Genomic DNA, 115,343 nt, shown 5'->3' with positions numbered 1-115,343 from the left:
GGGGTGGCCTGATATCAGATCGCTGGCATCTCGCAAAACACCATTAGATGGGAAGTTTGGCACCTTTGATAATTCTATGGCAGCAGTTGAAATACCATCAGGTGAAATGATCTATCGAGTTATTGATCCAAACTCTTCAGACAATAGTATTTGCTGGATGCGAAAGGCAGAGTTTGAAAAGCTGACGTCGAAAAGTGACTGGCGTAAAAACTTTGCCGTATGGAAAAGCTGGAATGAAAACGGAGAATATGTCGTTTACACCGTTCCGCCGAGACAGCCCCTAAAGGTCTGGGAAGGCCGGGCTGCAACACAAATCAATGAGAATGCCAAAGAATATTCGCTGGAAGGCGGAGCGGTACAAATCGTACTGGACCCGTCGCAGCTTAAAAAAGAGTTTACCGGTGAGCGGCGTAAAACCCGCTGGGGCTATGGCGATGTGGGCAGTGACCCGGTCAGCACTTATCTGGGGTTACCGAAGCTAGAGAATAAAAACAACTGGTATGAACCAAAAGGAAAAGAATAATGGGGATTTTACATCCGCAGGAATGTTACTTTTTAGAAAATTTTATCTCAGCAGAACATTATGCCGAAACCCGTGACGCCATCATTGCCTATATCGATGCCCATGAAGAAGCCCTGGCAAGATATAAACGTGAAATGCCGATTAATACCCGTAAGCTCCCCCAATGGCAGCAGGCTGATATAGTATGGGAATCACGCGTAATGTCTAATATCCGCCCATTAAAGGAACGTTATATCAAGGCTCACATTCTGCGAACTCATAATGATGTTAAGGCATTTGATATTGGTCATGCTATGAGCAATATCAATAAGGGAATCGTAGAGTTTTGGGATGGGTGGATGACTGATCAAGAAAAAGATAAAATTAGACATCATGAGTATCAAGCTTCAGAACTAGACAAAAACTTATCAATAACAATATGGGGAGAGTGGGAGGAGGGGCGTTTGACATATAGTGATAATTGTGTTCACCCATATATAAAAATTCCAAAAAAAATTCCTCTTTATATACTTGACTCATCCGTGAGAATAGAAAAAGGAGATGTACCAATCCAAACTGGAATATATTTACCTGATGTTGATTTTTCGGCAGCTCGATTTTTACCAGCTGATTATGGTGAATCACCTGATGCTCGGCAGGGCATTCAGCGTAACGAATGGTTTGACGCAGAAACTTGTAAACATAGATTCAGTTGGAAAGAGTCTAAGTGGGCAAAAACAGGCTGGACCCTTATCCGTCGGGTTGAAGGCGAATTTATTGATGTGCCACCGGAAGGTTTTTTCCCGAAAGGATTACCGGAAGAATTGTACAACTGGCCGGAAAAAGAGAAGTTATTGCGCCAGGCGGAACCCACCCGAATCACCGCGTACAGCGGCGAAACCAGCCCGCACTCGGGCCGCTGGGGCACCTTTATCGACGGCAGTTTGCGTTATGCTCATGTCAAACAAGGCCAAGCCCTGCCGGAATATGAAGATAAAGAAAGCAAGCTTCACCGTACGCTTTGGTCACTGCTGGAGCGGGATGATAAGGGCAGCGTTTTTATAAACAGCTAAATGACTTTTGTGCATGTAGCCGGTTTTGATTTAAACCGGTTACTGTGATTAACAAGGAAGTGACGGATAAATCCAAAAGGAAAAGAATTATGGGTATTTTACATCCTCAGGAATGTTACTTTTTAGAAAAATTCATCTCAGCAGAACATTATGCCGAAACCCGTGATGCCATCATTGCCTATATCGATGCCCATGAAGAAGCCCTGGCAAGATATAAACGTGAACTGCCGCTTAATGCCCGAAAACCCCCTCAATGGCAACAGGCTGATGTCGTATGGGAAACTCGTGTAATGCCAAATATTCGTGATTTAAGGGAGCACTTCAGTAAACGATATATCCAACGTAGTCATAATAACCCAGAAGCATTTAAAATGGGCAATGCAATGGGATATATTCAAAAAGGTATTGTTGAGTTTTGGAATGGATGGATGACTGAAGAAGAAATCCTAGTTATTTCCCAGTTAGAAACTATTGCATCAAAATTAGAAAGTAGACTTTCTGATTCGCTGAGAGGTGCATGGGAAGAGGGGGATTTGACGTATATACATACAATGTACGATAAATCTGAGTTGCCTAAAAAAACTCCTCGTTATGAATTAGATCAATCTGTACGTATTGAGTCCGGTGACGTTCCAACCCAAACAGGATTCTATTTGCCGGATATTAATTTTGCACCCGCAAGATTTATTCCTGATGACTATGGTCAACCGGCCTCTGCAAGGCAAGGTACCAAACGCAGTGGCTGGGTGGATTCAGAAACAGGTGAAAAGGAATATTGCTGGCTGGAATCTCAGTGGGCAAAAACCGGCTGGACCCTTATCCGCCGGGTTGAAGGTGAATTTATCGATGTACCACCGGAAGGTTTTTTCCCGAAAGGATTACCGGAAGAATTATACAACTGGCCGGAGAAAGAGAAGTTATTACGCCAGGTGGAACCCACCCGAATCACCGCGTACAGCGGCGAAATCAGTCCGCACACTGGCCGCTGGGGCACCTTTATCGATGGCAGTTTGCGTTATGCTCATGTGAAAAAAGGACAAGTTCTGCCGGAATATGAAGATAAAAAAGGCAAGCTTCATCGTGCGCTTTGGTCACTGCTGGAGCGGGATGATAAGGGCAGCGTTTTTATAAACAGCTAAATAACTTTTGCGCATGTAACCGGTTTTGATTTAAACCGGTTACTGTTATTAACAAGGAAGTGACGGGTACATCCAAAGGAAAAGAATAATGGGTATTTTACATCCGCAGGAATGTTAATTTTTAGAAAAATTTATCTCAGCAGAACATTATTCCAAAACCCGTGATGCCATCATTGCCTAATCTCAGGCCATTGAAAGAGCGTTATATTAGGGCTTATATTCTGCGGGCTCATAACGACATCAAAGCATTCGATTTCCCGAAAGGATTACCGGAAGAATTATACGGCTGGCCGGATAAATAATTGTTAACTGAACATCCGATTTTGATCCGGGAATTATGACTTGTGACAAACACCACAGTCATAATCCCGGTACATTTTCGTCAAATATCCGCCTTTACTTTATCGCTTTTCACCATGCTGTTTTTCAGCTTGCCGACAAGCTCACGGCGAAAATCACCGAGTTTCGGTTTATCGCCTTCCAGCCACGGCAGCGGACGGCAGAGTTCCATGGTTTTGATGCCCAGACGCGCAGTCAGCAAACCGGCACCGATGCCTTGTGCCGCACGGGCTGAAAGACGGGCAGCAAGGTCCTGTGACATCCAGTCCATGCCCACTTCACGCACCAGTTCGGATGCACCGGCGAATGCCATATTCAGCAGCACCAGACGGAACAAACGAATACGGCTGTAATAGCCAAGTTCGATGCCGTACAGCACCGCGATACGGTTAACCAGCCGCAGGTTGCGCCAGGCGATGAAGGCCATATCCACCAGCGCCAGCGGGCTGACAGCGATCATCAGCGCAGATTCGGCTGCTGAATGACTGATTTCACGCCGTGCCTGCGCATCGAGAACCGGCTGAACCAGACGGGCATACAGTTCAACCACTTCCCTGTCATTTTGGGTTTCATGCAGTGAGGCCTGCCAGCGTTGCAGCGCCGGATGGCTGTTATCCAGCCCGGCCTGCGCCGCCAGTTTTTCGCAGAATACACGTCCCTGCCCTAATCCATGACTGTGCATTAATTCGCGTGCCGTATCGCGCTCGTCGGCGCGCTGACGCAGGCGGTACAAGCGTCGCCATTCGGTCGCAACGGAACCGACACCGGCGACAATAATCAGCCCGCCTGCGGTGCAGGCACCAAGCGCCACCCAGTCCTGCTGGATCCACGCTTCGTGTACCCATTGCACGCCCTGCGCGACCACGCTGATGCCCAGCACCGCCACGCCGAGGCGCACAATTTTTCCCCACAAACTGCGACGCGGTTTCAGCGCACGGTTGAGCACCGCTTCCGCCTCGCCCTCTTCCTGCTGTTCATCCGTTTCAACGGAAACCGGAATAAAACGTTCTGACATTTGCTCATCAAACGCCAGCGCCGGTTTGATCACCGGATCGACCGGGGCCTTTAATTCCGTTTCAAAATCGATACGCGGTTTAATCGGTTCGCTCATCGCATTTTATCTCCCAGTAAAAACTCCATCACCGCATCCAGACGGATGTGCGGCAACGGGGTGTCCACGCTCATTTCACGCGGACGAAACTCATCAAAATGGAAGCCCTGTTTTTGCCAGAACGCATGACCCGGCAGACGTGCAGGCACTTCGCCGGGGAACACGGTCAGCGGCGCGCCATCCTGCAAACGGTGGCCTTTCAGCGCGGGCAGACTTTGCCCCTGATATTCCACCATGCCGGTTTCCGTCGCCTGCACCGAAGCCAGCCCGGCGCAATCCATACTGATGCCTTCGAACGCCGCATTCTGCCAGGCCTCCTGCACCAGTTGTTGTAACAGCGACACCAGATTAGCGTGCTGATCGCCGGTAATATGATCGGCTTTAGTGGCGGCGAACATCAGTTTATCGATGCACGGATTAAACAGACGGCGGAACAGTGTGCGTTTACCGTAATGGAAACTTTGCATCAGCTGCGTCAGCGCGAGGCGCATATCGTTAAATGCCTGCGGCCCGCTGTTAAGCGGCTGCAGACAATCGACCAGCACAATCTGGCGGTCAAATTTCACAAAGTGATCTTTGTAAAAACCTTTCACGATGTGCTGGCAGTAATAGTCGAAACGCGCACGCAGCATACCCAGATTGCTGTTTTTATCTGCCTGCGCCAGTTGCGCATCGGAATAGCGGTTCAGCTCCGGCCACGGGAAAAATTGCAGCGCAGGCGCACCGGCCATATCTCCCGGCAGAACAAAACGCCCCGGCTGGATAAAGTGCAAACCTTCGATCTTGCAGCGCACCAGATAATCGGTGTAGGCCTGCGCAATCGCGCCCAGCAGATTTTCATCCGCCGGGGCCAGCGGATCACATTGTTCACACAGCGTCAGCCACGGCTTCGCCCATTCTGCACGATCGCCCTGCAACAGCCCCGCCATCTGGCGCGACCAGTCGAGATAGTTTTGCTCCAGCATCGGCAAATCCAGCAGCCATTCGCCGGGATAATCGACGATCTCCAGATATAACGTGGAGGTGTCTTTGAAGTGACGCAGCAGGGAATCGTTGGATCGGTAACGCAGTGCCAGACGGATTTCGCTGACGCCACGGGTCGGCGTCGGCCACGCAGGCGGCGTGCCGTAAAGTGACGCCAGCCCTTCGTCATAAGCAAATCGCGACACCCCCAGATCACGTTGGGGGACACGTTTCACGCCAAGCAGACGCTCTTCGCGGGCAGCCGAAAACAGCGGTAAACGTGCGCCGCTGTGCATGTGTAAAAGCTGGTTAACGAAGGCGGTGATGAAAGCGGTTTTTCCGCTGCGGCTTAAACCGGTGACAGCCAGCCGCAGATGTCTGTCCATGCCGCGATTGATCAGTGAATTAAACTCATTTTGTAGTCTTTTCATTGCTCTCCCTGGCGTAGCGCCCAAACAGCGCGGTCAAAATACGTTTGAATAATGGTTCTAATAATAGTGCTAAAACATACCTCATTGGCCCTTTTCCCACCACGCCCAACACACGCGCTGCCAGCCCGGCAGGGCCAAAGGTCAGCGCCAGCGTAATGAACACGCTGAAAATTTTCGAAAACAGGCTGCGCTTACCCGGCAGCGAGGAATTCAGGTAACGGGTCATAAAGATTCCTTAAGCGGGAGAGGAGAAGGAAAACAGCAGCCGGAGCAACGTCCGGCGGCCAGAGGCAAAGCGGTGAATAAAGAATTAAAGCTGGCGGAACCGGCTGCGCACCCCGAAGGTTTCAGAGGTGACATAGCGTTCGACCTGGCGTAAACGCTGCTCGCTGGCTTTCAGCTCGCGGTCGGCTTCTTCCAGTAAATTACGCGGCGATGGCGCATTTTCATCTTCATATTCGCTGGCCGGTACCGGATCCAGCACGTAGCTGAGAATGATATACGCCAGGACGGTGAACATGAATAAACCAAAGAAAATCGACAGCACGGCCATAATCCGCAGCAATTTTACCGGCACGCCCAGATAGTGCGACAGCCCGGCCAGTACGCCTTTTATTACGCCCTCTTCCGGCACGCGGTAGAGTTTTTTCTCAGACAGACGGGTCGCCATTATGATTGCCTCCAGCCCGGATGTTCGGCATCAAGAATTTCTTCCAGTGCCTGAATACGTTCGCGCATACGTTGCGCTTCATGAGTCAGGCTGGTGAGATTTTGTATCTCATGCTGACTAAGCTGACTGCCATTTTGCTGGCGATTGCTGTAGTGAAGCCACAACCAGACGGGCGCCACGAATAAAACGAAAATAGTCAGCGGAATAGCTAAAAACAGGAAGCTCATTGTCTCTCCTTATGAGTCTTATTTATTACCGGTTACGGCGTTAATCCTGCAACAACCTGCCTGCGAACAGGCAGGTTTAATGGCAAACATTATGCGTCCTGATTGCCGTTCATTTTAGCTTTCAGCGCAGCAATTTGTGCGCTGATTTCATCGTCGGCTTTCAGTTCGGCAAATTGCTGATCCAGCGATTTCTTTTTACCAATGCTGACGCTTTCTGCTTCCGCTTCCATATGATCGATGCGGCGTTCGAACTGCTCGAAACGCGCCATCGCTTCATCAATTTTACCGCTGTCGAGCTGACGGCGGACGTCACGCGAGGACGCGGCGGCCTGATGACGTAAGGTCAGCGCCTGCTGACGCGCACGGGTTTCGGTCAGTTTGCTTTCCAGCTCACCAATTTCTGACTTCATGCGATCCAGCGTTTCTTCTACCACGTTCACTTCGTTTTTCAGCGTGGTCACCAGCTCAGACAGCTTCTGCTTTTCGATCAGCGCCGCACGCGCCAGATCGTCTTTATCTTTACGCAACGCCAGTTCGGCTTTGTCCTGCCATTCACTCTGCTGGGATTCACCCTGATCGATACGACGGATCAGTTGTTTCTTTTCTGCCAGCGCACGGGCGGAGGTAGAACGCAGTTCCACCAGCGTGTCTTCCATTTCCTGAATCATCAGACGAACCAGTTTTTGCGGATCTTCTGCTTTATCCAGCAAGGTGTTGATGTTGGCGTTAATAATGTCAGCGAAGCGAGAAAAAATACCCATAATCGAAATTCCTCTTTGTTTCTGTTGGTTTCCGGCCAAATGATTACCGGTTAAATCCGCAGGATAATTTTTCACTGCGGCGATAAACCTATATCAGGATCCGTGCCAACTTTTTAAAATCATTATCTGCATGAATAAATTGAATTTTTTACTTTTGTCTCTGCTATGCTTATTTTTCGAGATGATTATTTTCACTAAGTGTTAGTGTGTTTCACCACACAAGGAAAGCCAAATGACGGATAACACAGACAATTTACTCGGTGAAGCCAACGCCTTCATCGAAGTGCTGGAACAGGTCTCACAACTGGCGAAGCTGAATAAGCCGGTTCTGGTCACCGGCGAACGCGGCAGCGGAAAGGAACTGATTGCGCATCGTCTGCATTATCTGTCGCCCCGCTGGCAGGGGCCGTTCATTTCGCTCAACTGTGCGGCGCTCAATGAAAACCTGCTGGATTCCGAGTTGTTCGGCCATGAAGCCGGCGCGTTTACCGGCGCACAGAAACGTCATCTCGGACGCTTTGAACGTGCGGATGGCGGCACGTTATTTCTCGATGAGCTGGCGACAGCGCCCATGCTGGTGCAGGAAAAACTGCTGCGCGTGATTGAGTACGGTCATCTGGAGCGCGTCGGCGGCAGCCAGCCGTTACAGGTGGATGTCCGGCTGGTGTGTGCGACCAACGATGATTTACCGGTGCTGGCCGCTGAAGGAAAATTTCGCGCCGACCTGCTGGACAGGCTGGCGTTTGATGTGGTGCAACTGCCGCCGCTGCGTGAACGCCAGCAGGACATCATGTTGCTGGCGGAACATTTCGCCATTCAGATGTGTCGCGAACTGTCTCTCCCGTTATTCCCCGGCTTTACCGACTATGCGCGTCAGACGCTGATGGCCTACCGCTGGCCGGGCAATATCCGCGAGCTGAAAAACGTCGTCGAACGCTCGATGTACCGCCATGGTACCAGCGATTTTCCGCTCGATAATATTATCCTGAACCCGTTTGCGCAGCGCACTGCCACCGTGGAAACGGCTGACGTCAGTCCACACGACACGCTGCCGACGTTACCGCTGGATCTTAAGCAATGGGTGACCGGACAGGAAAAAAATCTGATTGAGCAGGCTTTACGGCAGGCACGCTTTAATCAGCGTAAAGCCGCAGAGTTGCTGAACGTGACTTATCATCAGTTGCGCGGAATGTTGAAGAAACACGCAATTCAGGTCAATTCGCAGGAAGGGGCTGAATAACAGGCAAAAAAAAGCCAGCACCCGAGCTGGCTAAGTAATACTGGAAGCAATGTGAGCAATGTCGTACCTCGCGATTAACGTCCCTGGCGGGCCGCCTCTCGTCCGGTGAAAAGAATGATAATAGTTCTCAGTATCGTCTGTAAAGCACTTTGTTGAGAATATTTCTCATTACCACACTGATATTATGGCTACTTTATGAACACCTTAAGGTCACTTAGGACTACCATTCGGGGAACGGATCGGCCATGTTGACCCAGTGTTCGATGCCTTCTGCCATCTGCTCTTCGCTTAACAGACACGCATCCAGCTGCCGGATAATCTCTTCTTTATTCAGGTGCTGGCCGATAAACACCAGTTCCTGGCGCATATCGCCAAACGGCTCAACCCATTTCTCCATAATGTGTTCACGGGTCTCCTCGTCCTGCGGCCAGTCGCTTTCCGGCAGCGAACGCCAGAAAATACCCGCCATGCCATAGCGCGCTATGCCGCCCGCCTGACTCCACTGCCCGGCAAAGCGCGGACGCGACGCCAGCCAGAAAAAGCCTTTGGAACGCAGTAAGGTACCGCCCCCCCAGTCGCCGTGCACCACGCGGTAAAACTTATCCGGATCAAACGGCCTGCGGGCGGTGTAGACAAAACTGCTGATGCCGTACTCTTCGGTTTCCGGTGTGTGTTCACCGCGTAACTCTTTCAGCCAGCCCGGCGCAAGTTGCGCCTTAGCAAAATCAAAACGGTGCGTATTCAGCACGGCATCAACCGGCAGGCTGCCGGGACAAATCGGGATGATATGCGCATCGGGATTGAGGCTTTTCAGTAGTGCAATCACTTCCCGCTGTTGCAGGCTGTCGAGAAGATCGGTTTTGCTCACCAGCAGCACGTTGCAGAATTCTATCTGGTCGATCAGCAAATCCGTCACGCTACGCGCATCGTCCTCGCCCAGACTTTCACCGGCCTCCTGCACACTGCGCGCTTCCTGATATTGCTGCATAAAGTTGACGCCATCGACCACGGTCACCAGCGTATCGAGGCGCGCAAACTGCGACAGGCTTTCGCCATTTTCATCTTCGAAAGTGAAGGTTTCCGCCACCGGCAGCGGTTCTGAAATACCACTCGATTCAATCAGCAGATAATCAAAACGTCCGGCCTGTGCCAGCTCACGCACTGAAATCAGCAAATCTTCCCGCAGGGTACAGCAGATGCAACCGTTGCTCATTTCCACCAGTTTTTCCTGCTGACGGTCGAGCGTGATTTCACTGGCGACCAGTGCAGCGTCAATATTCACCTCGCTCATATCATTGACGATAACCGCCACGCGTAATCCCTGGCGGTTGTTCAGAATGTGGTTGAGAACGGTAGTTTTACCTGCGCCAAGAAAACCGGACAGCACGGTAACAGGGAGTAAGGACATCATTAACCTCATATCTCAGGACAGTGCAGGAATACTTCGCCTGCGATTATTGTTATAATATAACATAACAATAGCAATCCAATTTCAAGGGTTTTATTGATACATGCTCTTTTTTTGCCGGAAAACGAACGGTTTTTGCGCGAAGTGCCGCAGTCCCGCACGCTGATTTGCTCAATGGATTGGGGTACCTCGCAGAGTACGGTACACTTAAGCTATTGCACCTTAACTTTGAAGCCTTTATGCGTCGTCTAACTTTGTGGATGATTTTACTGAGTGGCTTGTCCACGGCAGTTTTTGCTGAGACTGCTCCAACACACGCCAGCCCGACAGTCGTCAGTGCGCCGGTGAAAGATATTCGCCAGAGCGGCTTTGTCTATTGTGTTAACGGCATGGTCAATACCTTTAACCCGCAGAAAGCCAGCAGCGGGCTGATCATTGATACACTGGCCGCACAGTTATATGACCGCCTGCTGGATGTCGACCCTTATACCTATCGCCTGATCCCCGAACTGGCACAAAGCTGGGAAGTGCTGGATGATGGCGCAACCTACCGTTTCCATCTGCGCAAAGATGTGCCTTTCCAGAAAACCGGCTGGTTTTCACCGTCGCGCAAGATGAACGCCGACGATGTGGTGTTCAGCTTCCAGCGCATCATCGACCCGAATAATCACTACCACGCTGTAAACGGTGAAGAATATCCGTATTTCGACAGCCTGCAGTTTGCCCATGCGGTGAAAAGCATCAAAAAACTGGACGACTATACCGTTGAGTTTCGCCTCAATAATCCTGACGCTTCTTTTCTCTGGCATCTTGCCACGCATTACGCACCGGTGCTTTCGGCTGAATATGCCGCGAATCTCATCAAATCCGGCAACGAAGAAGAGATTGATCGCCAGCCGGTAGGCACCGGCCCGTTCCAGCTTGGTGAATACCGTACCGGGCAATATGTGCGGCTGGCGCGCAACGGACAGTACTGGAAAGGCACACCGCGTATGGCACAGGTGGTGATTGATATGGGCGTTGGCGGCACCGGGCGTTTGTCGAAATTGCTGACCGGTGAATGTGATGTGCTGGCGTATCCGGCGGCCAGTCAGCTGTCCATACTACGTGAGGATCCGCGCTTGCGTCTTTCCCTGCGCCCGGGGATGAACGTTGCCTACCTGGCTTTCAATACCAACAAAGCCCCGCTCAATGATCCGCGTATCCGTCAGGCGGTGGCGCTGTCGATCAACAATCAGCGCCTGATGCAGTCGATTTATTACGGCACCGCTGAAACCGCTGCGTCTATTTTGCCGCGTGCGTCCTGGGCTTATGACAGCAACGCGCAGGTAACGGAATACAATCCGGATAAAGCGAAGCAAATCCTGAAAGACCTCGGGCAGGAAAAGCTCAACCTGCATTTATGGGTGCCGACGGCGTCGCAGTCCTTTAACCCCAGCCCGCTGAAAACCGCCGAACTGATCCAGGCCGATTTGGGACAGGTAGGGATTAAAGTCACCATTGTCCCGGTCGAGGGACGTTTCCAGGAAGCCAAGCTGATGGAGATGAATCACGACCTGACGCTGTCTGGCTGGTCAACGGACAGTAATGACCCGGACAGTTTCTTCCGCCCCATGCTCAGTTGTGCAGCGATTCATTCGCAGACCAACTATGCTCACTGGTGTAACCCGGAATTTGATGAATTGCTGCGTCAGGGGCTGTTGTCACAGCAACTTTCCCAGCGTATTGAGTTTTATCAGCGGGCGCAAAAAATCCTTGAGCAGGAACTGCCGGTGTTGCCACTGGCGTCTTCCCTGCGTCTTCAGGCTTACCGTTACGACATCAAAGGGCTGGTACTGAGCCCGTTTGGCAACTCCTCGTTTGCCGGCGTCTTCCGTGATGATGAAAAAAGTCGTGATAATGAAGGAAGGAAAGTTCCATGATTATCTTTACGTTACGCCGCATTTTGCTGCTGCTGGTGACCCTGTTCTTCCTGAGCCTTGTGGCGTTCAGCCTGAGCTATTTCACGCCGAATGCGCCACTGCGCGGCGCGTCCTTGTGGGACGCCTACCACTTCTATTTTGCGGGTCTTTGCCAGTTTGATTTCGGTGTGTCGAGTATCAATGGCGAAGGCATCTCTTATCAGTTGAAAGCGGTTTTCCCGGCCACGATGGAATTGTGCGTGCTGGCCTTTGCGCTGGCATTAGTCGTCGGGATCCCGCTGGGCATTCTGGCGGGAGTGATGCGTGGAAAATGGCCGGATGTCGCCATCAGCAGCATCGCCCTGCTCGGCTTTTCCATTCCGGTGTTCTGGCTGGCGGTACTGCTGATGCTGTTCTTCTCGCTGCAACTGGGCTGGCTGCCGGTTTCCGGTCGCCTGGATTTACTCTATCAGTTGAAAAGTGTCACCGGCCTGACGCTGGTTGATGCGTGGCTTTCTGATTCGCCATACCGCCATGAGATGATCATGAGCGCTATCCGCCATATGATTTTACCGATCGCCGCGCTGGCCGTGGCGCCGACGACCGAAGTGATCCGCCTGATGCGCATTTCCACCGACGATGTGCTGGAGAAAAACTATGTGAAAGCCGCCGCAACGCGCGGTTTATCACGCTTTACGATTATCCGTCGCCATGTATTACACAACGCGCTGCCGCCGATCATTCCCAAGCTCGGCCTGCAATTTTCGACCATGCTGACGCTGGCGATGATTACTGAGGTGGTCTTTAACTGGCCAGGCATCGGGCGATGGCTGATTAACGCCATCCGCCAGCAGGATTACGCGGCGATTTCAGCCGGTGTGATGGTCGTTGGCTCGCTGGTAATTGTGGTTAACGTGCTTTCAGACATTCTGGGCGCACTGATGAATCCATTGAAACATAAGGAATGGTATGCCCTTCGATAATGTATACCGCGAAAAACAGGTCCCGAGTCCTCTGCGCCATACGTGGGGGATTTTCTATCGCGACACACTGTCGATGATCGGTTTCTACGGCGTGCTCGGCTTGTTATTGCTGTGCATATTTGGCCATTTATTAGCGCCTTACGCGCTCGATCAACAATTCCTTGGTTATCAGTTGTTGCCGCCCTCCTGGTCGCGCTACGGCAATGTGTCGTTCTTCCTCGGCACCGACGATCTTGGCCGCGATTTACTCAGCCGGATGCTTACAGGCGCTGCGCCGACGATTGGCGGCGCACTGGTGATAACCCTCGCGGCGTCTTTATGTGGTGTGATCATCGGCGTACTGGCGGGGATCAGCCGTGGCCTGAAATCGGCCATTCTGAACCATATTTTCGATACCCTGCTGTCTATCCCTTCCCTGCTGCTGGCGATTGTCGTCGTCGCGTTTATCGGGCCGAAACTTGAGCATGCGATGCTGGCCGTCTGGCTGGCGCTGTTGCCACGCATTTCGCGCACGATTTACAGCGCCGTGCATGATGAGCTGGAAAAAGAGTATGTGGTCGCCGTACGACTCGATGGTGCTTCCACCTGGCAGATTCTGCGTTATGCCGTTCTGCCAAATATCGTTGCGGTGCTGGCAACGGAATTTACCCGCGCACTGTCGATGGCGATTCTGGATATCGCCGCGTTAGGCTTTCTGGATCTGGGCGCACAACTGCCGTCACCGGAATGGGGAGCCATGCTCGGCGATTCGCTGGAGCTGGTGTATGTCGCGCCGTGGACCGTCATGCTGCCGGGCGCCGCCATTCTTATCAGCGTGTTGCTGATCAACCTGCTGGGTGACGGTGTGCGTCGGGCGATTAATGCGGGAGTGGAATAATGCCGTTACTCGATATCCGCAATCTGACCATTGAATTTATGACCGCCGATGGCCCGGTCAAAGCTGTGGATCGCGTCAGTATGACGCTCAACGCCGGGGAAATCCGCGGGCTGGTGGGCGAATCCGGTTCGGGTAAAAGCCTGATTGCCAAGGCGATTTGTGGCGTTACCAAAGACAACTGGCGCGTGACGGCGGACCGGATGCGCTTTGATAACATCGAGCTGTTGCAACTGACGCCACGCGAGCGACGTAAACTGGTCGGGCAAAATGTGTCGATGATTTTTCAGGAGCCGCAGTCCTGTCTGGATCCTTCTGAAAGCATCGGCCGCCAGCTGATTCAGGCCATTCCCGGCTGGACCTACAAAGGCCGCTGGTATCAGCGCTGGAAGTGGCGCAAAAAACGCGCCATCGAGCTGCTGCACCGCGTCGGTATTAAAGATCACAAAGACGTTATGGCCAGTTATCCGTATGAACTGACCGAAGGCGAGTGCCAGAAAGTGATGATCGCCATCGCGCTGGCGAATCAGCCGCGTCTGCTGATTGCCGATGAACCGACTAACGCCATGGAGCCGACGACGCAGGCGCAGATTTTCCGCCTGCTGGCGCGACTCAACCAGAACAATAACACCACTATTTTACTGATCAGCCACGACCTGCAAATGATGAGCAAATGGGCGAACCGTATCAACGTGTTGTATTGCGGACAAACGGTTGAAAGCGCAGCGTGTGAAGAATTGCTGGCCACGCCGCATCATCCTTATACGCAGGCGCTCATCCGCGCGATGCCTGATTTCGGCCGCTCACTGCCACATAAAAGCCGTCTGAATACGCTGCCAGGTGCCATTCCTTCGCTGGAACATTTGCCGATTGGCTGCCGTCTGGGGCCACGCTGCCCTTACGCGCAGAAAAAATGCATCGAAACGCCGCGCCTGCGTCTGGCAAAAACCCATGCGTATGCCTGCCACTTCCCGCTGAACATGGAGGAGCAATAATGGGCGAAACCCTGCTCGAAGTCCGTAATCTGAGCAAAACGTTCCGTTATCGCACCGGACTGTTCCGCAAGATGAATCTCGAGGCCGTGAAACCGGTCAGCTTTACCCTGCGCGAAAAACAAACGCTGGCGATCATCGGCGAGAACGGTTCAGGCAAATCGACGCTGGCTAAAATGCTTTCCGGCATGGTCGAGCCGAGCGACGGCGAAATTCTGATTGATGATCATCCGCTGACGTTTCGTGATTATCGTTTCCGCAGCCAGCAAATCCGCATGATTTTTCAGGACCCGAGCACCTCACTTAATCCACGTCAGCGTATCGGGCAGTTACTCGAAGCGCCCCTGCGACTGAACAGCGAAATGGATGCACAACAGCGCGAACAACGCATCAACCAGACATTGCGGCTGGTCGGCATGCTGCCCGATCACGCCAATTATTACCCGCATATGCTGGCGTCGGGTCAGAAGCAGCGCGTGGCACTGGCACGTGCACTTATCCTGCAACCCAAAGTGATCGTGGCTGATGAAGCGCTGGCGTCTCTGGATATGTCGATGCGTTCACAAATCATCAATATGATGCTCGAATTACAGGAAAAACAGGGCATCTCGTACATCTACGTGACGCAGCATCTGGGCATGATGAAACACATCAGCGATCAGGTACTGGTGATGCACGAAGGCGAGGTGGTGGAACGCGGAAATACGGCCGAAGTTCTGGCGGCACCGCTGCATGACCTCACCAAACGGTTGATTTCGAGTCACTTTGGCGAAGCGCTGACTGCTGATGCCTGGCGTCGTGACGGTAATTAACGCCCCTTCTGCATAATAAACGGGCAGATTCACCCCCTGAACGGTGTCAGGAAACTGATGCCGTTTTCTTTATTATGCAAATCCACCCTCTTCTATTCCTTTTCGATATGATTTATCGCTTAACATTATTTTATATCGGCAGCAGTATCGGCAACGATAGGGTCTGATAATTTGCCTGAGTAGCAGGCTTGAAGAAAGGACCCGTTCATGGAACAACAACGCAAGGCCGCGCACAGCGGCTGGTATCATGAAACACAATCCAGCCAATATGGTCATCTGCCGCTCGATCCGCACGCTGCGTTGGTACAGGATCGCTTTCTGCTGGGCCTTGATGCTCAACTTGACCCGACACTTCGCCAGTTACTTAACGACCGCCAGCGACTACTGAGGGCTTCCCGCGCCTGTTATGAGGTACTGTTTCCTGACAATCTGCAGGTTTCACGTACCGAAACATTATCCTTGTATGACCGTCTCAGTAGTGCGCTGACGGTGGCACAGGTCAGCGGTGTACAGACACTTTGTAGCCATTACGCTGCCCGTCTCGCCCCGCTTCCCAGCCCTGACGCCTCCCGTGAAAGTAACATCCGCCAGACCCACATTACCCAGTTCGCACGATTACTCGCAACCCAGCCAACGCTGATTACTGCACCGATGCTGCATCAGCTTTATGACGTGGGTTTCAGCACGCGCGATATCGTGACCTTTACGCAAGTGATTGGCTTTGTCAGCTATCAGGCACGCGTACTGGCGGTTCTGAATGGTTTACGCGGCCGCGCCGCCGCCGTATTGCCAGGATTTCTTTCGCCGGAAGGTTGCGGGCAGAAAGGGTTTTCACTGGCAATGTTGCAATGGACGTCGCGTTTACCTGAAGTGGTACCGGAAAATGCCAGCCAGCATCAGCAGGATGTACTGGATTTAATCGCGCCAGATGCGCGTTCTTCCTCTTTCTATACATTGCTGGTGCATGACGCCGACGCGCTGAGCGAATTTTCTGCGGTATTTAATAATATTATGCAGGCAGGGGCGCAGCCGGTGGCCGCGTGGCGTGAACTGGCTGCCGTAGCCACGTCGCAGCTGAACGGTTGTCTGTATTGCGCCGGGATCCACGGACGTTTGTATCTTGAAGCGGCGGGGAATGAGATGCTGATTAACGAATTATTCGCAGAAAATCACCGCGATGATGCCGTTGATACGCTGTCGAAAAATCTGCAAGACAAAAAAGAGATTGCCTTGCTGGAAACGGTGGTCGCCCTGACCCGTACCCCGGAACGTTTTGATGCACGCCAGCTGCATAGTTTGTCTGATGCAGGTTATACGGCAACACAATCTCTGGATATTCTGCTGACTGCGGCGCTGTTCAGCTGGTCTAACCGTCTGATTCAGACGCTTGGCGATACCCTGAATCAGTAGTTCTTCACCTGTTTACCTTCATTCTTTCTCCCCTCATTCCGGCAGGATATTCCCCTGCCGGTGATGCCAATTGTAAATACCTGCGCCACCTAACCGGCATAAGTCGTATTAATCTTATTTTCAATCGAAAATTTAGTGTTAAAACGAGAAACGGATCACATTACACTGTGCGCCGTTCTGGTTGCGTCTTCAGCAGCAAACAAGCCATTCATAAACCACCATATAAAGCACAACACACCAGAGATATTCACTACATATTCACGCCAAATCAGAAAAATAAACCACTTAAGTATTTCCCTGTAAAACAATGGCACTATAAGAGTAGCGATTACAATTCGTGCAACATATTCATATTGTCTATTTAGAAAACATAAACATTAATTCTGCATAACATTTCGAACATAGTTTAATCACGTCGGATAAGTTAAATGTAACAGCATATGTCAAACTCCTTGCCACATTTACGAAGATAGTGAACATTACTTGCCGTCATCCCATCTTATAACAATGCAAAGGGTGCTTATTTCGCGCCACTTATGCGTTTCCGCCACATACGGCCGGAAGGAATAAACAGAGGTACGAGTGTCAACTGCAAACAAAACACCAAACAATGAAAGCGTGAGTCTTAACGCCTTCAAACAGCCAAAAGCGTTTTACCTGATCTTCTCCATCGAATTGTGGGAACGTTTCGGTTACTACGGCCTGCAAGGGATCATGGCGGTTTACCTGGTCAAAATGCTTGGCCTGAGTGAAGCCGACTCCATCACCCTGTTCTCATCATTCAGTGCGCTGGTCTATGGCTTCGTCGCTATCGGCGGCTGGCTGGGCGATAAAGTGCTGGGTTCAAAACGCGTGATCGTGCTTGGCGCGATTGTGCTGGCGCTGGGTTACTCATTCGTTGCCTATTCCGGCCATGAAATTTTCTGGGTTTATCTGGGTATGGCGACTATCGCCGTCGGTAGCGGCTTGTTTAAAGCAAATCCATCCTCACTGCTTTCTACCTGCTACGAAAAAGATGACCCGCGTCTCGATGGCGCATTCACCATGTATTACATGTCGGTGAACATCGGTTCGTTCTTCTCCATGCTGGCAACACCATGGCTGGCCGCGAAGTACGGCTGGAGTGTCGCGTTCTCCCTGAGCGTTGTGGGTATGCTGATCACCATCGTGAACTTCCTGTTCTGCCGCAAATGGGTCAAACGTCAGGGGTCAAAACCAGACTTCGCGCCGCTGCAGTTCAAAAAACTGCTGATGGTGCTGGTCGGTGTTGTCGCGCTGGTGTTCCTGTCAAGCTGGTTACTGCATAACCAAACCATCGCACGTATGGTTCTGGGTGTGGTTTCCGTCGGTATCATTATTGTGTTTGCGAAAGAAACGTTCTCAATGAAAGGCATCGCCCGCCGGAAGATGATTGTGGCGTTCCTGCTGATGATGGAAGCGGTGGTGTTCTTCGTGCTGTACAGCCAGATGCCAACGTCGCTGAACTTCTTCGCTATCCACAACGTAGGCCACGATTTGCTGGGTATCAGCTTCCAGCCTGAGCAGTTCCAGGCGCTGAATCCATTCTGGATCATGGTTGCCAGCCCGGTTCTGGCGGCGGTCTACACCAAGGTCGGTGACCGTATGCCAATGCCGCACAAGTTTGCGATGGGTATGGTGCTGTGTTCCGGTGCGTTCCTGGTGTTGCCGTGGGGTGCGAGCCTGGCGAATGAGCAAGGCATTGTGTCAGTAAACTGGCTGGTACTGAGCTACGCGCTGCAGAGTATCGGCGAACTGATGATTTCCGGTCTGGGTCTGGCGATGGTTGCTCAACTGGTTCCGCAGCGTCTGATGGGCTTCATCATGGGTGCCTGGTTCCTGACCACCGCAGCCGCTGCAATTATCGCGGGTTACGTGGCCAATCTGACTGCCGTGCCTGCTGACATTGATGACGCGCATGCTTCACTGGCAATTTATAGCCACGTGTTCCTGCAGATTGGTATTGCAACCGCTGTGATTGCTGTGCTGATGCTGGTCACTGCATCTAAACTGCACCGCATGACGCTGGATCGTGAAACTGATGAGAAACAACCTGAACTGGCTTCTGCTCAGTAAACGCGCAAGCGTCTGATGAGGGCTGACGAACGCCTCCTCCGGGAGGCGTTTTTTTATGGCTGGAATTTGGGATAAGTATTCATTGTGTTAGGATTGCGTAAGCGAGACTTACGAAAACGGAACCATCCTGATGCACGAAAATCACAGTCAATATAAGCAATTAACCCGCTATTTATCCGCCGATATTCTTAAGAACAAAAAGGATTTCTCCTGGCGACGGATAATCATCAGGTGCATAAAACAACCCCAGCACCGGTACATTTTCTGGTGGCGTATCGCAAGCTACTTATATGCGACGGACAGCCATTTCTGCAAAGCCCGCGCCCGTAAGATTAACTACTCGTTAATAAGAAAGTATGGCATCGAGATCATGCTGGGAACGCAGATCGGAGAAGGCATCAGGCTTCCTCATCTCACCGGTATCGTCATCAATCCTCATTGCATGATTGGGAAGAATGTCCGGATCCGGCAAAACACCACCATAGGCATTAAAGTCGATGAGGGGAAAAGACGTATAATCATTGGCGATAATGTGGATATCGGCGCCAATTGCTGCATTATCGGCAATGACATTACTATCGGCCACAATGTCACCATTGGTGCGATGTCGTTCATCAATAAGAACATCCCGGACAATGCCGTGTGTTATAACGAAAAAAGCAGCAAGATAATCATCAAAACGTAAGAAACGCCTGCCGTCAGCGAACAGCGTTTATCGCCTCAGGAATGTTTCATTTACTCGGTGTCCGGCCTGTATCGGTTTTTTTATCCTAAATTTTTTATCCTAAATAATACCGGCCTTTTCCACTTTGTTTCGCGCGGTACATCGCGGCATCAGCCCGCGCCAGCAGCGTATCCGGCAGCAATGACTGGCGCGCGCGACCAATCGCCACGCCGATGCTGGCAGACAGCGCCACCGGGACACCTGCGATACACTCGATGGAATGCAGAGCACTCATCAGGCTGATGCAAATACGGCTGACGTCACTCTCAGTATTCATCAGCCCGCTCAACAAAACGGTAAACTCATCTCCCGCCAGACGCGCCACAATATCTTGTGAACGCAGATTTTCACGTAAGGTATATCCAAAAAACTTCAGGACTAAATCGCCGAATTCGTGCCCGTAGGTGTCGTTGTACGCTTTAAAATTATCAATATCCAAAAAGAGCAATGCGATGTCTCTATCTGCTTTTTCTTGTTTTCCGGCGGCATGAATCAGTGACTGCTGGAACGCGCGCCGGTTTGGTAATCCGGTCAGTGCGTCATGATTTGCCTCAAATTCCAGCTGAGCCTGTAACGCTTTAATTTCACTGATATCGGTTGAAAGGCCGTAATAACCATTGCGAATATCGTCGCAGGGGATAAGCGTGGTATGCAAAACACCGCCCTTGGCATGATGGGAGTGATCCGACAATTCGATTTCGTAACTTACTGTCATTCCCTGCAAAGCCTGGCGAATATAGGGCTTAATTTTCTGATAGCTGTCATCTCCTACCACATCCCTGACCTGCTTCCCGCTGACCTGTGTTTCTTCGACGCCATACCAGTTGGCGTGAAAATGATTCACAAAAGTGTATTGTTCATTCGCATCAACATGGCAAATCAGCGCGGGAATGTTATCGGTGATGGCTCTGAGGCGGTTTTTGCTTTCCGTCAGTTCCCGTTCCCGGGTCAGACGCTGGGCGATTTCCTGATGAAGCTGATCCATCGCCACCTGCAACTCATAAGTCCGGTCGGCCACACGGCGTTCCAGATCCCCCTGCAGTGAATACAATGCCTGTTCGATATGTTTACGCTCAGTAATATCGCTGATGACAACAATGTAGTGATGGGCTTCACCAGCCACATTACGCACGAGTGAGGCCGTCAGAGTCACCCACAGCGTGCTGCCGTTCGCCCGCTGTAAAAGTTTCTCTATGCAGAAACTGTTTATTTCACCGGAGAGCAAACGGGGAATCAGCACATTTTCGGCATAAAGATCATCGGAATGGGTCACGTCATGCAGCAAACAGGCGCGCAGCTGATATTCGGCATAACCCAGCATATTGCACACCTGCGGATTGATGCGCAGCCAGCGCCAGTCGAGTCCGACTAAGGAGAAGCCGACGGCAGCGTGCGCAAATGTCTGTTCAAATAAAGCCTCAGTTTTCGCCAGATTATCTTCTACCCGCGCCGTGTACTGCCGGTTTTCAAGGTGAAAAATATAACTTTGTACCAGCGCCGTCATATCCAGCAAAGTCTGCTGTTCCTCCTCACACCAGTCCCTCGGGCGATCATCAATCAGGCATAACGCGCCCAGCGCCACACCCTCTTTTGAATGCAAGGCACAGCCGGCATAAAACACGATGTGAGGCGCGCCGGTCACCAGCGGATTATCGTGGAAGCGCAAATCGAGCCGGGCATCCCTGACAATCAGCGGACCGGGCTCGAGAATGGTATGACCGCAAAAGGAGGTATCACGGCAAGACTGATGAATATCAATGCCGGTGTGAGAAAGGAACCACTGGCGATCCGCGTCAATCAATGAAACAACGACAGCCTTAGCCTGAAACTGCCGGGCGACCATCCGGGTAATACGGTCGATCTCCTCAATTCCGGGGGAATCCAGGATCCCCAGAGAAGCCAGTATGGCAAGACGAGCCTGTTCATCAACTGCCGGTTGAGGGACTAACATAATGCGCTCTCAATGATTACTGATGACTATTTCACCAAGTCTACTGTGTTTGGCCGGGAAAACGGCTCTGATTCCGCCTCGCTGAGGCAAAATCAGAATAATGACAGATCAGGAAATGCGTGAATGGTTAACACTTTTCGTACAAAAATGGGGCAATCAATGCATTAAAGCGAAGTCACCCAATTCACATGAGTGGCATCCGCCTGCCCCGATTGCTCAGCATCACGGCGGAATTTCTCCCGCATCTCAGAAGGCGTTGTGCCATAGAATTCATGGAAATAGCGACGTAAAGCGCTGGGTTCCAGGCCACACTGTCTCGCAATGGCGGCCAGACTTTGATCCGACATCGAAGAGGTTCGCAGGAGGCGCTTCGCCAGCAGTAAGCGCCGGCTGCGAATGAATTGCGCGATGCCGCCAAGCGGTTCAAACAGGCGATACAACCCTGAGCGCGAAATAGCAAAATCTTTGCACAGAATATCAATACTGATCGGTCTGCCGAGATGCTTTTCGATATACAGGCAAATGCGCTCAAGACGTGCACTTTGCTCAAACGGATGTTCCACCTTCTTCCCTGCCACCAGATGCAGTGTTTGCAGGAATACCGACGCCGCACCCTCGCCAGTGCTCAGTACTTCCTGTTCGGTCATCTGATCAAACACCTGCACCATCGTCGCAAAATGATTGCGCAGAATGATGTTTACCGGTGAGGCTGCCGGAATACGCTTTCCGTGTAACGAGGCAATATCGACATTAAAATGCAGGCTGTGCTTGGGCATAATAATGTACTGATAAGAACCGAGACGCGGTTTCTGCTCGCCCGGATACACATGGATTTTAATCGGCTGCGACATATCCTGGATCAGGATATCCCCCTGGCTCAGCATGAACCGCTCGCCGAAACACTGGCAGTCCATCCCCCCGATGATCACAATGAAAATGACGATATGATCGGGCATCGAAAACAGGTTGCCGTACTGGCGATTGATATCGTGCTCACTGACAGTCAGCACACCGCCAATCACGCGGCCGAAGTTGTAGCCGGTGACGCTCCAGTCAAATTCTTCCCTGTTGCGATCCGGCAGTTCAAGTTTGAAACCTGCGCTGGACATTCCGTCTTCCCATTCGTAAAAACGGGTGTCGAAATCCTGATAAATGTTCGCACTATCAACGATCTTTCGTGATGATGAATCGCTCATTTACTCACCGAGAATTAAGATAATTCCTAAAAAGATAATCCACCACGGCCTGATAAATCAATCCTCAGCAGTAATTGGTAATACTTTTTCATCATAAAAAACTATTTTTTAGTCAGCCTATAACGTTTAAAAGACTGTAAAATCAGTCAGTAAATCGCGCTATTCAACGAATAGCGCTGGCATGTTGTTCGCGATAATAATTTCAGGATCAGTTAATATCGCGAATAATAACCCGCTTTTTTCGGTTTACTCTCCTTCAAAAAAATCTACGTCAAATGATTGACTCCACTCATCCCGGGAGCGTGCGATGGTAAAAAGAAAGGTTCTGGAAGAGGGACGTCAGCTTAAAAGAATGAATGCCGAAACCCGCAGGCAGTCGCACATGCATAAGTGGTTTGCGATTGTGGCTGCTCTCGACTGTGTGCTGGTCATTTTTTATGATCAGGATATGCGCAATATCGTTTTCTCAGCGGGTGTTTGTGCAGTGTGCACCTACCTCTGGCTGAAAGGCCGTAAACAATCCCGCCGTTACCGCCGCGAATGGGATGAAAAATTTGGGACTAAAAAGCATCCCTGATACTTCATTTCAGGCTGTTCTTCTTCCGTCGTCTTAGCGTTTATAAAGAAATTCCTAAATATGATAAAAGTGTTTCTGTCCTGCACGGATCATCAGTCACAATAACAGTTCGCATACCCGCCACACTCTTTCACCGATTTGTTATCACAGTCCTGTTAAGCTAATTTCCCCAGGACCGTATCTGACGGCAGGTTATCTCCTGCTTCGGTTAGCTCTGAATTCGCAGAATAATATTCCGATGACGAACGATATCGGTATGGCATTCCGTGATGCCCAATCAGGATTCGGTCTCGCCCTTATTAATCCAGGCAGATCATGCTTTGTATCGGGCAAAATTCGCCGGTAAAAACCGCATTGAACTGAGTTGATCGTTATTCACCCGAATAATATATCGAATACCTTACTTAGGGCGTGATAACCGATTGAATTTTAAAATTTAAAAACAACGGTAATATTCTCATCCGATTGTGAGTAATAATTGCAAAAACAATCTGATGAGTTTACTGGCTAACAAACTGTGCCACATCACACTCATTTTCTGCTCGGGGTATTTAACTCATGCTTACAGATATTGCGATATGCCAGGCAGTTCTTGATGCTCTTCCCGAAGCGACAGTCCTTAAAGATAATGAGCGTAAACTGGTATTCCTTAATCAGAAAGCCAGCGAATTTTATGGACGTCCACGGGAAGAATTGATTGGTCAGGATGTTTCTTTTTTCACAGATCCTGAACAATCTGCCCGGCAGCGTGAGCGCGATATTGAAGTTCTGGAAACCGGAGAGAAAACGGTCAACGAAGAAACGCTGGTTGACCCGTCAGGTAAGCGACGCAATGTGCTGGTACGTAAATCCCGCGTCACGCTGGAGACACGGCATTTCATTCTGACCTCTATTATGGATATTTCGCTTTTGCGCAGTTCAGAAGCGCAGATCCGCTACCTTGCCCGTCATGACGTATTAACCGGCTTGCCGAACCGGACGGCATTGAGTGAAGAACTTAGCCAGATTGCCGCCCGGCGCATGTATCGCCCTGACCCCTGCGCCCTCTTCTTGTTGAATCTCAACGATTTCAATTACATCAACGACACATACGGCTATCAGGCGGGCGATGCCATTCTCTGCGAATTCGGCCAGCGTCTGCGTAATGAAGTCGGCAACAGCGGAACAGTTTCGCGCATCGGCGGCGATGAATTCTCGATTATCCTGCGCAATAATCCGACCAGTGAAATGGCCAATAATCTGGCGCTGGAAATACTGGTGATGATGCGCCAGCCGTTTACGCTGACGCGGGCTAATCCGATGATTACGATTTCATTCGGCATCGTGATGTTTGGTGCAGAGAATATTACCGCCGGCGAGATCATGCGCCGCGGGAATACGGCGCTGCTGGAAGCCAAGCAGCGCGGCAAAAATATGTTCTCGTTTTATTCTGAATTGCTCGATGCCAGCAGCGTCAGTAAACGCATTATGGTGAAAGCGCTGGCGGAATCACTGGCCAAAGAAGGTGACCTGACCTGCGTTTATCAGCCTATTTTACGCAGCCACGATGAGAAAGTCGTTTGCGTTGAAGCGCTGGCACGCTGGAACCACGGCGTGCTCGGACAAGTCTCGCCGGTACAGTTTATCGCCCTGGCCGAAGAGACCGGACTGGTTATTCAGCTCGGTGAAATTGTTCTGCGGCAGGCGTGTCGGGATATCAGGAATTTTGAACGGCTCAATCTGGCAATAAACGTTTCTGCTGTTCAACTCGGTGAACCGGATTTCGGACCGCGTATTCTGGCGGTTCTGGCAGAGGAAGATTTCCCGCCTTCACGGCTCGAACTTGAACTGACCGAAACCTCGGTGATGAACGCCAACGGGATCAGCCTCAGCCATCTCGCTAAATTACGTCAGGTCGGGGTTAAAATTTCACTCGACGATTTTGGTACCGGTTATTCCAGCCTCAGTTTGCTAAAAGATATCTCGGTAGACAGCGTGAAAATTGACCGTTCGTTTGTGCAGTACGTCACAGAAGTGAATGATACCGCCGCGATTGTTTCTGCCGTGTCTCAGCTTGGCAATAAAATGCATCTCAACGTCATTGCAGAAGGCGTTGAAAATCAGTTGCAAAAAACTTTCTTAGTATCAGCAGGTTGCTCGCACCTCCAGGGCTATCTGTTCTCGCGCCCCGTGCCGGTAGAAGTGTTAAGCACGTTACTGAGCAATGAAATGAACATGTTATCCAGTACGTAAACCATCTATTTATAAGCACCATAGATAACTCAAAACACCTTATTAATTCATTCAATTGGCGCTCGTCCCTGTTTTACTGACATGATCCGAGGCTGATAAATCACGCCGTTTAAGGAACTACATCATGTCATCGTTTTCAGGTATCTGGGTCCCGCTGGTCACGCCTTTTCATCAGGGTGAGATCGACTTTACTGCACTGAAATCATTGTGCACCCGGCTGCTCAAACGGGGCATTGACGGCGTCGTCGTCTGTGGTACGACCGGTGAAGCCCCGATGCTCACCAAAGAAGAACAACTGCAGGTTCTGGATGCTGTGCTGGAAGTGGTACCGGGTCATCAGGTGATCATGGGGCTGTCAGGCACGCATATGCCGGTTATCCGTGAAATGCAGGATGCGATTTTACACCGTCCTGTTGCTGGTTTGCTGATCCCCGCGCCTTACTACATCCGCCCTTCTCAGGCCGCGCTGGTCGCCTGGTTTACGGAAATTGCAGATCACGCCACAGTGCCGGTGGTGCTTTACAATATTCCTTATCGTACTGGCGTACAGATGGAGCTGGACACATTCCGTCAGCTGGCAAAACATCCGCGCATTACCGCCGTAAAAGATTGCGGAGGCAGCATAGACCTGACGCTTTCACTGATTGCTGACGGCGACCTCGACGTACTGTGTGGCGAAGACGTGCAGATATTTTCAACCCTGAGCCTGGGCGGTAAAGGGGCGATTGCTGCCTCGTCGCATATTTTCACGGAAGAGTTTGTTCAACTGATTAAACAGTTCAAAGAGCAGGATATCGTTGCCGCACGTAAAACCTTCTTTGGCTTACTGCCAATGATTCGTCTGATGTTTTCTGCCCCGAATCCGGCGGCCATTAAGTTTGCGTTATCGCTGGACGGGTTGATGGATAACGAGCTGCGTTCTCCTATGTTGCCCGCGCCGGAAAACGTTGAACTGGCCGTGCGTGGCCTCCTGAACCAGCACTCGCGCTGAGAGCGTATGTTTGATCAGAATATGAGTAACCGGACGCACTGTCACAATTAAAACACTGACTTTTGCTCCCGCCAGTTCTAGGATAGAAGCAGTTTTTATATAGCCCTATCGCCACCCTGTGAAACGGTAATGTCTCGCGGGGTCCGGCGGGTTGCTCATCCAATGGAGTGTTTATGAAACTGTATTATAAACCCGGAGCCTGTTCCCTTTCCCCTCATATCATCCTGCGTGAAGCGGGTCTGGACTTCAGCATTGAGAAGGTTGATCTGGCGACCAAGAAAACAGAAACCGGTGATGACTTCCTCGCAGTGAACCCCAAGGGGCAGATCCCCACGCTGTTACTCAATGATGGCAGTATTCTGACCGAAGGCGTGGCTATCGTGCAGTATCTGGCAGACCAGAAACCAGACCGTCAGCTGATGCCGGAACAAGGCACGCTGGCCCGTTATCATGCGCTGGAATGGCTGAACTACATTGCAACTGAGCTGCATAAAGGTTTCTCGCCATTGTTTAATCCCAAAGCCCCCGAAGAGTTCAAGACATTAACCCGCGAAGCACTGAGCAAAAAATTTGCTTACGTGAATGCTTCCCTCAAAGACAATCATTTCCTGCTGGGTACGCGTTTCAGCGTGGCAGATGCTTACCTGTTTACCGTGATGGGTTGGGCGAAGGCACTGAAATTTGATCTGAGCGCACTGACGGAACTGAACGCCTACCTTGACCGCGTTGCCGCACGCCCGGCTGTTGATGCGGCTCTGTCGGCTGAAGGACTGAAATAATCGATTTCGTGGTGTGATCGCCAACAAAAACGCCCCGGCTGCTACAGCGCGGGGCGTTTTTTATTCAGGAAAAAAGGTATTCAGGCAGTGATTACAGTTTTACCGCCGGGAAATGATGCTCAGGTTTGACCATTTTGTCCTGCGCTGCCACGATTTGCAGCTCGTATTCACCCATCGCATGCGTCGCCAGCATGACTTCATAAACTGCAGCGGTCACGTGCTCAAGCGCTTTATCCAGTGCTTCACCCTTGAGCAAATTCACCAGCAATAAACCGCTGGTCAGGTCACCCACGCCAACCGGCTGACGGACACCGAAATCAACCAGCGGACGGTCGATGTGCCACGCTTCACTCGCAGTAACCAGCAGCATTTCAAAACGGTCACTGTGATAACCAGCGCGGCTCAGGTGCTTCACCAGCACAATTTTCGGGCCTTTGCTGATCAGCTCCCGCGCAGTGGCGACGGCTTCTTCAACGCTTGCCACTGCGTGACCGCTCAGCAGTTCAAGCTCCAGCAGATTCGGCGCGATAATGTCACAGTTAACCAGCGCCTGGTTGCAATGGAACTCAGCAACGCCCGGCGCCACGATACAGCCTTTTTCAGGATGTCCCATGACCGGATCGCAAAAATACCAGGCATCGGGATTCGCAGCTTTCACCCGACGAACAATCTCCAGAATACTTTGCCCTTGCTCCGGCGAACCGATATAGCCACTCAGCACCGCGTCGCAATCCTTCAGACGATCAATTTCCGCAATTCCCTGCGCAATTTCAGTCAGATGTGCTGCAGGCATCACGCAGCCGGTCCAGTGTCCGTACTGAGTGTGATTGGAAAACTGAACAGTATTTAGCGGCCAAACGTTTGCGCCCATACGACGCATAGGGAATTCCGCCGCGCTGTTACCCGCGTGTCCAAAAACTGTGTGTGACTGGATAGAAAGAATGCTTTTCATGAAGAATTTCCGATTGCAACGTCATCGGGGAGATGGCGGGATTACTGATATCAGGGAACAAAAACGGGAGACCTTGCAGCCCCCCGTCCTACCGGCCTAAAACTTATGCCCAGAGCAACAGCGTATAGTTCTTTTTACCGCGACGCAGCAAGGTATAACGGCCAAACAGACGATCACTGTCAGCGAAGCTGTATTCTGTATCGGTCTGTTTTTCGCCATTTACAGAAACCGCGTTAGAGGAAATCATGGTACGCGCCTGGCCTTTCGACGGTGCCATACCGGCGATAACCAGCGCCTGTTGCAGATCCGTATCACGAGGCACTTCAAACAGTTCCAGGCCATCCTGCGCAAGCTGGCCGAAATCGACCTCTGTCATCTCGCTCAGGGAACCGGAGAACAGGCTCTGCGTAATGCGTTTTGCGGCCGCCAGACCTTCTGCACCATGAACCATACCGGTGACTTCCTCAGCCAGAACGTACTGTGCACGTGGCGCTTTACCGCTGGTTTTGTCTTCTTCTTCCAGCGCATTGATGTCTTCAATGCTCATGAAGGTGAAGAATTTCAGGAAGCGGTAAACGTCAGCATCCGCCGTGTTGATCCAGAACTGGTAGAATTTGTACGGGCTGGTTTTCTTCGGATCCAGCCAGACTGCGCCACCTTCAGTTTTACCAAATTTAGTGCCGTCAGATTTGGTGATCAACGGAACGGTCAGGCCAAACACCTGTTTCTGATGCAGACGACGGGTCAGATCGATACCTGACGTAATGTTACCCCATTGGTCCGAACCGCCGATTTGCAGCTCAACTTTGTGCAGATCGTAGAGGGAGGCAAAATCGTAACCCTGCAACAGGTTGTAAGAGAATTCAGTGAAGGAGATACCACTGTCATCACGGTTCAGACGCTGTTTCACCGCTTCTTTATTGATCATCTGGTTAACAGAGAAGTGCTTACCGATATCACGCAGGAAAGTCAGCACGTTCATGCTGCCGAACCAGTCATAGTTATTGGCGGTGATAGCGCTGTTTTCGCCACAGCTGAAATCCAGGAACGGCGAAACCTGCTGGCGGATTTTCTCAACCCATTCATTCACGGTTTCATTGGTGTTCAGCTTGCGCTCCGTGGCTTTAAAGCTCGGGTCGCCGATCAGACCGGTTGCGCCACCCACCAGAGCCACTGGCTTGTGCCCGTTCAGCTGAAAGCGTTTCAGGCAAAGCAAAGGCACCAGATGTCCCAAATGCAAGCTGTCTGCGGTAGGATCGAAACCGCAATAGAGTGCAATTGGCCCTTGCGCCAGTCGCTCTGCTAACGCTTCTTCATCCGTCACCTGGGCAATGAGGCCCCGCTCTTGCAATTGTTTAATCAGGTTGCTGCTCGCCATCAAAGACTCCGTTTGTTTGTACTCAGAAATATGTACTGAATGTGTGCAGATTCATGTCTGACATCATGCCGTGCATGTGCCTTTTCTCTCACCTTTACGGGGAACGACATAGAATAAAGCGCCCGTCGTCCGAGCGCTAGGAAATCGCGTATTTTTTCGTGGTCAGGGTGCGAGGCGGTCTATTTTCCAGCCAGTTTGAGGCTCTGCTTCGTCACGCTGGTAAATGAACCGATCGTGCAGACGATGTTCACCGCCCTGCCAGAACTCCATCGAATCCACTTTGACGCGGAAACCGCCCCAGAAACTTGGCAGCGGCACTTCGCCATTGCTGAATTTCTGTTTCAGTTCGAGGAATTTGCTTTCGAGCACGCCGCGTGCCGAAATTCGGCTGGACTGCTGCGAAACCCATGCGCCGATCTGGCTATCTTTCGGGCGGCTGGTGAAGTATTTCATGACTTCCAGCGTAGAGAGACGTTCTGCCTGGCCGAGCACAATCACCTGCCGGTCCAGCATATGCCACGGAAACAACAGGCTGATACGTGAGTTGTTTGCCAGTTGCTGCGCCTTGCGACTCCCCAGATTGGTGTAAAACACCAGCCCCTTTTCGTCGTAGTGCTTAAGCAGCACAATGCGCTGGAAAGGCTGTCCGCGCTCATCAACCGTCGCCACCACCATCGCCGTCGGGTCAGCCAGACGGGCGTCACAGGCCTGTTTCAGCCAGTGTTCAAACAAAGGCAGCGGCTCAGGGGTTAAATCAGCACGACGCAGCCCGCCACGGGTGTATTCGCGGCGCGAGTCCGCAATATCAAACTCTTTGTTATCAGACATATGGATTAAGTTGCGTATCTAAGGAAGGTAAGCGCATTGTGCACCCGCCGCGTCAGGATCTCAATGTTCCTGACGCGGCGCGGAGTAAACGCAGCCAGCGCATCTGCAACTCGAAGTATGAAGGGGGTTATTTTTGGACGCAGTCGTCAATAATGACGTTCTCACCACGCTGCACAAAGGCCTGATTACCTTTAGACCATAACGTGTAATGGCCATCGCTGTATTGGGTGCCAGAAGCGGACTCAATCTGTTTCAGTTTCAGCTGTTCACCATCGAGAACCATACTGACCTGCTGCGCCGGTTTATCCAGCGTAACCGTCAGCGGTAAGGTACCGCACTGGTAGTGTAATTCTTCTGTCGGACTTTCGGTCTGGTGGCTGAACTGGCTGCATCCTGCCAGTGTGAATCCTGCTAACGTAGCGATAATCGCCTTTTTCATTCGGTGCTCCCTGATGGTCTTCAATTATCTCTTTTATGTACCACGCCCGCAGGCGCAGCACATTGAGATAAAACCGAGAACGCATCAGGAACGGGTTGAAACAACCGGATAAATTGCGCCGAGCAGAGTTTCACGACTTGCACCGGTAACCGACGGCAAATTGCCCGGCTGACCGGATAACGTGCGGAATGCCAGCCAGGCAAACGCCAGTGCTTCCATGTCATCACCGCTGATACCGCAGGCATCCGTGGTGCAAACTTCCGTGCCCGGCAACATGGCTGAGAGTCGCGCCATCAGTAACGGATTGCGCGCCCCGCCGCCACACACCATCAGCCGGTCGCATCCGCCAGCCAGTTGCACTTGCTCGGCGATGCTTACTGCGGTCAGTTCAGCCAGCGTCGCCTGCACATCCGGCGGGGAGATTTCAGGAGCACGCGCCAGTTGCTTTTCCAGCCACGCCATATTGAAATATTCACGCCCGGTACTTTTCGGTGCAGGTTCGGCAAAGTAAGGATCAGACAGCATCTGCTGGAGCAAACGTAAGTTCACCCGCCCCTGATTTGCCCATTCAGCCCCTTTATCATATGGCTGTGCCAGATGACGCCAGACCCACGCATCCATCAACATATTTCCCGGACCGGTATCGTAACCACGCACCGGCTGGCCCGGCAGCAACATTGAAAGATTCGCGATGCCGCCAATATTGAGGATCATACGGCGCTCGGCCGGATCAGCCAGCAATGCCTGATGGAAAGCAGGCACCAGCGGCGCGCCCTGCCCGCCCCATGCCATGTCCCGGCGACGAAAATCGCCCACGGTGGTAATGCCGGTCATGGCCGCAATGCGGTTGTTATCACCCAGTTGCATAGAAAATGTCGTGTCACCTTTCGGCTGATGCCAGACAGTTTGCCCGTGGCAGCCAATGGCGGTCACTTCGTCAGGGGAGATATTGGCATTTTTCAACAAACCTAATACGGCCTCACCGAACAAAATACCCAACTGAGTATCAAGCGTCCCGACCTGTTCAAGCGTCACCTGCTGGCCCTGACACATCCCGAGGATCGCATTTTTCAAAGCCAGAGGAATAGGATGTGAATAGCTGGCTTGCTGCGCGACCATGTGCTCATCAATGGCGGCCAGTACGACATCAACACCGTCGAGACTGGTGCCGGACATCACACCGATATAGCGACCTGACTTCATAGATAACATCCTTAACTCTCCAGGAAACTCGTCAGAAAAAGTAATCACCACAGAGTAATCGGTATTTGAAGGGCAACGCCATGAGTTACTGATTTTTTATTACATGGTGTGATGACTTCGTGTTTTTCTTGTTACGTTTTTTATTCCTGAAAATAGCCGTGTTGTAAAAACCACCAATAACAACATCGGATACCCGTATTTTTGATTGCGCACTTTGCTGTCTAAAACGTAAACCTGCGTTTATTATTAGTTGAGCACGCCTTCTGTATACTAGGTGGAAGTGAAACAAGTATGTTATATGACACCTTCGACACTGATGTTGAACTTGTGCACTGTTTTTTCTCTGTTGGTGCCGCTACTCTCAAACGTATGCAGCAGCATAATAAAGGAGCTATTTATGATTAAGCGTTTACTCGTCGTCGCCCTTGCCGGTGTTTCCCTTGCTGGCTGCGTCAGCGATAACTCTCTGTCTGGCGATGTTTACTCCGCATCCCAGGCGAAGCAAATTCAGCAAGTGACCTACGGCACCATCGTGTCTACCCGTGCAGTACAAATCCAGGGCGGAGATGATGCAAACATCGTCGGCGCACTTGGTGGTGCGGTATTGGGTGGTTTCCTGGGGAATACCGTCGGTGGGGGTACCGGACGTAGTCTGGCAACCGCTGCAGGTGCAGTCGCAGGTGGCGTTGCAGGTCAGGGTGTGCAAAGTTCGCTTAACCGTTCAAACGGCGTAGAACTGCAAATTCGTCGTGATGACGGTACAACCATTCAGGTGGTTCAGAAAGTCGGAGCAACCAAATTCAGCGTCGGCCAGCGTGTGAGCATGGCCAGCAGCGGCAGCACAATTACTGTGTCCCCTGGCGCCTGATTTTCCCGGTCTCAACGCAAAAAACCGAAGCCAGTGGCTTCGGTTTTTTTATGGGTAATTCTTTTCTGTCGGATCAAAAGCAACGCTGTGTGACGTAATAAAAGTCGATTCTTATGATTTGCTTTGCAGGGAAGCAATATTTTTTTCCAGCCGGGACAACATCCCGCCCAGTTGTTCGATTTCAGAAGAAGACATGCCGGACAAAATCTCTTTACGCGTGCAATCAATAACTGATTCCATTTCATTAATGATCGGTGCGGCTTCTTCAGTCAGCTTGATGCGCTTAGCACGGCGATCACTCGCACAAGTCTGACGGGTGATCAGCTTCTTTTCTTCCAGTTGATCAAGCGTACGAACCAGAGACGGTTGCTCAATCCCGATGGCTTTCGCCAGCTGAATCTGAGACTGCTCCGGAGGTAACATATTGATATTATGAAGTGTTACCCAATGTGTTTGCGTGAGTTCCAACGGTTTTAACCGATCGTCAATCAACGCACGCCAGGCACGAACTAATCGTGCTAGATCTGACCCCAGATTCGATTCCAATTATCCCCTCCTTATAATTAGCATGCTAAGATAACTCCCCAGAGTTTAGCTTAGTTTTAGGAACATTAATCGAGAAATTACAATTCTATATATAATAGTAGGTACGATTGCATCCGGAAGCAGAGTCTCTGCTTCCAAAGTTAAGCTTGTTTATAACACAATCACTGGCAGAGATTAATATTGTGAATGCGCAAATGTTTCACTCAGGCTTCCCGCTACCGGATCTGGTCCTGGGTGCCTCACTTTATTTCCCCCCGATGTTCAAAGCATTTTTACTGGGATTCGTATTCTGGCTTTTGATACACCGCGTGCTGCGTGATTGGATTTATTCCGGTGAAGTCTGGCATCCCACCCTGATGGATTTATCTCTTTTTGTGATCTCTATTTGTGCCGCACTGATGCTTATGGTGAACCTCTGAAATGAAATTTAAGACACTCAAATATTTTTCTACCGTGCTGGTTTTCGCGGTCGCAATTTGTGCAGGCTGGTGGATGTGGAATTATTATATGCAATCGCCCTGGACCCGGGACGGCAAAGTGCGCGCCGAGATTGTCAATATCACGCCGGAAGTTTCGGGGCGCATTATTGAAATAAATATCCATGATAACCAGTTTGTTAAAAGCGGCGACCCGCTTTTCAGTCTGGATCCGGTGCCTTTTAAAATCGCTGTTGATAATGCCGAAGCTGCGGTAGCGAAAGCCGCGGCTGATTTAGCCAAAGCCAGTCACGAAGCCCGGCGCCGCAGAGGGCTGGGTACCAATGTTATTTCCGCCGAATCCCTTGATGAATCCAATATCAGCGCCAAAGCCATGCAGGCGGCCTATCAGGCGGCACAGGCATCATTAGAACAGGCCAAATGGAATCTGAGTAAAACCACAATTGTTGCGCCGACTGATGGTTATATCACCAATCTGCAAACCCGCCGTGGAAACTATGCCACGTCCGGGACACCGCTGGTCGGGCTGGTGGATATTCATTCTTTCTACATTCTGGGATATTTCGAAGAAACCAAACTCAAAAATATTCGCGAAGGCAACATGGCGGATATCACACTATTTAACGGCAATATTCCGTTGCAGGGTCGGGTCGAAAGTATTGGCCGGGCTATTTATGACCAGAGCCTCGATGCCCCGGAAGATTTGCTGATGAATGTAAAACCCAATGTGCCGTGGGTACGTCTGGCCCAGCGCGTGCCGGTGCGTATTCAGCTTGAGAATGTGCCGGAACACGTGGTGCTGGTTGCCGGAACCACCTGCACAATCGCAATCCGTAATTAAGGCCGCGCAGTGAATCTTTCCTGGCTCGAATGGAAAAATACTCCGTGGGGAAAAGCCACGTGGGGTCAATGGCGCTATGCCCTGCGCAATTCCATCGCGATGATACTTGCGCTTTATATCGCTTTTGAATTTCAGATGGACGAGCCTTACTGGGCCCTGACCTCGGCAGCGGTGGTGAGTTTCCCCACCGTCGGCGGCGTTATCAGTAAAAGTATCGGGCGAATTATGGGCAGCCTGCTGGGTGCCGTGGGCGCGGTGTTTATTGCCGGACATTGTCTGAATGAGCCCTGGCTCTTCACTTTTGCCATTGCCGCATGGCTGGGGATTTGTACCTACGTCTCCAACCATTATCAGAACAATGTCTCTTATGCGTTTGCCCTGGCAGGTTACACGGCGGCAATCATTGCGTTCTCCACCGTAGACGTCAGCGATGCGACACAGATTTTTGATATCGCACAGGCGCGTGTCGGCGAAGTCATCACCGGTATTTTGTGCGGTGGTTTTATGATGATGGTGCTGCCCAGTACGTCCGACGGTGATGCCCTGCTCACCTCGCTGCGCAAAATGCATACCCGGTTGCTGGAACATGCGCAATTGTTGTGGCGTACGGAAATTTCAGATCAGATCAGAACGTCGCACGAAGGATTGATCGGCCAGATCCTGACCATGAATCTTCTGCGTATCCAGGCATTCTGGAGCCATTACCGCCTGCGTCGCCAAAATAATGTCGTTAATTATTTACTGCATCAGCAATTACGCATGACCAGCTACATTTCTAGCCTGCGCCGGATGCTGCTGAACTGGCCCAATCCCCCGGAAAATTTACAAGAGGTACTGGTCGTTTTGCTTGATGAACTGCGTAAGCCGGACACGGATAAATTCAAGCTGTCCAGAATTCTGCTGCATATTCAGCCACTGGATACGTCTGATTTCCGCCATCAGGCTTTCTGGCACCGTTTACGCGATTTTTGCTGGCTATATCTTCGCAGTGAACGCTGGTTGCAACGGGTGGAAAATGCCAACGCAGCCAAAGCCGACACTCTCCAGCCACCGAAAATCAGCCATCTTGCCCAGCACACCGATACCCTTGAGGCCGCTTACAACGGGCTGCGGACATTTTTGTGTATTGTGATCGGTTGCGCCTTCTGGATGACGACGCAGTGGGATTCAGGTGCCGGTGCTGTGGCGCTGACGGCTGTCAGTTGCGTGCTTTATTCTTCCACGGCCTCGCCGATCAGCAGTATCACGCTGTTAATAAAATCATTGGGGTTACTGTTTGTCGGCTGTTTCCTGCTGAAATTTGGGCTGATGGTCCAAATCGACAATTTCTGGGTGTTCTGCGCTTTCTTCCTGCCGATGTTAGTAACGATGCAGATGATGAAACTACAATACAAACGTTACGCCGGTTTATGGGGGCAAATGATTGTGTTTATGGGATCTTTTTTAGCCGTCACGAATCCGCCGGATTACGACTATCAGTCTTTTATGAATGACGGCGTAGCGAAAATTGCCGGTGTGATGTTGGCCGGAATTGCCTTTCAGGTGTTAAGGCCCAGCTCTGATAAGCGCAAAAGCCGTCGCATTATCCGCGCCCTGCGTCGTGATTTTATGGATCAGCTTAGCCGTAACCCCTCGCTGAGCCATTTCCAGTTTGAATCCCTGATTTATCACCGGATGAATCAGCTCAATCAAAGTAAAGATCACCTCTCACGAACCTGGTTATTACGCTGGGGTGTGGTGCTGCTTAATTGCAGCCATATTGTCTGGCAGTTACGCGAATGGGAAACCCGCTCGGATCCGCTGTCTGCGGTGCGGGATGTGTGTATTCATTGTCTGAAAGGGGTAATGACGGAGCGCGGCGTCAGCCATGAAAATCTGGACGCCACGTTGATTGAGTTAATGCGGATGAGCAATTCACTGGCTCACCATCCGGAACCTGCGGCGCGTGAACTGGCAGGCGTGATCTGGCGTTTATACTGCTCGCTGTCACAATTGCAGCAGGCCATCTCAACAGAAGATGGCCCGGCGGATCCTGCGGTCAGCACCACAAAACCCGCGTGAAAACATTAAGGTACATCAAATCCTAATGCGGCTTTACGAATGCGGAACCATTGCTGACGGGTCATTTCCAGAGACAATGACTTCAGCGCTGACTGCACGCGCCCGATTTTGCCCGAGCCGATAATCGGCAACGGCTGAGACGGCAGCCGCATGACCCAGGCGTAGACCACCTGTTCAATAGTGTCTGCGCCAATTTCATTCGCGACAGTCTGAAGTTCATCACGCAGCGGCTGGAATTCTGTATCGCTGAACAGACGACCGCCCCCCAGACAGGACCACGCCATCGGTTTGATGCGCAGTTGCTGGCAAAGATCCAACGTGCCGTCAAGAATGGCGGGCTGATGAATGGGGGAAATTTCTAGCTGATTGGTCACCAGCGAAAACGGCAGACGCGATTGCAACAAGCTGAACTGTGCCGGGGTGAAGTTGGACACACCGAAATGTTTTACTTTGCCGCTTTTATGCAACCGCGTGAACGCCTCAGCGACTTCATCGGCATCCATCAGCGGATCCGGGCGGTGGATCAGCAATAAATCCAGATAATCGGTACGCAGATTGCGCAGTGATTGCTCCGCACGGTCCACAATGTACTGCGTATCCGTAATGTAATGACCGATTTTGTTGTCGGGATCTGCCGTGGTGGCGATGCCGCATTTACTGACCAGTTGCATTTTTTCGCGCAAAGAGGGGTTAAGACGCAACGCCTCACCAAATGCCGCTTCGCACTGATAGCCGCCATAAATATCTGCATGATCGACTGTCGTAATGCCCATTTCAATGTGCTGTTCCATGAACGCCAGAACCTGTTGCGGCGTCATGTTCCATTCCATCAGCCGCCAGTAACCACAAATCAGCGTTGAAAATACCGGCCCTTGCGGAGAAATCGGGGTGTGTGCTTCCATTGTGAATCCCTTATATTTTCGATTTTCGACCCACAGAATACACAACGCCCGTGGTGCTGTATTGATGCGACGCGCAAGAATTGTCAGGAAGCGGACCGCCGTCACGATGGCGGTAAACGACAGGTGAAATCAGAACAACTCCGGTTGCTGCGGCAAGGGTTCGTCCGGCTGTTTTCCTGCACGCTGCTGACGCAGCAGGCGTTGCTGACATAACCGCAGCACATGGCGTTTTTCTGTGTCAGTCATTTTTATCCAGCCGAAACGCTCCTCGCGGCTGCGCAGGCAGCCACGGCAATAACCGCGTTCATCAGCCTGACAAATGCCACGGCATGGACTGGGGATGTCAAAAAATTCGAGCTGCTGAGCCACACACCCTCCGCAAATAACGGTGAACATTTATTCAAGACGCTTTCCTGCTATCCCGCAAGGTAATTTACGTCTTATGTTTCATTCTTCAAATATCTGCAACACAGACCTGCTACCGTCCGTTTAGCCGTTTTCACCTGTCGGAAAATGGCCCTACTGTTTCGCAAGCCCTCACCAAGAAAACAGAGGTTTGCCCTCACCTCAGCCGGCACCCGCCGGCTCTTTTTCAATCTTTTTTGCCCTTACTTAAAGTATGGATGCAAACCTGAAATCAGGATGCGTTTGGTGAAAAAGCACCGTGCGCGTAGTCACAAACAGGTCAGATGCGATAGAAAGGTGGCATTAAGAAAGGGTCGGGTGACGTGAAAGTTATCCATGAACGTCTTACCGATCAGTCCATTAACGTCGGAGTTATTGAAATGACCAAGCTTTTCACCCCCATTGTTGTCGGTAAAAACACGTTGTCTAACCGTGTCTTTATGGCACCGCTTACCCGTCTGCGCAGCATCGAACCGGGTGACATCCCTACACCACTCATGGGCGAATATTACGCACAGCGTCACAGTTCTGGCCTGATCATTACTGAAGCCACTCAGGTTTCATTCCAGGCGAAAGGGTATGCCGGCGCACCTGGCCTGCATACGCCGGAACAAGTCGCTGCATGGAAAAAAATCGTGGACGGCGTACATCAGAAAGACGGACGCATTGCGGTTCAGCTGTGGCACACCGGACGTATCTCGCATAACAGCGTTCAGCCTGACAACCAGACACCGGTCGCGCCTTCGGCCGTCAACCCGAACACGCGGACCAGCTTGCGGGATGAGCAAGGTCACGCCATTCGTGTCGATTGCCCGACACCGCGTGCCTTAGCGCTCAGCGAAATTCCGGGGATCGTGAATGATTTCCGTCATGCTGCCGCCTGCTCCGCCGAAGCTGGTTTCGATTACATCGAACTGCATGCCGCGCACGGCTATCTGCTGCATCAGTTTATGTCTCCGGCGTCCAACCTGCGTGAAGATGAATACGGCGGCAGCATTGAAAACCGTACCCGTCTGACGCTGGAAGTGGTTGATGCTGCCATCGGGGCTATTGGCGCTGAACGTGTGGGCATCCGCATTTCGCCAATGGGTCCCTTCAACGGGCTGGATAACGGCGAAGATCAGGAACAGGCGGCTATCTACCTGCTCGATGAACTGAATAAGCGCAAACTCGCTTACCTGCATATCTCCGAACCGGACTGGGCTGGCGGCAAACCTTACTCCACAGAATTCCGGGCAGTGATCCGTGCGCATTATCAGGGTGTGATTGTGGGGGCGGGTGCTTACACCGCAGAAAAAGGCGAAGAACTGATCGAAAAAGGTTATATCGATGCCGTGGCATTTGGCCGCAGCTATATCGCGAACCCTGATCTGGTTGAGCGCCTGAAATCTCATGCGCCTCTCAACGAACCCAAACCGGAAACTTTCTACGGCGGCGGTGCGCAAGGCTATACCGATTATCCGACACTGTAATAATTAAAAAAGAGTGATTCACTCCTTGCAGCAGAAGAGGCCCTCCTTCTGCTGTTTTTTTTGGTCAGTCATTCAACAAGCCGTCGCCGTAATACAGACAAAACGGCGGCTATCAGTTAGGCTTGACCCGTTAACTCTCATCCTGCAAATAAAGAGGAACCTATGCGTTTACTCCACACCATGCTTCGCGTTGGCGATCTGCAACGTGCTATCAGCTTCTATACCGATGTTTTAGGTATGCGTTTGCTGCGTACCAGCGAAAACACTGAATATAAATACTCTCTGGCTTTCGTCGGTTATACCGAAGAAAGTGAAGGTGCAGTGATCGAACTGACCTATAACTGGGGCGTCGACAGCTACGACATCGGCACGGCTTACGGTCATATCGCATTGGGCGTTGATAACGTCGCGCAAACCTGTGATGACATCCGTAATGCAGGCGGAAAAGTGACCCGTGAAGCCGGCCCGGTCAAAGGCGGATCTACCATTATCGCGTTTGTAGAAGATCCGGACGGCTATAAAATCGAGCTGATCGAATCCAAACACGCAGGTCAGGGGCTGGGGAATTAATCTTCCCCGAACACTGACAGGGGCGCAATCGCGCCCTTTTTTATTGACCCATTTTTGCCACAACCCTGCAAGTGGCGGCAAAATTTGCCATAATGCGTGCTGAATTCGATGAAGATAAGAAACTAATGGCCGAGAATAGTGACATTAACGCCCTGAGAGGCCGTTTTCGTGGTTTTTATCCCGTGGTTATCGACGTAGAAACCGCCGGATTTAATGCCAAAACCGATGCGCTGCTGGAAATTGCAGCCATCACCCTGAAGATGGATGAGGACGGCTGGCTGCAAAGCGATGAGACCGTGCATTTCCACGTCGAGCCCTTTGAAGGCGCAATACTGGTGCCGGAAGCCCTGGCGTTTAACGGTATCGATCCGACCAATCCGTTACGCGGTGCAGTCAGTGAATATGAAGCCCTGCACGAGATTTTCAAAGTCATCCGTAAAGGGATGAAAGAGCAAAACTGTAACCGCGCGATCATCGTGGCGCACAACGCCAATTTTGATCACAGCTTCCTGATGGCAGCGGCTGAACGTGCCGGACTGAAACGTAATCCGTTCCACCCTTTTGCCACATTTGATACCGCCGCATTAAGCGGGCTGGTGCTTGGGCAAACGGTGCTGGCAAAAGCCTGTATCAGCGCGGGCATCGTCTTTGACAGCAGCCAGGCACATTCTGCGTTGTATGACACCGAGCGCACAGCCGAGTTGTTCTGCGAGCTGGTCAACCGCTGGAAACGCTTAGGCGGCTGGCCTCTGGCGCTTTCAGACGAAGAAGTCGAAGACGAAACAGCATCGGAAGAAAATCAGCAATAACGGCTTTTGCGCCGAACTGAAGACAAAAAAAGAGCGACATCATGTCGCTCTTTTTACTTTCCGGCCGAAAAAACGTTAGTCTTCTGTCGTATTACTCTCTTCAGAAGATTTGTATTTCTCAGCGGTTTCTTTGATCAACTGCTGCAGTTCGCCGCGCTGGAACATCTCAACCACGATGTCGCAGCCGCCAACCAGTTCACCGTCAACCCACAGTTGCGGGAACGTTGGCCAGTTAGCAAATTTTGGCATCTCAGCACGGATGTCCGGGTTCTGCAGGATATCCACGTAAGCGAAACGCTCGCCACAGGCTGAAAGCGCCTGAACAGCCTGAGCGGAGAAACCGCAGCTTGGCAGTTTCGGCGAACCTTTCATGTACAGCAGAATCGGGTTTTCAGAAACTTGCTTCTGAATTTTTTCAATTGTTGGAGTGGTCATTTCTTGCTTCCTCAAGCCGGTACAGGCTGTCACGATCATTACTCTTCACGCGCAGCATAAAGAGACGGTGCGCAATCACAATACCTTCTATTGTAACGATGGCAGCCATCAGATAAAAACGCCATTTTTTGTGGGGTCTTTCTCAATACTGGCATTTTATTTAACAATCTTTAATGTGTGCGCTCAGGCTCACATCTTTAAACATTCATTGAGAATAACATTTTTGGCGTTCATCGATAACGCCAGATTTGCAAAATTCCATTCTTTAACTCAAATATTAACACCATGAAAAGTGGTTATTTTTTTGACTAAAAATGGCGGTTATTTCGACATAAAAAAAGCCATTAACTTTTTCTCACAATATGATCTAGAATCGAGTCAATTCGTGCTTTTTTGTCAGGTTCTTTTAGGCAATACTCTGACATCCCTGATGTTTAACCTACCACTCATGGTAACGAAGCTATGCGCTTACTGTTCACGCTTTTTGTGCTGCTCTTTACCCAGCTATTTCTGAATATGGCACATGCATCGCCGCAGACACGTGTTTCTGCCGATCAGCGTAAAAGCCATGTTAATCAGGCTGCACCTGAAGAACGGCGAAAGCGAAAAACGGTGGCCGCGAAAACCAGTAAAAAAACTAAAATCGCGCCAGTGACAGAACAAAAAATTCAGGACAAGAATTCGAAGAAGAAAGTTAAAAGCACCGAACTGGCTAAACGAAAGACCACGACGGAGAAAAGTGTCAAAACGACCCGGGCCGAAAGTAAAAAAGAAAAGACACTGAAGACCACACGGGCCGAAAGCAAAACAGAGAAACACGCCAAAACCCGTTCACTCGCGAAAAACAGCACAGAAAGGGTCAGTAAAAAAGAAGCGTATGGCCGGCACCGTAAAGGTAAAAAGCCTGAAGAAGACAGCAAACCGATTACGCTAAGTGCAACGCATAAAAAACGCTATCAGCATGCCCAGCAAACGGCGATGACCAAACTGATGCATCAGGTAGGAAAACCGTATCGCTGGGGCGGAACCTCGCCGAATACCGGTTTTGATTGCAGCGGCTTAGTTTATTACGCCTACAAAGATTTGATCCGTATTAAGATGCCACGCACAGCGAATGAAATGTATCACCTGCGCGATGCGGCTCCGGTCAAACGCGGCGAACTTGAAAGCGGTGATCTGGTGTTCTTCAGAATCAATAACCGCGGCGCAGCAGACCATGTTGGTGTTTACGTGGGGAACGGCAAGTTTATTCAGTCTCCAAGAACGGGCGAAGACATTAAAATCACCTCTCTCGGCGACGATTACTGGCAAGATCATTATGTGGGTGCACGCCGGGTAATGACGCCGAAAACGATCCGATAATAAACAATTCGTTAAGTCTGAAGTTTCGCTAATCAGCCATTGAATAGCATTTAACGAAGAGTTTCTGCAGGGAAGAGTATCGGCGGTAACGGCCACTGCGTAAAATTGAAAAGGGCGATTCCTGTAACAGGAATCGCCCTTTTTTATAGCGGTTCACTTACTGAATCAGTTCATCACCGCAGTGAAGCTGAAAGCGATAATCATAAGCAAAGCGCATACCGTGGTGATCAACGATAATTTCAGGTTGCTGTCCATCAAACCCCCTTTCGGATCAAATTGTGGCATTTTTTAAGCCACACTAATTGTGTGCCAACGCATTTTCGCATAATTAACATTTAAAATCTTGTGCTGAATGACAATGTATCCCTGAGAATTTTACTTCCACTTTCCTGCATTATAAGAGAAAATTGTCGGTTAACACGCCTGTGTGCTGGTTGATTTCACCCGAGAGCATTTCACGCCTCATTCTGAAGAATCCACCCAACGATTTCACTGCCCTTTTAGAAGCCAGCAGTGAGATCCACGCAAGCAAACGATTAACATAATGCTAACGTGCTGAAACACGTGAGTTCAGGAGTCATTGTTTACATGGCAACGATTAAAGATGTCGCAAAGCGCGCTGGCGTTTCCACTACAACCGTGTCGCACGTCATCAATAAAACACGTTTCGTCGCCGAAGAAACCAAAGAAGCGGTTCTCCTTGCAATCAAAGAGTTACATTACTCGCCGAGTGCTGTAGCCCGCAGTCTGAAGGTCAATAACACCAAAACGATCGGTCTGCTTGCCACCTCCAGCGAAGCGCCCTATTTTGCCGAAGTGATTGAAGCCGTAGAAAACAGCTGCTTCTCCAAAGGCTATACGCTGATTTTGTGTAACTCGCATAATAATCTGGAGAAACAACAAGCCTACCTGCAAATGCTGGCGCAAAAACGCGTCGATGGCTTGCTGGTGATGTGCGCGGAATATCCTGATGAGTTGCTCAATATGCTCGAGGAGCACCGTTCGATCCCAATGGTGGTCATGGACTGGGGCGAAGCGCGTAAGAACTTCACCGACAGCATTATTGATAATGCTTTCGAAGGGGGTTACATGGCCGGGCGTTATCTGATTGAACGCGGTCATCGTGATATTGGGGTGATCCCGGGCCAACTGGCACGTAATACCGGCGGTGGCCGCTTCCAGGGTTTTGTGAAAGCACTGACTGAAGCCAATATTCCGCTGCGTGACGAATGGGTAGTTCAGGGCGATTTCGAGCCGGAATCGGGCTATCAGGCGATGCATAAAATTCTGATGCAGAAGCACCGCCCGACTGCCGTATTCTGTGGTGGCGATGTGATGGCAATGGGCGCAATCTGTGCCGCAGACGAACTGGGCCTGCGCGTTCCTCAGGATATTTCCGTGATCGGTTACGACAATGTGCGTAACGCCCGTTACTTCTCCCCCGCGCTGACAACCGTGCATCAGCCGAAAGAACGTCTGGGTGAAATGGCCTTTACCATGTTGCTGGACAGAATTGTCAGTAAGCGTGAAGAGTCTCAGACCATTGAGGTGCATCCGAAACTGGTCGAACGCCGTTCCGTAGCCGATGGTCCGTACCGCGATTACCGCCGTTAACAGATATCGAACGCCTGCAGATGCAGGCGTTTTTTTTCTAATCACGCAGCCATTCCTGATTCATGGTTTCTGTATCGCCCATATATTCCAGCAACCAGGCCAGCGAGGGTGACGGATTGCTTTGATCCCACGTCAGGCAACACGGGCTGTCGGGAAACGTATTTTCCAGCGTCAGCACCTGCAACTTTTTCTGTTCTATCCACGGCGTGACGCGATGAACCGGCATCATACCCACGCATAAGCCCTCGGTCAGGCATTCCAGCGCGCAGGTCCAGTCTGGCACGACCAGCCGCCGCTGGTTATCCAGCGTCCATGTATCCCGCTTAGGCAATGTCCGGGAGGTGTCTTCCAGACAGAGTGCAGGATAAGGCCGCAACTCATCATCATTCAGCGCGCCGGATAACTGCGCCAGCGGATGTTGCGGGCTGACGACGCAATGCCAGTCCATAAATCCCATGTCACGAAAACTGAAGCCCCCGCCAACCGGTATCGCGCGTGTAGCACCGATCGCCACGTCTGCCCGCCCGTCAACCAGCGCATCCCAGACACCATTAAACACTTCTGAGTGAATAATGAGTTCGGTGTCCGCAAAATGGCGGTAGAAATCGAGCACCAGACGCCGTGTCCGTGCGGGTTTTACAATCCGGTCAACCGCCACACGTAATTCGCCGCGCCAGCCGTTCGCCACCTGCTGACACTGCCGGCGCGTGGCTATCATTTTTTTTGTCAGAATCCGCGCTTCATCGACAAAAACCTTTCCCGCAGGCGTCAGTACCACGTCACGATGGCGACGTTCAAACAACGGCACGGCCAGCCACTGCTCAAGCTGACGGACGGTATAGCTTATAGCAGAAGGCACGCGGTGCAAATCTTGCGCTGCCGCACTAAAACTACCCGTTCTTGCCACGGCATCTACCACTTCAAGGGCGTATTCTGACCACATAATTCAGCCTTCAATATTTTTGATAGCAGAGTGCAAATATTAGCGTTTCACAAGCCTGTTATCAAAGCGTTAAACTCCGCCTCCGGTATGTAATCTGCATCACATCATCTGCAATAAATAAATTAACGAGACGATAATGAAACCCTCCTTTGGATTTATGCTCTATCTCGCGGGACTGAGCATGCTGGGCTTTTTAGCCACTGATATGTATCTGCCTGCGTTCAGCGCCATGCAAACCAGTCTGATGACCAGCCCCGGAATGATCAGCGCAAGTCTGAGCATTTTTCTCGGCGGATTTGCTCTCGGTCAGTTGTTATGGGGGCCGTTGTCAGACAGGATCGGCCGTAAACCGGTATTGCTTCTTGGTCTGACACTGTTTGCGGTCGGTTGTCTGGGCGTTATCTGGGTTGAGAATGTACGCGCCCTTCTGGCCCTGCGCTTCTTACAGGCGATGGGCGTTTGTGCCGCCGCAGTCACCTGGCAGGCAATCGTTGTTGACCGTTTCTCTGCCGATGTGGCGAAAAAAACCTTCGCCAGCATTATGCCGTTAGTGGCTCTTTCTCCGGCACTGGCACCATTACTTGGTGCGTGGGTACTCAATCATTTTGACTGGGAAGCCATTTTTGCTCTGCTGACCGCAGTCGCCGTCGTCCTGGTGCTGACGACGCTGACTCTGCGTGAGAATAAACCTGCAAAACAAGCGAAGGCTGATAAAACAGGGTTTGCGACGTTACTGAAATCGCCTGTTTACAGCGGGAATGTCATGATTTATGCCGCCTGTTCAGCCGGATTCTTTGCGTGGTTAACGGGTTCACCGTTTATCCTGAGCGACATGGGTTATTCACCCGGTGCCATCGGGCTGAGCTATGTCCCGCAGACTATTGCTTTCCTGCTTGGTGGTTTTGGTTGCCGTGTTGTGATCAGCAAGCTGGACGGTAATAAAATTCTGCCATGGTTACTGGCGGGTTACGGCGTCAGTATGGTGACTTTGTTCTGTGTTGCCATGTTCACGGATGCCGGGCTGATTAGCCTGCTGATCCCTTTCTGTCTGATGGCTTTGGTGAATGGTGCAACCTACCCAATTGTTGTCGCAAATGCATTAATGCCGTTTCCTGCTAATACAGGCAAGGCGGCAGCATTGCAAAATACGCTGCAGCTCGGGCTGTGCTTCCTTGCCAGCTTGCTGGTTTCCGCATTTATTGTGCATCCGCTCATGGCGACAGTCACGATCATGCTGTCTACACTATTGTTGATAGTTTTGGGCCGCTGGCTCTCTTTGCAGCATGAAAGCCCGCAAGACAATGGACAGGAATCAGAGCAGGAAGCTCAGACAAGGCATGCTAATTAATAGTGATAATACCCTGATGTAACAGTCACTTAACGGGCATTTTCATTCATCACGATTAACTATTGAGAATGCCTGCCAGCGAGCCTATACTCAACAAAACCAAATAAAATAGCACTTTTACAAAACTTTTATCACATACTTAAGCCAGACGCGCGGACAGTGTCACACTTATTTTTTTGTACTTTTTCAAGGATGATTTTCCTGCACGTCTTACGGCGCGCAGGCGTTCTTCTTAATTTCCTCTGTTGGTGTCGAATATCGGGCGAGGCGCTAGTCGTCTGTTCTCATAAAGACCTGCAAAAATAGCCTTTGCTTTTCCCGGCAGGTTAATAAGTCAGAAGAGAAAGTGATGGAGAAGCTATGAGTTCATCGTGTATAGAAGATCAAAGCATTCAGGACAATCAGTGGTACCGGATCGCCAGTGAAATGCTGGCGATGGCAGATATTCAGGTAAACGGTAATCGTCCTTTCGACCTTAAAGTAAAAAACACTGACTTCTTTAAGCGTGTTTTACAGGAAGGTTCTCTGGGCCTCGGTGAAAGTTATATGGACGGTTGGTGGGAATGCGACCGTCTGGATATCTTTTTCCAGCGCGTTATTCGTGCCGGTTTGGAAAGTAAACTCCCCCACCATTTTAAAGATACTTTACGTGTCGCCGCAGCACGCCTGACCAATCTGCAATCCCGCAAACGGGCGTGGATTGTTGGCAAAGAGCATTATGATCTGGGCAACGATTTATTTACTCTGATGCTCGACCCGTACATGCAATATTCCTGCGGCTACTGGAAAGAGGCCACTACGCTTGAAGAAGCACAGGAAGCAAAACTCAAAATGATCTGTGACAAGCTGCAATTAAAACCGGGACAGCGCTTGCTGGATATCGGTTGCGGCTGGGGTGGATTATCAGAGTTTGCGGCAAGAAATTATGGCGTGAGCGTTGTGGGTGTCACGATTTCTGCTGAACAACAAAAACTGGCTCAAAAACGCTGTGAAGGGCTGGATGTCACAATCCTGCTGCAGGATTACCGTGACCTTAATGATCAGTTTGACCGCATTGTTTCTGTCGGGATGTTTGAACATGTGGGTCCGAAGAATTATCAGACCTATTTTAATGTCGCCAAACGCAATATCAAACCTGACGGCATTTTCCTGCTGCACACCATCGGTTCTAATAAAACAGACCTTAATGTCGATCCGTGGATTGATAAATACATCTTCCCCAACGGTTGCCTGCCGTCTGTTCAACAAATTGCACAAACCAGTGAGTCATTATTTGTAATGGAAGACTGGCATAATATCGGCGCTGATTATGACCGCACGCTGATGGCGTGGAATGAACGCTTCCAGAAACACTGGCCGGAACTGGCGGAAAAATACGGTGAACGTTTCCACCGCATGTTCACCTACTACCTGAATGCCTGCGCCGGTGCTTTCCGCGCCCGGGACATTCAGTTGTGGCAAGTCGTCTTTAGCCCACAAGGCGTTGATGGCGGAATGCGCGTACCACGCTGATGGTTGTATGCGTTAGCTAATAAAAAACCGGACACTGAATGTCCGGTTTTTTTATGTCAATAAAGGGTCTGAGATAACTTATTCGGCTTTATCAATCATCGCCTGTGCCGTAGCGATCGCAGCTTCACGACTGGCTAATACGCGTTCGACCGTATCGACAATCGCCTGAGTTTGCGGATCGATTTCGATATTAATTTTGTCGCCCAGACGTTTCATGCCCAGCGTCGTACGTTGCAAGGTTTCCGGAATTAAATGGACACAGAAACGGGTGCGGGTCACTTCACCGATGGTGAGACTAATACCGTCGATACCGATATAACCTTTATGTAATACATATTTCATCAAATCTTCATGCGGCATACGGAACCAGATCTGACGGTTATTTTCTGACGTCAGGATTTTTGCCACTTCCGCCGTACAAATAATATGACCAGACATTAAATGTCCGCCAATTTCATCATTAAAACGCGCTGCACGTTCCAGATTAACTGAGTCGCCCTCTTTCAGTTCGCCCAGATTTGTCAGGCGCAGGGTTTCTTTCATCAGATCAAAACTCACCAGGTCGCCGTTCACTTCAGTCACCGTCAGGCAGCAACCGTTGTGTGACACCGATGCGCCGAGTTGCAGGTTATCCAGCATATCTTCAGGTAAACGAACAACATGGGTACGGAAATTGGGTTTCTCGTCGATCGATACGACCGTGCCGGTTCCCTGTACAATTCCGGTAAACATAGCCTTTTCCTCAATGTTTGAATCTGTTGTATTAAAACGTCACTCCGTTCAGTTTGCCGCAGAATTAATTGAAAGCCAAATCTCTGCAAGAAGAAATAGCACCGTCTGCTTCAATTCCATTATTTAACCAACTATTAACAGCTTTGTTTGCTTAAAAATACCGACAATGTACAATCTTCGGACTATTTCTCTCTGTTTAATGCCATCTGTTGTGGCGTTTTTTATTCAATATAATCAAGAAAAAAGGTGTATCTGTGCAGAAGTACCTTGCAGAAGCGCGGGTTTTGTTAGCGCTTGCCATCCCGGTCATCCTTGCGCAAATAGCTCAGACATCCATGGGCGTTGTGGACACAATAATGGCGGGATCGGTCAGTGCCACGGACATGGCTGCCGTCGCTGTCGGCACCTCAATCTGGTTGCCGGCGATTTTATTCGGACACGGTTTACTCTTGTCACTGACACCAACCATCGCGCATTTAAATGGAGCCGGGCGTCGCGATAAAATTGGTCATCAGGTTCAGCAAGGATTCTGGCTGGCGTCGGGGGTTTCGGTGCTGATCATCGCGGTGCTGTCACAGTGCGACCATATTCTTAGCCTGATGCATAATATTGATCCCGAACTGAGAGCAAAAGCCGTCGGCTATCTGCATGCCATTATGTGGGGCGCTCCGGGCTATTTATTCTTCCAGGTGCTGCGTGACCAGTGTGAAGGTTTGTCAAAAACCAAGCCAGGCATGGTGTTCGGCTTTATCGGTCTGCTGGTGAACATTCCCGTGAATTACATTTTTATTTACGGAAAGTTCGGTGCGCCCGCGCTCGGAGGCGTCGGCTGTGGTGTCGCCACGGGGACCGTATATTGGGTCATGTTCTTCATCATGCGGATTTACGTACGTCGCAATCGTGCCCTGCGCGATACTCAGCCGCATTCGCGGTTTGCGAAACCCGACTGGCCGACATTGCGCCGTCTGATCCAGCTCGGTATGCCAATCGCACTGGCATTATTTTTCGAAGTGACACTGTTTGCGATCGTTGCCCTGCTCGTCTCCCCACTTGGGATCGTGGCTGTCGCCAGTCACCAGATTGCGCTCAACGTCGGTTCCCTGATGTTCGTCATTCCGCTGTCTTTAGGTGTCGCCGCCACGATTCGTGTGGGTTCGCGGCTGGGTGAATCGTCGGTTGAAGGCGCGAAGATTGCGGCTTATACCAGTATAGGAACGGGAATTATGATGGCCTGTTGCACCAGTCTGACGGCCATCATTTTCCGCGAGCACATTGCCTCCCTTTATAATGACAGCCCGGAAGTCGTCACTCTGGCTTCCCATCTTCTGATTTTTGCTGCGCTGTTTCAGATTTCAGATGCGATTCAGGTTATCGGTAGCGGCATTTTGCGGGGTTATAAAGACACACGTTCCATCTTCTATATTACGTTTGTCGCTTACTGGGTGCTGGGCCTGCCGGTAGGGTACGCTCTCGGACTGACCGATATTCTGGTTCCGCAGATGGGCCCCAGCGGTTTCTGGTGCGGATTTATTCTGGGGCTGACCTTCGCAGCGCTGATGATGACATTGCGGATGCGCTGGTTACAGAACCAACCGTCTTACACCATTTTGCAAAAAGCGGGCCGTTAATCCCCCCGGCTTCATCCGCGTGCTGTGAATATCTGTTCCGGCGCGCGGATTTTTCAGCCATTGCGCTGGCTGTTATGTCTAAAAAAACAACGCAATGCACATAAGCTCGGCAGTCACGCACAATATGACAGGAAAATGTCTTTTTTCCCTTGCCAGTATTCAGAGAGGTCGTTAATATTCGTCCCCGTCGCCAACACTGGCTGATGAAAAAGAAAAACGATGCGTCCGTAGCTCAGTTGGTTAGAGCACCACCTTGACATGGTGGGGGTCGGTGGTTCGAGTCCACTCGGACGCACCATCTTTCTTAGCAGTACCGTTGCATATTGTGCGTCCGTAGCTCAGTTGGTTAGAGCACCACCTTGACATGGTGGGGGTCGGTGGTTCGAGTCCACTCGGACGCACCAAAGCAACTTCCTGAACTCTCCCTTGTGCATCAAACTCCCTGGAACGACCTGAACCTCTCTGCTGGCTTTTATTTTCCCTGATAAATTTACGTTAAGTCATCCGTTTGTATTTTTTAAGATTATTTCCCGTATGTATCATTTTTGACACTTGCGTGAACAAACCGTTATCACTTCTGCTTTCACCCCTGCCCGCATTGGATAATTTCAAAACAACGTTCCGAAATCTGCCCTAAGCTTGCGCCGCATCACGTTTTTTATTTGGTTTCCCAACCTGTTCCCCTCTATAATACGCATCGTCTCTTCGATTGAATGGTTTCAGCCCCTTGATCTGTCGATATCGCACTTACAAAAGCATCACCACTCCAGTAGCGATGATAAATCGCACAAATCGCTATGCTTTGGCTGAACTTACTACACCATTCCTTTCACAGTCTTCTACGCTTAGTAATGATTTGCTTCAATCAGGCACCACCTCAATTCCGCGCGGGCAGCGATGCTGTCAGGCAAACACTTTTCCTATCCATCACAACTTGTAGATAAAATCGTCATGAAAAAGACCAAAATTGTTTGTACCATCGGACCGAAAACTGAATCCGAAGAAATGCTGACCAAGCTGCTTGATGCAGGCATGAACGTTATGCGTCTGAACTTCTCTCACGGTGATTATGAAGAGCACGGTCAGCGCATTCAAAATATCCGCAACGTGATGGCGAAGACCGGTCACAAAGCGGCAATTCTGCTGGACACCAAAGGTCCTGAAATCCGCACCATGAAACTGGAAGGCGGCAAAGACGCTTCTCTGGTTGCGGGTCAGACTTACACTTTCACCACGGATCAAAGCGTTATCGGTAACACCGAACGTGTTGCGGTTACCTATCAGGGTTTTGCTGCTGACTTGAAAATCGGCAACACCATTCTGGTCGATGACGGCCTGATTGGTATGGAAGTGACCAACGTCACCGAAACCGACGTGACCTGTAAAGTGCTGAACAACGGCGACCTGGGCGAAAACAAAGGCGTTAACCTGCCAGGTGTTTCTATCGCACTGCCAGCACTGGCTGAAAAAGACAAACGTGACCTGATCTTCGGTTGCGAGCAAGGCGTTGACTTCGTTGCGGCTTCTTTCATCCGTAAACGTTCTGACGTTCTGGAAATCCGCGAACACCTGAAAGCACACGGTGGCGAACACATCCAGATCATCTCCAAAATCGAAAACCAGGAAGGCCTGAATAACTTCGACGAAATCCTCGAAGCGTCAGACGGCATCATGGTTGCCCGTGGTGACCTGGGTGTTGAAATTCCGGTTGAAGAAGTTATCTTCGCGCAGAAGATGATGATTGAGAAATGTAACCGTGCACGCAAAGTGGTTATTACCGCTACGCAAATGCTCGATTCCATGATCAAAAACCCACGCCCTACCCGTGCAGAAGCTGGCGACGTAGCTAACGCCATCATCGACGGTACCGACGCAGTGATGCTGTCTGGCGAAAGTGCGAAAGGTAAATACCCGCTGGAAGCTGTAACTATCATGGCTACCATCTGTGACCGTACTGACCGCGTAATGCAAAGCCGCATTGATGGCCAGAACGAAAACCGCAAGCTGCGTATCACAGAAGCGGTTTGTCGTGGTGCTGTTGAAACTGCAGAGAAACTGGACGCGCCACTGATCGTCGTTGCCACCAGCGGCGGTAAATCAGCAAAAGCCGTGCGTAAATACTTCCCGCATGCGACTATCCTTGCCCTGACCACTAATGAAATCACCGCACGTCAGTTGATCCTGACCAAAGGTGTGGTGACTCAACTGGTGAAAGAGATTGCTTCTACTGACGACTTCTACCGTATCGGTAAAGAAGCGGCGATTGAAAGCGGTCTGGCACAAAAAGGTGATATCGTAGTGATGGTTTCTGGCGCACTGGTACAGAGCGGTACAACCAATACTTCATCGGTGCATGTTGTTTAATTAAAAACGTGACCAAGAGCATTAATGAACGCCGCGAAATGTGGCGTTTATTTATTCAAAAAGTATCTTCTTTCATAAAAAGTGCTAAATGCAGTAGCTGCAAAATTGGGATAAGTCCCATGGAATACGGCTGTTTTCGCTGCAATTTTTAACTTTTTCGTAAAAAAAGATGTTTCTTTGAGCGAACGATCAAAATATAGCGTCTACCGGCAAAAAATTATTCTCATTAGAAAATAGTTTGTGTAATACTTGTAACGCTACATGGAGATTAACTTAATCTAGAGGGTTTTATAATGAATCGCACTAAACTGGTACTGGGCGCTGTAATCCTGGCTTCAACTATGCTGGCTGGTTGTTCAAGCAATGCTAAAATCGACCAACTGTCTTCAGACGTTTCTACTCTGAACTCTAAAGTTGACCAACTGAGCAACGACGTGAACGCAATCCGTTCTGACGTTCAAGCAGCTAAAGACGATGCAGCTCGCGCTAACCAACGTCTGGATAACCAAGCTCACGCTTACAAGAAGTAATATTTACTTCTCTAGTTCAATGGCGCACTCAGTGCGCCATTTTTTTTACCTGCAATTTCATTATGTTTTTTTTCTCCCTCACATTCAGGTCTTTGAATCATCACTAAACCCCCCATTTAAAACGCCCTCAATCACTCACGTGAATGTCAGACATAAAAAAGGGACCATGATGGCCCCTGAAGTTTAAATCGTTTCTGATGTGTTTCTGCGACGTTTACTGCGTACTGGCTGTATTGACTGCCGGTTCGCCCGAAGTCGCTGTTTGCGGCTGATTGATAGCCGGTGGTGTATCCCCCGCTTTATCGCCAACGCTGACAACAACCGGCATACCCGCACGGCGTTTAATCGCTTCTTTTACCATCTCAGCGTTAGTCTCATCATGCTTAATAAATTTCTTCATTGCTGCAGTCAGAGGAATTGGTTTGGTTTGCGGGTCATCTTTCTCCGTGTGGGACAACGGCTGATGCACCTCGATATAGCGTTTACCGTCCGGTTCGATATCAAACTTGATTGGCTGATTCACGATTTGTACGCGTGTCCCTTTAGGCACCGAGTTAAACAGCGCTTCGATATCGTCAGGACGCAGACGGATACAACCGGAGCTCACGCGCATACCAATGCCGAAGTTCGCATTGGTGCCGTGGATCAGATACTGTCCTGTTCCTGCAGACAGACGCATCGCAAACAAGCCCATCGGATTATCCGGCCCGGCTGGGACCATGCCCGGCAATGTGATCCCCTCTTTCAGATAGGCTTTACGGATATTGGCAGTGGGCGTCCAGGTAGGATTGGGGATCTTCTGGCTGACTGATGTCACCATCTCCGGTGTGTTACGCCCTAACTGGCCGATACCAATCGGATAGACAATGACTTTGTCCTCGCCTTTCGGATAGTAGTAAAGACGCATTTCAGCCAGATTGACTACGATACCTTCACGTTTGGTATCCGGTAACAGCATCTGCGAAGGAATGGTCAGCACAGTTCCGGCTTTTGGCAAATAAGGGTCAGTTCCCGGATTCGCTTCCAGCATCGCAATCAGGCCAATCTGGTATTTGGCTGCCACGTCTTCCAGCGGCTTACCGTCGTTGGGCACAACATACGTTGTATTTTCGCCAATCAGGCGGCTATTATCCGGCGGCAATGGATATTCTGCTGCACTTGCGGTCATGGAATGCGTTGCCATTATTGTGCCAACTAACATTGCCAGAAGGGGTAATGCGCGTCTCATACTCAGTCCTTTTTCGGCCTGCGCTCAGCGAATCTGAGGCAAGACAATTATCTTGTCCGGTAATATTAGCAGCACAGAATTTCATGGCAATCAAACCACTGTAAATCAGAAAGTTACCTTACAGAAGTCAGAATAAAAAGCAGGAGGATAGTGGGTTGAAAAATCAGGAGTAAAAGGAGATATGCGCAGAGAAAGAAGTCATCTGCCTTGCTCATTAGCAGACAATTCCTAATGAGCAAGGCAGGACAGCAGCGAGAGGTATTAAGACAACGCTGCGGCTTTAGCGCGAATAGAGCGAATCATCGCTTCCAGCCCTTGCGAGCGTGAAGGTGTCAGATGCTGGCTCAGTTCAAGTTCAGTGAAAAACGGACGCACATCCAGTTCAACCACATCACGAGGCGTTAAACCCTGATACAGGCTGAAGACAATCGCGACCAGACCTTTAACAATGGCTGCATCACTGTCACCTTCGAAGGTCAGTGCACCATTTTCATCAGTGCGCATCACAATCCATACCTGACTCTGGCAGCCGGAAATCAGGTTTTGATCCTGACGGTGTTCTTCCGGTAAAGCCGGTAACTGGCCACCCAGCTCAATCACGTACAGATATTTTTCTTCCCAATTCGGGCATCGGGAAAAGTTTCTGACTAACTTGTTTCTATCTGGCAAAGCCATAAAGACATCCTGATCTGGGCTGTCAGGATTAACCCAACAACCGGTGAATACGTTGCAGTCCAGCGACCAAACGGTCGACTTCTTCACGTGTATTGTACATCGCAAGCGACGCACGGCACATAGCCGGAACACCGTAGAAGGACATTAATGGCATCGCACAGTGGTGACCGGTGCGGATGGCAATACCGTATTGGTCAAGGAAACTGCCTACGTCGTACGCATGGTGTTTGCCGAGATTGAACGCAATAACCCCAGCTCGGGTGGCCGGGCCGTAGATCTGAATATCAGGCACCTGCGCCATCGCGTTGAGCGCATAGTTCATCAGTTCCTGTTCATAAGCATGGATATTTTCCAGACCCAGCTCAGTCACGTATTCCATTGCCGCACCCAGCCCCATAATTCCGCCGGTGTTGGGTGTGCCCGCTTCAAACCGCCACGGCGCCGCCGCGAATGTCGTGCCTTCGGTCAGACTGACATGTTTGATCATTGAGCCGCCACCTTCCCACGGAGGCATCTGATCCAGCAACGCCTTGCGGCCGTACAGAATACCAATACCGGTCGGCCCGTAAAGTTTATGTCCGGACCAGACATAGAAATCACAGCCCAGCGCCTGCACGTCAACCGCATGATGCATGACCGCCTGCGCACCATCAACCAGAACGGTCAGACCAGCAGCTTTCGCCTGAGGGATGATTTTTTCGATCGGGTTAACAGTGCCCAATACATTGGAAACATGCGCCAGCGTCAGCAATTTTGTACGTGGCGTGATCAGCGATTCAAGCTGTGACAAATCCAGCTCACCTTCGGGTGTCAGGTGCCAGACATCGATCTGAAGATCACGTTCTTTCGCCAGCATCTGCCATGGCACGATGTTCGCGTGGTGTTCCATTTCAGTCAGAATAATGTGGTCGCCGGCGTGTAAAAACTCACGTCCCCAGGTATTAGCGACCAGGTTAATGGCTTCCGTGGAACCTTTGACGAAGACGATTTCTTCCGCCGATGCGGCATTCATGAAATGGGCGGCCTGAGTGCGGACGTTTTCCATCTGCTCAGTCGCTTCCGCGCTCATGGTGTGAATACCACGGTGAACCGCAGCATAACCTTGTTCGAAGAAAGACATTTCTCGTTGAATAACCTGATGCGGTTTCTGCGCGCTGGCCGCGCTGTCAAGGTAGGCCAGCGGCTGGCCGTTAACTTCACGGCTCAGCACAGGGAAATCGCTACGTACTCTTTCCAGTGGAAAACTCATTACTTACCTCGATTTAGTCTGCCTGCAATACGGGCAATGACGACTTCACGCAGGGTTTCATTCTTAATGGCTTCCGTCAGTTCGGCAGCAAAAGCGAAGATGATCATTTGCTGAGCATCCTGCCCGCTGATCCCACGGGTACGCAGATAGAAAAGCTGTTCGTCGTCGATACGACCCACTGTCGCACCGTGGCTGCACTTCACGTCATCGGCATAAATTTCCAGCTGAGGTTTGGTATCAACCTCAGTGTGTTTGCCCAGCAACAAGTTGTTGTTGGTCATTTTGCCATCAGTTTTCAGTGCGTGCTGGGCCACTTTAATCATGCCGTTGAAAATCGCTTTAGCGCGATCGTTCACGATCACTTTGTGCAACTGTTTGCTGTTGCAATAGCCTTTATTATGTTCCAGATACGTCCGGGTATCGGCAATCTCAGAATCAACCGGCAGAACCAGACTGTTGATATCCAGATTGCTGTTTTCGCCGTTAAGCTGCGCGCTGGTGTTATTTCGGGTCAGGCCCGCACCCAGCAGGAAACTGTGGCTGGAAACACGTGCATCGCGCCCGATGACCAGATCATTATGCGAGAAGTGGAAACTGGCCTGGCTTTCAAAGGCCAGTTTGTAATGCGTGAAATCTGCATTATCGCCCACATTTATCGTCATACGTGCACCGGTGAAATGTCCCTGGTCGTTCAGACTCAGATAATGCTCGATAACTTCTGCATTCGCACCATTCTCAATCGCCAGGTGATAACGATGATGAACGGTATTCATTTCGCGCGACTGGTCACGACCACTGCTCAGATGGAGCAGATACAGCGGTTTCTCAGCGTGCTTGCCTACAGGCAAACGCACAGAGAAAGAATCCTGCGCCAGACTTTCAGTCAAATGTAAAAACACCTCTGACTGAATCGGATCCGGTAACGTTTGTTGCGCGGAAGGGCTCAGTTTTTCGATTTCAAACGCACCGGTATCGCTGTCGCTCAGGCTCGCATCAAAACGGCCATCCACGAAAACCAGACGGTAGCACTCCAGTGGCAGCGCAAGGGATTTGATTTTCTCAACCGTCAGCGCCTGCTGCTGAGGAGCAAAGAACTGATTGCCCAGCAGTGAAGAAACCGGCGTGTATTTCCAGTCTTCCAGTTTGGCATGCGGAAAACCGAGGCGCAGCACCTGTTGCCAGTGAGCATGCGCGTGGGGGGATTGCTCACCGCCACGGCTTTCAAAAAGACGGTAAAGTTGCTGCATGGCGTGCGAACTGCCCGCCGCAGGGACATTACTCTTCGTCGGTAAGCCAGCCATAACCTTGCTCCTCTAACTGTTTAACCAAGGTGAAATCGCCGGATTTAACAATGCGGCCCTGATACAGAACATGCACGTAGTCAGGCTTGATGTAGTCGAGGATACGCTGGTAGTGGGTGACAATAACGAATGAACGTTTGCCGTCACGCAGTGTGTTGACACCATCAGAAACAATCTTCAGCGCATCAATGTCCAGACCGGAGTCGGTTTCATCAAGGATGCACAGGTTTGGTTCAAGCGCTGCCATTTGCAGAATGTCGTTACGCTTTTTCTCGCCACCGGAGAAACCTACATTCACTGAACGGGTGAGCAAATCGGCAGGCATCTTGAGCATCGCGATTTTCTCTTCGATGAAATCTGCGAAGTCAAAACGATCCATCGGCTCCTGCCCGCGGTATTTACGCACCGCATTCACTGCTGTTTGCAGGAAGAAATGGTTGGTCACACCAGGGATTTCTACCGGATACTGGAAAGCCATGAATACGCCTTCGCCAGCACGATCTTCCGGCGCGAGTTCCAGCAAATCTTTACCGTTGAAGATGACGGAACCGTCAGTGACTTCGTAATCTTCACGGCCAGCCAGTGTCGCGGAGAGCGTACTTTTACCTGAGCCGTTCGGGCCCATAATGGCGTGTACTTCACCCGGTTTGATCTCCAGATCAAGTCCTTTCAGAATTTCCTTTTCTTCGACACGGACCTTCAAATTCTTAATGCTTAACATACGTATCCTTGAGTTTGCGCCTGGGCGCTCATAATTCTGTTTTATGCTGTGACTTTGATGAACTCACACCTGCACGTCGCACACATCACACCATGATGCGACGGCAGGGAAAACGTACGGCGAATTAACCGACGCTGTGTTCAAGGCTGATCGCCAGCAGTTTCTGTGCTTCGACAGCAAACTCCAGCGGCAGCTCGGAAAAGACATCTTTACAGAAACCGTTAACAATCATGGAAATAGCATCATCTTCGCTGATACCACGTTGCAGACAGTAGAACAACTGGTCATCGCCGATTTTTGACGTCGTGGCTTCATGTTCCAGCTGAGCCGTGTTGTTACGCACTTCAACATACGGGAACGTATGTGCGGCACTGTCGGCTCCAATCAGCATAGAGTCACACTGCGTAAAGTTACGGGCGTTTTCAGCACTCGGCAGAATCTTCACCAGACCGCGATAGCTGTTCTGGCTGTGACCGGCAGAAATACCTTTAGAGATGATGGTCGACTTGGTATTTTTACCAATGTGGATCATCTTGGTACCGGTATCCGCCTGCTGTTTACCACTGGTCAGTGCAACCGAGAAGAATTCACCGATTGAGTTATCACCTTTAAGAATAACGCTTGGGTATTTCCAGGTGATGGCTGAGCCGGTTTCAGACTGCGTCCAGGACATCTTCGAGCCAGCGCCTTCGCACAATGCACGTTTAGTCACGAAGTTCAGAATACCGCCGCTGCTGTCTTTGCTGCCGGAGAACCAGTTCTGCACGGTGGAATATTTCACTTCCGCGTCTTTGTGCAGGATGACTTCAACCACCGCTGCGTGCAGTTGGTAGGTATCACGTACCGGCGCGGAGCAGCCTTCGATGTAACTGACATAACTGCCTTCGTCAGCAATCAGGATCGTACGTTCGAATTGACCGGTTTTCGCTGCATTGATACGGAAGTACGTCGACAGTTCCATCGGGCAACGCACGCCTTTTGGCACGTAAACAAAGGTACCATCAGAAGCAACGGCGGCATTCAGCGCGGCGAAGAAGTTATCCTGTGCAGGCACCACGGTCCCGAGGTATTTGCGTACCAGATCAGGATATTCGTGAATGGCTTCACCAAATGAACAGAAAATCACGCCCGATTCCGCCAGCTTATCGCGGTAAGTCGTGGAGACAGAAACGGAGTCGAAGATTGCATCGACCGCGACTTCTTTGCCTTCACGAACCGGAACACCCAGCTGTTCGAAAGCCTTTTCAACTTCGCTGGTCAGATAATTATTCGCTTCGCCCGCAGGAACACCGAGGGATTCGCCGCCCGATTGCTGCGTCGCCCCCGGTTGTGAGCCACAGCTATCATCGCAGCTGCCACAAGATGGCGCGGAATAATAGCTGTAATCCTGGTAATCCAGAGGCGTGTAATACGCCTTCAGCCAGTGTGGCTCTTCCATTTTCAACCAGGCATGATAAGCCTGCAGACGGAACTCCAGCATCCACTCAGGCTCGTTGCGCTTAGCGGAAATCGCACGCACCACATCTTCGTTGATGCCTGATGCTAATTCATCGGTTGCCAGCTGGGTAAAGAACCCTTCCTTGTAATTCGTCCCCTCGCCGACCCAAGACTGCACATCATCTGGAATTTCTACGTTGCTTCGTGACATGTTGGTTACATCGCTTTGTTTACAATAATCTTAGAAACAGAAAGTCTTAAACACCGAAACTTTCGCCACACCCGCAGGCATGCTGAGCTTTAGGATTATTGAATTTAAATATCTGATTCAGTCCTTCGCGGACAAAATCTACCTCGGTTCCGTCGATGAAAGGCATGGCCTTCAGCGGAACAAACAGCAAAGCGCCGTCATGTTCAAACACCAGGTCATCGCTGGCCGGTTGTTTGGTTAAATCCAAAACGTAGCCAAAGCCAGCACAGCCCGATTGTTTCACGGAAAGCTGGAGACCTTTGACTTCGGGATCCTGAGCCACCAGAGTATTAATCTGTTTCGCTGCAGAATCTGTCAGGCTAACGCCTTGCCATACGTTGTCGTCTAAAGAGAAAGAGCCGACAGTTTCAGTTTGCATCTGTCTTACCTCATAATTTTACGGTCATAGACAAGACCTATTGTCTCTATTCTAGTGATAACATTAATCACTTCAACCTCTTGTTTTAAGAGGGTATAGCGATTACACACGAGGAAAGACACTCAATGTGCACCGTCTTTACATCTGGCCACTGGCGGGTCTTGAACACCGCGACCATCAACTGATTGAATAAATTGTCAATTTTTTGTTAAAAATTGAAATAAACCTTATAAAAGGTAAGGTTTAATAGCTTTCATTGTGTCTATTATAAAACATTCATCGGAAATGCCTATTTATGAATTCGCCATATTTGAAGAATTAAAGCTCTTTTTGCTTACTGGCTTAATTACACAAAAATAAAAAAACCGGATGAAAACGTTGATCCGGCGATTTTTTGCCAATATGATGTTCATTATTTGATAATGATTATCATTCAGATAACCCGGAATACTGAGAATGACTCAATCGGTAAATGCGTGGTTGCAAGGCAAGATCGACGAATATAAATCGAGTGTCCGCGATGCCACCGTGGATTTTTATATGGCGGATGCCGCCTTACGACGCCCGGATGCGCATCTTTGCCAGCTCAAACGCTTCAACAGCATCTGTCTGGATATGGCCAATCTGTGCCTGCAAAACGGGGATGACCACAGTTATCTTCATGCGTTATGCAAATTACATAACCGCCTGATCCTGGAAATCAACAGCGTGGTTCGGTGTGAACTCTTCCGTGTTCAGAGTTACCATTTCGCACGGCACACGTTAAAACTCATTTGTCAGTATTATGCCATGATGGGCATCTGGGAAAAAGCAACGGCATTTCAAACTGACTTTGCCAAACGCGTTCCGTTCCAGCTTTGATGTGCTTTCAACAGGTTACTTCCCTTCACTAAGTCAAATAAAAAAGCGGACACATTCATCATGCATCCGCCTGTCCACTTTCTGACTGTATGATCAGTGTTGATTAACAGCCTGTATCAATGTTCGATTACCATGGTCGTCAGCCGCGATACGCAGCACAGATTCCCTTTCTGATCAAAAATCTCAATCTGCCACACCTGACTGCGGCGGCCGGTGCGCAATGCGCGGCAAACACCGCGCACATGCCCTTCCCGTGCAGACTGCATATGGCTGGCATTAATTTCCACGCCCACTACAGTTTGATTTCCTTCGCAGCATAAATAACCCGCCATTGATCCCATCGTTTCGGCCAGAACAACAGATGCGCCGCCGTGCAGTAAACCAAAAGGCTGTGTTGTGCGTACATCCACCGGCATGGTCGCTTCGAGGAAATCCTCACCCAACTGCGTGAACTCAATCCCCACATGGCCCACCATACATCCTTGACTGCGCTGATTCAGGGCTTCAAGCGTGGTACTCCGTTTCCAGAATGACATAATACTTCCTTATTGTTAGGGGATGATTTCCAGCAGCGCCTGTAACGGATGGCGAACACCGTTTCCTTCGATTCGTTTTACCTGGCTGCGGCAGGAATAACCGGTTGCCAGACAGCGCTGGCGTGGCAACCGTTGCAAAGAGGTATGCCAGGAAAGCTCATAAATTCCCAGTGAGTTTTCGAGATTCTTGGTTTCATGACCGTACGTCCCTGCCATTCCGCAACACCCGACACTGACGTTTTCCAGCTTCGCCCCGTAGCGGGCAAAGATGTCGCCCCACTGTTTGCCGCTGTTGGGCAAGGCGGTGCTTTCCGTACAATGTCCGAACAGATACCAGGACTCGCCACTTTGTTGTTGTGCCGGACGCTCAGCCAGCCAGCTGTCAAGCCATTCATGCACAAGCTGGACCTGGAACGATCCGCGTGTGTCACCGAGAATTTCTTTATATTCATCGCGATAACACAGCACCAGCGCAGGATCGACCCCCACCATAGGCATTCCCAATTGCGATACACGGTTAAGGAACAGCGACGTTTTCTTCGCTGTTTTGGCAAAGCGGGTCAGGAAACCTTTTATGTGCTGCGCTTTGCCATTAGGTGAGAAAGGCAACAGAACAGGTTTAAGGCCCAGTTTTTCAATCAGACGGATAAAATCAGCAACGACCTGCGCGTCATAAAAACTGGTAAACGGATCCTGCACGACCAGCACGTATTCACCACGCCGGGCAGGCGGAATAGCTTCCAGTTGTTCAAGCGTCATCTTACTGGCGCGATGCCCTGATAACTGCTCGCGAAGTGTCGGAGAAGACAGCAAAGGCAAATCAACCATGCCGATACTTTTCCGGCTCATCTCGCGCAACCAGGGTTGCCTGAGGAAGAAGTTGAACACCTTTGGGGCTTTGGCCATCAGGGGGGCATAGCTTTCAACGCTCGCAACAAAATGGTCGCGTGCCGGGCGCAGATAACGCGTGTGATAAAGCTGCAGGAAACGTGAGCGGAACCCCGGCACATCAATTTTTATCGGGCACTGCGTCGAGCAGGCTTTGCAGGCCAGACAGCCGGACATTGCCTCTTTCACTTCATGGGAGAAATCATATTCGCCTTTATTAGCATGCCAGGTGTTACGCGTACGTTCGATCAGGCTGCGGAAACTCATGCCTTTCTCCGGCAGCGCATTCTCAAGCGCCAGCGGATCTACACCTTGTTCTGACAATAAACGCAACCATTCGCGAACCAGACCCGCGCGACCTTTTGGCGAGTGGATACGGCTGCCGGTAATTTTCATTGACGGACACATCGGGCTTTTCACATCAAAGTTAAAGCACAGGCCGTTACCGTTACATTCCATCGCACCGCGGAATGACTGACGGACTTCCAGCGGAATACGGCGATCCAAGGTTCCGCGTTTTGGCGCATCGACTTTCATCATCGGTTCATCGCACTCAAGCGGCGCGCAGATCTTACCGGGATTCAGGCGGTTATCCGGATCGAATACGGTTTTGATCCGGCGCAGTTCATGGAACAGTGCTTCGCCAAAGAATGCCGGACTGTATTCTGCACGGAAACCCTTTCCGTGCTCTCCCCATAGTAAACCACCATATTTAGCGGTCAGGGCTACGACTTCATCGGAGATTTGTTTGAGCAATATCTCCTGCTGCGGGTCACACATGTCCAGCGCGGGACGCACATGCAATACACCCGCATCGACATGCCCGAACATGCCATAACTGAGATGATGACTGTCGAGCAGCGCACGGAATTCGACAATATAATCCGCCAGATGCTGGGGAGGCACACAGGTGTCCTCCGCAAACGGCAACGGTTTAGCCTGCCCTTTGGCATTACCCAGCAGACCGACGGCTTTCTTGCGCATATTATAAATACGCTCGATACCAGCCAGATCAGCGCAAATCTGGTAGCCAATCACACCGCCTTCTTTATCACTTATCAGGCTATCAAGGCGTTCGCACAACGCACTGACCTGAGTTTCAATCAGGTCAGCATCATCTCCGGCGAACTCGACAATGTTAAGTCCCTGCATGTCTTTGCCTTCAACGTCGGTGATGTAATCACGAACGCTGTGCCAGACAATGTCTTCTCGCGCCAGATTCAGTACTTTGGAATCGACGGTTTCAACCGATAGCGCCTTCGCCTCCACCATAAAAGGCGCATTACGTAACGCTGAATTAAAAGAGTCGTATTTGATATTGACCAGACGACGCACTTTGGGGATCGGCGTGATATTCAGACGCGCCTCGGTGATAAAGGCCAGCGAGCCTTCTGAACCGGTTAGAATGCGTGTCAGGTTGAAGGTTTGCAGATCGTCACTCAGCACATGGCGCAGGTCGTAACCTGTGAGGAAACGATTAAGTTTCGGGAATTTTTCAATCACCAGCGCGCGGTTATCACGACAACTGTCCAGCACGGTGCGGTAAATTCGTCCAATGACCGAATCCTCTTCACCCAGCTTATCGGCCAGCGCCGTCGGAATAGCGGTGGTATCCAGCATGTCGCCACCGAGAACAATCGCACGGACACCGAGAACGTGGTCAGACGTTTTGCCGTAAACCAGCGAGCCCTGACCGGAGGCATCGGTGTTAATCATGCCCCCCAGCGTCGCACGGTTACTGGTTGATAACTCGGGAGAGAAGAAAAAGCCAAACGGGCGCAGATAATCATTGAGCTGATCTTTGATCACCCCGGCTTCGACCTTGACCCACCCTTGTTCCACGTTGATATCCAGAATGCGGTTCATATGACGGGACATATCAACCACAATGCCGCGGTTCAGTGACTGACCGTTGGTACCGGTACCGCCACCGCGCGGAGTAAACACGAGTGTTTTAAAACGTTCCTGCCCCGCAAGGCGGGCAATCAATGCAACGTCTGACGTCGCGATGGGGAATAAGACCGCATCCGGCAGCAACTGATAGACGCTGTTGTCCGTCGCCATCGTCAGCCTGTCGGCATAAGTTGTTGTGACATCACCCGTAAAACCGTTGCTTTTTAATGCTTCCAAAAAATCGAGCACCAGCTGGATGACACCCGGTGCCTGAGAAATCTGTGGGATCATTGAATTATGACTCTGTCTTTGTTGTATGCCTGGCGGGCCCGAGGCGACCTGCCGGATCTGCCGGGCAGATCCACCCTGTTCTTTATCCAGAATAAAAACTAACATACTTCGTTTTTAAGCGCTCCGTCTGGTTCACCTTTGTTGCAGATGTTTCATGACGTACCGCAAAAAGCACGTACGGCAACAACGCCTTGCAACTAATTATGTGGCGGGCTATCCAAAAGCCGTCGTATGTTCCATGCTTATTTTTAGCCCCCTGTTTATGAATATAGTGTTTGGAGGCACAGGGTTTGTGCCTTACTTCGTTTATCACATTGAGAAACATGAATGAATCTCCCAATTAAACGTTATGACTTGCCCCAGATTATGTTTGGGGTGCTATTTATTGCCCTGATGACCGTTGCCAGCATCTGGATTGTACAGCCCTTTATTCTCGGGTTTGTCTGGGCCGGGATGGTAGTCATTGCCACATGGCCATTAATGATCAAGCTCCAGCGCCTTCTCTGGGGACGCCGTTTTCTGGCCGTCATTATCATGACGCTGTTGTTGATCTTATTATTCGTCTTGCCTATCGCCTTGCTGGTCAGCAGCGCCGTGGAAAATGGTGCGCCGCTGGTCGAAATTGCAAGCCATCCTTCATCGTTACATATGCCTGATTTTCAGTGGCTGAACGCGATCCCGCTGGTGGGTAATAAGCTTTACAACGGCTGGCATGCCCTGATCAATGGCGGCGGGAACGCGCTGATGAGCAAAGTGCAGCCCTACGTCGGACAAACAGCAGCCTGGTTTGTGACACAGGCAGGTCATCTGGGCCGTTTCATTGTCCACTGTGCGCTGATGTTATTGTTCAGTGCCCTGCTTTATAGCCGTGGAGAAAATGTTGCCATGGGTATCCGCCATTTCGCGGTGCGACTGGCAGCAGAACGTGGTGATGCAGCCGTTATTCTTGCCGGTCAGGCAATCCGTGCCGTGGCGTTAGGTGTCGTTGTTACCGCCATTGTTCAGTCAGTACTGGGTGGGATCGGACTGGCCATCGCTGGCATTCCTTATGCCACCGTGCTGACCGTCGTGATGTTCGTATGCTGCGTCGCGCAAATCGGTCCGTTACTGGTTCTGATACCGGCCATCATCTGGCTGTACTGGTCCGGCGACAATACCTGGGGCACCGTTCTGCTGGTATGGAGTTGCGTGGTTGGTTCCCTGGATAACGTGCTTCGCCCGGTTCTGATCCGCATGGGTGCGGATTTACCGATGCTGCTTATCTTGTCCGGTGTTATTGGTGGTTTATTTGCTTTTGGCATGATTGGCCTGTTTATCGGACCGGTCGTGCTGGCTGTCTCATATCGTCTGATTTCGCTTTGGGTCAATGAGGCTCCTGAGCCTGACATGGAACCTGAAGAAGCACTAAAAGCGCTGGATGAATAATTTCGTTGCGTTTTAACTGACCACCGGCGCTGCCCCTGATAATTCAACCGGGCAGCGCTTTTTTTTATTCCTGCTTCCTTCCTGAATGACTCACACTAAAAACACTTCTTCTCATCAATTAGCATGAGAATAATATCTATTAGGAGAATTCTTACAGACTAAATACCTTGAGAAACTTAGTATTATTAACAGTTCGGATTTCAACCCACTGATTTATATACAAGCTTCCCCCTGAGCTGGTATATCCCAAATTGCTGTGTGTAGTCTTTGCCTGTCTGCTATGACGGGCTTTTTTTTTATTTCTTTTCCTCACCGTTCTATTTATCCCGTAACCCGCTAACCGTTATTTTTATTCCCGTAACTTCCATCCCGGTAAAAAAGAAAAAGGCCGCCACCCGAAAGTGACAGCCTTAGCGTCAGTCATTAGTCATTTATTTACTTTTCAGCTAACGCTAACCAGGTCTGGACAACGGTATCCGGGTTGAGTGACAAACTGTCGATTCCTTCTTCCATCAGCCATTGCGCGAAGTCCTGATGATCTGATGGCCCCTGCCCGCAAATACCGACATATTTCCCCTGCTTCTTAGCGGCTTTGATTGCCATCGACAAAAGGGCTTTAACGGCTTCGTTTCGTTCATCAAAGAGTTCAGAAACCACGCCGGAATCACGATCAAGCCCCAGCGCAAGCTGCGTCATGTCATTAGACCCAATAGAGAATCCGTCGAAGTGCTCAAGGAACTGATCTGCAAGCAATGCATTTGACGGTATTTCACACATCATAATCACTTTCAGGCCATTTTCGCCCCGTTTCAGCCCCTGACTCGCCAGCTCTTTAACGACAGCTTCAGCCTGTGCCACGGTACGAACAAACGGGATCATCACTTCAACGTTAGTCAGCCCCATATCATTGCGCACGCGCTTCATGGCCTCACATTCCAGCGCGAAACAATCCCGGAAGCTGTCAGAGACATAACGACCCGCACCACGGAAGCCCAGCATCGGGTTTTCTTCGTGAGGCTCGTATTTTTCGCCGCCGACCAGATTGGCGTATTCGTTCGATTTAAAATCGGACAAACGCACAATCACCCGTTTCGGCCAGAATGCAGCGCCGAGCGTCGCGATCCCTTCCGTCAGACGTGCCACATAATATTCACGCGGGCTGTCATAGCCCTGGATCATCTTATTGATGGTTTCCTGCAACTCCGCCGGCTGCTGATCAAACTCCAGTAATGCTTTGGGATGAACACCAATCATACGGTTAATAATGAATTCTAAACGCGCCAGCCCGACACCTTCATTCGGCAGACAGGCAAAGTCGAATGCGCGGTCAGGGTTACCGATATTCATCATGATCTTCAGCGGTAATTTTGGCAGCTCATCAATTTCAGAGCTCTGCACGGTGAAGTCCAGCTCATCCTGATAGACGTAACCGGTATCGCCTTCAGAACAGGAAACCGTCACTTTCTGGTTTTCTGTCAGTTTTTCAGTGGCATCACCACAACCGACTACCGCAGGAATACCCAATTCACGCGCAATGATGGCTGCGTGACAGGTACGCCCGCCGCGGTTGGTGACAATCGCCGATGCCTTTTTCATGATCGGCTCCCAGTCAGGGTCCGTCATGTCAGTTACCAGAATATCACCTGCCTTAACGTGGTGCATTTCGCTGATATTATGAATGATTTTTACCGGCCCGGCCCCAATGCGATGGCCGATAGCGCGGCCTTCAACCAACACTTTACTGCTGCCATTTAGCTGATAGCGTTCCATCACCTGACCGTTTGAACGAACTGTCTCCGGACGTGCCTGCACGATATAAAGGTTGCCGTTATGTCCGTCTTTCGCCCATTCGATATCCATCGGACGACCATAGTGTTTTTCAATCAATAATGCCTGACGTGCCAGTGCCTGCACTTCGTCGTCCGTCAGGGAGAAACGGGTGCTCTGTTCAGCCGGCACATCTTCAATCTGAACCTGTTTGCCATGTTCCTGGCTCGGAGCATATACCATGCGAATTTTCTTCGAGCCCATCGTACGGCGGACAATAGAAGGCTTATTCTTTTCCAGCGTAGGTTTATGTACGTAAAACTCATCAGGGTTAACCGCCCCCTGAACGACCATTTCACCCAGACCATAAGCTGAGGTGATAAAGACCACCTGATCAAAACCCGACTCGGTATCAATGGTGAACATCACGCCTGCAGAAGCGAGATCAGAACGCACCATGCGCTGCACACCAGCAGACAGCGCCACGCCACGATGGTCGTAGCCCTGATGCACACGATAAGAAATGGCACGGTCATTAAATAAGGAAGCGTAAACATGTTTCACGGCGGTCAGTACAGCATCAAATCCCTGAACATTCAGGAAGGTTTCCTGCTGTCCGGCAAATGATGCGTCCGGCATGTCTTCGGCAGTTGCGGAAGAACGCACAGCGAATGACGCATCAGGCTCACCGTCGGAAAGCTGCTGATAGGCCTCGCGGATGGATTTCTCAAGTTCAGGCTGGAATGGCGTCTCAATGATCCACTCGCGGATTTGCATGCCCGCCTGAGTTAATTGCCCGATATCGTCAACATCCGTTTTATCCAGCAACTCATGAATACGGTGGTTGACACCGCTCTGATCGAGAAAATCATTGAATGCCTGAGAAGTCGTTGCAAAACCATTTGGAACTGAAACACCCAGATCAGACAAATTGGTGATCATTTCCCCGAGGGATGCGTTCTTGCCCCCGACTTTATCAACGTCCTTCATACCCAGTTGGTTGTACCAGATAACATTGCGTAAATCGGGATCGAGATGAGCCATGAAACAATCCTTTCTTATTTATTTACAGTAAAAGTCAGTAGGCGTGCAAACCGGTTGTCTAGTCATTGTCAGCGACGCTTTTTCTGTCATTTAACAACGCTGTCATTTTGAGATTAGCATAATGATCCATAAGAGATGGACAGGTGAATCGATCCAGCAAATCAAACTATTTTTGTTTAGGAAAATTCCACAGCAGCAAAATTACTCACGCGATGGAAATCAACAATATTCCTTATGAATCATGGAGAAGTTGCCTTTAGTTTCGAAACTAAATTAATGCTAACAGAGCTGCTGAAGCTCTGCTGAAGCAAATCAAAAAGCTGCGAGAAATCGTGGAGAATTTAAAATACCATTTCATTTATTACAGTCATTTTGCGCACTGTCTCGCAGCAATGAGCAGAACATTGCTGGCTGGAACGAATACGCTTTTTATTTCCTGAAATTCTGGTTATTACTAAATAAGCGATAAGTTGAAGATAAATGAAGTGCGATAACTCAGGAGCAGTTTGTGGACAGATGCGTGTTTTACATTTCGGACGGTACCGCGATTACAGCAGAAGTTTTAGGCCATGCTGTGCTTTCACAATTTCCGGTAAATGCCACAACCTATTCACTCCCCTTTGTTGAAAGTGAAGAGCGCGCCAAAGCTGTCTGCCGGCAAATTAATGAAATTTTTGAGAAAACCGGTGCCCGCCCACTGGTGTTTTATTCCATCATTTCACCCAACATCCGCGACATCATTAAAAACAGTGAAGGTTTCTGTCAGGATATTGTTCAGTCGCTGGTCGCCCCCTTACAGAATGAGCTGGGCGTAGATCCTACCCCAATTGCCAACCGGACGCATGGCCTGACAGCCAGCAACATCAGCAAATACGATGCGCGCATTGCCGCGATTGATTACACGCTGGCCCACGACGACGGGATTTCCCTGCGCAACCTCGATCAGGCGCAGGTGATTTTACTGGGCGTCTCGCGTTGCGGTAAAACGCCGACCAGCCTTTATCTGGCATTACAGTTTGGTATCCGCGCGGCTAACTACCCATTTACCGCCGACGATATGGACAATATCCAGTTACCTGCCGCGTTAAAACCGCATATGCATAAGCTATTTGGCCTGACGATTGACCCGGAACGACTGACGGCAATTCGCCAGGAACGCGTTGAAAACAGCCGCTATGCATCTTTGCGCCAGTGCCGGATGGAAGTCTCTGAGGTAGAAGCCTTATTCCGCAAAAATCAGATCCGTTACCTCAACAGTACAAATTATTCTGTTGAGGAGATTTCGGCGAAGATCATGGACAGCTTCGGCATGAGTCGCCGGATGTTCTGAATCCTTTTACTGATGTAGATGGCATATCCTGCCGCCAATGGTTGAATTCATCGGGTTTTGCGTTATTGTGATCGGCATCACTTCCCGGTATTCCTGCCGCAGCGAAGAAACAAATTTTTCGAGAACACGATGTCACAAACAGATGAACTGCGTACGACGCGCATCGACAGCCTGATTACGCCTCAGGCACTGGCAGACAAACTGCCAATTTCCCCGTCGGTCGCACAACACGTGATGGAATCACGTAAACGAATTGAAAAGATTATCAGCGGTGAAGATCAGCGGTTGCTGGTCGTTGTCGGCCCCTGCTCAATCCACGATATAGAAGCGGCTATTGATTACGCGGGCAAGCTCAGCGTATTGCGTGAAAAGTATCAGGATCGCCTGGAAATCGTCATGCGTACGTACTTTGAAAAGCCACGTACCGTTGTCGGCTGGAAAGGCCTGATTTCAGACCCTGAACTGAACGGTTCCTGCCGTGTGAATGACGGTATTGAGCTGGCACGTAAGGTATTACTGACCGTCAACCAACTAGGCATCCCGACAGCGACCGAATTCCTTGATATGGTGATCGGACAATATATTGCCGACTTGATCAGCTGGGGTGCCATCGGCGCTCGCACCACCGAAAGTCAGATCCACCGCGAAATGGCCTCGGCACTTTCCTGCCCTGTTGGTTTTAAAAATGGCACTGACGGAAATACCCGCATCGCCATCGATGCTATCCGTTCGTCGCGCACCAGTCATATGTTCCTGTCACCGGACAAAAAGGGTCAGATGACCATTTACCGTACCGCCGGCAACCCTTACGGCCATGTGATTATGCGTGGAGGTAAAAAACCGAATTATCATGCGGATGACCTCGAACAAGCCTGCCTGAATCTGGCGGAATTCGATTTGCCGCAGCGGCTGGTGGTCGATTTCAGTCATGGCAACTGCCAGAAACAGCACCGTCGTCAGCTTGAGGTAGCAGAAGATATTTGCCAGCAAATCATCAGCGGTTCAACTGCCATTGCGGGCATCATGGCGGAAAGTTTCCTGGTTGAAGGCACACAGCCCATCGTTCCCGGCAAACCTCTGATTTACGGCAAATCGATTACCGACCCATGTCTGAGTTGGGAAGACACCGAGACATTACTCTCAATGCTTGCGCAGGCAACAAACAGCCGGTTCTGATCACTTTGCTGTAACCTTCTTAAGGGCAACTTTGGTTGCCCTTTTTTGTGTCAGTAGCAGGCCTTGGGACGTGTAACCCTCTGTCTGTTCTGATGCTTCTCCGCGCACCCCCTCCTGCTTCCCCTCTTAAATTAAGGGGTTAACGCCACAGAATTACATTCCAGCGACAAAAATCTTCTTGATGTGTTTAGGTAATGATTTGATAATGATTATCAAATTGATATTAATTCCTATTACCACGCGTATATTAAACGTACTCTTGCCATAAATATTTTTACAAATCATTCACATAACATCGCAAGCTTTATCCGCCAAAGAGCGGGTGACTTTAGACAACGAGGAAACAGCAATGCATTCAGTTCACTATCAGGACTATTTACAGGCAAAAGAAGCTAATCCCGGTAAATATGCCCGCGATCTGGCGGGAATTTTACGGATAAGCGAAGCTGAGTTAACGGCTTTACGTGTTTCCCATGATGCTGCGCGTCTGGATGTTGATGCCCGTAGCTTGCTGGCTGCTCTGGAGAATGTCGGTGGCACCAAGTCAATCACCCGTAACAACTTTGCCGTACACGAGCAGGAAGGTCGCTATGAGAATCAGCATCTCAGCGGTCACGCCGGTCTGATCCTTAATCCACGCGCGCTGGACCTGCGTTTGTTCCTGCAACACTGGCTGCACATTTTCAGCCTGTCAGAAACCACGGCCCGCGGCGTTCGCCACAGCATTCAGTTCTTCGATGCGCACGGTGATGCCGTTCATAAAGTGTATAACACCGATGAAACTGACATGGCAGCATGGGACGCGCTGATTGCGCAGTACAAAAGTGACGTCAATCCTCCGCTGCAAATTGAAGTCGCCCCTGAAGTTCCGGCTCCGACGACTGCCGCCGACACCAGCACTCTCGATGCTGAATGGCGTGCAATGACCGACGTTCACCAGTTCTTCCAGTTGCTGAAACGTCACGATGTCACCCGCCAGCAAGCGTTTAAAGCTGTCGGGGATGATCTGGCATGGCGCGTCGATAACGGCTCGCTGACGCGTTTACTGAATATCGCCAAAGATGACCAAAACGAAATCATGATTTTTGTAGGCAACAGGGGTTGCGTGCAAATTTTCACCGGTCAGATTGAAAAGGTCATGCCGCACGGTGAATGGATTAACGTCTTCAACAAACAGTTCACCCTGCATCTGGTGGAAAGTGCTATCGCGGAAAGCTGGATCACCCGTAAGCCGACCAAAGACGGTTTCGTGACCAGCCTGGAGTTATTTGCCGCTGATGGTACGCAGATCGCGCAACTTTACGGTCAGCGTAACGAAGGCAATCCTGAACAAACTCAGTGGCGGGAACAACTGGCGCAACTTAGCAATGAAGGTGTTGCAGCATGAACAAAACCTTGAAAATGGTGGCCGCTATTACAGCATTGCTGGCGACCCCGATGCTGTATGCCGCTGAAAAGCTTGTCAGTATTGGCGGTGACGTTACCGAAATTGTTTACGCACTCGGTGCGGGCAACGAAATGGTCGCCCGCGACAGTACCAGCTTGCGTCCGCAGGCAGTACTGGCTCTGCCGGACGTCGGCTATATGCGCCAGCTCAATACTGAAGGGATTTTGTCTATGCACCCGTCGCTGGTGCTGAGCAGCGAACTGGCAGAACCCTCACTGGTGTTAAAACAGCTTGAGCAGAACGGCGTAAAAGTGGTTCGTGTGCCGGGGACACCTTCTGCGGACATCGTCCCGGATAAAATCGAAGTGATTGCCGCAGCGCTGAACCGTCAGGCGGAAGGTGAAAAACTGATCGCGACCTATCGTTCGCAGATTTCTGCTATTCAACACGATGCCCTGCCGGTAAAAATGTTGTTTGTGATGAGCCACGGTGGCATGTCATCTATGGCAGCAGGTCAGAATACTGCGGCAGATGCGATGATTACGTCTGTCGGGGCGAAAAATGCCATGCAGGGATTCAGTCGTTACCGTCCGCTGTCACAGGAAGGGGTGATTGCCAGTGCGCCGGATATCCTGCTACTGACCGCTGACGGAGTTAAAACCCTGGGTGGAATGGATCAGGTGTGGAAACTGCCGGGTGTTGCTATGACACCTGCGGGCAAAAATAAGCGTGTGCTGGTCATCGATGATATGTCCCTGCTGGGCTTTGGTTTGCAAACACCTGCGGTGATGGCACAACTTCGTCAGGCTGCGGAACAAGCAAAATGAGTAGCATGAGCCCTCCGGTGCCGTCAGGTCGCCGTTCGCCAGTTTGGGCGATGATTGGCCTTGGCGGCGCTCTGCTGGTGCTGGCCGTGATGGCCGCGAATACCGGCGCGATGTCACTGTCGTTAAGGACGTTACTCGCACGTCCATTTGGCGATAGTTTGTGGCAAGTCTGGCTGACAATCCGCCTTCCCCGTGTGCTGCTGGCGGTGGTAGTCGGTTGCGCGCTGGCCAGTTCCGGTGCGGTTATGCAGGGATTGTTTCGCAACCCGCTGGCGGACCCCGGCCTGCTTGGGATCAGCAGCGGCGCGGCGCTTGCGGTTGCCCTGACTATAGTGATGCCACTGGCATTGCCACCTTTGCTGGCCCTGTACAGCCATATGATCAGCGCATTTGCTGGCAGTCTGGCCATTTCAGCCATCGTCTTTACACTGAGTCGTTTCGGCCATGGTGGGTTATCGCGCTTACTGCTTGCCGGTATTGCCATCAATGCACTGTGCGGTGCCGCTGTCGGCGTGCTGACCTACGTCAGTGATGACCAGCAGTTACGCCAGTTCTCTTTGTGGAGCATGGGCAGTCTCGGGCAGGCGCAATGGCCGACACTGGCTGTGGCCTCTTCGCTGATCCTGCCAGCCTGTGTTGCGGCACTGTTCATGGCGCGGCGCCTGAATATCCTGCAATTAGGTGAAGAAGACGCGCACTATCTCGGTGTGAATGTCCGCCGCACGCAGTTGCAATTATTGCTGCTGAGTGCCCTGCTGGTCGGGGCTGCTGTCGCGGTTTCTGGTGTGATCGGTTTTATCGGTCTGGTGATCCCGCACCTGTTGCGGATGCGTATTGGCGCAGACCACCGCTGGCTATTACCGGGATCGGCCATGGCGGGTGCCTGCCTGCTTTTGCTCGCTGACACGCTGGCCCGCACACTGGTTGCTCCGGCAGAAATGCCGGTGGGATTGCTCACCAGCCTGATTGGCGGACCGTATTTCTTATGGCTGATCCTGCGCCCGGGAGTTCCGCGTAATGTCTGACTTTACTTCATCAATGGTTGCAGAAAATCTGACGTATTCCGTCAATAGCCGCCGGTTAATTGACGATGTTTCACTCAGCTTGCAAAGCGGAGAGATGGTGGCGTTGATTGGGCCAAACGGTGCCGGAAAATCAACACTGATGCGTATGCTGACCGGCTACCTGATGCCACAATCGGGGCAGATTTCGCTTCAGGGAAGACAACTCAATGACTGGCCAGCACAGGAACTGGCGCGCACCCGGGCAGTTATGCGTCAGAACAGTACATTGGCCTTTGGCTTTAGCGTGCGGGAAGTACTGACACTCGGGCGTTCACCGCACGGTCAGCAAAATATGCAACGGGCACTGACTGAAGTCATGACGCAAACCGATTGTCTGAATCTGGCAGAAAGAGATTATCGCCATTTATCGGGGGGCGAACAGCAGCGGGTTCAACTGGCGCGGGTACTGATCCAGCTCTGGCAACCCGCCCCTTCCTCACGCTGGTTGTTTCTCGATGAACCTACATCGGCGCTGGATTTATATCATCAGCAACACGCGTTGCGTTTGCTGCGACAGCTAACCCGGCAAACGCCGCTGGCGGTATGTTGCGTGCTGCATGATCTCAATCTTGCGGCGTTGTATGCCGACCGGATTATTTTATTGCACGGCGGAAAAGTGGTCGCCAGCGGGACGCCCGTTGACGTACTGAGCGAAGCCATACTGAGCCGCTGGTATCAGGCCGATTTGAACGTCTGCCCGCATCCGGAAACCGCATTGCCGCAAGTTTTCTTACGCCAGTAGAGACGGTTCAATAAAAATGCCACATTCAGATGTGGCATTTTTTATCTCAGCTCGAACAAGATATTTCGAGGTGTTTTCCCCAGTCGGGTGGCAATTTCGCCATTTCATCATACTGAGGCGCATCGCTGTAAGGGTCACGCAATGCCTGGTGAAGTTGCTCCAGCGCACTGATATCATCCACTTCAGCCCTTTCGATGGCTTTCTGCGCCAGATAATTTCTCAAAATAATGCGTGGATTACTTTGTTTCATGGCGTCCTGCCGCGTGGCATCATCAATATCTTCCGTTTGTAAACGCTGACGATAAGCCTGATACCAGCTGTCAAAAGCGTCACGGTCGATGAATTCATCCCGTAAAGGCGACGCGGCCTGCTGTTGTTCTGTCTGGCTGAGCAACCTGAAAGTCTGCGTGAAATCCCGCCCCTCTTTCGCCATCAGACTTAGCAGCCCGGTGAGCAGATCGTTATCCTGTTTATTCTCGGTAAAGAAACCCAGTTTGCCGCGCATCAGCGTGCCATAGGCTCTCATCAGCGCCGGTTCATACTCGCCAAGCGCGGTCTGGAGCTGTTCCGTGGACATCAGGCCGGATAGCGTTTGTGCCAGACGATGCAGGTTCCAGTAAGCCACCGCCGGCTGATTATCGTAGCTGTAACGCCCCTGATGATCGGAATGGTTGCAGATATAACCCGGCTGATAATCGTCGAGGAAACCGTAAGGGCCGTAATCGATAGTCAGTCCGAGAATAGACATATTGTCGGTATTCATTACGCCGTGTGCAAACCCGATACTTTGCCATTGTGCAATCAGCGCAGCGGTTCGTTCCACCACACTGGTAAACCATTGCTGGTAGCGTGATGCGTCAACCGGCTCACTTTCCAGCAACCGGGGCCAGTGATGTGCGATGACATAATCTGCCAGTTGCCTGACATGTTCAGGTTGTTTGCGGTAGTAGAAGTGCTCGAAATGACCAAAGCGAACATGGCTTTCCGCCACGCGGATCAGCATCGCACCGCGCTCAGGCTGCTCGCGGAAAACCGGCTCATCACTGGTGGCAATCGTCAACGCCCGCGTTGTCGGCACCGATAAATGATGCAGCGCTTCCGAGGCGAGAAACTCACGCACGACAGAACGCAAAACCGCACGACCATCTCCCATTCGTGAATAAGGTGTCAGCCCGGCCCCTTTCAGATGCCAGTCGAACCGTTTTCCGGAAGGTAAAACCTGTTCGCCCAGTAAAATACCCCGTCCGTCGCCCAGTTGTCCCGCCCACTGGCCGAACTGATGCCCGCTATAAACCTGAGCCAGGGGCTGCATACCGGGGAAGAGTTTTTCACCGCACCAGTATTCGCGATGCTGAGCATCGAAAAGCGAATCATCCAGCCCCAGTTCACGCGCCAGTGGTTCGCTGTGATAAAGAAGCCGTGCGCCTTTTAGCGGCGTCGGTTGCAGTTGCGTGTAAAAGTCAGGCAACTGGTCAGCATAATGATGTTCAAATCGCGGCATAAATCCCCCTTTTTAGTAGTGTAGGACTGCGGGACGTTAATTAACACGGAGCGAATGCAGGGAGATTATGACCTTGAGTGATAAAAAATCCCGGCACAGCAGGCGCTGGCCGGGATCCTGAGAGTGAAACAACCTGCGACGATCAGTGAAATTGGCTGGGCCGCACAAGCAGGCTGTCCAGTTCAGCGGGCTCAACACCAGGCCATAGCAAACCCTTCACCCCTTGTATTTCGACTTTGCGTAACACATCAAAATAGTCCTGAGAGTCGAGCCCGTCGACCACGATATTACGGCAAAAACGGTTAACATTTCTTATCAGCGAGGGCATCACGATAGTGAAATGTTCACCCTCACAGAGCTGCCAGAAAAGATTTTTGTCGAGCTTCACCCACTGAAAAAGATGGTCAAAAACGGGCACCATGTTAATAGTGCCTGAGCCGAAGTTTTCCAGACAAAGCGGAAAATATTTTTTTAATGCAACCAGTTGCTGGTTATTTTTGCCTTCGGAAAGACGCGGAAACGACTCGCTCAGATTAAGATGAATGAAAGTATGCATGCTGAACGCATTGCGGAGATTTTCATCTTCCAGCAATAAGGCCACCTGTTTTTCCTCAACACTGATATTCAAAATAACCTGATTATCGCTAAACCATCGGGCATGCTCACCCGCCCATATCTGTTGCTCATTAAGAAACCGTAATAACTGCTGCGGTGTTAACAGGTTCAGTACCAGTTCTGTGGGCATGACTAACTTGCTGTCTGCGCTGGAAAAACGGCAAATTAATTCTATGGCGAGTAATTTCCCGTCAATGGTATAGACCGGCTGGCACAGGTAGCTGCTGTTAAAGGCCGTATCGAATTGTATTTTCATTTTTGTCCAAAACATCAACGGCACGACTAATTGATTAATAACTTTTTTGACTATCAATCAGATCATAAAGATACCGGAGCCCCGAGGCGAAACCGAAATATTAGAGAAATTGATATCAATAAAGAGCCTGTCCGGTTGTAAGTGTACAGAGACGACCACACGAGCGGCTGCGATTCAAAGTTTTTAAAAACGCCTTTCCCTTATTGCCTTCTTTTTAGGGGTTATAACAGTCAACACAGGGATTTCAGACTAATCTTATCGCCAGAGGTGAAAACACGCAACTTGCCTTGTGAGCGCTATCAATCCTTTTTCAACAAGAATTCCTGCTTTGTTTTGTGCTAATGCCCAAAAAGCATGTTACTAAATATTTTAGCTAATGGTTATAGTGTCTTATGGAATATTGCGCAAGTGACGGGATTCACAACCGGGCTTTTAAGAATGATGAGTAATTTTGCTAAGGTAATAATAAACCGGAGGTTATTCGTCATCATCAGCGACCTCCGGCATTCTCAACTTTACTGGATACAACGCACCAGCCAGTTTTGCAGTTCAGTGAGTTCAGCCTGCATCGCCGGATATCGGGTAATGATGCGCTGGCAGGCTTGCCCGACGTCCTGCGCGTGATAGCGCGTGCCTGCCAGCTCCGCGGCTAATCTCTGTAACGGTGCGGGATTAAGGCTGTCGGTGAAAATCTGCGCACGGCTGATGTTGCCCTTCTCCACATCAAAGTGAATATCCACCCCGCCCCAGACAAACCGTTCGTTCAGTAAATGGCTGAAGGCCGGTGCTTTGCCGAAATTCCATTCCCAGCTGCTTTGCTTAGCAAATCTTTCGGGGAATCCCGGAATGTCAGGAAACACCTCCGGAGAGATGATTTCAGGTTTTACATTCCCACCATACCAGTCGAAAAATGCCGCAATCACGGCCTGGCAAATTTGCTCATGATTGATATCCGGCACAAACTCATTGAGATTCGCGACCCTCGAACGCACCGAAGTGATCCCTTTTGCCTGCAACTTTTTGACGTCCGGATTGAGATAGTTGGCGAGACGACTGAGATCGGCATTAAGCAGTAACGTGCCGTGATGGAAGCCGCGGTCGGCTGTTTCACGATAGGCGGAACCGGAAATTTTCCGCTCGCCTTCCGGCGTCTGTACCACCAGATCGTTACGACCCGAGGCAGTAGCATCGATACCCAGCGTTTTTAGTGCGTTGAGAATAATGCCGGTTGAAACGCTTTTATCGTATTCCGGTTTGCCCGCCATGAAGGTGAAACAGGTATTCCCGAGATCGTGAAAAACCGCCCCGCCGCCACTGCTGCGCCGCGCCAGACGAATGCCGTCTTCTTCCATTCTGCGGGTATTGCATTCTTTCCACGGATTCTGCGCCTGCCCGATAACCACGGTTTCGGAATTTCGCCAGAGGAATAACACACGCTGCGTGGTCATCTCGCGGAAAATACAATCTTCTACGGCCAGATTGAACCAGGGATCGTAAGAATCGGAAAGTAATAGTCTGAGAGGTTTCATTGCATATTCATCCTGAATGAGTCTGCTTTGATAATAACAGCAAAAAACAGGATGAAATACGCAGTGAAATCAGGGGGAATGCGATTGGGCACCGTGTCAGATACGGCGCGCCTGCCAGTACACTTTTCGCCAGTAAACGTTGTCGAGTGAAGAACGGGTCACCCCCTGGCTGGTCGAGGCATGAATAAACTGATCGGCAGTATCATAAATACCGACATGCAAACCATTTTCACCGCTGCCGGTTTTGAAGAAGACTAAGTCGCCGGGCAACAATTCATCACGTGGCACTTTGGTGCCAATTTTGGTCTGGTCGGCGGTCGTTCTCGGCAGCACGACGCCAAATCGATCACGATAAGTGCGGAAGACAAAACCAGAACAGTCAACGCCGCTCGGTTGTAATCCGCCGTAACGATACGGGGCACCGTGCCATTGGCTGAGCTGGTCGTTAAGCTCGGCCACGACAGTAATAGAATCGGCAAACCTGCCGCTTGGCGGCGGAGCGTGGCTGCTGCAACCGTTAAGAATTAATGCGGCAACGGCCAGCAGGGAATACATGGATACGGATGAGCAGCGCATAGTGCATTCCTTCTCGAATAGCATCACGGCCTGACCAGACGCGAAGGTTTACGCGCGCCGGATAAGTCGCCGTTATCTAAGAACTAATAGAATTTAGCGCTATTTTATCCGTCATCCAATGTTTAATGATGTTTTTTATCGTCATAAAAATCATTCAATGGGATTTTTTTACCGGTTTACTGTGGATAAGCCAGACACCTGACAGGATAAGCAACCCGCCAATTGTTTTACTTAAGCTGATGCTTTCATTGAACCAGGGCAGCGTTACTGCGGCAATATACACCAGCGCATAACTCAGACTCAGTAAGGTATATGCCCGGTTGAGTGGCAGGTAACGCAAGGCAAAGAACCAGCATCCCATCGATAATATATAGCCACACAGCCCCATAAAAACGGCAATCAGGGCATGTAAATGGCTAACAATAAAGGGAGTATCTATAGCGGCCAGTGAAAACAACGGAATCTGCACTATGCCCCATTTCATCAGTAATTGTGCCGCCGTTACCAGCAAAACACTTCCCGCACTCCACAGGTATCCTTTCATAAGCTGACACTCATTAGTGCAATACCACACATGATCAGTGCGACGCCGCACCAGTGGCGGCCATCGACAACTTCACCGAAGAACCAGCGGGCACACAGCGTGATCAAGACGAAATTCAGGCTGAGCATCGGATAAGCCAGGCTCAGCGGCAATAATTGCAATACACGTAACCATAACAGCATGGCGATACCGAGCAACAATATCGCCAGCCCGAGCCAGCGTAAAACCCTCGCCATGCCATGCGCAGCAACCTGTGCGGCCTGCTTCTGACAAAGCTGACCGGCACAGGTGACAACGCTGACGACAAGAACCAGAAGGAAACCGGTCATGGCAGTTTTTTGTAGAATAACAGTGCCTGACGGTCGATCCGCACCGTTTGATCCGCAGGAGGCAGAGAGGATTTCACCGCAGCATTACGGTCAAGTCTGAGGATCAGAGAGACATTTCCTGCCTGACGCGCTTGTTGCAGCCACTGTGAGAAATGTGCCGCATCGACAAAATTGTCTTTGGCATCCGGATAGCTCAAACCGTATTGCAGCTCACCCTTTTCATCAAACATCAGAATATCGCTGCGCTTGAGTGTCCACGCAACTGCGGTTGCCACACCGACGTTATCTGTCAGCACATAACGACTGTCTTTCAGCAACGCCATATTTTGCGTCAAAAAGGGCTGCGGCTGTTTGGAATCCATCACTTTTTTCGGAATAGCCTGTCCGGCCAGCAATGCCAGCACCAGCGGGCAAAGGGCAGCCCAATACCAGCGCTTTTTCAAATCCGTCAGCGACACTGCGCCAGCCAGCGCCCACACGGCAAAACACAGAATACCGATCAGGGCATGCGGCAACTCAGAACGACTGAACACAGCTTTGATGTGGAAAGGTAATATGCCGGAGATCAACAGAACTGCCACGGCCAGCAACACACCAAACACGATGTTGAGGGTCCCATTGGCTTTCAGTGCACGTAATTTTCCTGACTCAAGGATCTTATCTAAATAATCCGCCATCAGCAGGGCAAGCGGCGCAAAGCACGGCAAAATGTAAGTCGGCAATTTACCTTTAGCAATGCTAAAGAAAATCAGCGGCATGATTGCCCAGCTCAGCAGGAAGAACAATTCCGGACGCACGACGCGTTGAGTCCAGCCCGCCCGCAAAGCTCCCGGTAATAACCCGAGCCATGGCAGCGCCCCCAGAAACAGCACCGGCAGGTAATACCAGAAAGGTGCCTTGTGCTGAGCATCAGCCTCAGCAAAACGCTGGATATGCTCAACCCAGAAGAAGTAGTTCCAGAAGTCCGGCTCCCGGTGTGCTATCGCCAGCACCCACGGCAAGCTCAGTACCGCCGCACTCACAATCGCCAGGGGCCCCCAGCCAAGCAGGGTTTTGAAACGCTTTTCGCGCCAGATAATCGGCAGAACCGCAATAACCGGTAACGCCAGCGCCAGAAAGCCTTTGGTCATAAAGCCCATGCCGCAGGCCAGCCCGAGTGCAATCCAGCTCAGGGCTTTTTGCGGTGTACGCGATACCCGCAGGCAGAAATAGCTTGCGACCATTGCGGCCGTCATCCACAGCGTGATCATCGGATCCATCACACTGTAAGTCCCGATGCCGAAAACCAACGTCATGGACAGATAAATCAATGCCGCAGTGTAAGCCGTCTGGCGGTTGCGCCACATAAGATGCGCCAGCCAGAACACTAAAATCGCGCTAAGCGCCGTGCTGAATACCGATCCAAAACGCACGGCAAAGTTGCTGTCTCCAAAAATCATCTGGCTGATATTGTTAAACCAGTAACCCGCGACAGGTTTCTCAAAATAGCGTAACCCGAGAAGATGTGGCACAACCCAGTCACCGCGCTGGAGCATTTCGCGGCTGATTTCTGCATAACGGGTTTCATCGGGTTGCCATAAGAGACGGGTGTTAAGAGGAACAAGGTAAACCAGGGCAAAGAACACCAAAATCAGCGTGCCCCACAGGCCTTTAATTGTTTTCGACATCAGGAAAAACCTTCTTGCTGACAGCCTAACCAGCCTTCCCGACCCGGGAAACTGGCGCGAACCACTTTGCCTCTTGGCAATGTACTGAGATCTTGCGGCAGCAACTCACCCAGCGCGCAAAACTGGATCCCCTGCGCAGACGCACGGGTTAACAATTCATCGAACTGTTTAGCCAGTGACATGCCTTCCACTTCGGCATGAATGGTATAAACCGGTACACCATGATCTTTCGCAATAGCATCAAGAATAAAGTCGTTGAAGTTATCGGCGTTAATCTCGCCGCCAGCCACTTCGTCATAAGTGGGTAACGTCACGGGAATCTGCACAGTGCCCAGTGTTCCGTTTTCCAGTACCGGCAGGAAAGGTCGCGTTCCGCGGCAATCACTGTTGTAGTAAAAGTGGAAACGTTCTTTGACTTCGATAACCCGCTCATCGGCACGCCAGCCTGCTACGGCCGAACATTCGACATCATGGCCCAAACTTTTTTCTAGCGCATCCAGCCCCAGGCGGATTTGTTCTTCCAGCTGTTTCTCGGACCATTTCCCGACTTTTGCCTGCCAGCCCTGATGATCCCAGGCGTGCAGCCCGACTTCATGCCCGCGTTTTGCGGTTTCTTTCATCAGATAACCGAGATCACGCGCGATAAGTTTACCCGGCCACGCGGTGCCTGCCAGTAAGATATCCCAGCCGTAAAGAGACGCCGCATTAGAGCGCAGCATTTTCCACAGGAAGCGCGGTTTAAGCAGGCGCCATAAATGACGCCCCATATTATCCGGGCCAACGCTGAAGAAGAAACTGGCAGTAATTTTATGATTTGCAAGAGTTTGCAGAAGCTGAGGGACACCCTCGCGGGTGCCACTCCAGGTATCCACATCAATGCGCAGACCCACTTTCTTCATAACGGGCACCGTTTCAGGCTTTGCCAGCGTCAGGATTTACTGAACGCAGGAAGAAATCCAGGGTTTCAGCAACGGTTTTATCCATGCCGATTTCCGGTTTCCAGTTAAGCAGACGACGGGCATTTTTGATGCTCGGCGTACGGTGCTCCACGTCCTGATAGCCTTTTCCGTAATACGTGCTGCTTTCCACCAGATTGAAACCAGCGAACGGCGGGAACTGCGCGCGCAACGGATGTGATTCAAAACTGCTCAGCAGCATTTCTGCCAGTTCACGAATGCTCGCTTCGTTAGTCGGGTTACCGATGTTAATAATCTGGCCATCACATAAGTTGTCGCGGTTCTCGATGATCCGGAACAACGCTTCAATACCGTCGTTGATATCAGTGAAGCAACGCTTTTGCTCGCCGCCATCCACCAGTTTGATCGGTGATCCTTCAACCAGATTAAGAATCAGTTGGGTGATCGCACGGGAACTGCCGATACGCGCAGCATCCAGGTTATCCAGACGTGGTCCCATCCAGTTGAACGGACGGAACAGGGTGAACTTCAGGCCTTCTTTCGCGCCGTAAGCCCAGATCACGCGGTCCAGCAGTTGCTTGGAAACAGAGTAAATCCAGCGCTGTTTGTTGATCGGGCCGACAATCAGACGGGAATGATCTTCGTCGAATTCCTTATCATCACACATGCCGTAAACTTCAGACGTTGACGGGAAGATAATGCGTTTTTTGTATTTAACGCAATCGCGGACAATTTTCAGGTTTTCTTCGAAATCCAGTTCGAATACGCGCAGCGGATTACGGGTGTATTCGATTGGCGTTGCAATCGCCACCAGCGGCAGAACGACGTCGCATTTTTTGATGTGATATTCGATCCACTCTGAATGGATGCTGATATCGCCTTCCACGAAGTGGAAATGCGGATTACCCATAAAGCGGCTGATCGCGTCAGAGCTGATATCCAGGCCATAAATTTCATAGCGGTCTTCGCGAAGCAAACGCTCACTCAGGTGGTTACCGATAAAACCATTCACGCCGAGGATTAAAACACGGGTACGGCGTTTCATCACCGCCGTGGGCAACGTTGCGACACGCATATCCGGCATAATGCCCAGTTCCAGCGCCAGACGGGAACCCTGTACATACAGGCCGTTTTCACTCTGCCCTGCCAGAATTTCCAGCGCGCCTTCGCCACAGGCGATGGTCAGCGGATCAGAAGAAAGCACGGTGCCCGGTTGTTTGTCGTGCTGAGTTGCCAGCGGACGTGCGCGCCAGATAGTCAGCTTACGTTGGCCGAGATAAGAAAATGCGCCGGGATAGGGTTCAGTCACCGCGCGGATCAGGTTATTAATTTCAGTGGCCGATTTGTGCCAGTGAATTTCACCGTCAGCGGCGGTACGGCGACCAAAGTAACTGGCCTGAGATTCGTCTTGCGCCGTCAGTGTAATGTTGCCCGCTTTCATTTCCGGCAACACATCTGTCAGTAATGCTTTCGCTGCCTCACGCACTTTGGCATGAAGTTTCAGCGCCGTGTCATCGCCAGTGATCGCCACTTTGCGCTGACCGACGATATCACCTGCATCCGGTCGTTTGACCATTTTATGCAAAGTGACACCCGTTTCAGTTTCACCGTTGAGCAGCGCCCAGTTAACCGGTGCACGACCACGGTAACGCGGCAGCAATGAACCGTGCAGATTGAAGCCACCCTGCGGCGCCAGAGATAAAATCTCTTCGCTCAGCATATTACGGTAGTAGAAAGAGAAGATGATATCGGGCTGTAAAGCACGGATGCGGTCACCCCACAATGGATGGTTAACATCTTCCGGTGCATAAACGGGCAGGTTCAGCTCAGCGCCCTGACGGGCAACGGAAGAAAAGAACTGGTTTTCATTCGGGGAATCAGTGTGGGTGAAAACTGCCTGAACATCATAACCCGCGTCAACCAGAGCCTGTAAACCAACACAACCAATATCATGATAGGCAAATACAATCGCTTTCATTACTCTTCTTCCTGACTGTGGTCTTCGGAACGAACGCCGACGACTTTTTGAACAAAATAACGGGGACGCGCACGAACATCGTTGTAGATCCGCCCGATGTATTCACCGAGTAATCCCATACCGACAAACTGCGCACCGATAAACATAAATAACAATGCAAATAGCGTGAATACGCCTTCCGCAGACCACTCAGGGCCGTTGATCAGGCGCATTAAAATGAGGAATACCGCCAGCAGGAAACCGAAGATGGCAATCACACTGCCAACAACACTGAGCATTCTCAGCGGTGTTGTCGTCAGACAAGTGATCAGGTCATACATCAGGTTAATCAGTTTCATCAGACTGTATTTGGAATCACCAAACTCACGCTCAGAATGCTGAACCGGAATTTCTATGGTTCTGCGCGCGAATGTGTTGGCCAGAATAGGAATAAAGGTACTGCGCTCATGGCAATGCAGCATAGCTTCGATAATGTGACGGCGATAAGCCCGTAACATACAGCCGTAGTCACCCATCGATTTACCGGTGGCACGTTGGATCATCATGTTGATCATCTTTGATGCCGTTTTACGGAACCAGGAATCGCGACGATTTGCACGTACGGTGCCGACAACGTCATAGCCTTCATCGGCCGTGGCGACCAGACGTGGGATTTCTTCCGGTGGATTTTGCAGGTCAGCATCAAGCGTAATGACCAGGTCACCGGTTACATGGCTAAAACCAGCCATAATGGCGGAATGCTGGCCGTAATTGCGGTTGAGCAAAACGGCAATAACATGGCTGTCCGGTTGTTCTGCAGCGGCAGCGAGCATGTCGCCGGAGCTGTCAGAACTGCCGTCATCCACCAGAATGATTTCGTACTGCTGGGTTAATTGCTGACAAGCGGCCTGCGTGCGGGAAAGCAACGCCGGCAGGCTTTCTTCTTCGTTGTAGACCGGGATAACCACCGAGACTTTACGGATTGGTTCGTATTGCGCCACTACTGCGCCTCCAGAAGGGAAAAAAGAGCCGCGACGACACGGTCCACATCACTGTCCTGCATATCAGGGAACAGCGGCAAACTGCACAAACGTGCCGAATTCCATTCACTGTTTGGCAGGCTCAGGTGCGGATAACGTTCGCGGTAATATTTTTGGGTGTGAGCTGCACGGAAATGTAAACCCGTTCCGATCCCCTGCTCTTTCAGACGTTCCATCAGTGCGTCACGGCTGATACCACAACGCGCTTCATCCACACGGATCATGAATAAGTGCCACGCATGAAGGTGCGGGTAAGCCGGTACAGCCATTGGCAGATAAGGTGAGCCCTGTAATTTATCCAGATAACGCTGTGCCAGCTCCGCACGGCGGGCATTCATTTGTGCAAGACGTTTAAGCTGCACAACAGCGACAGAGGCATGAATGTCGGAGAGATTGTATTTAAAGCCTGGCTCAACCACTTCAGCCTGCGGTTTACGCCCCAGCACCTGACGATCAAATGCATCAACCGCCAGACCGTGGAATTTCAATGCCCGTACTTTTTCAGCCAGAGCATCATCGTCGGTGGCAATCAGACCGCCTTCTGCGCAGGTCATATTTTTGATCGCGTGGAACGAGAAAATTGCTGTCCCCTGTGCGCCAATCCAGCGTTCACGGTATTTTGTGCCTGCCGCGTGCGCAGCGTCCTCCACGACCGGAATACCGTGTTCATTAGCAACAGCATAAATCGGGTCAAGGTCTAAAGGCGCGCCGGCGTAATGCACCGGGATAATCGCTTTGGTTTTTGGCGTGATAGCCGCAGCAACCGCGTCGGCACTGACCATCAATGTGTCAGGATCAACATCAATCATCACCGGTTCTGCACCGAGCAGGACAATCATGTTGATGGTTGAAACCCAGGTCTGTGAAGGCGTGATCACTTCATCGCCCGGTCCGATGCCGAGCGCCATCAGGGTGACATGCATGCCGCCTGTCGCAGAACTGACTGCGATAGCATGCTTACAACCGAAAGTGGCAGAAAAATCCTGTTCAAGCTGATGAGTCTGTGGCCCGGTGGTGATCCAGCCAGAACGTAAAACCTGCCCCACTGCAGCTATTTCTTCTTCGCCCATAGACGGACGGGAAAAAGGCAAAAAGTTTTCCATTACGCTATCCCAAAAAGGTAATTACCGATACCGACTGTAGACCGCATTTATTTAACAGTAAGTAAACGCCGTCATGAAATTATGGATCTTATGATGTCGGTTTAATCTTAATTTAACCTTAAGGATTTACCAGTCACGCGAAGCTAAACAGAAAGTAAATAAACAAAAATTAAATAGCAGGAAAAAATAAAAATCATTTAATAACAATCAATTACATTAAATTCTGTTTTTATGAAAAAAATGAACTTTATTAAAACAATGCATCTTCTGCGTTTTTTATGAACAAATAAGAATTGGGGTAAAGCGTAAACCCCAATAATAATATAATTAAACCGCTATGCATTAAGCTCAGGTCGCCATTATCCATTGCCTGCCTGCCAGTTCGTGTATCTGAAATGCCACTTTGTACACGTCTGAAAGTATTTCAGGCTGCATGACATCAGCACATTTTCCCGCCGCCATCACCTGACCCTGCGACATAAGCCAGATCTGATGCGCGTAATGGAGGGTGTGGTTGAGATCATGATCGCTTAACACCACGGAACGTCCTGCCGCGCAAAACTCCGCAAGTAACTGATCCAGCGCCTGCTGCTGGGCAACATCCAGGCTGTTCATCGGCTCATCAAGGAATAAAAGCTGACTATCAGGATTCACCGTCGGCCACACTTGCAATAAAGCAGCCGCCAGCCTCACCCGCTGCCATTCCCCGCCGGATAAATGCGTGACCGGCCGGCCAAGTTTGTCGCTGAGATGTAAAGCATCACATAAACATGAAACCGTGCGCTCAAGAACAGCAGGATCAACTTCTCGCGGCTGATGAAGGGACAAATATTGAAATACCGGCATCAGTGATGCCGGGGTCAGTTGCTGGCATAACCAGGCGCGAAGACGTGCAAGCCTGGGTCCGGGAACGTCGGCAAGCGGTTGTCCGTCGAGAATAACCTCACCTCCCCCTGCCGACATACCCGCCAGACGGGTCAGTAAAGTGCTTTTCCCGGCGCCATTCGGGCCGATGATATGGATCCGACAGCCCGGCACAATCTGCGCGCTAAATGCGCTAAGCCGCCCCGCAACGGTTATCTCACGACATTCCAGCATCGGTGTATTCACACGCAAATTATTTCGCCAGTGCGGCTTTGATGGTTTCCATAAGGATCGGATCTTCCGGTGTCATATCGGGTGCAAAACGCTGAACCACGGTGCCGTCACGACCAATCAGGAATTTCTCAAAATTCCACAAGATGTCATCGGGCTTAAGAGGTTGACGACCTTTGCTGGCCAGACGTTCGTAGAACGCACTGTCTTCCGGTTTGACGGCTGTCGGACAGGCTGCAATCAGCGCTGAATACAGCGGATGACGGTGGTCTCCGTTGACGTTAATTTTGCTAAACATCGGGAATTTCACGCCAAAATGGGTGGTGCAGAAGGTTTTGATCTCATCTTCAGTGCCCGGTTCCTGCGCGCCGAATTCATTGCACGGGAAGCCCAGCACTTCAAAACCACGATCGTGCCAGGCCTGGTAGATATTTTCCAGCCCCTCATATTGCTTGGTCAGGCCACATTGTGATGCCACATTCACGACCAGCAATACAGAACCTTTATAAGCACCGAGCGTCGTGGTTTCGCCATCGATAGTTTTCAGGGAGATATTATAAATTTCATTACTCATCGTTTTCGTCCTGATATTTGTAGGTTAGGGGAAGGGGTTTCAGTGAACAGCATAGCCGACACACCGAAAAGCATCAGCGGATTTGTCCGGTTCTGGTCAGCAACCAGATGAATACCGGTGCACCCAGCGTGGCAGTCACCACACCAATCGGTAATTCCGCCGCGGATAAACCAATTCGCGCCAGCACATCCGCTAACAGTAAAACTGAAGCGCCGCAAAGCGCACAGGCGGGCAGCAAACGGCGCTGATCGGTGATCCCGCAAAGCCTGAGAATATGTGGGATGATCAGCCCGATAAAACCGATGACGCCCGATAAGGCGACGCTCAGCCCGACCATCCAGCCGACGGCAAGCACCAGAATATAACGCCAGGTGTTCAGCGATATGCCGAGTTGCCTCGCCTGCTGCGTCCCGAGAGACAATAGATTGAGTGCATTCCCCTGTAAGACCAGCCACAGTAAAACAGGCAGCAACATTAATCCCAGCCAGAGCTGATTCCAGTCAACACCGCCAAATCCGCCCATCATCCAGTACATCAACTGCCGTAAATCGAGATTGTTGCTGAAATAAATCGCCCAGGTCATTAAAGCACTGCAGACAATCCCAATAGCAATCCCGACAAGAAGCATACGGGCATTCGTCAAAAGGCGTTTACGGGCAATATATAGCAGAAAGAAAGTGACAATCAGAGCGCCGGCGATGGCTGCCAGACTCATGATCCAAACAGGCAACAGGCCGTGGCTTAACATGACACATAAAACCAGCGCGACGCAGGCACCATTGGCAACACCGAGTAAACCGGGCTCGGCAAGAGGATTTTCGAACAATGACTGCATCACTGCCCCGGAGACAGCAAGACTTGCGCCCACCAAAATGACAGCGACAGCGCGCGGAAACCGTAATTGCCACACGAACAGACGCGCCTCAGTGCTGAGCCATTGATCCGGCCACAGCCAGCGTTCACCCGCACTCAGACTGAACACCCATATCAACAACAAGAACATACCCAGCCCGTATAACCAGCGGCGGTCACGGTATTTCTGTTGCTGTTCAAAGGCAGAAAAGGTCTGCGGGATAGGCATGAATGGCTAATTCCTGGGGCTCACGGGAAGTGACTATCCTACCGATATTAGGCAGTTAGCTCTAGCGAAGAACGGCTGAATACCATAAATAGAAATTGAAAAAGCCGGTGACTGAGCACCGGCTTCGGACACGTTGTACATTTACAGGGAAAATCAGTGTCCCTGATAACCATTCGGCGGGATCGGCTGGCCGTTCCCCTGATGACCATTATTATCATGATGATCATTACCGTTTGGACGGCCCGGGTTATGGGGCTGCGGTCCTGGCTGATTACGCCCCGGCTTATCATGGTTACGTTGCGGTGGTTTAGCGTCCCAGCGATTACCGTGCCAGTACATGCCATGTTCATTACGCTCACCGTAATGATGGCCCTGATGATCATGCCACCACTGCGGTGGACGCCAGTCATAGCCATCCCAATAGTAACCGCGCTGATCCTGATCCCCGAGGTGAAGTGATACGCCAGGTACGTTGAGGTCAATAGAAACATTTGCCTGCGCGATCACAGGCAAAGCCAGTGCACAACAAAGCAATAAGAGAGATTTTTTCACGTTAGTTACGCCTTCTTTATTTTTTATGACGTGATTTTTATATCAGTCAGGTATTGAAGAAAATATAAGAAATAAGCGTATTTTCGGATAACTTGCTCTGACCTTACAATAAAAACACAAACATGTCCTGGTTGAAATAATTCAACAAGACGGTGTGTGTTATCTATTCAATTCCTATTAAGACACTAACAAATCTTAACGCAAGCCTGACAACAACCTGTCTGCATTCTATTTATAATCGACCTGTTTATTCAAACGAAGGATGTATTTTATGCGTCGTATTTTCGCTCTGCTGAGCATTGCTCTGGTTGTCGTCAGCCTCAGTGGCTGTTTATTCCCACCATTTTGGGGTCCTGATGGTGGCGGTCATGGCGGCGGTGGGCACGGTGGCGGCGGTCCGGGTGGACCTCGTATGTTCTATAACCACTAGTCACCTTTTATAATTCCATTCTCCCGTTCCCGGTTAATTTGTCCGGTGCCTTTTATTCAGATATTAATATGTACATATTATTAACTGAACATAATGAGTGACTTACCATAGGGGCTTCGGCCCCGTTTTATTTGAATGGCATCCGGATAAATAATAAACCAAAGTTCTTTTCAGGCCTTGAAATTTAATCTATCAGACTAATCCTGAACCGCCTACCCCTTTAACGCTATCTTTTCACTTTCTGTGCTAATTACTTAAAAGCGTTAAAACCTATTATTTCCGATGACACTGCACTCTTAACAATCAGATAAAAAAAAGGCCGCTTTCGCGGCCTTTTTGATGTTTTCACTTATTCTTTCGGCGTGGCATTCTCTACACGACTTTTCAATTTCTGTCCCGGACGGAAAGTCACCACACGACGCGCCGTGATCGGAATATCTTCGCCGGTTTTCGGGTTACGTCCCGGACGTTGGTTTTTGTCACGCAAATCAAAATTGCCAAAGCCAGACAGTTTAACTTGCTCGCCATTTTCCAAAGCACGACGTACTTCTTCGAAAAATATTTCAACAAGGTCTTTGGCATCCCGTTTGCTCAGCCCGAGCTTTTCAAACAGGTGTTCTGACATTTCAGCTTTAGTAAGCGCCATAGGTTCAATCCCTCAAGGATGCTTGGAATCGCTGTTTTAGAGCCTCTACACATTTTGCAACGGTAGCGGCGATCTCCTCTTCTTCCAGTGTACGGCCGGTATCCTGCAACACCAGACTGATAGCCAGGCTCTTGTAACCTTCAGCTACGCCCTTGCCACGGTACACATCAAACAAGTTTACGCCAACTACCTGATTTGCGCCAACTTTCTTGCACTCTGCCAAAATATCGTCTGCGGGCACGTTTTCGGCCACTACAACAGCGATGTCACGACGGTTCGCCGGGAAGCGAGAAATCTCTTTCGCATCAGGCAGTACGCGGTCTGCGACCTTATTCCACAACATTTCGAAGACCACGGTACGACCATTAAGATCGAGTTTACGTTCCAGCTCAGGGTGTACTACACCAATGAAACCAATACGTTCGCCGCGTAAATAAATTGCTGCACTCTGCCCAGGATGCAATGCAGGATTCGCTTCCACCTTGAACTGTACATCGTTCATTTTGCCGGTAAGCTCAAGAATAGCCTCAAGATCACCTTTCAAATCGTAGTAGTCAACTGCCTGACGCGCCAGATCCCAATGCTCTTCATTTTTAGTGCCGGAGATCACACCAGACAGCATGACGTCCTGACGGATACCCAAATCGGCTTGCGTATCAGGTACAAAGCGCAGGCCGCTTTCAAATAAACGTACGCGACTTTGCTGACGATTCTGGTTATTTACTACAGCAGTCAGCAGGCCAGACCACAGGGAAAGACGCATTGCAGACATTTCAACCGAGATCGGGCTGGGTAAAATCAGCGCTTCTTCGCCGGGATGCAGCAGAGCCTGCACTTTTGGATCGACAAAACTGTAAGTGATCGCTTCCTGGAAACCACGATCAACCAGCAGATTTTTCACACGTTTCAGTGAAAGGTTCGCTTCACGGTGCTTGGTCATAACCAGACTGGCTTTAACCGGCACATCAGGAATGTTGTTGTAGCCGTAGACACGCGCGACTTCTTCCACCAGGTCTTCTTCGATTTGCATATCGAAACGCCAGCTTGGCGCCACAGCTACCCAGTGGTCGCCATTATGCTGAACCTTACACCCCAGACGTGTCAGGATGTCAGTCACCTGAGCATCTTCAACATGATGCCCGATCAGGCGATCCAGTTTTTCACGACGCAAGGTGATGGTTGCCGCTTTCGGCAAATCAACGTCGGAGGTCGCTTCAATGACCAGACCGGCTTCACCACCACAAATGCTCAGCAACAACGCAGTAGCACGTTCGATAGCTTTGAACTGCAGCTCAGGATCCACACCACGTTCATAGCGATGAGAAGCATCTGTATGCAGGCCCTGACGGCGTGCACGGCCAGTAATTGAGAGCGGAGCAAAGAACGCAGATTCCAGCAGGACGTCCTGCGTCTCGTCGTTCACACCGGAATGTTCGCCACCAAAGATACCTGCCATTGCCAGGGCTTTCTCATGGTCTGCGATGACCAGCGTATCTTCCGCCAGTTTCGCCTCTGTGCCATCGAGCAACGTTAATGCTTCGTCTTTCTGCGCCATGCGCACGACGATGCCACCACTGATGCGATTCAGATCAAACGCATGCATTGGCTGACCGAGTTCGAGTAACACGTAGTTCGTGATATCGACCACGGCGTCGATAGAACGGGTGCCACAGCGACGCAGTTTTTCACGCATCCACAATGGTGTAGGTGCTTTAACGTTGATGCCTTTAACGACACGGCCCAGATAGCGCGGACACGCTTGTGGCGCCTGCACATCAATGGGAATGGTGGCATCAATCGTTGCTTTCACCGGGTTCATTTCCGGCTCAACCAGTGGCAACTGGTTGATGACAGCAACATCACGCGCCACGCCGAGGATACCCAGGCAATCAGCACGGTTTGGCGTTACGCTGATTTCAATCGTGGTGTCATCGAGTTTCAGGAATTCACGGATATCTGTACCGACTGGCGCATCAAGCGGCAGTTCAATAATACCGTCGTGATCCTCTGAAATACCCAGCTCAGAGAATGAACACAGCATGCCTTCTGAAGGCTCGCCACGCAATTTGGCAGCTTTGATTTTGAAATCACCCGGCAATACGGCGCCCACCGTTGCAACTGCAACTTTAAGGCCCTGACGACAGTTTGGCGCGCCACAAACGATGTCCAGCAGACGATCGCCGCCCACATTGACTTTAGTCACACGCAGTTTGTCTGCGTTTGGATGCTGACCGCATTCGACAACTTCACCGACAACCACGCCATTAAATGCGCCTGCAACCGGCTCAACGCCATCAACTTCCAGGCCGGCCATAGTAATTTGGTCTGATAATGCTTCGCTGCTAATGGCTGGGTTTACCCACTCACGCAACCAGAGTTCACTGAATTTCATGTGATATTCCCGCCTTACTTAAACTGTTTGAGGAAACGCAGATCGTTTTCGAAGAATGCACGCAGATCAGTCACGCCATAACGCAACATAGTCAGACGTTCCATCCCCATTCCGAAGGCAAAACCGGAATACACTTCAGGGTCGATGCCCACATTGCGCAGGACATTCGGATGCACCATGCCGCAACCCAGCACTTCCAGCCATTTGCCATTTTTGCCCATCACATCCACTTCTGCGGAAGGTTCTGTGAACGGGAAATAGGAAGGACGGAAACGTATCTGCAAATCAGCTTCAAAGAAGTTGTTCAGGAAATCGTGCAATGTGCCTTTCAGGTTAGAGAAGCTGATGTCTTTATCAACGATCAGGCCTTCCATCTGATGGAACATCGGGGTGTGAGTCTGATCGTAATCGTTACGATAGACGCGGCCCGGCGCGATAATACGAATTGGCGGCTGCTGGTCTTTCATGGTGCGGATCTGAACACCGGAAGTTTGCGTACGCAGCAGGCGCTTGGCATCAAACCAGAAAGTATCGTGATCGGCACGTGCCGGGTGATGACCCGGAATGTTCAGGGCATCAAAGTTGTGATAGTCATCTTCGATTTCAGGGCCGGTTTCCACGGTAAAGCCTAATTCACCAAAGAAGGTTTCAATGCGGTCGATAGTACGGGTCACCGGGTGCAGGCCACCGTTTTCGATGCGACGGCCAGGCAGGGAAACGTCAATTGTTTCCTCTGCCAGGCGGGCATTCAGTTCAGCGGACTCCAGCATATTTTTACGCGCGTTCAGGGCTTCCTGAACCTGCGCTTTCGCTTCATTGACGACCGCGCCCGCAGCCGGGCGTTCTTCCGCAGGTAATTCACGGAGGGTTGTCATCTGGAGTGTCAGGTGGCCTTTCTTACCCAGATATTCGACACGCACATTATCCAGCGCGGCGATATCCTGAGCACTCTCTACGGCTGCCTTGGCATTGGCAACCAGCTCTGCGAGATGTGGCATTGCTTTCCTCTTCTTCTGGCCAATATGGCCCGATGTAAAATAACCGTGATTAATCAGGGGCGCGATTTTGACCCTGAACCTTAGCGTATAAAGCACAGATACAAAAAAGCCTCCACGAGGGAGGCTTAGGCGCTACTTTTCGTTTCTTCTCTTACGCGCGAAAGCCTTCCAAAGTCAGGCGCTAAAGTAAAAAAAGAAACGGAAAATAGCAGCATTCATGCTTGCGTTACCTTGTCGGTTGTAAATCTTGTGCCGTAATTGAAACGAAACTGTGGGTATTAAACAACGAAACAGAATGTTTTTAAACACAAAATATAAAAGAGGGAGCAAGCTCCCTCTTTCACCTGACTTACGCCAGAGCTGCTTTCGCTTTTTCGACCAGTGCAGAGAATGCCACTTTGTCGAATACTGCGATGTCAGCCAAGATCTTACGGTCAATTTCAATAGAAGCTTTTTTCAAGCCGTTAATGAATTTGCTGTAAGACATGTCGTTCTGACGAGCTGCTGCGTTGATACGCGCGATCCACAGCTGACGGAACTGACGTTTCTTTTGACGACGGTCACGGTAAGCGTATTGACCAGCTTTGATAACAGCCTGGAATGCAACACGATATACGCGAGAACGGGCACCGTAGTAGCCTTTCGCCTGTTTTAAGATTTTCTTGTGACGTGCACGTGCAATCACACCACGTTTTACGCGAGCCATATGCTCTCCTGAGTTTTATATTCTAGATGAAAAAAAGTGTATTTATGCGTACGGCAGACATGCAGAGACCAGACCCAAATCGTTCTTGGATACCAGGCCTTTTGGACGCAAGTGACGTTTACGCTTAGTAGCTTTTTTGGTCAGAATATGACGCAGGTTTGCGTGCTTACGCTTAAAACCACCATTGGCGGTTTTTTTGAAGCGTTTAGCGGCGCCGCGTACTGTTTTGATCTTTGGCATTTTAAATTCCACTTCGCATTGTTATTAACATGAATCAGAAAGGCGAATCCAGAATACGCGGTGCGAACACCGCGTAGCAGGATTACTTGGAAGCCTTACTGTTTCTTCTTAGGTGCGAGCACCATGATCATCTGACGACCTTCGATCTTCGTAGGGAAGGATTCGACAACGGCCAGTTCAGAATCTTCACACAGGTCTTTACGGACGCGGTTGAGCACTTCCATACCGATCTGTTGGTGCGCCATTTCACGCCCACGGAAACGCAGGGTGATTTTGGCTTTATCGCCATCTTCCAGAAAGCGAATCAGGTTGCGTAGTTTGACCTGATAGTCGCCATCATCGGTACCAGGTCGGAATTTGATTTCCTTAACCTGAATAACTTTTTGTTTCTTTTTCTGCTCTTTGGTCGACTTGCTCTTCTCGTAGAGGAATTTGCCGTAATCCATGATTCGACAAACTGGCGGCTCGGCATTCGGACTGATTTCTACTAAATCGACGCCCGCTTCCTCAGCTTTTTCAAGAGCTTCATTCAGACTGACAATACCAATCTGCTCGCCATCGACGCCGGTGAGGCGAACTTCTTGCGCGCGAATCTCTTTGTTAATGCGATTAGGACGCGCCGGTTGAACTCGTTTTCCGCCTTTAATACTTTATTCCTCCAGTTGATGAAGACTTCTGCTGCGGATTTCCGCCAGCAGTTTGTCAACGACTTCGCTAACATCCATGCTTCCTAAGTCTTTGCCGCGGCGGGTACGAACAGCAACTTTGCCTGCTTCGACCTCTTTATCGCCACAAACTAACATATAAGGAACACGGCGTAGCGTGTGTTCGCGGATTTTAAAGCCAATCTTCTCATTTCTCAAGTCGGCTTTAACGCGAATGCCTGCATCTTGCAGTTTTTTAGTTAATTCTTCGACATAGGTAGCTTGTGAATCAGTGATATTCATAATCACTACCTGAACCGGAGCCATCCAGGTTGGGAAGAAGCCCGCGTATTCTTCAGTCAGAATACCAATGAAGCGTTCCATTGAACCCAGGATAGCACGGTGAATCATTACCGGAACCTGACGGTCGTTACTTTCGCCAATATAAGAGGCGTTCAAACGACCAGGTAATGAAAAGTCGAGCTGCACGGTACCACACTGCCACGCACGATCCAAACAATCATGCAAGGTAAATTCAATTTTTGGACCGTAGAACGCCCCTTCACCCGGCTGATATTCGAACGGAATGTCGTTTTCCGTCAGCGCAGCCGCCAGGTCATCCTCAGCACGAGTCCACATTTCGTCAGTACCAATGCGCTTCTCAGGACGGGTGGACAGTTTCACCACGATTTTTTCGAAGCCAAACGTGCTGTACATGTCATACACCATGCGGATACAGCTGTTCACTTCATCACGCACCTGCTCTTCTGTACAGAAGATGTGAGCATCGTCCTGAGTGAAGCCACGAACGCGCATCAGACCGTGTAATGCACCAGATGGCTCATTACGGTGGCAACTGCCAAACTCAGCCATACGCAATGGCAGATCACGGTAAGATTTCAGACCCTGATTGAAGATCTGAACGTGCCCCGGACAGTTCATTGGCTTGATGCAATATTCACGGTTTTCAGAAGAGGTCGTGAACATCGCTTCTTTGTAGTTTTCCCAGTGACCGGTTTTTTCCCACAGCACGCGGTCCATCATGAACGGACCTTTTACTTCCTGATAGTCATAAGACTTCAGTTTCATGCGTACAAAGGCTTCCAGCTCACGGAAAATGGTCCAGCCGTCGTTGTGCCAGAACACCATACCTGGTGCTTCTTCCTGCATATGGTACAGGTCAAGTTGCTTACCAATTTTACGGTGGTCACGTTTACCGGCTTCTTCCAGACGCTGAATGTACGCATTCAGTTGCTTTTTATCCGCCCACGCAGTGCCGTAGATACGTTGCAACATTTTGTTATCGCTGTTGCCACGCCAGTAAGCACCGGAGGTTTTCTGCAGTTTGAAATGATGGCAGAAACGCATGTTCGGTACGTGTGGACCACGGCACATATCCACGTATTCTTCGTGGTGATACAGACCCGGATGGTCATCATGACTGATGTTTTCATCCAGAATCGCCACTTTGTATTCTTCGCCACGGCTTGCAAAGGTATCGCGCGCTTCCTGCCAGCTGACTTTCTTTTTAATGACGTCGTAATTCTTTTCAGCCAGTTCGTGCATGCGCTTTTCAAGCAGTTCGATATCTTCCTGAGTCAGCGTACGATCTAAATCGACGTCGTAATAGAAGCCATTATCGATAACCGGGCCGATTGCCATTTTGGTGTCTGGCCACAGTTGTTTAATGGCATGACCCAAAAGGTGCGCACAGGAGTGGCGCAAAATTTCAAGACCGGCTTCGTCTTTAGCGGTGATGATCGCCAGTTGCGCGTCAACCTCAATCAGGTCGGTTGCATCAACCAGTTCGCCGTTAACACGACCAGCGATACAGGCTTTCGCCAGGCCAGGGCCGATATCAAGGGCAACATCAAGGGGAGAAACGGGGCGATCAAAAACGCGCTGGCTTCCATCAGGAAGAGTAATGACAGGCATGCTAATTCCTTAATCTACAGTGGTGCCCCACACGACAGAGCACATCTAGAAAAATATTTGAGTTTAAATTCACGTAGTTATTCACGCTATTTAGCTTTACCTTGCCAAATATAGGCACCCTGAATACATCACGTAATTGTATCGGGATGCGACGCGAAAACAGTTCATAAGTTTAGCATTCGTAAAGTGCGAATTTCCAGCAACCTGTGTTGCTAAACGCGGATATTTTTCGTGTAATCCCCCCCTGACACGTTAAGGTAACCAGAGCAGCATTTAAAAAAGGGAAGGATATGACAGAAGTCAGGCAGTTATTTGAAGTACTGGGATTGGGCCTGATGGTACTGCTTCCGCTGGCAAATCCACTGACGACCGTGGCTTTGATGCTCGGTCTTTCCGGGAATATGACCACACAGGAAAGAAACCAGCAGTCGCTGATGGCCTCGGTCTATGTCTTTATCATCATGATGGTGGCGTATTACGCGGGACAGTTGGTGATGAATACGTTCGGGATTTCCATTCCCGGCCTGCGTATTGCGGGGGGACTTATCGTCACCTTTATCGGTTTCAGAATGCTTTTCCCACAGCCACACGTGGAAGAAAGGATCCTTATCGAGAACAAAACGGCGGAAATGAAAAAACAGGATTCGCCAAATATCGCTTTTGTTCCTCTGGCGATGCCAAGTACCGCCGGGCCGGGCACCATTGCCATGATCATCAGCAGTGCTTCAACGGTGAAATCATCTGATTTCCCGCACTGGATTATTACCGTTGCTCCGGTGATGATTTTCTTTTTAGTGGGTTTGATTTTGTGGATATCTCTGCGCAGTTCGGGGGCGATTATGCGTCTGGTCGGGAAAAGCGGGATTGAGGCTATTTCACGTCTGATGGGATTCTTGCTGGTGTGTATGGGCGTTCAGTTCGTTATCAACGGGGTTCTTGAGATTATTAAAACCTTCCCGCCAGCAGCCTGAGCCGCTGGCGGAAACATCAATGCTTACCGCATCGCGAGGTAGGCATTGTTCACTTTCCACAGATAGCGTGGCGCTTGTGGCGCCGGGTGTTTTTTCTGCACATGGGCAGAAAACTCAGCAGGCGTCATCAGATTGATTTTCGCAATCGCATACGTCTTATCTTTGTCGAACGTTCTCAACAACGCCCCTGCTCCGTTCACATATGCCAGTGTGGTGGCGTAACGACGAGTTTCAGGGTTATTAATACCCGCAAGCTGCTGTTGTAAAATACTTAAATAAGCCGTACCCAGGTCAATGTTCACCGCCGGATCTTTTAAATCACGCGGCGTGGGCTGACCGTAACGTCCTTTCATCCGGTAGGCATCGCGTCCTGCCGTTGAGGCCTTTAGCTGCATTAACCCAATCGCATTCGATTTGCTGACAACGGTTGGGTTATATCCAGATTCGACCTGAATGATTGCTTTAACAAGTGTTTCGTCGACGCCATAGGTATTTGCCGCCTGGTGAATAACATCACCATAAGGCCCTGGATGCATTAATGAAGTATCGCGCTGAGGTGGCGGCGATGGATTCAAAAAACGCGTCGTCTGAACCGGTGTTTCTTTAGCGCAACCCGCCAGCAATAGCGCGGCCATCAAATAAAGAATGTTTGGTTTCACGTTATCTCTCTCGCGACTGGGACGAGATGTAGCATATACATCTTCTTCCAACACCTGAATATATTTTTCGTCTATTATTATTATTGTTTTGTTAAACAAAGGGGTTAGAGGGATGTCGATAAGACAATTCCGTTTATAAAACCCGTTTCATGTCACATATTCCTAAATTAATCTGTCCGCTGATGATACGTTCTATTTAGACATCTGAGAAATTGCATAAATTGACATCATCATCTGATTCAGCCGTGCGCCGGATCGGGTTTTCGAAGCTGAAAAAACGCTAACTTAATGAATTATCTGGCCAGTCAGAAGGGGTCATACCATGTGGCAAGCCGTCAATCGTTTGTTGAGTGAACACTTAGGCAATGCTGAAATCCGCGAACGTGTTGAGCTTCCGGGAGGCGAAATCCACCCGGCATGGCGGCTGAGCTACGGCGACAGAAACGTGTTTGTGAAATGCAATGCACGCGAAATGTTGCCTATCTTTGCCGCTGAAGCCGATCAGTTGGCCTTACTTGCGCGCAGCCAGACCGTCAGGGTGCCGGAAGTTTATGGTGTAGGTAGCGACCGTGATTACAGTTTCCTCTTGCTCGAATACATCCCGCAAAAACCTCTGGATGGACATAATGCCTATGTTTTAGGCCAGCAACTTGCCGCATTGCATCAGTGGAGTGAACAACTGCAATTCGGTCTGGATTTCGATAATGAACTGGCGACAGTTCCGCAACCCAACAGCTGGCAACGGCGCTGGGCTACCTTCTTTGCCGAGCAGCGCATTGGCTGGCAGCTGCAACTGGCTGCTGAAAAAGGGATGATATTTGGTAATATCGAAGATATCACCGCCATGGTTCATGCCCGCTTGCAGAATCATCAGCCGCAACCTTCACTTTTACACGGCGATTTATGGCCGCATAACTGTGGCTTATCTGATGATGGTCCGGTGATTTTTGACCCGGCCTGTTACTGGGGGGATCGGGAATGCGATTTGGCGATGCTGCCCTTATATCCGAATGTTCCGCCGCAATTATATGACGGTTATCAGAGTATAACGCCACTCCCTGACGACTTCATTTCGAGGCAACCGATCTACCAGTTATATTACCTGCTTAACCGCAGTAATTTATTCGGTGGTCAGCATCTTGTGGTGGCGCAACGCGCCATCGAAAGGCTGTTACACGAAGATATCAGTTAGCGGGATAAATATTTCAGCTCTGAACAAATAAGACCTGAAAACGTTAATATTCAGGCCTTATTTTTCATGCTCACAGAAACCCGTTATAAATATGTCGTCAAATTATCAGGCCATTAATCCTAATAATTTCAAAATGAAGTAGCCGATGACAGCGATGATAATTGGCAAAATATACAACGGAAAATACTGCACCAAAATCGTGTGTCGCGGTATCACGATACGCTCTTCAATTTGCGGACGTGTCCGGCCTTCAGCACCTTTCGCCTGTTCCAGAATAAGCTGATCCTGGATCCCTTCGCGAATATGTTTTACCTGACGGGACATTCTCGCACCGGAAGCCTGAAGTGCCAGCCCCACAAAAATCAGCCAGTAGATAATGAAGAACATGATGTTCGCGCTGGTGAAACCCTGCCCTAAAGCTGGCACCGGTGAGTTGTACCAAAAGACATTGAGAAACGAGGTATTGAACTTCACCATATCCACCATCACGTGGATGAAATCCAGCATGACCGCGTTGATGCCCTGCTCCGTCTTAGTGTGCTCGTTGATGAAATTCAGCAAAGAAATCAGCGTAGAAAGCAGCGCAGGGATAAAAATGATCCATCCCGCAATTCGTTTAATTACTGCCACACGTCCGGCTTGTTGGTACGTCATGAATTCCCCTTGTTAGGATACCTAAAGCAACGGCTAAGTTTACCCACAGAAAGCCTGCTCCGCCCAATGTTTTAATCAGTTAGCGTAACGCTGTACCGGGAACGTCCATCCTGTTCATTTTCACATCAGATTTCACCTGCATTCCCACCGATGTTAAAGTGGGTTTCTATTTATTGTGAGGGAGTCCGCTTTCATGGCTTATGTCCGCCCTGTTAATGCAGCAATTTTCGATATGGATGGTCTGTTAATTGATTCTGAACGGTTATGGACTCAGGCTGAGCTGGACGTTTTCAGTCGCCTGGGCGTTGATATTTCCCAGCGCCATTTGCTGCCGGATACGCTAGGTTTGCGTATCGATCAGGTGGTCAGAATGTGGTATCAGGCGCTTCCGTGGCAGGGTCCGGGTCAGGAAGAAGTGTCCTCAATGATTATTGCCCGCACGATTGAACTGGTAGAACAAACCCGGCCGTTGCTGCCTGGCGTGAATCACGCCCTTGAGCTTTGCCGTGATCAGGGGCTGAAGATTGGTCTCGCGTCGGCATCACCGCTGTTTATGCTCGATACCGTGCTGGAAATGTTTAATTTACACTCCTTCTTTAAGGTTCGTGTTTCAGCGGAAAAGCTGCCTTACAGCAAACCGCATCCTGAAGTCTATCTGCTGGCTGCCGGAGAATTACAGGTTGATCCGCTCAACTGTGTGACGCTGGAAGATTCCTTTAATGGCATGATCGCCACCAAAGCCGCGCGTATGCGCTCGGTGGTGGTGCCGGACCATGAATACAGTGTGGATCCACGCTGGGCGCTTGCCGATGTCAAACTTTCTTCCCTCGAAGAATTGCGTGTGGCACACATCTGCTAAAATTTATGCGCAGCCGCTCATGCCGCTGCGCACCTTCTTTGCATTCTCTGCTTTCCATATACCTTCTCCACGCATTTCTCCTGCCACAATTTTTGAAGCTTCGTTTAATTTCGTAAATCTTGAACTGACTCATAAAATAAATAAAACGTTATTTCATTTTTATTGAATTCGCATGCCAATGAACCTATGATTCCTGCAACAAGGACGAGCCGGGAGCTCTCCTGCTTCTGTACGCTGTCACTGCCACGCAACGGTCAGACTAGCCCGGTAAGTCCTCCTTGATATCGTCATTCATGAGAGGCACCGACATGCAAGTTCGTCAAAGTATCCACAGCGACCACGCGAAAACGCTTGATACCGCTGAATTACGCCGTGAATTCCTCATTGAGAAAATCTTTGAGAAAAATGCCTATACCATGACTTACAGCCACATCGACCGCATCATTGTCGGCGGCGTCATGCCCGCTGAAAAAACGGTATCCGTGGGTGATGAAGTCGGTAAACAGCTTGGCGTGAGCTATTTTCTTGAACGTCGCGAACTCGGCGTGATTAATATCGGCGGCCCGGGTCTGATCGTGGTTGACGGTACAACCTATGAAATTGGTCATGAAGAAGCGTTGTATGTCGGCAAAGGGGCAAAGCGGGTCGAGTTCAGCAGCGTTGATGCCTCCAGACCGGCCAAGTTCTACTACAACAGTGCGCCGGCACACACGACTTTCCCGAACAAAAAAATCACGCTGGCGGAAGCCTCTCCGCAGACCATCGGCGATGCAGCTACCAGCAACCGCCGCACCATCAATAAATTCATCGTGCCCGACGTTCTGGAAACCTGTCAGCTGACCATGGGGCTGACCAAACTGGAAGAGGGGAGCCTGTGGAATACCATGCCTTGCCACACCCATGAACGTCGTATGGAAGTGTATTTCTACTTCAATATGGAAGCGGAAACTGCCGTGTTCCATATGATGGGGCAACCACAGGAAACCCGCCATTTATTAGTGCACAACGAGCAGGCTGTCATCTCTCCTAGTTGGTCAATTCACGCCGGGGTGGGTACCAAAAACTATACCTTCATCTGGGGTATGGTCGGTGAGAACCAGGTATTCGATGACATGGATCACGTCAAAGTCAGCGAACTGCGCTAACTCCCCCTTGCTCTGCCTTCACCGGCAGAGCAACTCATTTTTTATGGCGAACGCGCCGTTGCAAAAGAGACTCTGAATATGATCCTCCGTTCATTTGAATTAAGCGGCAAAGTCGCAATCGTCACCGGTTGCAATACCGGGCTGGGACAAGGCATGGCGCTGGGTCTCGCGCAGGCGGGATGCGATATTGTGGGCATTAACGTTTCCGCCCCTGAAGAAACTGAAAAAAAAGTCACCATGTTAGGCCGCCGTTTTCTCGATCTGAGGGCTGATCTGAGCACCATCACAGGCATTCCTGAGCTGATCGAGAAAGCAGTCGGGGAATTTGGTCATATCGATATTCTGATCAATAACGCCGGGATTATCCGCCGTGAAGATGCCATCGAATTCAGCGAGAAAAACTGGGATGATGTGATGAATGTGAACAGCAAAACGCTGTTCTTTATGTCTCAGGCCGTGGCGAAGCAGTTCATCAAACAGGGTAACGGTGGCAAAATTATAAATATTGCCTCTATGCTCTCGTATCAGGGGGGGATCAGGGTGCCTTCCTATACCGCGTCAAAAAGCGCAGTAATGGGTCTGACCCGACTGATGGCCAATGAATGGGCGAAGCATAACGTCAATGTGAATGCGATTGCGCCGGGGTATATGGCGACTAACAATACGGAACAGTTGCGCGCCGATGAAGAACGCAGCAAAGAAATCCTCGACAGAATCCCCGCCGGACGCTGGGGTCTGCCGGAAGATGTCATGGGGCCGGTAGTCTTTCTGGCATCGAAAGCCTCTGATTACGTTAATGGTTACACCATTGCCGTCGATGGTGGTTGGCTCGCGCGTTAAGGGCAGCATAAGTGACACCAGAAAGGCGTATTCTTATACGCTTTTTTTTTTTTTATCAGTCCGTTGACAATTAGTTACAGGGCATCTCTTCCAAGATTGTGACAGTTTCACTTATACTGGATAAAATAACAGTTATCCAGTTCGGACGCGTCATGACGGCGGAAGGCCATCTCATTTTCTCAATTGCCTGTGCAGTATTTGCTAAGAAGGCCCAGCTTTCTCCCGAACTGGCGCATGGTGACTGGTGGCACATCATTCCAGGGTCTTTGCTTACCTGTCTGCTGCCCGATATTGATCACCCCAAATCGGTGCTGGGTCAGCGTCTTAAATGGTTGTCAGCCCCCATCGCCCGGGCTTTTGGTCATCGTGGATTCACTCACAGTTTGCTGGCGGTGGCTGGAGGGATTTTCCTGCTACGCACTCATTTCCCTCACGACTGGGTGATCCCCGCTGATGCTTTCCACGCCATGATTATCGGTTACCTGAGCCATATCCTGGCAGATATGCTGACGCCTGCAGGAGTGCCGCTGCTCTGGCCTTGTCGATGGCGTTTCCGGCTACCGCTGATTAACAGCCAGAAAGGTAATCAACTCGAGCGCACGCTCTGCCTTATGCTGGTCGGCCTGACGCTTTTCTGGCCAGACTGGACGCCCATCATTGGTGCAATAAATCCTGACTTTTTTAATCACATCCTGAAATTATTCATCTGAATAGTATGAAATATTGCCGATATGATGAAAATTAATACAAATACCAACAAAAAGTTATAATGAATTCCTTTTGGATATAAATACTCAGACCCTCAAACTGATATTCTGCCCCCCAATGCTTTGGGATGGTGCAGTCCTTTTCCGGAAACACCCGTTTCATTTATCAAAATTATAAGTTTGGAGTCTGGTATGAATCTTCCGCTCGTTCTTAACGTAGTGGTTTTCGTTGCCCTGCTTTTGCTGCTGGCACAAACCCGCCACAAGCAATGGAGCCTGGCAAAAAAAGTTTTACTGGGTCTGGCTATGGGTGTCGTATTTGGCCTGGCTTTACAGCTGATCTACGGTTCCGATGATCCGGTACTGAAAACCTCAATTACCTGGTTCAATATTGTCGGTAACGGCTACGTCCAGTTGCTGCAAATGATCGTCATGCCGCTGGTTTTCGTCTCTATTCTGAGCGCGGTAGCGAAACTGCATAACGCGTCATCGCTGGGGAAAATCAGCTTCCTGACCATCGGTACCCTGCTGTTCACCACACTGATCGCTTCTCTGGTGGGTATCTTCGTGACGGGCCTGTTCGGCCTCACCGCTGACGGCCTGGTACAGGGTACGCAGGAAACGGCGCGACTGACGGCAATTCAGTCTAACTATGTCGGCAAAGTGGCTGACCTGAGCGTGCCTCAGTTGATCCTTTCCTTTATCCCTAAGAACCCGTTTGCTGATCTGACAGGCGCAAGTCCGACATCAATCATCAGCGTCGTGATCTTCGCCGCCTTCGTTGGTGTAGCCGCCCTGCAACTGGTGAAAGATGATGCAGAAAAAGGTCCGCGCATTCTGGCCTTTATCGATACCCTGCAGGCATGGGTGATGAAGCTGGTGCGTCTGGTCATGAAACTGACCCCGTACGGGGTACTGGCTCTGATGACCAAAGTGGTCGCCGGCTCGAACATTCAGGACATCATTAAACTCGGCAGCTTTGTGGTCGCGTCTTACCTGGGTCTTGGCATTATGTTTGTTGTTCACGCGATACTACTGTCGTTCACCGGTGTTAATCCGGCGAAATTCTTCCGTAAGGTCTGGCCGGTGCTGACTTTTGCCTTCACCAGCCGTTCAAGTGCTGCGACCATCCCGCTGAGCGTTGAAGCGCAAACACGCCGTCTGGGTATTCCTGAATCTATCGCCAGCTTTGCGGCATCTTTCGGGGCAACGATTGGTCAGAACGGCTGTGCAGGTCTGTATCCAACCATGTTGGCCGTCATGGTTGCGCCAACCGTCGGCATCGACCCGTTTGATCCGGTATGGATTGCGACGCTGGTTGGTATCGTGACACTGAGCTCTGCCGGTGTTGCCGGTGTGGGTGGTGGTGCGACATTTGCAGCCCTGATCGTGTTGCCGGCCATGGGCCTGCCGGTTACGCTGGTTGCCCTGCTGATTTCTGTTGAGCCGCTGATTGATATGGGCCGTACCGCGCTGAATGTCAGCGGTTCAATGACGGCAGGCACTATCACCAGCCAGTTGCTGAAACAGACGGATAAAGCGGTGATGGATGCTGAAGAAACGGCTGAGCTGGCTCACCGTTAATTTCAGATTGCTGCAAACAAAAAACCGAAGCCAGTGGCTTCGGTTTTTTTATGTCTGAAATTCCGCAATCACTCAGAACGCGATTATTCAGAACGGATAGTCGTGAAAACCGATTTGCTCCGAAATATTACGCGCGGCAGTATGCAGCATTTCCACGTAATGACTTTTACTTTCTTCGGAGAAACGAATCGTCGGGAAAGAAATACTCAAACCAGCAATCACCACGCCAAAGCGGTCGAATACCGGAACTGCGATACAACGAAGCCCTTGTTCCTGCTCTTCATTGTCTTCGCCGAAACCCTGCGCGCGAACCTGATCCAGCGCAGTCTGCAAATCGGCAGCATTCATGATGGTATTTTCAGTGCTGCGGGTAAATTCAATTTCCTGCAACAGCGCGCTGACTTCTGCTTTATCGCCCCATGCCAGCAGCACTTTACCGATTGCGGTGGTGTGCAGCGGATTGCGGCGACCAATACGCGAATGCATGCGCAGGTTGTACATCGAATCAATTTTATGGATGTAGACAATCCCGTCTTCATCCAGTGCACCGAGGTGGATCGTTTCGCGGGTCAGACGGGACAATTCGCGCATCTGAATATCAGCGCTGCGGATCAGATCGACGTTTTGCAACGCTTTGGCACCCAGTTCAAACAACTTGAGCGTCAGGGAATATTTCTCTGATTCTCCTTCCTGTGCGACATAACCCAGGGATTTCATGGTCTGAAGAAAACGGTAGACCGTACTTTTAGACATCATTACGCGCTGAGAAAGTTCAGTAATGCCAATCTCACGCTCTTCCCCCAACGCCTGTAAAATGCCAAAAACTTTCAGGACTGAGGAGACGGAATCGGGTTGCTTATCAAGATCTGCGATAGCCATAGGGTGTATTACCTGCTCGCGTTGAGTTTGTTTCAAAAAAAATAGAACGTGGTTTTTATTATACTGGCAAGCATCGCTGAGAAGCAATCAACCCATTGATCAAGAATGTAAGAACTGTTAAGCCAGTTTCATTCCCGACAGAGAGATAAAAAATTCATTACATCATGTGACAATTGTCACTTTACGTTAATTAGCGTAGTAATATTCCCCTCTCTGATGACTACGCACTGACAGAACTCATGACTTCTACACCTGCTGACGGATTACCCATTCCACAACGATATGGTGCCATTCTGGCCATTGCGTTGGGTATTACCGTTTCTGTACTGGATGGCGCTATCGCTAATGTCGCACTGCCCACCATCGCTAATGATTTCCATGCCAGCCCGGCAACCTCTATCTGGGTGGTTAACGCCTATCAGCTGGCGATCACGATTTCTCTGCTTTCTCTGGCGTCACTGGGCGACATATTCGGCTACCGCCGTATTTACCAGACGGGTTTGCTGGTATTTAGTATCACCTCGCTCTTTTGCGCCTTGTCGGACTCACTGATGACACTGACTGTCGCCCGTGTGTTACAAGGTTTCGGTGCGGCAGCGATCATGAGTGTAAATACCGCGCTGATACGTATTATTTATCCGCAGCGTTTCTTAGGACGTGGTGTCGGTATTAATGCACTTATCGTTGCCGTCTCGGCAGCGGCCGGACCCACCATTGCCGCCGGTATTCTGTCGGTGGCCTCCTGGCAATGGCTGTTTGCCATCAACGTTCCGATTGGTATTGTGGCTCTGATACTCGGTCTGAAGTTTTTACCGGCGAACTCGACGCGAAGTCAGGGTCAGCGTTTTGATATCATCAGCAGCGTGATGAATGCCCTGACCTTTGGCCTGCTGATCAGCGCCATCAGTGGATTTGCGCAAGGTCAGAACCCTATGTTGATCCTGAGCGAAGTCATTGCCCTCCTGATCATCGGCTGGTTCTTCGTACGTCGTCAACTTTCCCAGCCTTTCCCGCTGCTGCCGATCGATTTATTGCGCATTCCTATTTTCAGTATGTCTCTGGGCACTTCGCTGTGTTCTTTCAGCGCCCAGATGCTGGCTTTTGTTTCACTGCCCTTCTTCCTGCAAAACACTCTCGGTCTGAATTCCGTGGAAACAGGCCTTCTGCTCACGCCGTGGCCGCTGGCGACGATGGTGATGGCGCCGATCGCCGGCCGTCTGGTTGAGCGCTTCCATCCGGGAATGCTGGGCGGGATTGGTCTGATCGTGTTCTCATTCGGGCTCTTTTCCCTGTCATTACTGCCATCAGAGCCTTCGCATCTGAACATTATCTGGCGCATGTTGCTGTGTGGTGCCGGCTTTGGGTTATTCCAGTCGCCGAATAATCACACAATCATCAGTTCAGCCCCGCGAAACCGTAGTGGCGGTGCGAGCGGACTGCTGGGCACCGCGCGTCTTTTGGGCCAGACAACCGGCGCGGCGATGGTTGCCCTGATGTTTAACCTGTTCCCGCAGCATGGCACTCACGCATCACTGATCCTTGCAGGAACGCTGGCCGGAACCGGCGCGCTGGTCAGTTTACTGAGGATGACGCAGAAAACCAGCAGCCAGAAGGAATCGGAAAACCTGAAATCCTGATATGAAAAAGCCCGGCAGAGTAGCCGGGCTTTTTGTTCAGCATTGCTGGAAACAAACTACTTGATGTATGCACCACTGCGCAGCGCTTCGATACGCTTGTCGAGTGGCGGGTGGGACATAAACAGCTCGCTGAATGACTTCGATTTACCGTTGATGCAAAACGCCATCATGCTCCCCGCTTCCTGCGGTTCGTGACTGGTTTTAAGGCGCTGCAACGCAGCAATCATTTTTTCACGGCCCACCAGTTTTGCAGAACCCGCATCCGCATGGAATTCACGGTGACGCGAGAACCACATCGTGATGATGCTGGCCAGAATACCGAAGACCAGTTCAAGCACGGTCGCCACGGCAAAATAAATCAGCGGATTGCCGTTACTGCTCTCTTCGCCATCACGGTTGCCGGAAAGGAAGCCCGAGGCCACCTGCGCAATAATACGTGAAATGAAGATCACGAAGGTATTCACGATCCCCTGAATCAGCGTCATGGTTACCATATCGCCGTTCGCAATGTGGCTGATTTCATGGGCGATAACCGCCTCGGCTTCGTCCTGACTCATGCTTTGCAGCAATCCGGTGCTCACCGCCACCAGAGAGGCATCGCGACGTGCGCCCGTGGCGAAGGCGTTAATATCGGGTGCGTGATAAATCGCGACCTGTGGCATCGCAATGCCCGCCTGCTGAGACTGGCGACGCACGGTGTCCATCAACCAGCGCTCAGTTTCGTTACGCGGCTGCTCAATGACTTCCCCCCCCACTGAGCGTAACGCCATCCATTTCGACATCAGTAATGAGACAATTGCGCCACCGAAGCCAAACAGCCCGGCCATGATCATCAGCCCCGGCACGCTGCTGTGCTGAATGCCGGTCAGGCTAAGTACCAGCCCGAATACCAGCATAACGGCCAGGTTAGTCAGCAGGAACAACGCTATACGCATCATAAAATTTCACTTCCTCATTGTTACTTCATTGTTATTAGCGAGTCATACCACCGGCACATAGCATGCCGGGCTGTACTGATCCTATGGGCTTCTTATCAGGATTCAAGACTCCATGCGTTCTGAAGGCCTGAATTCACAATACTTTACATTTTGAAGCGTTTGCTTTTACAGACAGGGCTGAAATACCGATGTTATTCAGAAAAACACCGCATAAAAAAAGCGCACCGGAGTGCGCTTTTAGTCAGTCTGTCACAAGAATTATTTTGCCGGGGCCTGATCAACCTGAGACTTTTCCAGCTTGCCGAGATCGACAGCAATATGGTCGGCTTCATCAAGGTAAGGATCCGGAGCAACATAATCTTTCGGCAGATCGTCGAGAGATTTCAGCGGCTTCTTGCCTTCACGCTTGAAGCGTTCATTCAGGCGATTAAGACGCAGTGCATCATCCTCTTTATCTTCTTTATCACGCTGGGCGTAATTCAGAGAGGCAATGTTACGTTTGTCTTTCAGCGCCTTGTAACGCGCGATATCTTGCTGGATGTACTGGAACTCAGGATTTTGCGCAATACGGGCTTCATGCGTTTTCAGCAATTCAGGCAGGAACGGTTTCATGTCGCCTAATTTGGTGTAGGTTGCCGCATTAATACTATCCCACGGAAGTGCGTTATCTTCGAACTTCTCACCGGTTTCAATCGATTCAATACCGGTTGGCATCAGGATATCCGGGGTAACCCCTTTACGCTGAGTACTGCCGCCATTGATGCGATAGAACTTCTGGATAGTGTATTGCACAGAACCGAGCGCAGGCCATTCAGGGCGCAGCATCTGGTCGTAAATACGGTTCAGTGAACGATACTGCTGAACCGTACCTTTACCGAAGGTCGGCTCACCGACAATCAGCGCACGGCCATAATCCTGCATAGCGGCGGCGAAGATTTCTGATGCCGAAGCACTGAAGCGGTCAACCAGAACCACCAGCGGGCCTTTGTAGTAAACGACGCCATCGGTATCACTGTCCTGACGGATGCGACCATTATTATCGCGTACCTGAACCACCGGACCACTTGGGATAAACAGACCGGACAGCGAAACCGCTTCCGTCAGCGCCCCCCCTCCGTTGGTGCGCAGATCGATAACCAGGCTGTTAACGTTCTGCTTAGCCATTTTCTGCAACTGCACTTTGACGTCATCTGTCAGGCCAACATAGAAGCCAGGAATGTCCATCACAGCGACTTTTTGAGCGCCAACATTTTTGATGGTCATTTTGACGGCGCGATCTTCGAGACGAATCTTCTCGCGGGTCAGCGTAATCACATGGTTCTTGGCATTTTTACCCGCTGGCAAGATCTGCAAACGGACTTTGCTGCCTTTTGGCCCTTTGATTAACGCAACCACATCGTCGAGACGCCATCCGATCACATCAACGATCGGAGTCTGTTTTCCTGCCTGAACCTGACCGACACCCACAATACGGTCACCCACTGCAATGGCTTTACTTTTGGCCGCCGGGCCGCCAGCAACCATCGAATTGATGACTGTATAATCGTCGTCACCTTGCAAGACCGCACCAATACCTTCCAGAGACAGGCTCATTTCGGTATTAAATTGCTCAGTGCTGCGAGGTGATAAATAGTTGGTGTGCGGATCAATTTCGTGCGCGAAGGCATTCATGACCAGTTGGAAGACATCTTCGCTGTTGCTTTGCGTCAGACGCTTCATCGCAAAATGATAACGCTTAGACAATACATCGCGAATTTCCTGATCGTTCTTGCCGGTCAGTTTGAGGTTCAGCTCGTCATATTTGACTTTCGCATCCCACAATTTGTCCAGCTCAGCGCGGTCTTTCGGCCACGGTGATTTACTGCGATCAAGTTCAATGGTGTCGTTGCCCGTAAAATCCATCGGGCGCTCAAGCACTTTTAACGCATAGTCATAACGTTCAAAGCGGCGTTTCTGAGCCAGATTGAATAAGGCATAGGGGGTAGTTAACTGACCGGATTTCAGTTCCTCACCCAAGGTGGCACGTTTATCAGTAAATTGTGCGACATCGGAAGCCATTAATACGTTATGGCCATAATCGAGCATGTTGAGGTAACGGTCGAAGATTTTCGCTGAGAAATCTGCATTAAGGTCGAACTGACGATAATGTGAACGGGTAAAACGAGCAGTCACACGCTCGCTCACCGTTGCATCCTGCGGATCCTGCGTTAAATTAGGAAGTTGAGCGAGAGTCACCGGTGTACTCTCGTTCGCAGCAAAGCTGGTGTTCACCAGCCCGGCTCCTGCCATTAACAGCCCCGCAATAACGCTTAATCTGACAAATTTGTTCATGCCTGAGTTGGCCTCCGTATCAGAACTGCAAATGTTCTGCGCGTACAATCATCGCCAGACCCGAAGAGAGTTGAACGCGAACACCGTCTTTGGCAATTTCCAATACGGTTGCATCCATCGCACTCTGACCTGCTCTGACTTTGATTTCCTGGCCAATTTGCAGTTTTGAAATGTCTGTTACTGGCACATGACGCGGTTCACGTTTTTCCTCACGCGGTGGGCGAGGTGTACGTGGTTTGCGATTTTCCTGGCCAGCCACAGCTGCGGGCGCATTTTCACGACGCGGCGCAGGTTTTTTAGCGGCCGGACGTGGACGACGTGGCTCAGCGGTTTCACCGGCTTCACGACGTTTAGCCTGTTGTTCCGCACGTTGTGCCTGAACACGGGCTTTCGCTTCTTCCAACTGTTTACGGGCATGTTCTACGTGCTGTTCTTCGAGAACGCCACATGAATTACCATCAAGATCAACACGTTCTGCACCGACTTTAACGCCGTACAGATAACGCCAGCTTGAGGTATACAGGCGCAGAGCAGAGCGTAACTGAGTTTTGCTCAGATTCTCTTCACCTTGCACGCGCGCGACCAAATCCGCAAAGATACCGATCTTTAATGGGCGTGCTTCGCCTTCGGCGGTAAAACAGAGCGGGAACCGCTCAGCCAAAAAGGCGATGACTTCTTTACTACTGTTCAACTTAGGTTGATTTTCCATGAAATTTCCTGATTACAACGGGTTTGCCAACCGGCGCAGGCATGAACAGGCGTCATTATAATGACGCCATTATTAAATGCCACGTTATCCGACGATCAACTTACGATCAGATTGACATATTTTTCAGCATCGCAGCTTTCGAGATGCTGGCAAAGCCCGCTGACTAACTCTGTCAGCCCCAGTTCATCCGCTTCATCGAAGCGTTGATAAACGGTGCTATCAATGTCTAATACGCCGATCACTGTGCCATTAACGGCCACTGGCAGAACAATTTCGGCATTACTTGCTGCATCACAGGCGATATGCCCGGGGAAGGCATGAACATCGCCCACACGCTTTACAGCATTTTCCGCTACTGCGGTACCGCAGACGCCTTTTCCTACCGGAATACGCACGCAGGCAATTTTACCCTGGAATGGCCCCAGCACGAGTGTTGTGCCGTCCAGCAGATAAAAACCTACCCAGTTGACGCCATCAAGACGTTCAAAAAGTAAGGCACTTGCGTTCGACAGAGTAGCAATAAAATTGTTTTCTCCGGCGATCAACGCGTTCAAATCACGTTTTAATTCCGTGTAGAATGCTTCTTTATTCATGTAGTAACCAATAATGACCTAAGGGCACTGAGCCGTTCTGTTGTGCTTAACCCCTATAAAATAAGCATTAAATGCCCATGTGAACAAGGTTAATCCTGTGTGACATCAAAAAGACTCGCCTACAATAACTGTTTGCCGACCGCATAATACGTTATTTTGTCAAAAAAACCTGGCTGATCTTGGCCTGATGGCCTCGTCTGCCCCCCAACGGGGATGCGTAATTGTAACAACAGGTATTCTTTACTATTCCAGGTACTATGAAAATAAACACAATATCAGTCCAGTTAC

The 115,343-nt window shown here is 50.5% G+C and carries 110 protein-coding genes, 2 tRNA genes, 1 other RNA gene and 1 other annotated feature (2 of these 114 cut by a window edge); of the genes, 51 read left to right on the top strand and 62 right to left on the bottom strand.

Annotation, left to right across the window (positions count from 1 at the left end):
- From AACU55_RS19060 to AACU55_RS19050, 3 genes are all read left to right on the top strand, one after another.
- Positions 1–523 carry the 3' portion of a hypothetical protein gene (locus tag AACU55_RS19060; RefSeq protein ID WP_240785644.1) on the top strand. It extends 278 nt beyond the left edge of the window, so the window shows 523 of its 801 coding nt (coding positions 279–801); the start codon falls outside the window, past its left edge; its stop codon occupies positions 521–523.
- Positions 523–1,575, top strand: coding sequence for a type VI secretion protein ImpA (locus AACU55_RS19055; protein ID WP_134705923.1), 1,053 nt, complete (start codon positions 523–525; stop codon positions 1,573–1,575). Before AACU55_RS19060 ends, AACU55_RS19055 begins: the two co-directional genes overlap by 1 nt.
- A gap of 89 nt (positions 1,576–1,664) precedes the next feature.
- The gene (locus AACU55_RS19050) at positions 1,665–2,714 is read left to right on the top strand and encodes a type VI secretion protein ImpA (protein ID WP_134705922.1); all 1,050 of its coding nucleotides are present in this window, start codon (positions 1,665–1,667) and stop codon (positions 2,712–2,714) included.
- A gap of 382 nt (positions 2,715–3,096) precedes the next feature.
- Here AACU55_RS19050 and AACU55_RS19040 read toward each other — a convergent pair whose 3' ends face one another.
- From AACU55_RS19040 to pspA, 6 genes are all read right to left on the bottom strand, one after another.
- Positions 3,097–4,164, bottom strand: coding sequence for a YcjF family protein (locus AACU55_RS19040; RefSeq protein ID WP_134705921.1), 1,068 nt, complete (start codon positions 4,162–4,164; stop codon positions 3,097–3,099).
- Positions 4,161–5,558: a YcjX family protein gene (locus AACU55_RS19035; RefSeq protein ID WP_134705920.1), complete on the bottom strand. Its 1,398-nt coding sequence runs from the start codon at positions 5,556–5,558 to the stop codon at positions 4,161–4,163. Before AACU55_RS19035 ends, AACU55_RS19040 begins: the two co-directional genes overlap by 4 nt.
- Positions 5,539–5,784 (bottom strand): phage shock protein PspD, encoded by a 246-nt coding sequence (locus AACU55_RS19030; protein WP_134705919.1) that lies wholly within the window; start codon positions 5,782–5,784, stop codon positions 5,539–5,541. The genes AACU55_RS19035 and AACU55_RS19030 overlap by 20 nt, the downstream gene beginning before the upstream one ends.
- 84 nt (positions 5,785–5,868) lie before the next feature.
- Positions 5,869–6,228, bottom strand: coding sequence for an envelope stress response membrane protein PspC (gene pspC, locus AACU55_RS19025; protein WP_134705918.1), 360 nt, complete (start codon positions 6,226–6,228; stop codon positions 5,869–5,871).
- Positions 6,228–6,455, bottom strand: coding sequence for an envelope stress response membrane protein PspB (gene pspB, locus AACU55_RS19020; RefSeq protein ID WP_112152186.1), 228 nt, complete (start codon positions 6,453–6,455; stop codon positions 6,228–6,230). Before pspB ends, pspC begins: the two co-directional genes overlap by 1 nt.
- Before the next feature lie 89 nt (positions 6,456–6,544).
- Positions 6,545–7,216 carry a phage shock protein PspA gene (gene pspA / locus AACU55_RS19015; protein ID WP_013576051.1) on the bottom strand — a complete coding sequence of 224 codons (672 nt, stop codon included), beginning with the start codon at positions 7,214–7,216 and terminating at the stop codon, positions 6,545–6,547.
- Between the two features lie 232 nt (positions 7,217–7,448).
- Here pspA and pspF point away from each other — a divergent pair, with 232 nt between their 5' ends.
- Positions 7,449–8,456 (top strand): phage shock protein operon transcriptional activator, encoded by a 1,008-nt coding sequence (gene pspF, locus AACU55_RS19010; protein ID WP_013576052.1) that lies wholly within the window; start codon positions 7,449–7,451, stop codon positions 8,454–8,456.
- Between the two features lie 220 nt (positions 8,457–8,676).
- Here pspF and zigA read toward each other — a convergent pair whose 3' ends face one another.
- Entirely contained in the window at positions 8,677–9,864 is a 1,188-nt protein-coding gene (zigA, locus tag AACU55_RS19005; protein WP_134705928.1) for a zinc metallochaperone GTPase ZigA, read from the bottom strand.
- A gap of 239 nt (positions 9,865–10,103) precedes the next feature.
- Here zigA and sapA point away from each other — a divergent pair, with 239 nt between their 5' ends.
- From sapA to AACU55_RS18965, 8 genes are all read left to right on the top strand, one after another.
- Entirely contained in the window at positions 10,104–11,786 is a 1,683-nt protein-coding gene (sapA, locus tag AACU55_RS19000) for an ABC transporter substrate-binding protein SapA (protein ID WP_112152185.1), read from the top strand.
- Positions 11,783–12,748 carry a putrescine export ABC transporter permease SapB gene (gene sapB, locus AACU55_RS18995; protein WP_013576055.1) on the top strand — a complete coding sequence of 322 codons (966 nt, stop codon included), beginning with the start codon at positions 11,783–11,785 and terminating at the stop codon, positions 12,746–12,748. The genes sapA and sapB overlap by 4 nt, the downstream gene beginning before the upstream one ends.
- Positions 12,735–13,625 (top strand): putrescine export ABC transporter permease SapC, encoded by an 891-nt coding sequence (gene sapC / locus AACU55_RS18990; RefSeq protein ID WP_013576056.1) that lies wholly within the window; start codon positions 12,735–12,737, stop codon positions 13,623–13,625. The genes sapB and sapC overlap by 14 nt, the downstream gene beginning before the upstream one ends.
- On the top strand, positions 13,625–14,617 hold the full coding sequence (sapD, locus tag AACU55_RS18985; protein ID WP_013576057.1) for a putrescine export ABC transporter ATP-binding protein SapD: 993 nt from the start codon (positions 13,625–13,627) through the stop codon (positions 14,615–14,617). The genes sapC and sapD overlap by 1 nt, the downstream gene beginning before the upstream one ends.
- On the top strand, positions 14,617–15,426 hold the full coding sequence (sapF, locus tag AACU55_RS18980; protein ID WP_013576058.1) for a putrescine export ABC transporter ATP-binding protein SapF: 810 nt from the start codon (positions 14,617–14,619) through the stop codon (positions 15,424–15,426). The genes sapD and sapF overlap by 1 nt, the downstream gene beginning before the upstream one ends.
- Before the next feature lie 207 nt (positions 15,427–15,633).
- Complete coding sequence (locus AACU55_RS18975) at positions 15,634–16,836, top strand: CMD domain-containing protein (RefSeq protein WP_134705917.1); 1,203 nt, start codon at positions 15,634–15,636, stop codon at positions 16,834–16,836.
- Between the two features lie 582 nt (positions 16,837–17,418).
- On the top strand, positions 17,419–18,930 hold the full coding sequence (dtpA, locus tag AACU55_RS18970; RefSeq protein ID WP_013576060.1) for a dipeptide/tripeptide permease DtpA: 1,512 nt from the start codon (positions 17,419–17,421) through the stop codon (positions 18,928–18,930).
- Positions 18,931–19,060: 130 nt separating this feature from the next.
- A complete protein-coding gene (locus AACU55_RS18965) occupies positions 19,061–19,615 on the top strand; it encodes a serine acetyltransferase (protein WP_037035265.1) in 555 nt (184 codons plus the stop codon).
- A gap of 94 nt (positions 19,616–19,709) precedes the next feature.
- Here the strand turns inward: AACU55_RS18965 and AACU55_RS18960 are convergent, their stop codons facing one another.
- Both AACU55_RS18960 and AACU55_RS18955 read right to left on the bottom strand, forming a co-directional pair.
- Positions 19,710–21,605, bottom strand: a complete 1,896-nt coding sequence (locus AACU55_RS18960; RefSeq protein ID WP_134705916.1) for a diguanylate cyclase domain-containing protein — start codon at positions 21,603–21,605, stop codon at positions 19,710–19,712.
- Between the two features lie 164 nt (positions 21,606–21,769).
- Positions 21,770–22,801 carry a helix-turn-helix domain-containing protein gene (locus tag AACU55_RS18955; protein WP_013576063.1) on the bottom strand — a complete coding sequence of 344 codons (1,032 nt, stop codon included), beginning with the start codon at positions 22,799–22,801 and terminating at the stop codon, positions 21,770–21,772.
- Positions 22,802–23,108: 307 nt separating this feature from the next.
- Between AACU55_RS18955 and AACU55_RS18950 the strand changes: the two genes are divergently transcribed.
- The 4 genes from AACU55_RS18950 (at position 23,109) to gstA (ending at position 27,380) form a co-directional block, all read left to right on the top strand.
- The gene (locus AACU55_RS18950) at positions 23,109–23,378 is read left to right on the top strand and encodes a hypothetical protein (RefSeq protein ID WP_013576064.1); all 270 of its coding nucleotides are present in this window, start codon (positions 23,109–23,111) and stop codon (positions 23,376–23,378) included.
- Positions 23,379–23,936: 558 nt separating this feature from the next.
- Positions 23,937–25,610: a putative bifunctional diguanylate cyclase/phosphodiesterase gene (locus tag AACU55_RS18945; protein WP_013576065.1), complete on the top strand. Its 1,674-nt coding sequence runs from the start codon at positions 23,937–23,939 to the stop codon at positions 25,608–25,610.
- 124 nt (positions 25,611–25,734) lie between these two features.
- Positions 25,735–26,601, top strand: coding sequence for a 4-hydroxy-tetrahydrodipicolinate synthase (gene dapA, locus AACU55_RS18940; protein WP_015690119.1), 867 nt, complete (start codon positions 25,735–25,737; stop codon positions 26,599–26,601).
- 173 nt (positions 26,602–26,774) lie between these two features.
- Positions 26,775–27,380 (top strand): glutathione transferase GstA, encoded by a 606-nt coding sequence (gene gstA, locus AACU55_RS18935; protein ID WP_037035267.1) that lies wholly within the window; start codon positions 26,775–26,777, stop codon positions 27,378–27,380.
- A gap of 91 nt (positions 27,381–27,471) precedes the next feature.
- Here gstA and pdxY read toward each other — a convergent pair whose 3' ends face one another.
- From pdxY to anmK, 5 genes are all read right to left on the bottom strand, one after another.
- Positions 27,472–28,332 carry a pyridoxal kinase PdxY gene (gene pdxY / locus AACU55_RS18930; protein ID WP_037035268.1) on the bottom strand — a complete coding sequence of 287 codons (861 nt, stop codon included), beginning with the start codon at positions 28,330–28,332 and terminating at the stop codon, positions 27,472–27,474.
- A gap of 103 nt (positions 28,333–28,435) precedes the next feature.
- Positions 28,436–29,710, bottom strand: a complete 1,275-nt coding sequence (tyrS, locus tag AACU55_RS18925; protein WP_013576069.1) for a tyrosine--tRNA ligase — start codon at positions 29,708–29,710, stop codon at positions 28,436–28,438.
- A 162-nt stretch (positions 29,711–29,872) separates the two neighbouring features.
- Positions 29,873–30,538: a pyridoxamine 5'-phosphate oxidase gene (gene pdxH, locus AACU55_RS18920; RefSeq protein WP_013576070.1), complete on the bottom strand. Its 666-nt coding sequence runs from the start codon at positions 30,536–30,538 to the stop codon at positions 29,873–29,875.
- A gap of 127 nt (positions 30,539–30,665) precedes the next feature.
- Entirely contained in the window at positions 30,666–30,977 is a 312-nt protein-coding gene (locus AACU55_RS18915) for an MliC family protein (protein ID WP_134705915.1), read from the bottom strand.
- An 84-nt stretch (positions 30,978–31,061) separates the two neighbouring features.
- Positions 31,062–32,180: an anhydro-N-acetylmuramic acid kinase gene (anmK, locus tag AACU55_RS18910; RefSeq protein ID WP_015690121.1), complete on the bottom strand. Its 1,119-nt coding sequence runs from the start codon at positions 32,178–32,180 to the stop codon at positions 31,062–31,064.
- A gap of 397 nt (positions 32,181–32,577) precedes the next feature.
- Here anmK and AACU55_RS18905 point away from each other — a divergent pair, with 397 nt between their 5' ends.
- A complete protein-coding gene (locus tag AACU55_RS18905; protein ID WP_013576073.1) occupies positions 32,578–33,048 on the top strand; it encodes an outer membrane lipoprotein in 471 nt (156 codons plus the stop codon).
- A 111-nt stretch (positions 33,049–33,159) separates the two neighbouring features.
- On the opposite strand, the gene slyA is transcribed toward AACU55_RS18905, so the two are convergent.
- Positions 33,160–33,594 (bottom strand): transcriptional regulator SlyA, encoded by a 435-nt coding sequence (gene slyA, locus AACU55_RS18900; RefSeq protein WP_013576074.1) that lies wholly within the window; start codon positions 33,592–33,594, stop codon positions 33,160–33,162.
- 194 nt (positions 33,595–33,788) lie between these two features.
- Between slyA and AACU55_RS18895 the strand changes: the two genes are divergently transcribed.
- From AACU55_RS18895 to AACU55_RS18885, 3 genes are read left to right on the top strand one after another with little or no spacing between them, the layout of a single operon-like run.
- Complete coding sequence (locus AACU55_RS18895) at positions 33,789–34,013, top strand: DUF1656 domain-containing protein (protein ID WP_015690122.1); 225 nt, start codon at positions 33,789–33,791, stop codon at positions 34,011–34,013.
- A 1-nt stretch (position 34,014) separates the two neighbouring features.
- Entirely contained in the window at positions 34,015–34,872 is an 858-nt protein-coding gene (locus AACU55_RS18890) for an efflux RND transporter periplasmic adaptor subunit (protein ID WP_013576076.1), read from the top strand.
- A gap of 9 nt (positions 34,873–34,881) precedes the next feature.
- The gene (locus AACU55_RS18885) at positions 34,882–36,933 is read left to right on the top strand and encodes an FUSC family protein (RefSeq protein ID WP_134705914.1); all 2,052 of its coding nucleotides are present in this window, start codon (positions 34,882–34,884) and stop codon (positions 36,931–36,933) included.
- Between the two features lie 5 nt (positions 36,934–36,938).
- Here the strand turns inward: AACU55_RS18885 and AACU55_RS18880 are convergent, their stop codons facing one another.
- Positions 36,939–37,835, bottom strand: coding sequence for an aldo/keto reductase (locus tag AACU55_RS18880; RefSeq protein ID WP_013576078.1), 897 nt, complete (start codon positions 37,833–37,835; stop codon positions 36,939–36,941).
- Positions 37,836–37,964: 129 nt separating this feature from the next.
- On the bottom strand, positions 37,965–38,204 hold the full coding sequence (locus AACU55_RS18875; RefSeq protein WP_013576079.1) for a DUF1289 domain-containing protein: 240 nt from the start codon (positions 38,202–38,204) through the stop codon (positions 37,965–37,967).
- Positions 38,205–38,614: 410 nt separating this feature from the next.
- On the opposite strand from AACU55_RS18875, the gene AACU55_RS18870 reads away from it, so the two are divergent.
- From AACU55_RS18870 to rnt, 3 genes are all read left to right on the top strand, one after another.
- A complete protein-coding gene (locus tag AACU55_RS18870; RefSeq protein ID WP_037035300.1) occupies positions 38,615–39,712 on the top strand; it encodes an alkene reductase in 1,098 nt (365 codons plus the stop codon).
- Between the two features lie 162 nt (positions 39,713–39,874).
- Positions 39,875–40,282 carry a lactoylglutathione lyase gene (gene gloA, locus AACU55_RS18865; protein ID WP_013576081.1) on the top strand — a complete coding sequence of 136 codons (408 nt, stop codon included), beginning with the start codon at positions 39,875–39,877 and terminating at the stop codon, positions 40,280–40,282.
- Positions 40,283–40,374: 92 nt separating this feature from the next.
- Positions 40,375–41,091 (top strand): ribonuclease T, encoded by a 717-nt coding sequence (gene rnt, locus AACU55_RS18860; RefSeq protein ID WP_013576082.1) that lies wholly within the window; start codon positions 40,375–40,377, stop codon positions 41,089–41,091.
- 75 nt (positions 41,092–41,166) lie between these two features.
- On the opposite strand, the gene AACU55_RS18855 is transcribed toward rnt, so the two are convergent.
- Positions 41,167–41,526 carry a Grx4 family monothiol glutaredoxin gene (locus AACU55_RS18855; RefSeq protein ID WP_013576083.1) on the bottom strand — a complete coding sequence of 120 codons (360 nt, stop codon included), beginning with the start codon at positions 41,524–41,526 and terminating at the stop codon, positions 41,167–41,169.
- Complete coding sequence (locus AACU55_RS18850) at positions 41,507–41,635, bottom strand: hypothetical protein (RefSeq protein ID WP_255347866.1); 129 nt, start codon at positions 41,633–41,635, stop codon at positions 41,507–41,509. Before AACU55_RS18850 ends, AACU55_RS18855 begins: the two co-directional genes overlap by 20 nt.
- A gap of 353 nt (positions 41,636–41,988) precedes the next feature.
- On the opposite strand from AACU55_RS18850, the gene AACU55_RS18845 reads away from it, so the two are divergent.
- Positions 41,989–42,888: a C40 family peptidase gene (locus AACU55_RS18845; RefSeq protein WP_112152179.1), complete on the top strand. Its 900-nt coding sequence runs from the start codon at positions 41,989–41,991 to the stop codon at positions 42,886–42,888.
- Between the two features lie 165 nt (positions 42,889–43,053).
- Here the strand turns inward: AACU55_RS18845 and cydH are convergent, their stop codons facing one another.
- Positions 43,054–43,143 carry a cytochrome bd-I oxidase subunit CydH gene (gene cydH, locus AACU55_RS25780; RefSeq protein WP_122095584.1) on the bottom strand — a complete coding sequence of 30 codons (90 nt, stop codon included), beginning with the start codon at positions 43,141–43,143 and terminating at the stop codon, positions 43,054–43,056.
- A 333-nt stretch (positions 43,144–43,476) separates the two neighbouring features.
- Here cydH and purR point away from each other — a divergent pair, with 333 nt between their 5' ends.
- Positions 43,477–44,502, top strand: coding sequence for an HTH-type transcriptional repressor PurR (purR, locus tag AACU55_RS18840; RefSeq protein ID WP_013576086.1), 1,026 nt, complete (start codon positions 43,477–43,479; stop codon positions 44,500–44,502).
- A gap of 37 nt (positions 44,503–44,539) precedes the next feature.
- Here purR and punR read toward each other — a convergent pair whose 3' ends face one another.
- Entirely contained in the window at positions 44,540–45,445 is a 906-nt protein-coding gene (gene punR / locus AACU55_RS18835) for a DNA-binding transcriptional activator PunR (RefSeq protein ID WP_013576087.1), read from the bottom strand.
- Between the two features lie 136 nt (positions 45,446–45,581).
- Between punR and punC the strand changes: the two genes are divergently transcribed.
- Both punC and cfa read left to right on the top strand, forming a co-directional pair.
- Positions 45,582–46,793 carry a purine nucleoside transporter PunC gene (gene punC / locus AACU55_RS18830; protein WP_134705913.1) on the top strand — a complete coding sequence of 404 codons (1,212 nt, stop codon included), beginning with the start codon at positions 45,582–45,584 and terminating at the stop codon, positions 46,791–46,793.
- A gap of 360 nt (positions 46,794–47,153) precedes the next feature.
- Positions 47,154–48,305, top strand: coding sequence for a cyclopropane fatty acyl phospholipid synthase (gene cfa, locus AACU55_RS18825; protein ID WP_013576089.1), 1,152 nt, complete (start codon positions 47,154–47,156; stop codon positions 48,303–48,305).
- A 78-nt stretch (positions 48,306–48,383) separates the two neighbouring features.
- On the opposite strand, the gene AACU55_RS18820 is transcribed toward cfa, so the two are convergent.
- Positions 48,384–49,037 carry a riboflavin synthase gene (locus AACU55_RS18820; RefSeq protein WP_037035274.1) on the bottom strand — a complete coding sequence of 218 codons (654 nt, stop codon included), beginning with the start codon at positions 49,035–49,037 and terminating at the stop codon, positions 48,384–48,386.
- Between the two features lie 254 nt (positions 49,038–49,291).
- Here AACU55_RS18820 and AACU55_RS18815 point away from each other — a divergent pair, with 254 nt between their 5' ends.
- The 5 genes from AACU55_RS18815 to AACU55_RS18795 all read left to right on the top strand — a co-directional run bounded on the left by AACU55_RS18815 (position 49,292) and on the right by AACU55_RS18795 (position 53,559).
- Positions 49,292–50,665, top strand: coding sequence for an MATE family efflux transporter (locus AACU55_RS18815; protein WP_134705912.1), 1,374 nt, complete (start codon positions 49,292–49,294; stop codon positions 50,663–50,665).
- A gap of 221 nt (positions 50,666–50,886) precedes the next feature.
- Positions 50,887–50,963: transfer RNA gene (locus AACU55_RS18810), tRNA-Val, on the top strand.
- A gap of 29 nt (positions 50,964–50,992) precedes the next feature.
- Positions 50,993–51,069, top strand: a tRNA-Val gene (locus AACU55_RS18805).
- 547 nt (positions 51,070–51,616) lie between these two features.
- Entirely contained in the window at positions 51,617–53,029 is a 1,413-nt protein-coding gene (gene pykF / locus AACU55_RS18800) for a pyruvate kinase PykF (RefSeq protein WP_037035301.1), read from the top strand.
- A gap of 293 nt (positions 53,030–53,322) precedes the next feature.
- On the top strand, positions 53,323–53,559 hold the full coding sequence (locus tag AACU55_RS18795) for a major outer membrane lipoprotein (RefSeq protein WP_013576093.1): 237 nt from the start codon (positions 53,323–53,325) through the stop codon (positions 53,557–53,559).
- Positions 53,560–53,773: 214 nt separating this feature from the next.
- Here the strand turns inward: AACU55_RS18795 and AACU55_RS18790 are convergent, their stop codons facing one another.
- From AACU55_RS18790 to sufA, 7 genes are all read right to left on the bottom strand, one after another.
- A complete protein-coding gene (locus tag AACU55_RS18790) occupies positions 53,774–54,787 on the bottom strand; it encodes a L,D-transpeptidase family protein (RefSeq protein WP_013576095.1) in 1,014 nt (337 codons plus the stop codon).
- A 261-nt stretch (positions 54,788–55,048) separates the two neighbouring features.
- Positions 55,049–55,462: a cysteine desulfuration protein SufE gene (gene sufE / locus AACU55_RS18785; RefSeq protein WP_134705911.1), complete on the bottom strand. Its 414-nt coding sequence runs from the start codon at positions 55,460–55,462 to the stop codon at positions 55,049–55,051.
- A gap of 28 nt (positions 55,463–55,490) precedes the next feature.
- The gene (gene sufS / locus AACU55_RS18780) at positions 55,491–56,711 is read right to left on the bottom strand and encodes a cysteine desulfurase SufS (RefSeq protein ID WP_134705910.1); all 1,221 of its coding nucleotides are present in this window, start codon (positions 56,709–56,711) and stop codon (positions 55,491–55,493) included.
- Positions 56,711–58,012: a Fe-S cluster assembly protein SufD gene (gene sufD, locus AACU55_RS18775; protein WP_013576098.1), complete on the bottom strand. Its 1,302-nt coding sequence runs from the start codon at positions 58,010–58,012 to the stop codon at positions 56,711–56,713. Before sufD ends, sufS begins: the two co-directional genes overlap by 1 nt.
- Positions 57,987–58,733 carry a Fe-S cluster assembly ATPase SufC gene (sufC, locus tag AACU55_RS18770; RefSeq protein ID WP_013576099.1) on the bottom strand — a complete coding sequence of 249 codons (747 nt, stop codon included), beginning with the start codon at positions 58,731–58,733 and terminating at the stop codon, positions 57,987–57,989. The genes sufD and sufC overlap by 26 nt, the downstream gene beginning before the upstream one ends.
- Before the next feature lie 124 nt (positions 58,734–58,857).
- Positions 58,858–60,381, bottom strand: coding sequence for a Fe-S cluster assembly protein SufB (sufB, locus tag AACU55_RS18765; RefSeq protein WP_112152176.1), 1,524 nt, complete (start codon positions 60,379–60,381; stop codon positions 58,858–58,860).
- 46 nt (positions 60,382–60,427) lie between these two features.
- The gene (gene sufA / locus AACU55_RS18760; RefSeq protein WP_013576101.1) at positions 60,428–60,799 is read right to left on the bottom strand and encodes a Fe-S cluster assembly scaffold SufA; all 372 of its coding nucleotides are present in this window, start codon (positions 60,797–60,799) and stop codon (positions 60,428–60,430) included.
- A 456-nt stretch (positions 60,800–61,255) separates the two neighbouring features.
- Between sufA and AACU55_RS18755 the strand changes: the two genes are divergently transcribed.
- Positions 61,256–61,660 (top strand): hypothetical protein, encoded by a 405-nt coding sequence (locus AACU55_RS18755; protein WP_013576102.1) that lies wholly within the window; start codon positions 61,256–61,258, stop codon positions 61,658–61,660.
- A gap of 116 nt (positions 61,661–61,776) precedes the next feature.
- Here the strand turns inward: AACU55_RS18755 and AACU55_RS18750 are convergent, their stop codons facing one another.
- Both AACU55_RS18750 and ydiJ read right to left on the bottom strand, forming a co-directional pair.
- Positions 61,777–62,196 carry a hotdog fold thioesterase gene (locus tag AACU55_RS18750; RefSeq protein WP_013576103.1) on the bottom strand — a complete coding sequence of 140 codons (420 nt, stop codon included), beginning with the start codon at positions 62,194–62,196 and terminating at the stop codon, positions 61,777–61,779.
- Positions 62,197–62,211: 15 nt separating this feature from the next.
- A complete protein-coding gene (ydiJ, locus tag AACU55_RS18745) occupies positions 62,212–65,268 on the bottom strand; it encodes a D-2-hydroxyglutarate dehydrogenase YdiJ (protein ID WP_134705909.1) in 3,057 nt (1,018 codons plus the stop codon).
- 327 nt (positions 65,269–65,595) lie between these two features.
- Here ydiJ and ydiK point away from each other — a divergent pair, with 327 nt between their 5' ends.
- The gene (gene ydiK / locus AACU55_RS18740; protein WP_013576106.1) at positions 65,596–66,693 is read left to right on the top strand and encodes an AI-2E family transporter YdiK; all 1,098 of its coding nucleotides are present in this window, start codon (positions 65,596–65,598) and stop codon (positions 66,691–66,693) included.
- Positions 66,694–66,881: 188 nt separating this feature from the next.
- An RNA gene (gene rprA, locus AACU55_RS18735) (antisense sRNA RprA) lies at positions 66,882–66,992 on the top strand.
- A gap of 136 nt (positions 66,993–67,128) precedes the next feature.
- Here rprA and ppsA read toward each other — a convergent pair.
- Complete coding sequence (ppsA, locus tag AACU55_RS18730) at positions 67,129–69,504, bottom strand: phosphoenolpyruvate synthase (protein WP_112152175.1); 2,376 nt, start codon at positions 69,502–69,504, stop codon at positions 67,129–67,131.
- Positions 69,505–70,012: 508 nt separating this feature from the next.
- Here ppsA and ppsR point away from each other — a divergent pair.
- The 6 genes from ppsR to AACU55_RS18700 all read left to right on the top strand — a co-directional run bounded on the left by ppsR (position 70,013) and on the right by AACU55_RS18700 (position 76,030).
- Positions 70,013–70,834, top strand: coding sequence for a posphoenolpyruvate synthetase regulatory kinase/phosphorylase PpsR (gene ppsR / locus AACU55_RS18725; RefSeq protein ID WP_013576108.1), 822 nt, complete (start codon positions 70,013–70,015; stop codon positions 70,832–70,834).
- Positions 70,835–70,963: 129 nt separating this feature from the next.
- A complete protein-coding gene (locus tag AACU55_RS18720; RefSeq protein WP_037035279.1) occupies positions 70,964–72,010 on the top strand; it encodes a 3-deoxy-7-phosphoheptulonate synthase in 1,047 nt (348 codons plus the stop codon).
- A gap of 349 nt (positions 72,011–72,359) precedes the next feature.
- Positions 72,360–73,397 (top strand): hemin-degrading factor, encoded by a 1,038-nt coding sequence (locus tag AACU55_RS18715; RefSeq protein WP_134705908.1) that lies wholly within the window; start codon positions 72,360–72,362, stop codon positions 73,395–73,397.
- Complete coding sequence (locus AACU55_RS18710; RefSeq protein ID WP_121019049.1) at positions 73,394–74,224, top strand: heme/hemin ABC transporter substrate-binding protein; 831 nt, start codon at positions 73,394–73,396, stop codon at positions 74,222–74,224. The genes AACU55_RS18715 and AACU55_RS18710 overlap by 4 nt, the downstream gene beginning before the upstream one ends.
- Positions 74,221–75,249: a FecCD family ABC transporter permease gene (locus AACU55_RS18705; protein ID WP_013576112.1), complete on the top strand. Its 1,029-nt coding sequence runs from the start codon at positions 74,221–74,223 to the stop codon at positions 75,247–75,249. The genes AACU55_RS18710 and AACU55_RS18705 overlap by 4 nt, the downstream gene beginning before the upstream one ends.
- The gene (locus AACU55_RS18700; RefSeq protein ID WP_013576113.1) at positions 75,242–76,030 is read left to right on the top strand and encodes a heme ABC transporter ATP-binding protein; all 789 of its coding nucleotides are present in this window, start codon (positions 75,242–75,244) and stop codon (positions 76,028–76,030) included. Before AACU55_RS18705 ends, AACU55_RS18700 begins: the two co-directional genes overlap by 8 nt.
- A 46-nt stretch (positions 76,031–76,076) precedes the next feature.
- Here AACU55_RS18700 and AACU55_RS18695 read toward each other — a convergent pair whose 3' ends face one another.
- The 15 genes from AACU55_RS18695 to AACU55_RS18625 form a co-directional block, all read right to left on the bottom strand.
- Positions 76,077–77,531 carry a protein adenylyltransferase SelO gene (locus tag AACU55_RS18695; RefSeq protein WP_037035284.1) on the bottom strand — a complete coding sequence of 485 codons (1,455 nt, stop codon included), beginning with the start codon at positions 77,529–77,531 and terminating at the stop codon, positions 76,077–76,079.
- Between the two features lie 142 nt (positions 77,532–77,673).
- A complete protein-coding gene (locus AACU55_RS18690) occupies positions 77,674–78,402 on the bottom strand; it encodes an EAL domain-containing protein (RefSeq protein ID WP_134705907.1) in 729 nt (242 codons plus the stop codon).
- A gap of 515 nt (positions 78,403–78,917) precedes the next feature.
- Entirely contained in the window at positions 78,918–79,931 is a 1,014-nt protein-coding gene (locus AACU55_RS18685; RefSeq protein ID WP_134705906.1) for a lipoate--protein ligase A, read from the bottom strand.
- 96 nt (positions 79,932–80,027) lie between these two features.
- Positions 80,028–80,507, bottom strand: a complete 480-nt coding sequence (locus AACU55_RS18680; RefSeq protein WP_013576118.1) for an NlpC/P60 family protein — start codon at positions 80,505–80,507, stop codon at positions 80,028–80,030.
- Positions 80,508–80,661: 154 nt separating this feature from the next.
- Positions 80,662–81,051: a 4-amino-4-deoxy-L-arabinose-phosphoundecaprenol flippase subunit ArnF gene (arnF, locus tag AACU55_RS18675; RefSeq protein WP_013576119.1), complete on the bottom strand. Its 390-nt coding sequence runs from the start codon at positions 81,049–81,051 to the stop codon at positions 80,662–80,664.
- A complete protein-coding gene (gene arnE, locus AACU55_RS18670) occupies positions 81,048–81,380 on the bottom strand; it encodes a 4-amino-4-deoxy-L-arabinose-phosphoundecaprenol flippase subunit ArnE (RefSeq protein WP_013576120.1) in 333 nt (110 codons plus the stop codon). The genes arnF and arnE overlap by 4 nt, the downstream gene beginning before the upstream one ends.
- The gene (gene arnT / locus AACU55_RS18665; protein WP_037035287.1) at positions 81,377–83,047 is read right to left on the bottom strand and encodes a lipid IV(A) 4-amino-4-deoxy-L-arabinosyltransferase; all 1,671 of its coding nucleotides are present in this window, start codon (positions 83,045–83,047) and stop codon (positions 81,377–81,379) included. Before arnT ends, arnE begins: the two co-directional genes overlap by 4 nt.
- A complete protein-coding gene (gene arnD, locus AACU55_RS18660; RefSeq protein ID WP_037035288.1) occupies positions 83,047–83,946 on the bottom strand; it encodes a 4-deoxy-4-formamido-L-arabinose-phosphoundecaprenol deformylase in 900 nt (299 codons plus the stop codon). The genes arnT and arnD overlap by 1 nt, the downstream gene beginning before the upstream one ends.
- A gap of 13 nt (positions 83,947–83,959) precedes the next feature.
- Positions 83,960–85,942: a bifunctional UDP-4-amino-4-deoxy-L-arabinose formyltransferase/UDP-glucuronic acid oxidase ArnA gene (gene arnA / locus AACU55_RS18655; protein WP_134705905.1), complete on the bottom strand. Its 1,983-nt coding sequence runs from the start codon at positions 85,940–85,942 to the stop codon at positions 83,960–83,962.
- The gene (gene arnC, locus AACU55_RS18650; RefSeq protein WP_013576124.1) at positions 85,942–86,922 is read right to left on the bottom strand and encodes an undecaprenyl-phosphate 4-deoxy-4-formamido-L-arabinose transferase; all 981 of its coding nucleotides are present in this window, start codon (positions 86,920–86,922) and stop codon (positions 85,942–85,944) included. The genes arnA and arnC overlap by 1 nt, the downstream gene beginning before the upstream one ends.
- A complete protein-coding gene (arnB, locus tag AACU55_RS18645; protein ID WP_013576125.1) occupies positions 86,922–88,064 on the bottom strand; it encodes a UDP-4-amino-4-deoxy-L-arabinose aminotransferase in 1,143 nt (380 codons plus the stop codon). The genes arnC and arnB overlap by 1 nt, the downstream gene beginning before the upstream one ends.
- 348 nt (positions 88,065–88,412) lie before the next feature.
- Entirely contained in the window at positions 88,413–89,162 is a 750-nt protein-coding gene (btuD, locus tag AACU55_RS18640) for a vitamin B12 ABC transporter ATP-binding protein BtuD (protein ID WP_013576127.1), read from the bottom strand.
- A 19-nt stretch (positions 89,163–89,181) separates the two neighbouring features.
- Complete coding sequence (locus tag AACU55_RS18635) at positions 89,182–89,733, bottom strand: glutathione peroxidase (RefSeq protein ID WP_134705904.1); 552 nt, start codon at positions 89,731–89,733, stop codon at positions 89,182–89,184.
- A 73-nt stretch (positions 89,734–89,806) separates the two neighbouring features.
- A complete protein-coding gene (gene btuC / locus AACU55_RS18630) occupies positions 89,807–90,814 on the bottom strand; it encodes a vitamin B12 ABC transporter permease BtuC (RefSeq protein WP_037035293.1) in 1,008 nt (335 codons plus the stop codon).
- Positions 90,815–90,967: 153 nt separating this feature from the next.
- Complete coding sequence (locus AACU55_RS18625; protein ID WP_013576130.1) at positions 90,968–91,366, bottom strand: DUF2502 domain-containing protein; 399 nt, start codon at positions 91,364–91,366, stop codon at positions 90,968–90,970.
- Positions 91,367–91,637: 271 nt separating this feature from the next.
- Between AACU55_RS18625 and AACU55_RS18620 the strand changes: the two genes are divergently transcribed.
- Positions 91,638–91,796 (top strand): hypothetical protein, encoded by a 159-nt coding sequence (locus tag AACU55_RS18620; protein WP_167686146.1) that lies wholly within the window; start codon positions 91,638–91,640, stop codon positions 91,794–91,796.
- A gap of 349 nt (positions 91,797–92,145) precedes the next feature.
- On the opposite strand, the gene ihfA is transcribed toward AACU55_RS18620, so the two are convergent.
- From ihfA to thrS, 8 genes are all read right to left on the bottom strand, one after another.
- Positions 92,146–92,442, bottom strand: a complete 297-nt coding sequence (gene ihfA / locus AACU55_RS18615) for an integration host factor subunit alpha (RefSeq protein ID WP_004089944.1) — start codon at positions 92,440–92,442, stop codon at positions 92,146–92,148.
- A gap of 4 nt (positions 92,443–92,446) precedes the next feature.
- Entirely contained in the window at positions 92,447–94,834 is a 2,388-nt protein-coding gene (pheT, locus tag AACU55_RS18610) for a phenylalanine--tRNA ligase subunit beta (RefSeq protein WP_134705903.1), read from the bottom strand.
- 14 nt (positions 94,835–94,848) lie between these two features.
- A complete protein-coding gene (gene pheS, locus AACU55_RS18605; RefSeq protein ID WP_134705902.1) occupies positions 94,849–95,832 on the bottom strand; it encodes a phenylalanine--tRNA ligase subunit alpha in 984 nt (327 codons plus the stop codon).
- Positions 95,833–95,931: 99 nt separating this feature from the next.
- Positions 95,932–96,056: a sequence feature (Phe leader region), on the bottom strand.
- On the bottom strand, positions 96,007–96,051 hold the full coding sequence (gene pheM, locus AACU55_RS18600) for a pheST operon leader peptide PheM (RefSeq protein WP_106120997.1): 45 nt from the start codon (positions 96,049–96,051) through the stop codon (positions 96,007–96,009). It overlaps the preceding feature by 45 nt.
- 125 nt (positions 96,057–96,181) lie before the next feature.
- Positions 96,182–96,538 carry a 50S ribosomal protein L20 gene (rplT, locus tag AACU55_RS18595; protein ID WP_013576134.1) on the bottom strand — a complete coding sequence of 119 codons (357 nt, stop codon included), beginning with the start codon at positions 96,536–96,538 and terminating at the stop codon, positions 96,182–96,184.
- A gap of 42 nt (positions 96,539–96,580) precedes the next feature.
- On the bottom strand, positions 96,581–96,778 hold the full coding sequence (rpmI, locus tag AACU55_RS18590) for a 50S ribosomal protein L35 (protein ID WP_013576135.1): 198 nt from the start codon (positions 96,776–96,778) through the stop codon (positions 96,581–96,583).
- Positions 96,779–96,873: 95 nt separating this feature from the next.
- Positions 96,874–97,425, bottom strand: a complete 552-nt coding sequence (infC, locus tag AACU55_RS18585; protein WP_013576136.1) for a translation initiation factor IF-3 — start codon at positions 97,423–97,425, stop codon at positions 96,874–96,876.
- A 3-nt stretch (positions 97,426–97,428) separates the two neighbouring features.
- Positions 97,429–99,357 (bottom strand): threonine--tRNA ligase, encoded by a 1,929-nt coding sequence (thrS, locus tag AACU55_RS18580; protein WP_013576137.1) that lies wholly within the window; start codon positions 99,355–99,357, stop codon positions 97,429–97,431.
- A gap of 290 nt (positions 99,358–99,647) precedes the next feature.
- Between thrS and AACU55_RS18575 the strand changes: the two genes are divergently transcribed.
- Positions 99,648–100,328, top strand: coding sequence for a MarC family NAAT transporter (locus AACU55_RS18575; protein ID WP_013576138.1), 681 nt, complete (start codon positions 99,648–99,650; stop codon positions 100,326–100,328).
- A 23-nt stretch (positions 100,329–100,351) separates the two neighbouring features.
- Here AACU55_RS18575 and AACU55_RS18570 read toward each other — a convergent pair whose 3' ends face one another.
- Complete coding sequence (locus AACU55_RS18570) at positions 100,352–100,987, bottom strand: transglycosylase SLT domain-containing protein (protein WP_013576139.1); 636 nt, start codon at positions 100,985–100,987, stop codon at positions 100,352–100,354.
- A 322-nt stretch (positions 100,988–101,309) separates the two neighbouring features.
- On the opposite strand from AACU55_RS18570, the gene AACU55_RS18565 reads away from it, so the two are divergent.
- Positions 101,310–102,179, top strand: coding sequence for a fructosamine kinase family protein (locus AACU55_RS18565; RefSeq protein WP_134705900.1), 870 nt, complete (start codon positions 101,310–101,312; stop codon positions 102,177–102,179).
- 105 nt (positions 102,180–102,284) lie between these two features.
- Here the strand turns inward: AACU55_RS18565 and AACU55_RS18560 are convergent, their stop codons facing one another.
- Positions 102,285–102,833, bottom strand: a complete 549-nt coding sequence (locus tag AACU55_RS18560; RefSeq protein ID WP_013576141.1) for a YniB family protein — start codon at positions 102,831–102,833, stop codon at positions 102,285–102,287.
- A gap of 193 nt (positions 102,834–103,026) precedes the next feature.
- Here AACU55_RS18560 and hxpB point away from each other — a divergent pair, with 193 nt between their 5' ends.
- From hxpB to AACU55_RS18535, 5 genes are all read left to right on the top strand, one after another.
- Positions 103,027–103,692, top strand: a complete 666-nt coding sequence (gene hxpB, locus AACU55_RS18555; protein WP_134705899.1) for a hexitol phosphatase HxpB — start codon at positions 103,027–103,029, stop codon at positions 103,690–103,692.
- A gap of 308 nt (positions 103,693–104,000) precedes the next feature.
- Positions 104,001–104,837 carry a 5-dehydro-4-deoxy-D-glucuronate isomerase gene (gene kduI, locus AACU55_RS18550; protein WP_013576143.1) on the top strand — a complete coding sequence of 279 codons (837 nt, stop codon included), beginning with the start codon at positions 104,001–104,003 and terminating at the stop codon, positions 104,835–104,837.
- 78 nt (positions 104,838–104,915) lie between these two features.
- On the top strand, positions 104,916–105,677 hold the full coding sequence (gene kduD, locus AACU55_RS18545) for a 2-dehydro-3-deoxy-D-gluconate 5-dehydrogenase KduD (protein WP_013576144.1): 762 nt from the start codon (positions 104,916–104,918) through the stop codon (positions 105,675–105,677).
- 152 nt (positions 105,678–105,829) lie between these two features.
- Entirely contained in the window at positions 105,830–106,387 is a 558-nt protein-coding gene (locus AACU55_RS18540) for a metal-dependent hydrolase (RefSeq protein WP_013576145.1), read from the top strand.
- Positions 106,388–106,576: 189 nt separating this feature from the next.
- Positions 106,577–107,968, top strand: coding sequence for an L-cystine transporter (locus tag AACU55_RS18535; protein ID WP_037035298.1), 1,392 nt, complete (start codon positions 106,577–106,579; stop codon positions 107,966–107,968).
- A gap of 87 nt (positions 107,969–108,055) precedes the next feature.
- Here the strand turns inward: AACU55_RS18535 and kdgR are convergent, their stop codons facing one another.
- Positions 108,056–108,847, bottom strand: a complete 792-nt coding sequence (gene kdgR, locus AACU55_RS18530) for a DNA-binding transcriptional regulator KdgR (RefSeq protein ID WP_013576147.1) — start codon at positions 108,845–108,847, stop codon at positions 108,056–108,058.
- A 239-nt stretch (positions 108,848–109,086) separates the two neighbouring features.
- Between kdgR and AACU55_RS18525 the strand changes: the two genes are divergently transcribed.
- Positions 109,087–110,484 carry an MFS transporter gene (locus AACU55_RS18525; protein ID WP_134705898.1) on the top strand — a complete coding sequence of 466 codons (1,398 nt, stop codon included), beginning with the start codon at positions 109,087–109,089 and terminating at the stop codon, positions 110,482–110,484.
- A 56-nt stretch (positions 110,485–110,540) separates the two neighbouring features.
- Here the strand turns inward: AACU55_RS18525 and htpX are convergent, their stop codons facing one another.
- From htpX to AACU55_RS18505, 4 genes are all read right to left on the bottom strand, one after another.
- On the bottom strand, positions 110,541–111,422 hold the full coding sequence (gene htpX, locus AACU55_RS18520; protein ID WP_013576149.1) for a protease HtpX: 882 nt from the start codon (positions 111,420–111,422) through the stop codon (positions 110,541–110,543).
- A gap of 258 nt (positions 111,423–111,680) precedes the next feature.
- Positions 111,681–113,753 carry a carboxy terminal-processing peptidase gene (gene prc / locus AACU55_RS18515; protein WP_134705897.1) on the bottom strand — a complete coding sequence of 691 codons (2,073 nt, stop codon included), beginning with the start codon at positions 113,751–113,753 and terminating at the stop codon, positions 111,681–111,683.
- A gap of 19 nt (positions 113,754–113,772) precedes the next feature.
- The gene (proQ, locus tag AACU55_RS18510) at positions 113,773–114,462 is read right to left on the bottom strand and encodes an RNA chaperone ProQ (protein ID WP_013576151.1); all 690 of its coding nucleotides are present in this window, start codon (positions 114,460–114,462) and stop codon (positions 113,773–113,775) included.
- 95 nt (positions 114,463–114,557) lie between these two features.
- Positions 114,558–115,055: a GAF domain-containing protein gene (locus AACU55_RS18505; RefSeq protein ID WP_134705896.1), complete on the bottom strand. Its 498-nt coding sequence runs from the start codon at positions 115,053–115,055 to the stop codon at positions 114,558–114,560.
- A 257-nt stretch (positions 115,056–115,312) separates the two neighbouring features.
- Here AACU55_RS18505 and yebS point away from each other — a divergent pair, with 257 nt between their 5' ends.
- A protein-coding gene (gene yebS / locus AACU55_RS18500) for a membrane integrity lipid transport subunit YebS (protein WP_037037453.1) crosses the window boundary here: on the top strand, positions 115,313–115,343 show its 5' end (the start). The gene runs 1,217 nt beyond the window's last position; the window shows 31 of its 1,248 coding nt (coding positions 1–31); the start codon lies at positions 115,313–115,315; its stop codon lies beyond the right edge, outside the window.

The sequence above is a fragment of the Rahnella sp. CJA17(1/100) genome, from assembly GCF_963881615.1.
In the GTDB taxonomy this organism is placed as follows: domain Bacteria; phylum Pseudomonadota; class Gammaproteobacteria; order Enterobacterales; family Enterobacteriaceae; genus Rahnella; species Rahnella aceris.
Note: the sequence above shows the minus strand (reverse complement) of the source record. Positions and strands in the feature narration are given on the sequence as shown.

Coding starts and splice junctions, on each gene's coding strand:
- rplT (WP_013576134.1), bottom strand. CDS start 96,538: ATGGCTCGCGTAAAACGTGGTGTGATTGCACGTGCACGTCACAAGAAA.
- AACU55_RS18960 (WP_134705916.1), bottom strand. CDS start 21,605: ATGTTAGTCCCTCAACCGGCAGTTGATGAACAGGCTCGTCTTGCCATA.
- punR (WP_013576087.1), bottom strand. CDS start 45,445: ATGTGGTCAGAATACGCCCTTGAAGTGGTAGATGCCGTGGCAAGAACG.
- kduD (WP_013576144.1), top strand. CDS start 104,916: ATGATCCTCCGTTCATTTGAATTAAGCGGCAAAGTCGCAATCGTCACC.
- AACU55_RS18755 (WP_013576102.1), top strand. CDS start 61,256: ATGACTCAATCGGTAAATGCGTGGTTGCAAGGCAAGATCGACGAATAT.
- sufD (WP_013576098.1), bottom strand. CDS start 58,012: ATGGCTGGCTTACCGACGAAGAGTAATGTCCCTGCGGCGGGCAGTTCG.
- AACU55_RS18855 (WP_013576083.1), bottom strand. CDS start 41,526: ATGACCACTCCAACAATTGAAAAAATTCAGAAGCAAGTTTCTGAAAAC.
- arnB (WP_013576125.1), bottom strand. CDS start 88,064: ATGGAAAACTTTTTGCCTTTTTCCCGTCCGTCTATGGGCGAAGAAGAA.
- kduI (WP_013576143.1), top strand. CDS start 104,001: ATGCAAGTTCGTCAAAGTATCCACAGCGACCACGCGAAAACGCTTGAT.
- AACU55_RS19030 (WP_134705919.1), bottom strand. CDS start 5,784: ATGACCCGTTACCTGAATTCCTCGCTGCCGGGTAAGCGCAGCCTGTTT.
- AACU55_RS18850 (WP_255347866.1), bottom strand. CDS start 41,635: ATGGCTGCCATCGTTACAATAGAAGGTATTGTGATTGCGCACCGTCTC.
- sufA (WP_013576101.1), bottom strand. CDS start 60,799: ATGCAAACTGAAACTGTCGGCTCTTTCTCTTTAGACGACAACGTATGG.
- purR (WP_013576086.1), top strand. CDS start 43,477: ATGGCAACGATTAAAGATGTCGCAAAGCGCGCTGGCGTTTCCACTACA.
- AACU55_RS18620 (WP_167686146.1), top strand. CDS start 91,638: ATGCGTCGTATTTTCGCTCTGCTGAGCATTGCTCTGGTTGTCGTCAGC.
- AACU55_RS18535 (WP_037035298.1), top strand. CDS start 106,577: ATGAATCTTCCGCTCGTTCTTAACGTAGTGGTTTTCGTTGCCCTGCTT.
- AACU55_RS18915 (WP_134705915.1), bottom strand. CDS start 30,977: ATGAAAAAGGCGATTATCGCTACGTTAGCAGGATTCACACTGGCAGGA.
- rnt (WP_013576082.1), top strand. CDS start 40,375: ATGCGTGCTGAATTCGATGAAGATAAGAAACTAATGGCCGAGAATAGT.
- sufC (WP_013576099.1), bottom strand. CDS start 58,733: ATGTTAAGCATTAAGAATTTGAAGGTCCGTGTCGAAGAAAAGGAAATT.
- AACU55_RS18565 (WP_134705900.1), top strand. CDS start 101,310: ATGTGGCAAGCCGTCAATCGTTTGTTGAGTGAACACTTAGGCAATGCT.
- AACU55_RS19035 (WP_134705920.1), bottom strand. CDS start 5,558: ATGAAAAGACTACAAAATGAGTTTAATTCACTGATCAATCGCGGCATG.
- AACU55_RS18945 (WP_013576065.1), top strand. CDS start 23,937: ATGCTTACAGATATTGCGATATGCCAGGCAGTTCTTGATGCTCTTCCC.
- rpmI (WP_013576135.1), bottom strand. CDS start 96,778: ATGCCAAAGATCAAAACAGTACGCGGCGCCGCTAAACGCTTCAAAAAA.
- AACU55_RS18890 (WP_013576076.1), top strand. CDS start 34,015: ATGAAATTTAAGACACTCAAATATTTTTCTACCGTGCTGGTTTTCGCG.
- btuC (WP_037035293.1), bottom strand. CDS start 90,814: ATGCCTATCCCGCAGACCTTTTCTGCCTTTGAACAGCAACAGAAATAC.
- arnE (WP_013576120.1), bottom strand. CDS start 81,380: ATGACCGGTTTCCTTCTGGTTCTTGTCGTCAGCGTTGTCACCTGTGCC.
- AACU55_RS18820 (WP_037035274.1), bottom strand. CDS start 49,037: ATGTTTACCGGAATTGTACAGGGAACCGGCACGGTCGTATCGATCGAC.
- AACU55_RS19050 (WP_134705922.1), top strand. CDS start 1,665: ATGGGTATTTTACATCCTCAGGAATGTTACTTTTTAGAAAAATTCATC.
- AACU55_RS18790 (WP_013576095.1), bottom strand. CDS start 54,787: ATGAGACGCGCATTACCCCTTCTGGCAATGTTAGTTGGCACAATAATG.
- AACU55_RS18845 (WP_112152179.1), top strand. CDS start 41,989: ATGCGCTTACTGTTCACGCTTTTTGTGCTGCTCTTTACCCAGCTATTT.
- sufS (WP_134705910.1), bottom strand. CDS start 56,711: ATGAGTTTTCCACTGGAAAGAGTACGTAGCGATTTCCCTGTGCTGAGC.
- ydiK (WP_013576106.1), top strand. CDS start 65,596: ATGAATCTCCCAATTAAACGTTATGACTTGCCCCAGATTATGTTTGGG.
- sapB (WP_013576055.1), top strand. CDS start 11,783: ATGATTATCTTTACGTTACGCCGCATTTTGCTGCTGCTGGTGACCCTG.
- arnT (WP_037035287.1), bottom strand. CDS start 83,047: ATGTCGAAAACAATTAAAGGCCTGTGGGGCACGCTGATTTTGGTGTTC.
- AACU55_RS19040 (WP_134705921.1), bottom strand. CDS start 4,164: ATGAGCGAACCGATTAAACCGCGTATCGATTTTGAAACGGAATTAAAG.
- arnA (WP_134705905.1), bottom strand. CDS start 85,942: ATGAAAGCGATTGTATTTGCCTATCATGATATTGGTTGTGTTGGTTTA.
- gloA (WP_013576081.1), top strand. CDS start 39,875: ATGCGTTTACTCCACACCATGCTTCGCGTTGGCGATCTGCAACGTGCT.
- ihfA (WP_004089944.1), bottom strand. CDS start 92,442: ATGGCGCTTACTAAAGCTGAAATGTCAGAACACCTGTTTGAAAAGCTC.
- pspA (WP_013576051.1), bottom strand. CDS start 7,216: ATGGGTATTTTTTCTCGCTTCGCTGACATTATTAACGCCAACATCAAC.
- sapF (WP_013576058.1), top strand. CDS start 14,617: ATGGGCGAAACCCTGCTCGAAGTCCGTAATCTGAGCAAAACGTTCCGT.
- AACU55_RS18795 (WP_013576093.1), top strand. CDS start 53,323: ATGAATCGCACTAAACTGGTACTGGGCGCTGTAATCCTGGCTTCAACT.
- dapA (WP_015690119.1), top strand. CDS start 25,735: ATGTCATCGTTTTCAGGTATCTGGGTCCCGCTGGTCACGCCTTTTCAT.
- zigA (WP_134705928.1), bottom strand. CDS start 9,864: ATGTCCTTACTCCCTGTTACCGTGCTGTCCGGTTTTCTTGGCGCAGGT.
- arnD (WP_037035288.1), bottom strand. CDS start 83,946: ATGAAGAAAGTGGGTCTGCGCATTGATGTGGATACCTGGAGTGGCACC.
- AACU55_RS18700 (WP_013576113.1), top strand. CDS start 75,242: ATGTCTGACTTTACTTCATCAATGGTTGCAGAAAATCTGACGTATTCC.
- AACU55_RS18715 (WP_134705908.1), top strand. CDS start 72,360: ATGCATTCAGTTCACTATCAGGACTATTTACAGGCAAAAGAAGCTAAT.
- AACU55_RS18635 (WP_134705904.1), bottom strand. CDS start 89,733: ATGAGTAATGAAATTTATAATATCTCCCTGAAAACTATCGATGGCGAA.
- sapC (WP_013576056.1), top strand. CDS start 12,735: ATGCCCTTCGATAATGTATACCGCGAAAAACAGGTCCCGAGTCCTCTG.
- proQ (WP_013576151.1), bottom strand. CDS start 114,462: ATGGAAAATCAACCTAAGTTGAACAGTAGTAAAGAAGTCATCGCCTTT.
- AACU55_RS18880 (WP_013576078.1), bottom strand. CDS start 37,835: ATGGAAGCACACACCCCGATTTCTCCGCAAGGGCCGGTATTTTCAACG.
- sufB (WP_112152176.1), bottom strand. CDS start 60,381: ATGTCACGAAGCAACGTAGAAATTCCAGATGATGTGCAGTCTTGGGTC.
- ppsA (WP_112152175.1), bottom strand. CDS start 69,504: ATGGCTCATCTCGATCCCGATTTACGCAATGTTATCTGGTACAACCAA.
- AACU55_RS19055 (WP_134705923.1), top strand. CDS start 523: ATGGGGATTTTACATCCGCAGGAATGTTACTTTTTAGAAAATTTTATC.
- AACU55_RS18505 (WP_134705896.1), bottom strand. CDS start 115,055: ATGAATAAAGAAGCATTCTACACGGAATTAAAACGTGATTTGAACGCG.
- AACU55_RS18540 (WP_013576145.1), top strand. CDS start 105,830: ATGACGGCGGAAGGCCATCTCATTTTCTCAATTGCCTGTGCAGTATTT.
- pspB (WP_112152186.1), bottom strand. CDS start 6,455: ATGAGCTTCCTGTTTTTAGCTATTCCGCTGACTATTTTCGTTTTATTC.
- pykF (WP_037035301.1), top strand. CDS start 51,617: ATGAAAAAGACCAAAATTGTTTGTACCATCGGACCGAAAACTGAATCC.
- pheT (WP_134705903.1), bottom strand. CDS start 94,834: ATGAAATTCAGTGAACTCTGGTTGCGTGAGTGGGTAAACCCAGCCATT.
- btuD (WP_013576127.1), bottom strand. CDS start 89,162: ATGCTGGAATGTCGTGAGATAACCGTTGCGGGGCGGCTTAGCGCATTT.
- thrS (WP_013576137.1), bottom strand. CDS start 99,357: ATGCCTGTCATTACTCTTCCTGATGGAAGCCAGCGCGTTTTTGATCGC.
- pheS (WP_134705902.1), bottom strand. CDS start 95,832: ATGCCACATCTCGCAGAGCTGGTTGCCAATGCCAAGGCAGCCGTAGAG.
- htpX (WP_013576149.1), bottom strand. CDS start 111,422: ATGATGCGTATAGCGTTGTTCCTGCTGACTAACCTGGCCGTTATGCTG.
- arnF (WP_013576119.1), bottom strand. CDS start 81,051: ATGAAAGGATACCTGTGGAGTGCGGGAAGTGTTTTGCTGGTAACGGCG.
- AACU55_RS18905 (WP_013576073.1), top strand. CDS start 32,578: ATGATTAAGCGTTTACTCGTCGTCGCCCTTGCCGGTGTTTCCCTTGCT.
- AACU55_RS18525 (WP_134705898.1), top strand. CDS start 109,087: ATGACTTCTACACCTGCTGACGGATTACCCATTCCACAACGATATGGT.
- cydH (WP_122095584.1), bottom strand. CDS start 43,143: ATGGACAGCAACCTGAAATTATCGTTGATCACCACGGTATGCGCTTTG.
- AACU55_RS18750 (WP_013576103.1), bottom strand. CDS start 62,196: ATGTCATTCTGGAAACGGAGTACCACGCTTGAAGCCCTGAATCAGCGC.
- pdxH (WP_013576070.1), bottom strand. CDS start 30,538: ATGTCTGATAACAAAGAGTTTGATATTGCGGACTCGCGCCGCGAATAC.
- AACU55_RS18895 (WP_015690122.1), top strand. CDS start 33,789: ATGTTTCACTCAGGCTTCCCGCTACCGGATCTGGTCCTGGGTGCCTCA.
- AACU55_RS18965 (WP_037035265.1), top strand. CDS start 19,061: ATGCACGAAAATCACAGTCAATATAAGCAATTAACCCGCTATTTATCC.
- ydiJ (WP_134705909.1), bottom strand. CDS start 65,268: ATGATCCCACAGATTTCTCAGGCACCGGGTGTCATCCAGCTGGTGCTC.
- AACU55_RS18720 (WP_037035279.1), top strand. CDS start 70,964: ATGTCACAAACAGATGAACTGCGTACGACGCGCATCGACAGCCTGATT.
- AACU55_RS18975 (WP_134705917.1), top strand. CDS start 15,634: ATGGAACAACAACGCAAGGCCGCGCACAGCGGCTGGTATCATGAAACA.
- pspF (WP_013576052.1), top strand. CDS start 7,449: ATGACGGATAACACAGACAATTTACTCGGTGAAGCCAACGCCTTCATC.
- AACU55_RS18560 (WP_013576141.1), bottom strand. CDS start 102,833: ATGACGTACCAACAAGCCGGACGTGTGGCAGTAATTAAACGAATTGCG.
- AACU55_RS18705 (WP_013576112.1), top strand. CDS start 74,221: ATGAGTAGCATGAGCCCTCCGGTGCCGTCAGGTCGCCGTTCGCCAGTT.
- cfa (WP_013576089.1), top strand. CDS start 47,154: ATGAGTTCATCGTGTATAGAAGATCAAAGCATTCAGGACAATCAGTGG.
- AACU55_RS18680 (WP_013576118.1), bottom strand. CDS start 80,507: ATGCGCTGCTCATCCGTATCCATGTATTCCCTGCTGGCCGTTGCCGCA.
- sufE (WP_134705911.1), bottom strand. CDS start 55,462: ATGGCTTTGCCAGATAGAAACAAGTTAGTCAGAAACTTTTCCCGATGC.
- punC (WP_134705913.1), top strand. CDS start 45,582: ATGAAACCCTCCTTTGGATTTATGCTCTATCTCGCGGGACTGAGCATG.
- prc (WP_134705897.1), bottom strand. CDS start 113,753: ATGAACAAATTTGTCAGATTAAGCGTTATTGCGGGGCTGTTAATGGCA.
- tyrS (WP_013576069.1), bottom strand. CDS start 29,710: ATGGCGAGCAGCAACCTGATTAAACAATTGCAAGAGCGGGGCCTCATT.
- AACU55_RS18575 (WP_013576138.1), top strand. CDS start 99,648: ATGACAGAAGTCAGGCAGTTATTTGAAGTACTGGGATTGGGCCTGATG.
- pspC (WP_134705918.1), bottom strand. CDS start 6,228: ATGGCGACCCGTCTGTCTGAGAAAAAACTCTACCGCGTGCCGGAAGAG.
- gstA (WP_037035267.1), top strand. CDS start 26,775: ATGAAACTGTATTATAAACCCGGAGCCTGTTCCCTTTCCCCTCATATC.
- sapD (WP_013576057.1), top strand. CDS start 13,625: ATGCCGTTACTCGATATCCGCAATCTGACCATTGAATTTATGACCGCC.
- AACU55_RS18955 (WP_013576063.1), bottom strand. CDS start 22,801: ATGAGCGATTCATCATCACGAAAGATCGTTGATAGTGCGAACATTTAT.
- kdgR (WP_013576147.1), bottom strand. CDS start 108,847: ATGGCTATCGCAGATCTTGATAAGCAACCCGATTCCGTCTCCTCAGTC.
- AACU55_RS18690 (WP_134705907.1), bottom strand. CDS start 78,402: ATGAAAATACAATTCGATACGGCCTTTAACAGCAGCTACCTGTGCCAG.
- hxpB (WP_134705899.1), top strand. CDS start 103,027: ATGGCTTATGTCCGCCCTGTTAATGCAGCAATTTTCGATATGGATGGT.
- AACU55_RS18695 (WP_037035284.1), bottom strand. CDS start 77,531: ATGCCGCGATTTGAACATCATTATGCTGACCAGTTGCCTGACTTTTAC.
- pdxY (WP_037035268.1), bottom strand. CDS start 28,332: ATGAAAAGCATTCTTTCTATCCAGTCACACACAGTTTTTGGACACGCG.
- sapA (WP_112152185.1), top strand. CDS start 10,104: ATGCGTCGTCTAACTTTGTGGATGATTTTACTGAGTGGCTTGTCCACG.
- anmK (WP_015690121.1), bottom strand. CDS start 32,180: ATGAAGTCAGGTCGCTATATCGGTGTGATGTCCGGCACCAGTCTCGAC.
- AACU55_RS18950 (WP_013576064.1), top strand. CDS start 23,109: ATGGTAAAAAGAAAGGTTCTGGAAGAGGGACGTCAGCTTAAAAGAATG.
- AACU55_RS18685 (WP_134705906.1), bottom strand. CDS start 79,931: ATGAAACCTCTCAGACTATTACTTTCCGATTCTTACGATCCCTGGTTC.
- AACU55_RS18710 (WP_121019049.1), top strand. CDS start 73,394: ATGAACAAAACCTTGAAAATGGTGGCCGCTATTACAGCATTGCTGGCG.